At 61.2% G+C, this 115343-nt stretch carries 97 protein-coding genes and 3 pseudogenes (1 of these 100 running past the window's edge); 44 read left to right on the top strand and 56 right to left on the bottom strand.

Features of this window, described 5'->3' with window-relative positions; genetic code table 11:
• Positions 1 to 1037: MFS transporter (locus tag L6D75_RS16130; protein ID WP_176513970.1), on the bottom strand; the 1037-nt coding region annotated here is incomplete at its 3' end.
• Between the two features lie 306 nt (positions 1038 to 1343).
• Here L6D75_RS16130 and L6D75_RS16135 point away from each other — a divergent pair.
• Positions 1344 to 2207 (top strand): LysR family transcriptional regulator, encoded by an 864-nt coding sequence (locus L6D75_RS16135; RefSeq protein WP_176513968.1) that lies wholly within the window; start codon positions 1344 to 1346, stop codon positions 2205 to 2207.
• A 137-nt stretch (positions 2208 to 2344) separates the two neighbouring features.
• Here the strand turns inward: L6D75_RS16135 and gabP are convergent, their stop codons facing one another.
• From gabP to L6D75_RS16160, 5 genes are all read right to left on the bottom strand, one after another.
• Positions 2345 to 3736 (bottom strand): GABA permease, encoded by a 1392-nt coding sequence (gene gabP / locus L6D75_RS16140; protein WP_176513966.1) that lies wholly within the window; start codon positions 3734 to 3736, stop codon positions 2345 to 2347.
• 416 nt (positions 3737 to 4152) lie between these two features.
• On the bottom strand, positions 4153 to 5163 hold the full coding sequence (locus L6D75_RS16145; RefSeq protein ID WP_176513964.1) for a zinc-dependent alcohol dehydrogenase family protein: 1011 nt from the start codon (positions 5161 to 5163) through the stop codon (positions 4153 to 4155).
• Between the two features lie 136 nt (positions 5164 to 5299).
• Positions 5300 to 5890 (bottom strand): HAD family hydrolase, encoded by a 591-nt coding sequence (locus L6D75_RS16150; protein WP_176513962.1) that lies wholly within the window; start codon positions 5888 to 5890, stop codon positions 5300 to 5302.
• On the bottom strand, positions 5887 to 6756 hold the full coding sequence (gene tesB, locus L6D75_RS16155) for an acyl-CoA thioesterase II (protein ID WP_176513960.1): 870 nt from the start codon (positions 6754 to 6756) through the stop codon (positions 5887 to 5889). Before tesB ends, L6D75_RS16150 begins: the two co-directional genes overlap by 4 nt.
• 91 nt (positions 6757 to 6847) lie before the next feature.
• The gene (locus L6D75_RS16160) at positions 6848 to 7420 is read right to left on the bottom strand and encodes a GNAT family N-acetyltransferase (RefSeq protein WP_176513958.1); all 573 of its coding nucleotides are present in this window, start codon (positions 7418 to 7420) and stop codon (positions 6848 to 6850) included.
• Between the two features lie 147 nt (positions 7421 to 7567).
• Between L6D75_RS16160 and pmrG the strand changes: the two genes are divergently transcribed.
• The 3 genes from pmrG to L6D75_RS16175 all read left to right on the top strand — a co-directional run bounded on the left by pmrG (position 7568) and on the right by L6D75_RS16175 (position 10679).
• Positions 7568 to 8254: a lipopolysaccharide core heptose(II)-phosphate phosphatase PmrG gene (gene pmrG / locus L6D75_RS16165; protein ID WP_176513955.1), complete on the top strand. Its 687-nt coding sequence runs from the start codon at positions 7568 to 7570 to the stop codon at positions 8252 to 8254.
• Positions 8255 to 8372: 118 nt separating this feature from the next.
• Positions 8373 to 9287 carry a histone deacetylase family protein gene (locus tag L6D75_RS16170; protein ID WP_176513953.1) on the top strand — a complete coding sequence of 305 codons (915 nt, stop codon included), beginning with the start codon at positions 8373 to 8375 and terminating at the stop codon, positions 9285 to 9287.
• 150 nt (positions 9288 to 9437) lie between these two features.
• Positions 9438 to 10679, top strand: a complete 1242-nt coding sequence (locus tag L6D75_RS16175) for a TIGR03862 family flavoprotein (RefSeq protein ID WP_176513951.1) — start codon at positions 9438 to 9440, stop codon at positions 10677 to 10679.
• Positions 10680 to 10788: 109 nt separating this feature from the next.
• On the opposite strand, the gene L6D75_RS16180 is transcribed toward L6D75_RS16175, so the two are convergent.
• The 4 genes from L6D75_RS16180 to L6D75_RS16195 all read right to left on the bottom strand — a co-directional run bounded on the left by L6D75_RS16180 (position 10789) and on the right by L6D75_RS16195 (position 14774).
• Positions 10789 to 12108, bottom strand: coding sequence for an RNA helicase RhlE1 (locus tag L6D75_RS16180; protein WP_176513948.1), 1320 nt, complete (start codon positions 12106 to 12108; stop codon positions 10789 to 10791).
• 55 nt (positions 12109 to 12163) lie between these two features.
• Positions 12164 to 13087 (bottom strand): drug/metabolite exporter YedA, encoded by a 924-nt coding sequence (gene yedA, locus L6D75_RS16185; protein ID WP_176513946.1) that lies wholly within the window; start codon positions 13085 to 13087, stop codon positions 12164 to 12166.
• A 385-nt stretch (positions 13088 to 13472) separates the two neighbouring features.
• Positions 13473 to 13952, bottom strand: a complete 480-nt coding sequence (locus tag L6D75_RS16190; protein ID WP_176514756.1) for a LabA-like NYN domain-containing protein — start codon at positions 13950 to 13952, stop codon at positions 13473 to 13475.
• 63 nt (positions 13953 to 14015) lie between these two features.
• Positions 14016 to 14774 carry a DUF2076 domain-containing protein gene (locus tag L6D75_RS16195; protein WP_176514758.1) on the bottom strand — a complete coding sequence of 253 codons (759 nt, stop codon included), beginning with the start codon at positions 14772 to 14774 and terminating at the stop codon, positions 14016 to 14018.
• A gap of 155 nt (positions 14775 to 14929) precedes the next feature.
• Between L6D75_RS16195 and L6D75_RS16200 the strand changes: the two genes are divergently transcribed.
• Positions 14930 to 15586, top strand: coding sequence for a YciC family protein (locus L6D75_RS16200; RefSeq protein WP_176514760.1), 657 nt, complete (start codon positions 14930 to 14932; stop codon positions 15584 to 15586).
• 302 nt (positions 15587 to 15888) lie between these two features.
• Here the strand turns inward: L6D75_RS16200 and L6D75_RS16205 are convergent, their stop codons facing one another.
• The 3 genes and pseudogenes from L6D75_RS16205 to L6D75_RS16215 form a co-directional block, all read right to left on the bottom strand.
• A complete protein-coding gene (locus tag L6D75_RS16205; RefSeq protein ID WP_176514762.1) occupies positions 15889 to 17127 on the bottom strand; it encodes a hypothetical protein in 1239 nt (412 codons plus the stop codon).
• A 762-nt stretch (positions 17128 to 17889) separates the two neighbouring features.
• Complete coding sequence (locus L6D75_RS16210) at positions 17890 to 20475, bottom strand: DEAD/DEAH box helicase (RefSeq protein ID WP_176514764.1); 2586 nt, start codon at positions 20473 to 20475, stop codon at positions 17890 to 17892.
• Positions 20476 to 20549: 74 nt separating this feature from the next.
• Positions 20550 to 20741, bottom strand: a pseudogene (locus L6D75_RS16215) (hypothetical protein); the annotation flags it as partial.
• Between the two features lie 251 nt (positions 20742 to 20992).
• Here L6D75_RS16215 and L6D75_RS16220 point away from each other — a divergent pair.
• The gene (locus L6D75_RS16220; protein ID WP_176514766.1) at positions 20993 to 21613 is read left to right on the top strand and encodes a hypothetical protein; all 621 of its coding nucleotides are present in this window, start codon (positions 20993 to 20995) and stop codon (positions 21611 to 21613) included.
• A gap of 158 nt (positions 21614 to 21771) precedes the next feature.
• Positions 21772 to 22782 (top strand): hypothetical protein, encoded by a 1011-nt coding sequence (locus tag L6D75_RS16225; RefSeq protein WP_176514768.1) that lies wholly within the window; start codon positions 21772 to 21774, stop codon positions 22780 to 22782.
• Here the strand turns inward: L6D75_RS16225 and L6D75_RS16230 are convergent.
• Positions 22779 to 23138, bottom strand: a complete 360-nt coding sequence (locus L6D75_RS16230) for a hypothetical protein (RefSeq protein ID WP_236193689.1) — start codon at positions 23136 to 23138, stop codon at positions 22779 to 22781. The two genes, L6D75_RS16225 and L6D75_RS16230, sit on opposite strands and share 4 nt — an antisense overlap.
• A gap of 467 nt (positions 23139 to 23605) precedes the next feature.
• On the bottom strand, positions 23606 to 24928 hold the full coding sequence (locus L6D75_RS16235; protein ID WP_236193690.1) for a RusA family crossover junction endodeoxyribonuclease: 1323 nt from the start codon (positions 24926 to 24928) through the stop codon (positions 23606 to 23608).
• 100 nt (positions 24929 to 25028) lie between these two features.
• On the opposite strand from L6D75_RS16235, the gene L6D75_RS16240 reads away from it, so the two are divergent.
• Together L6D75_RS16240 and L6D75_RS16245 are read left to right on the top strand one after the other, a co-directional pair.
• Positions 25029 to 27725, top strand: coding sequence for an ATP-binding protein (locus tag L6D75_RS16240; RefSeq protein WP_176514774.1), 2697 nt, complete (start codon positions 25029 to 25031; stop codon positions 27723 to 27725).
• Between the two features lie 426 nt (positions 27726 to 28151).
• Positions 28152 to 28400 (top strand): hypothetical protein, encoded by a 249-nt coding sequence (locus L6D75_RS16245; protein WP_176514776.1) that lies wholly within the window; start codon positions 28152 to 28154, stop codon positions 28398 to 28400.
• Between the two features lie 54 nt (positions 28401 to 28454).
• On the opposite strand, the gene L6D75_RS16250 is transcribed toward L6D75_RS16245, so the two are convergent.
• The 6 genes and pseudogenes from L6D75_RS16250 to L6D75_RS16275 form a co-directional block, all read right to left on the bottom strand.
• The gene (locus tag L6D75_RS16250; protein WP_176514778.1) at positions 28455 to 28958 is read right to left on the bottom strand and encodes a hypothetical protein; all 504 of its coding nucleotides are present in this window, start codon (positions 28956 to 28958) and stop codon (positions 28455 to 28457) included.
• 391 nt (positions 28959 to 29349) lie between these two features.
• Positions 29350 to 29496: pseudogene (locus L6D75_RS16255) on the bottom strand (histone-like nucleoid-structuring protein, MvaT/MvaU family); the annotation flags it as partial.
• Positions 29497 to 30016: 520 nt separating this feature from the next.
• A pseudogene (locus tag L6D75_RS16260) lies at positions 30017 to 30306 on the bottom strand (hypothetical protein).
• A 630-nt stretch (positions 30307 to 30936) separates the two neighbouring features.
• The gene (locus L6D75_RS16265; protein ID WP_236193692.1) at positions 30937 to 31278 is read right to left on the bottom strand and encodes a hypothetical protein; all 342 of its coding nucleotides are present in this window, start codon (positions 31276 to 31278) and stop codon (positions 30937 to 30939) included.
• 354 nt (positions 31279 to 31632) lie between these two features.
• The gene (locus L6D75_RS16270; protein WP_176514780.1) at positions 31633 to 32004 is read right to left on the bottom strand and encodes a hypothetical protein; all 372 of its coding nucleotides are present in this window, start codon (positions 32002 to 32004) and stop codon (positions 31633 to 31635) included.
• Between the two features lie 63 nt (positions 32005 to 32067).
• Positions 32068 to 32796: a metallophosphoesterase family protein gene (locus tag L6D75_RS16275; protein WP_176514782.1), complete on the bottom strand. Its 729-nt coding sequence runs from the start codon at positions 32794 to 32796 to the stop codon at positions 32068 to 32070.
• A gap of 730 nt (positions 32797 to 33526) precedes the next feature.
• Here L6D75_RS16275 and L6D75_RS16280 point away from each other — a divergent pair.
• The 4 genes from L6D75_RS16280 to L6D75_RS16295 all read left to right on the top strand — a co-directional run bounded on the left by L6D75_RS16280 (position 33527) and on the right by L6D75_RS16295 (position 37922).
• Positions 33527 to 34000, top strand: coding sequence for a helix-turn-helix domain-containing protein (locus L6D75_RS16280; protein WP_236193694.1), 474 nt, complete (start codon positions 33527 to 33529; stop codon positions 33998 to 34000).
• Positions 34001 to 34261: 261 nt separating this feature from the next.
• Positions 34262 to 35452 (top strand): hypothetical protein, encoded by a 1191-nt coding sequence (locus L6D75_RS16285; protein WP_176514786.1) that lies wholly within the window; start codon positions 34262 to 34264, stop codon positions 35450 to 35452.
• Positions 35449 to 35910, top strand: coding sequence for a three component ABC system middle component (locus L6D75_RS16290; RefSeq protein WP_176514788.1), 462 nt, complete (start codon positions 35449 to 35451; stop codon positions 35908 to 35910). The genes L6D75_RS16285 and L6D75_RS16290 overlap by 4 nt, the downstream gene beginning before the upstream one ends.
• On the top strand, positions 35907 to 37922 hold the full coding sequence (locus L6D75_RS16295) for a DUF3732 domain-containing protein (RefSeq protein WP_176514790.1): 2016 nt from the start codon (positions 35907 to 35909) through the stop codon (positions 37920 to 37922). The genes L6D75_RS16290 and L6D75_RS16295 overlap by 4 nt, the downstream gene beginning before the upstream one ends.
• Positions 37923 to 37983: 61 nt before the next feature.
• Here L6D75_RS16295 and hrpB (L6D75_RS16300) read toward each other — a convergent pair whose 3' ends face one another.
• From hrpB (L6D75_RS16300) to hrpB (L6D75_RS16330), 7 genes are all read right to left on the bottom strand, one after another.
• Positions 37984 to 40518: an ATP-dependent helicase HrpB gene (gene hrpB / locus L6D75_RS16300; RefSeq protein ID WP_176514792.1), complete on the bottom strand. Its 2535-nt coding sequence runs from the start codon at positions 40516 to 40518 to the stop codon at positions 37984 to 37986.
• Positions 40519 to 40648: 130 nt separating this feature from the next.
• Entirely contained in the window at positions 40649 to 41062 is a 414-nt protein-coding gene (locus L6D75_RS16305) for a hypothetical protein (RefSeq protein ID WP_176514795.1), read from the bottom strand.
• Between the two features lies 1 nt (position 41063).
• Complete coding sequence (locus L6D75_RS16310) at positions 41064 to 43115, bottom strand: integrase (protein ID WP_176514797.1); 2052 nt, start codon at positions 43113 to 43115, stop codon at positions 41064 to 41066.
• Entirely contained in the window at positions 43115 to 43573 is a 459-nt protein-coding gene (locus L6D75_RS16315) for a hypothetical protein (protein ID WP_236193695.1), read from the bottom strand. The genes L6D75_RS16310 and L6D75_RS16315 overlap by 1 nt, the downstream gene beginning before the upstream one ends.
• 119 nt (positions 43574 to 43692) lie before the next feature.
• On the bottom strand, positions 43693 to 45006 hold the full coding sequence (locus L6D75_RS16320) for a hypothetical protein (protein WP_236193697.1): 1314 nt from the start codon (positions 45004 to 45006) through the stop codon (positions 43693 to 43695).
• Positions 44996 to 46489, bottom strand: coding sequence for a site-specific integrase (locus tag L6D75_RS16325; protein ID WP_176514799.1), 1494 nt, complete (start codon positions 46487 to 46489; stop codon positions 44996 to 44998). The genes L6D75_RS16320 and L6D75_RS16325 overlap by 11 nt, the downstream gene beginning before the upstream one ends.
• 83 nt (positions 46490 to 46572) lie before the next feature.
• Entirely contained in the window at positions 46573 to 49071 is a 2499-nt protein-coding gene (hrpB, locus tag L6D75_RS16330; RefSeq protein WP_176514801.1) for an ATP-dependent helicase HrpB, read from the bottom strand.
• A gap of 116 nt (positions 49072 to 49187) precedes the next feature.
• Here hrpB (L6D75_RS16330) and L6D75_RS16335 point away from each other — a divergent pair, with 116 nt between their 5' ends.
• A complete protein-coding gene (locus L6D75_RS16335) occupies positions 49188 to 49607 on the top strand; it encodes a polyribonucleotide nucleotidyltransferase (RefSeq protein ID WP_176514804.1) in 420 nt (139 codons plus the stop codon).
• 25 nt (positions 49608 to 49632) lie between these two features.
• Positions 49633 to 50502 (top strand): cation diffusion facilitator family transporter, encoded by an 870-nt coding sequence (locus L6D75_RS16340; RefSeq protein ID WP_176514805.1) that lies wholly within the window; start codon positions 49633 to 49635, stop codon positions 50500 to 50502.
• Positions 50503 to 50505: 3 nt separating this feature from the next.
• On the opposite strand, the gene L6D75_RS16345 is transcribed toward L6D75_RS16340, so the two are convergent.
• Positions 50506 to 51351, bottom strand: coding sequence for a DUF6515 family protein (locus L6D75_RS16345; protein WP_176514807.1), 846 nt, complete (start codon positions 51349 to 51351; stop codon positions 50506 to 50508).
• 395 nt (positions 51352 to 51746) lie between these two features.
• Here L6D75_RS16345 and L6D75_RS16350 point away from each other — a divergent pair, with 395 nt between their 5' ends.
• Together L6D75_RS16350 and L6D75_RS16355 are read left to right on the top strand one after the other, a co-directional pair.
• Positions 51747 to 52223, top strand: a complete 477-nt coding sequence (locus L6D75_RS16350) for an Lrp/AsnC family transcriptional regulator (protein WP_003249795.1) — start codon at positions 51747 to 51749, stop codon at positions 52221 to 52223.
• A 52-nt stretch (positions 52224 to 52275) separates the two neighbouring features.
• A complete protein-coding gene (locus tag L6D75_RS16355; RefSeq protein WP_008092861.1) occupies positions 52276 to 52479 on the top strand; it encodes a DUF2788 domain-containing protein in 204 nt (67 codons plus the stop codon).
• Positions 52480 to 52573: 94 nt separating this feature from the next.
• Here the strand turns inward: L6D75_RS16355 and L6D75_RS16360 are convergent, their stop codons facing one another.
• The 3 genes from L6D75_RS16360 to L6D75_RS16370 form a co-directional block, all read right to left on the bottom strand.
• Positions 52574 to 53203: a pseudouridine synthase gene (locus L6D75_RS16360; RefSeq protein WP_236193698.1), complete on the bottom strand. Its 630-nt coding sequence runs from the start codon at positions 53201 to 53203 to the stop codon at positions 52574 to 52576.
• A gap of 6 nt (positions 53204 to 53209) precedes the next feature.
• On the bottom strand, positions 53210 to 54724 hold the full coding sequence (gene amn / locus L6D75_RS16365; RefSeq protein WP_371871960.1) for an AMP nucleosidase: 1515 nt from the start codon (positions 54722 to 54724) through the stop codon (positions 53210 to 53212).
• Between the two features lie 108 nt (positions 54725 to 54832).
• The gene (locus L6D75_RS16370; protein ID WP_176514810.1) at positions 54833 to 56476 is read right to left on the bottom strand and encodes an acyl-CoA dehydrogenase family protein; all 1644 of its coding nucleotides are present in this window, start codon (positions 56474 to 56476) and stop codon (positions 54833 to 54835) included.
• Positions 56477 to 56726: 250 nt separating this feature from the next.
• Between L6D75_RS16370 and L6D75_RS16375 the strand changes: the two genes are divergently transcribed.
• Complete coding sequence (locus L6D75_RS16375; RefSeq protein ID WP_176514811.1) at positions 56727 to 65387, top strand: RHS repeat-associated core domain-containing protein; 8661 nt, start codon at positions 56727 to 56729, stop codon at positions 65385 to 65387.
• Between the two features lie 133 nt (positions 65388 to 65520).
• Complete coding sequence (locus L6D75_RS16380) at positions 65521 to 65724, top strand: cold shock domain-containing protein (RefSeq protein ID WP_176514812.1); 204 nt, start codon at positions 65521 to 65523, stop codon at positions 65722 to 65724.
• 117 nt (positions 65725 to 65841) lie between these two features.
• Here L6D75_RS16380 and L6D75_RS16385 read toward each other — a convergent pair whose 3' ends face one another.
• The gene (locus L6D75_RS16385; RefSeq protein ID WP_176514813.1) at positions 65842 to 67833 is read right to left on the bottom strand and encodes a sensor histidine kinase; all 1992 of its coding nucleotides are present in this window, start codon (positions 67831 to 67833) and stop codon (positions 65842 to 65844) included.
• A 265-nt stretch (positions 67834 to 68098) separates the two neighbouring features.
• On the opposite strand from L6D75_RS16385, the gene L6D75_RS16390 reads away from it, so the two are divergent.
• From L6D75_RS16390 to L6D75_RS16405, 4 genes are all read left to right on the top strand, one after another.
• Positions 68099 to 68896 (top strand): hydroxymethylpyrimidine/phosphomethylpyrimidine kinase, encoded by a 798-nt coding sequence (locus tag L6D75_RS16390; RefSeq protein ID WP_176514814.1) that lies wholly within the window; start codon positions 68099 to 68101, stop codon positions 68894 to 68896.
• A 14-nt stretch (positions 68897 to 68910) separates the two neighbouring features.
• A complete protein-coding gene (gene thiE / locus L6D75_RS16395) occupies positions 68911 to 69534 on the top strand; it encodes a thiamine phosphate synthase (RefSeq protein ID WP_176514816.1) in 624 nt (207 codons plus the stop codon).
• A gap of 17 nt (positions 69535 to 69551) precedes the next feature.
• Positions 69552 to 70835 carry a glutamate-1-semialdehyde 2,1-aminomutase gene (gene hemL, locus L6D75_RS16400; RefSeq protein ID WP_176514817.1) on the top strand — a complete coding sequence of 428 codons (1284 nt, stop codon included), beginning with the start codon at positions 69552 to 69554 and terminating at the stop codon, positions 70833 to 70835.
• Positions 70836 to 71093: 258 nt separating this feature from the next.
• On the top strand, positions 71094 to 71639 hold the full coding sequence (locus L6D75_RS16405; RefSeq protein ID WP_176514819.1) for a tetratricopeptide repeat protein: 546 nt from the start codon (positions 71094 to 71096) through the stop codon (positions 71637 to 71639).
• Here the strand turns inward: L6D75_RS16405 and L6D75_RS16410 are convergent, their stop codons facing one another.
• The gene (locus tag L6D75_RS16410) at positions 71640 to 71966 is read right to left on the bottom strand and encodes a DUF1820 family protein (RefSeq protein ID WP_176514821.1); all 327 of its coding nucleotides are present in this window, start codon (positions 71964 to 71966) and stop codon (positions 71640 to 71642) included.
• A gap of 146 nt (positions 71967 to 72112) precedes the next feature.
• On the opposite strand from L6D75_RS16410, the gene L6D75_RS16415 reads away from it, so the two are divergent.
• From L6D75_RS16415 to lnt, 4 genes are read left to right on the top strand one after another with little or no spacing between them, the layout of a single operon-like run.
• Positions 72113 to 73111: a PhoH family protein gene (locus L6D75_RS16415; RefSeq protein ID WP_176514823.1), complete on the top strand. Its 999-nt coding sequence runs from the start codon at positions 72113 to 72115 to the stop codon at positions 73109 to 73111.
• The gene (ybeY, locus tag L6D75_RS16420) at positions 73104 to 73577 is read left to right on the top strand and encodes an rRNA maturation RNase YbeY (protein ID WP_176514825.1); all 474 of its coding nucleotides are present in this window, start codon (positions 73104 to 73106) and stop codon (positions 73575 to 73577) included. Before L6D75_RS16415 ends, ybeY begins: the two co-directional genes overlap by 8 nt.
• Before the next feature lie 25 nt (positions 73578 to 73602).
• On the top strand, positions 73603 to 74442 hold the full coding sequence (locus L6D75_RS16425; protein ID WP_027917759.1) for an HlyC/CorC family transporter: 840 nt from the start codon (positions 73603 to 73605) through the stop codon (positions 74440 to 74442).
• Between the two features lie 8 nt (positions 74443 to 74450).
• A complete protein-coding gene (gene lnt, locus L6D75_RS16430; protein ID WP_176514827.1) occupies positions 74451 to 75968 on the top strand; it encodes an apolipoprotein N-acyltransferase in 1518 nt (505 codons plus the stop codon).
• Between the two features lie 68 nt (positions 75969 to 76036).
• On the opposite strand, the gene L6D75_RS16435 is transcribed toward lnt, so the two are convergent.
• Positions 76037 to 76798 (bottom strand): YdcF family protein, encoded by a 762-nt coding sequence (locus tag L6D75_RS16435; RefSeq protein WP_176514829.1) that lies wholly within the window; start codon positions 76796 to 76798, stop codon positions 76037 to 76039.
• A 133-nt stretch (positions 76799 to 76931) separates the two neighbouring features.
• Positions 76932 to 77246: a hypothetical protein gene (locus tag L6D75_RS16440; RefSeq protein WP_176514831.1), complete on the bottom strand. Its 315-nt coding sequence runs from the start codon at positions 77244 to 77246 to the stop codon at positions 76932 to 76934.
• Positions 77247 to 77473: 227 nt separating this feature from the next.
• Here L6D75_RS16440 and leuS point away from each other — a divergent pair, with 227 nt between their 5' ends.
• The 5 genes from leuS (at position 77474) to L6D75_RS16465 (ending at position 83553) form a co-directional block, all read left to right on the top strand.
• On the top strand, positions 77474 to 80080 hold the full coding sequence (leuS, locus tag L6D75_RS16445; protein ID WP_176514833.1) for a leucine--tRNA ligase: 2607 nt from the start codon (positions 77474 to 77476) through the stop codon (positions 80078 to 80080).
• Between the two features lie 61 nt (positions 80081 to 80141).
• Complete coding sequence (locus tag L6D75_RS16450) at positions 80142 to 80747, top strand: LPS-assembly lipoprotein LptE (protein ID WP_176514836.1); 606 nt, start codon at positions 80142 to 80144, stop codon at positions 80745 to 80747.
• Positions 80748 to 80784: 37 nt separating this feature from the next.
• The gene (gene holA / locus L6D75_RS16455) at positions 80785 to 81822 is read left to right on the top strand and encodes a DNA polymerase III subunit delta (protein ID WP_176514837.1); all 1038 of its coding nucleotides are present in this window, start codon (positions 80785 to 80787) and stop codon (positions 81820 to 81822) included.
• 189 nt (positions 81823 to 82011) lie between these two features.
• Positions 82012 to 82176, top strand: a complete 165-nt coding sequence (gene arfA / locus L6D75_RS16460; RefSeq protein WP_003257578.1) for an alternative ribosome rescue factor ArfA — start codon at positions 82012 to 82014, stop codon at positions 82174 to 82176.
• Between the two features lie 60 nt (positions 82177 to 82236).
• Positions 82237 to 83553, top strand: coding sequence for a lytic murein transglycosylase (locus L6D75_RS16465; protein WP_176514839.1), 1317 nt, complete (start codon positions 82237 to 82239; stop codon positions 83551 to 83553).
• Between the two features lie 118 nt (positions 83554 to 83671).
• On the opposite strand, the gene L6D75_RS16470 is transcribed toward L6D75_RS16465, so the two are convergent.
• The 13 genes from L6D75_RS16470 to L6D75_RS16530 all read right to left on the bottom strand — a co-directional run bounded on the left by L6D75_RS16470 (position 83672) and on the right by L6D75_RS16530 (position 96173).
• A complete protein-coding gene (locus L6D75_RS16470) occupies positions 83672 to 84610 on the bottom strand; it encodes a S66 peptidase family protein (RefSeq protein ID WP_176513753.1) in 939 nt (312 codons plus the stop codon).
• Between the two features lie 134 nt (positions 84611 to 84744).
• Positions 84745 to 85761, bottom strand: a complete 1017-nt coding sequence (gene lipA / locus L6D75_RS16475) for a lipoyl synthase (protein WP_236193699.1) — start codon at positions 85759 to 85761, stop codon at positions 84745 to 84747.
• A gap of 2 nt (positions 85762 to 85763) precedes the next feature.
• Positions 85764 to 86411 carry a lipoyl(octanoyl) transferase LipB gene (gene lipB / locus L6D75_RS16480; RefSeq protein WP_176513750.1) on the bottom strand — a complete coding sequence of 216 codons (648 nt, stop codon included), beginning with the start codon at positions 86409 to 86411 and terminating at the stop codon, positions 85764 to 85766.
• Positions 86411 to 86686: a DUF493 domain-containing protein gene (locus tag L6D75_RS16485; protein ID WP_008100495.1), complete on the bottom strand. Its 276-nt coding sequence runs from the start codon at positions 86684 to 86686 to the stop codon at positions 86411 to 86413. The genes lipB and L6D75_RS16485 overlap by 1 nt, the downstream gene beginning before the upstream one ends.
• A gap of 74 nt (positions 86687 to 86760) precedes the next feature.
• Positions 86761 to 87921: a D-alanyl-D-alanine carboxypeptidase family protein gene (locus L6D75_RS16490; RefSeq protein ID WP_016393472.1), complete on the bottom strand. Its 1161-nt coding sequence runs from the start codon at positions 87919 to 87921 to the stop codon at positions 86761 to 86763.
• A 291-nt stretch (positions 87922 to 88212) separates the two neighbouring features.
• Positions 88213 to 89214, bottom strand: coding sequence for a septal ring lytic transglycosylase RlpA family protein (locus L6D75_RS16495; RefSeq protein WP_176513747.1), 1002 nt, complete (start codon positions 89212 to 89214; stop codon positions 88213 to 88215).
• Positions 89214 to 90224: a lytic murein transglycosylase B gene (gene mltB, locus L6D75_RS16500; RefSeq protein ID WP_176513744.1), complete on the bottom strand. Its 1011-nt coding sequence runs from the start codon at positions 90222 to 90224 to the stop codon at positions 89214 to 89216. Before mltB ends, L6D75_RS16495 begins: the two co-directional genes overlap by 1 nt.
• A gap of 17 nt (positions 90225 to 90241) precedes the next feature.
• Positions 90242 to 91345, bottom strand: a complete 1104-nt coding sequence (rodA, locus tag L6D75_RS16505; RefSeq protein ID WP_176513755.1) for a rod shape-determining protein RodA — start codon at positions 91343 to 91345, stop codon at positions 90242 to 90244.
• A gap of 38 nt (positions 91346 to 91383) precedes the next feature.
• Positions 91384 to 93273: a penicillin-binding protein 2 gene (gene mrdA / locus L6D75_RS16510; RefSeq protein WP_176513741.1), complete on the bottom strand. Its 1890-nt coding sequence runs from the start codon at positions 93271 to 93273 to the stop codon at positions 91384 to 91386.
• A gap of 16 nt (positions 93274 to 93289) precedes the next feature.
• On the bottom strand, positions 93290 to 93757 hold the full coding sequence (gene rlmH / locus L6D75_RS16515) for a 23S rRNA (pseudouridine(1915)-N(3))-methyltransferase RlmH (RefSeq protein ID WP_008090421.1): 468 nt from the start codon (positions 93755 to 93757) through the stop codon (positions 93290 to 93292).
• A 6-nt stretch (positions 93758 to 93763) separates the two neighbouring features.
• Complete coding sequence (gene rsfS / locus L6D75_RS16520; protein WP_176513738.1) at positions 93764 to 94195, bottom strand: ribosome silencing factor; 432 nt, start codon at positions 94193 to 94195, stop codon at positions 93764 to 93766.
• A 45-nt stretch (positions 94196 to 94240) separates the two neighbouring features.
• The gene (nadD, locus tag L6D75_RS16525; RefSeq protein ID WP_176513735.1) at positions 94241 to 94900 is read right to left on the bottom strand and encodes a nicotinate-nucleotide adenylyltransferase; all 660 of its coding nucleotides are present in this window, start codon (positions 94898 to 94900) and stop codon (positions 94241 to 94243) included.
• Between the two features lies 1 nt (position 94901).
• The gene (locus tag L6D75_RS16530) at positions 94902 to 96173 is read right to left on the bottom strand and encodes a glutamate-5-semialdehyde dehydrogenase (RefSeq protein WP_176513732.1); all 1272 of its coding nucleotides are present in this window, start codon (positions 96171 to 96173) and stop codon (positions 94902 to 94904) included.
• 203 nt (positions 96174 to 96376) lie between these two features.
• Between L6D75_RS16530 and L6D75_RS16535 the strand changes: the two genes are divergently transcribed.
• The gene (locus L6D75_RS16535) at positions 96377 to 97069 is read left to right on the top strand and encodes a DNA-3-methyladenine glycosylase (RefSeq protein ID WP_176513729.1); all 693 of its coding nucleotides are present in this window, start codon (positions 96377 to 96379) and stop codon (positions 97067 to 97069) included.
• A 3-nt stretch (positions 97070 to 97072) separates the two neighbouring features.
• Positions 97073 to 98389: a bifunctional DedA family/phosphatase PAP2 family protein gene (locus tag L6D75_RS16540; protein ID WP_176513728.1), complete on the top strand. Its 1317-nt coding sequence runs from the start codon at positions 97073 to 97075 to the stop codon at positions 98387 to 98389.
• Between the two features lie 64 nt (positions 98390 to 98453).
• Here the strand turns inward: L6D75_RS16540 and L6D75_RS16545 are convergent, their stop codons facing one another.
• Genes L6D75_RS16545 through L6D75_RS16555 form a run of 3 tightly spaced genes read right to left on the bottom strand, consistent with a single transcriptional unit; the run spans position 98454 to position 100129 of the window.
• Positions 98454 to 99044 carry an LON peptidase substrate-binding domain-containing protein gene (locus tag L6D75_RS16545; protein WP_176513726.1) on the bottom strand — a complete coding sequence of 197 codons (591 nt, stop codon included), beginning with the start codon at positions 99042 to 99044 and terminating at the stop codon, positions 98454 to 98456.
• Positions 99045 to 99053: 9 nt separating this feature from the next.
• Positions 99054 to 99770 (bottom strand): LrgB family protein, encoded by a 717-nt coding sequence (locus L6D75_RS16550; protein WP_176513723.1) that lies wholly within the window; start codon positions 99768 to 99770, stop codon positions 99054 to 99056.
• Entirely contained in the window at positions 99767 to 100129 is a 363-nt protein-coding gene (locus L6D75_RS16555) for a CidA/LrgA family protein (RefSeq protein ID WP_176513721.1), read from the bottom strand. The genes L6D75_RS16550 and L6D75_RS16555 overlap by 4 nt, the downstream gene beginning before the upstream one ends.
• A gap of 143 nt (positions 100130 to 100272) precedes the next feature.
• Between L6D75_RS16555 and L6D75_RS16560 the strand changes: the two genes are divergently transcribed.
• The 3 genes from L6D75_RS16560 (at position 100273) to L6D75_RS16570 (ending at position 103251) form a co-directional block, all read left to right on the top strand.
• A complete protein-coding gene (locus L6D75_RS16560) occupies positions 100273 to 100728 on the top strand; it encodes a MaoC family dehydratase (protein WP_176513720.1) in 456 nt (151 codons plus the stop codon).
• A 117-nt stretch (positions 100729 to 100845) separates the two neighbouring features.
• Positions 100846 to 102579, top strand: a complete 1734-nt coding sequence (locus L6D75_RS16565) for a C13 family peptidase (RefSeq protein WP_176513718.1) — start codon at positions 100846 to 100848, stop codon at positions 102577 to 102579.
• Positions 102580 to 102606: 27 nt separating this feature from the next.
• The gene (locus L6D75_RS16570; RefSeq protein WP_176513716.1) at positions 102607 to 103251 is read left to right on the top strand and encodes an oxidoreductase; all 645 of its coding nucleotides are present in this window, start codon (positions 102607 to 102609) and stop codon (positions 103249 to 103251) included.
• An 81-nt stretch (positions 103252 to 103332) separates the two neighbouring features.
• On the opposite strand, the gene L6D75_RS16575 is transcribed toward L6D75_RS16570, so the two are convergent.
• From L6D75_RS16575 to L6D75_RS16590, 4 genes are all read right to left on the bottom strand, one after another.
• Positions 103333 to 103620, bottom strand: coding sequence for a YceK/YidQ family lipoprotein (locus tag L6D75_RS16575; protein ID WP_176513715.1), 288 nt, complete (start codon positions 103618 to 103620; stop codon positions 103333 to 103335).
• Positions 103617 to 104246: a flavin prenyltransferase UbiX gene (gene ubiX, locus L6D75_RS16580; protein WP_176513713.1), complete on the bottom strand. Its 630-nt coding sequence runs from the start codon at positions 104244 to 104246 to the stop codon at positions 103617 to 103619. Before ubiX ends, L6D75_RS16575 begins: the two co-directional genes overlap by 4 nt.
• Positions 104243 to 105592 carry a UDP-N-acetylmuramate:L-alanyl-gamma-D-glutamyl-meso-diaminopimelate ligase gene (mpl, locus tag L6D75_RS16585; protein WP_176513711.1) on the bottom strand — a complete coding sequence of 450 codons (1350 nt, stop codon included), beginning with the start codon at positions 105590 to 105592 and terminating at the stop codon, positions 104243 to 104245. The genes ubiX and mpl overlap by 4 nt, the downstream gene beginning before the upstream one ends.
• A 66-nt stretch (positions 105593 to 105658) precedes the next feature.
• The gene (locus L6D75_RS16590) at positions 105659 to 107650 is read right to left on the bottom strand and encodes a sigma-54-dependent Fis family transcriptional regulator (RefSeq protein ID WP_176513708.1); all 1992 of its coding nucleotides are present in this window, start codon (positions 107648 to 107650) and stop codon (positions 105659 to 105661) included.
• Positions 107651 to 107908: 258 nt separating this feature from the next.
• Here L6D75_RS16590 and exaC point away from each other — a divergent pair, with 258 nt between their 5' ends.
• From exaC to L6D75_RS16625, 7 genes are all read left to right on the top strand, one after another.
• Entirely contained in the window at positions 107909 to 109429 is a 1521-nt protein-coding gene (gene exaC, locus L6D75_RS16595; protein ID WP_236193700.1) for an acetaldehyde dehydrogenase ExaC, read from the top strand.
• 160 nt (positions 109430 to 109589) lie between these two features.
• On the top strand, positions 109590 to 111038 hold the full coding sequence (gene eat, locus L6D75_RS16600; protein WP_176517347.1) for an ethanolamine permease: 1449 nt from the start codon (positions 109590 to 109592) through the stop codon (positions 111036 to 111038).
• 49 nt (positions 111039 to 111087) lie between these two features.
• Positions 111088 to 112482, top strand: a complete 1395-nt coding sequence (locus tag L6D75_RS16605; protein ID WP_176517346.1) for an ethanolamine ammonia-lyase subunit EutB — start codon at positions 111088 to 111090, stop codon at positions 112480 to 112482.
• A gap of 8 nt (positions 112483 to 112490) precedes the next feature.
• Positions 112491 to 113309 carry an ethanolamine ammonia-lyase subunit EutC gene (eutC, locus tag L6D75_RS16610; RefSeq protein WP_176517345.1) on the top strand — a complete coding sequence of 273 codons (819 nt, stop codon included), beginning with the start codon at positions 112491 to 112493 and terminating at the stop codon, positions 113307 to 113309.
• A 110-nt stretch (positions 113310 to 113419) separates the two neighbouring features.
• Positions 113420 to 113878 (top strand): GNAT family N-acetyltransferase, encoded by a 459-nt coding sequence (locus L6D75_RS16615; protein WP_176517344.1) that lies wholly within the window; start codon positions 113420 to 113422, stop codon positions 113876 to 113878.
• A gap of 232 nt (positions 113879 to 114110) precedes the next feature.
• Positions 114111 to 114758, top strand: coding sequence for a DedA family protein (locus tag L6D75_RS16620; RefSeq protein ID WP_176517343.1), 648 nt, complete (start codon positions 114111 to 114113; stop codon positions 114756 to 114758).
• An 8-nt stretch (positions 114759 to 114766) separates the two neighbouring features.
• Positions 114767 to 115343, top strand: partial view of a M90 family metallopeptidase gene (locus L6D75_RS16625; RefSeq protein ID WP_176517342.1) — the 5' portion only. Its footprint extends 239 nt past the window's final position; the window shows 577 of its 816 coding nt (coding positions 1–577); the start codon lies at positions 114767 to 114769; its stop codon lies beyond the right edge, outside the window.

Consider the following 115343-nt stretch of genomic DNA (forward strand, 5'->3'; position numbering starts at 1 on the left):
ATCGCCAAGGCACACAGCAGATTCCCCACCCCAACCAGCACCAGCCCCAAAGCAAATACCCGCGCCGGGCTCCAACGCCCCGCCAACCGCATCCCCACCCGCGGCGTCAGCAGCATCGCCACGGCAAACGGCAACATCCCCGCCCCCGCCGCCAGCGCCGACAACTGCAGGCCGTTCTGCAGGTACAGCGGCAGCAAGGTCATCATCACCTGGGCGCACGCGGCGTAGGCGAACATGCCCAGCAGCGCGCCGATGAAGCGCCCGCTGCGCATCAGTTGCAGGTCGATCATCGGCCGTGGCTGGCTGCGCTCGACCATGATGAACAGGCTGAACAGGAAGGCGCTGATGAGTAGCCGGCCGAGGGTGTCGACGCTGGTCCAGCCGACCTGGTTGGCGTCAATCATGGCCCAGATCAGGCAGCCGAGGCTGCCGGCGAAGGTCAGGCTGCCCATGGGGTCGAGCCGGGCGGCGGCGCTGTCGCGGGATTCTTCGACGCTGCGCAGCACCATCAGGGCGAGCAGCGCGACCAGGGGCAGGTTGATGTAGAAGATCCAGCGCCAGCCGAGGGTGCTGGCGATTATGCCGCCAAGCAGTGGCGCGAAGGTGATGGTCGCGCCCATGCAGGCGCCCCAGAAGGCCCACGCGCGCATGCGTTCCTGGGGTTCGTGGAAGCGGTGGCCGATGGCGGCCAGCGCTGCGGTCAGCAGCAGGGCGGCGCCGATGCCTTTGGCGGCGCGGGCCAGGTCGAGGAACAGCAGGCTGGGGGCAGCGCCGCAGGCGAGTGAGGCGGCGCCGAACACGGCCAGGCCGATCAGCAGCATGCGCTGGCGGCCGAAGCGGTCGGCCAGGCTGCCGGCGGGCAGCAGGCAGGCGGCGAAGGCCAGCAGGTAGGCGCTGACCACCCATTCGATATCGGCGAACGAGCCGGACAGGTCACGGGCGATGCTGGGCAGGCTGACGGCGACGATGTTGGTGTCGAGGATGATCAGGGCGCAGACCAGGGAGGCGGTTAGGAGGGTGAAGCGCGCAGAGGGCATGACGGGGGCTCCGGAAGCAGAGCGGGTTGGCTTGGGGGGTGATTGGTCTGGGGGATCGTTGGGGCTGCTTTGCAGCCCATCGCCGGCAAGCCGGCTCCTACAGGGACCGCGGCGCTGTTCAGGGCGCTGCGGGAAGTGTGGGAGCTGGCTTGCCGGCGATGGAGCGCGAAGCGGTCCCCGGCAATCTCACAGGCAATCTTTGCCGCCAAGGCACCAGCCTTGTAGTGTTGGCTTAACCATAACGCCACCACTCGCCAAGCGTGTTAGCTCCAGCGTCCGGCGTCATTAGCTTGCAGGTAACAGGCCATGGAAATCCGTCATTTCCGCTACTTCCTCTGCGTCGCCCGGCACGGTCATTTCACCCGTGCCGCCGAGCAACTGGGCATCGCCCCGCCCACCCTCAGCCGGCAGATCCAGGACATGGAGCGCGAGCTGGGCGTGCGCCTGTTCGAGCGCAATCAGCGGGAAGTGAACCTGACGGCTGCTGGCCAAGCGCTGCTGATCGAAGCCGAACACGCGGTGCGCCAGTTCGATGCCGCACAGCTGGGAGCGCAACGTGCAGGCCGTGGCGAAAGTGGCAGCATCGAGCTGGGCTACGTGGCCTCGGCGGCCTACTCGGGCATGCTGCAGCGCCAGGTCATCAGTTTCAGCGACACCCACCCCGGCGTGCGCCTGAACATTCGCGAACTGCCCATGGCCGAGCTGCCCGGGATGGTCCGCGATGGCCTGCTGGACCTTGCCTATGTGCGCTCGCCCATGGAGCTGCCGGAAGAGCTCGAGTCCATTGCCCTGCACCGGGAAGACTTCGTCCTCGCCCTGCCCGCCAGCTCGCGGATCAACGAACTCCCGCAGATTCCAGCCGCACGCCTGGCGGGCGAAAGCTTCATCCTGCCCGAGCAGATTTCCGGCACGCTGGAGGTGGCGGCGCAAGGGGGATTCGTGCCTCGGCTAGGCGCGCAGCCCGGCAGCCTGGTTGCGGTGATTACTTTGGTTTCCTTGGGCCAGGGGATTGCCGTGGTGCCGGAGTCGGTGGTGCAGCGCATCAACCTGCCGCAGGTGAACTACCGGCGTATTGCCGATTGCCAGGCCAGTTCGTGGTTGAGCCTGGTCTACCGGCGCTTTGAAAAGGCGCCGGCGGTGACCAGGTACGTCGAAATGATGGCCAATTGAGCTTCAGCCTATTTGTCGCATCACCGGTGCGACTTTTCTTGGCTGGATTAGTGTCAGCAGCGCTGGCACTTTTAGATGCTCAAAAAACAAGGGCACCCATCCGGAGTGCCCTCGCCCTTGTTGCCAGGTGAACCCAATCACCCCATCGTCCGCGCCCCCACCGGCTGCGCATGCCCCCGCGATGTCACGATCCCGAGGAACGAAATCACGATCGCCAAGCCCAGGGTGGAACTCACCTCCGCCCGATGCTCAGGGGTATACATCATCACCGCCAACGCCCCACCAATGAACAGGATCACCGCCCAGGTCAGCCACGGGAACAGCCACATGCGGAACTTCAGCTCGGCGTTCTCGCGTTCCAGGCGGCGGCGCATGCGCAGCTGGGAGATGGCGATGACCATGTACACCAGCAGCGCGATGGCGCCGGAGCTGGCGAGCAGGAACTCGAACACGCCCTTGGGTGCGAAGTAGTTGAGGATGGCGATGGCCGCGCCGATCAGCGTGCTGCCGAATACCGCGGCGCGCGGTACGCCGACCTTGGAGGTCTTGTTGAGGAAGGCCGGGGCGTCGCCGCGCTTGGCCAGCGAGTACATCATCCGCGAGGCGATGTAGATCGACGAGTTCATGCAGCTGGTGACGGCCACCAGCACCACCAGGTCGACCATGAAGGCCGCGTTGGGGATGTTCATCAGCTCCAGCGCGCGCTGGTACGAACCCACCACCGCCAGCTGCGGGTCGTTCCACGGCACGATCGAGATGATCACGAAGATCGACAGGATGTAGAAGGTGCTGATGCGCCAGATCACCGAGCGGGTGGCCTTGGCGATGTTGCGCGAGGGGTCGCTGGATTCGGAGGCGGCGATGGTCACCGCCTCGGTGCCGATGAAGCTGAACATCACGGTGATGAAGGCGCCGATCACGGCCGACCAGCCTTTGGGCGCAAAGCCGCCATACTCGGCCATCAGCCCGCTCAGGCCGCTGACTTCGCGGTTGGGCAGCCAGCCCATCAGCGCGGCGAAGCCCAGGCCGATGAAGCCGAGGATCGCGGTGACCTTGAGGATGGCGAACCAGAACTCGAACTCGCCGTACTTGGCCACGCTGAACAGGTTGGTGCAGGCCAGCAGCAGCACCGAGGCCAGGGCGAAGATCCAGCTGTCGACCTGGGGGAACCAGGCGTTGAGCACGTGCCCGGCGGCCAGGGCTTCGATCGGAATCACCAGCACCCAGAACCACCAGTACAACCAGCCGATGGTGTAGCCGGCCCAGCGGCCGATGGCCTGGTCGGCGTAGGTGGAGAACGAACCTGTGTCAGGGTGTGCCACGGCCATTTCGCCGAGCATGCGCATGACCAGAACCACCAGAGTGCCGGCCACGAAATAAGAAACGATGGTGGCTGGCCCGGCCGCCGCAATGGCGTGCCCGGAGCCGACGAAGAGTCCGGCGCCGATGATGCCCGCGATGGACAGCATCGTTACATGACGTGGCTTGAAACCTTGTGCAAGGTTGCCATCAGATCCCACGGTGTTCATTGATGTTGTTCTCTTTTTGCTGACACAAGGAAAGGACGGGCAGGCGTAGGCGAAAATATCTCCTTTGAAATCAGTAAGTCGACACGTTACCGGTGCTCTTTTGTTGATCTTTGGCACGCGTCACAGAGCAACGTGTCAGGGCGAGTCGGGGTTCATTTAAGCCCCGTGGGGATGTGGGAAATTACACGAGAACGCCTCGGAACTGTTCGATCACGACAGGGCATTTCCCTGAGCGCCAAATGTCGCGATTGGCATGTCCGATTGCGCCAGGGGGCCGTCTGGCGCTTTAGTTTTTCATTTGGATGTGTTGTGGCCGTAACGGCCAATCGCCGGCAAGCCGGCTCCCACAGGGGCACCACTGTGCTCAAGGGCGGTGGTGTGCCTGTGGGAGCCGGCTTGCCGGCGATTGGGCTCAGTTACCAGGTCAGGCAGATCTTGCCGAAATGCCGGTTGCTCTCCTGGTAGCGGAACGCCTCGACGATCTGCTCCAGCTCGAAGTGCTTGTCCACCACCGGCCGCAGGCCGTTGGCATCGATCGCCCGAACCATCGCCTGCTGCTGGGCGCGGTTGCCCACCAGCACGCCCTGCAGGCGGATCTGGCGCACCAGTGCGTGCACCAGCGGCAGCTGCCCGGCGACGCCGGTGAGAATGCCGATCAGCGAAATATGCCCACCGATGCGTGCGGCGATCATCGATTGCTCCAGGGTCGCCGGCCCGCCCACCTCGATCACATGGTCGACGCCGCGGTTGCCCGTGAGCTCGCGCACCTTCTCGCCCCAGGCCGGCGTGCCCTTGTAGTTGATCAGGTGGTCGGCGCCCAGCGCCTTCAAACGCTCGAGCTTGGCATCGCTGGACGAGGTGGCGATCACCGTGGCGCCCGCCAGCTTGGCGAACTGCAGGGCAAAGATCGACACACCGCCGGTGCCCTGCACCAGCACGGTATCGCCGGGCTTGAGGTGGTCATCGCTCATCAGCGCGCGCCAGGCGGTGAGGCCGGCGGTGGTCAGGGTGGCGGCTTCGGCGTGGCTGTAGCCCTGGGGCGCCAGGGTGAAGGAAGTGGCGCGGGCAGTGACCTTGGCGCGGGCATAGCCATCGATGCCGTCGCCCGGCACGCTGGCGAAGCCTTCGACCAGCGCCTGGCCGTCGAGCCAGTCGGGGAAGAAGGTGCTGACGACGTTGTCGCCGACCTTGAATTCGCTGACCCCGGCGCCCACTGCGGTCACTTCGCCGGCGCCGTCGGCCATGGGGATGCGCCGCTCGCTCGGGCCCCACATGCCGCTGACCACGGCAAAGTCGTGGTAGTTGAGGGAGCTTGCGTGCAACTGCACGGTGATTTCGCCGGGCTTGGGCGCAGCGGCCTCGCACGTGCCGACCTCGACCTTGTCGTAGCCGCCGCCGGGTTGCACATAGATGGCCTTGCTGGTCATGGCTGGGTCTCCAGTTCAGGGGAAAGACTGGAGTTCAGCATAGACAGTGCCGGCCTCTTCGCGGGGCAAGCCCGCTCCCACAGAGCGCCTCTCTGCCCTTGTGGGAGCCGGCTTGCCGGCGATGGGGCCAGCAAAATCAGCCCAACATCCCCTGCAACGCCCGGCAATCCACCGCATGCCAATCCACCAGCTCCGGCCACGGGTTATCCGGCAGGTTCACCAGCACCGTGCGCGCGCCGGCAGCCCGCCCGCAATCCAGGTCGAAGCGGTAATCACCCACCATCACCAGTTCGCTCGGCGCCACGCCCCAAGCCTGGGCGATCTTCAGCAGGCCATCCGGGCTGGGCTTGGGCTCGGCCTCGTCACGCCCCAGCACATGCTCCACCTCGAAGCAGTCCGCCAGGCCGATGGCCTCCAGCGTCACATGCGCGAGCTCGCGCGCATTGCGGGTGAGGATGCCCAGGCGGCACCCGCGCTCGGCCAGCGCCCGCACCAGCTCCACCGCCCCGCTGGCTGCCGTGGAGGCGATCGCCAGGTCACGCTCGTGCTCCAGCAGCCAGGCATGCTTGGCAGCGGCCTCTGCAGCCGGCAACGCCGCCAGGTGCGTGAGGATGTCGTGCTCGGCGGGAATTTCCAGCGCCTCGCGGATGGCGGCAAAATCGTGCACCGCCACGGTCAGGGTGCCGTCCATGTCGAACACCCAGTTGCGGATTTCACCCAGCTTCATGCCCAGTCCTTGCGATGGCGGATCAGGCCTTCCTGGCTGGACGACGCCACCAGCTGCCCGGCGCGGTTGTAGATGCTGCCGCGGCAGAAGCCACGGGCATTGCCGGCCCAGGGGCTGTCGGTGGCGTACAGCAGCCACTCGTCGGCGCGCAGGTTGCCGTGGAACCACAGCGAATGGTCGAGGCTGGCGATCTGCATGTCGCGCTGCCACACCGACTTGCCATGGGGCAGCAGCGCGGTGGTCAGCAGGCCGAAGTCGGAGGCGTAGGCCAGCAGGTACTTGTGCAGTGCCGGTACGTCCGGCAGCGTGCCGTCGGCGCGGAACCAGGCGTACTTCACCGGGTCGCCGGGCTTGGGGTTGAACGGGTCGCGCTCGGTGACCGGACGAATCTCGATCGGCTTGGCGCACAGCACCTTGTCGCGGATGCGCTCGGGCAACTGGTCGGCCATGGCGCGCGCCAGCTCCACTTCGGTGGGCAGGTTTTCCGGGCCCACCACCTCAGGCATCTGCGCCTGGTGCGAGAAGCCCTCTTCGTCGTACTGGAACGAGGCGCTGCAGGTGAAGATGGTCTGGCCCTTCTGGATGGCCGTTACCCGCCGGGTGCTGAAGCTGCCGCCATCGCGCACGCGGTCGACCGAGTACACCACCGGCAGGCTGGCATCGCCCGGGCGCAGGAAGTAGCCATGCAGCGAGTGCACGTGGCGCGCGTCCTCGACCGTCTGGCTGGCGGCCGACAGCGACTGGCCCAATACCTGGCCACCGTACAGCTGGCGGAAGCCCAAATCCTGGCTACGCCCACGAAACAGGTTCTCCTCGATCGGCTCGAGGCTCAACAGGTCGACCAGGTCGTCCAACACATGACTCATCGGGGGTTCTCCTAGCAAGGCATCACAGCTCTACGGCGCTCTCATGAAGGCAAATGATACAGGGTTTGTCATCGGCACCGCGCATACCTGCCTATTCAGCGCGCTGGGTCTGCTCCCAGCGGGCGCGGTCGATGCGGTACAGCACGTGGGGGCGCAGCGGGTGGTCGATGGGCAGGCGGGGGTGTTCGAAGCTGCCCTTCACGTCCTGCAGCATGCCGATGGCCTGCATGACCTTCTGCGACGGCAGGTTGCCTTCGGTAGTGAACGACACCACCTCGTCCAGGCGCAATTGGGCGAAAGCACAACGCAGGCAGGTCCATGCCGCCTCGCTGGCAAAGCCCAGGCCCCAGTGGCGCCGGGCCAGGCGCCAGCCGATTTCCACGGCCGGCCCGAAGGGTGCGTCGAAGTTGACGTTGAGCAGCCCGGTCATGCCGATGAAGGCGCCGCTGTCCTTGCGCTCCAGCGCCCACAGGCCAAAGCCGTATTCGTTGAAGTGGCCGCGTATGCGGCCGATCAGCGCCGCCGTTTCCAGGCGCGTCAGCGGCGCCGGGAAATAGCGCATCACCTGCGGGTCGGCACACATCGCGGCGAACTCGCGCAGGTCGTCGTCTTGCCATTGGCGCAGTACCAGCCGCGCGCTTTCGAGTTCCAGGATGGGTGTCATGGGGGGTGTGCTCCGGTTCTTGCCCTGCAGTTTACAGCGTAGGCGAAATGCAATTTTCACACGCCCTTCACCGCCTCCCGACAGGCCGCTTCGCACAATGCCGCCACCACCGCCGCGCAGAGCGCGGCCATGCCATCGGAGCGCAGCATGCAGTCGAGCAACACCCTCGGACACACCGCCATCCACGCCCGCCGCAAGCGGCGTTTGTCACGCAAGGCCCTTGGCGCTGCCCTTGGCTTGTGCATGGTGGTGGCGGCGTTGAGTACCTGGCTGGCGACGAGGACGCACATCGTGGACCTTGGCAATGAACGGCAGTTGAGTGACAGCGGCCTGCTGCAGGACTGGGCCGAAGGTGCAGTGATCGTGATGATCCGCCATGCCGAGCGCTGCGACAGCGCACCCGGCCCATGCCTGGACGACCCCACCGGCATCACCGTGGCCGGCAGCGCCGCCGCCACCCGGGTTGGCCAAGGCCTGAACGCACTGGGGCTGGCCAATGCCGACCTGATCAGCAGCCCGAAACTGCGCACCCGGCAGACCGCCCATTTCATCCTGGGCCAGGCCGTTGCCAGTGAAGACTGGCTGGAAAACTGCGACAACGGCTTCGCCAAGGAGGCGCTGGCGCACAAGCAGCCAGGGCATAACCTGGTGCTGGTAACGCACAACGGCTGTATCGATCACTTCCAGCGCGACAAGCGCGTGGTGGGCGGCGAACGTGAAAGTGGCTATGCCAGTGCGCTGTTCGTTTCGGTCGATGCCGATGGCAAGACGCGAATCCTTGGCCGCTTGAACGAGCCGGACTGGCAGCGCGTGCTGGCCAGCGCGAGCAAATAACCCCACCGCCACCTGTGGCAGCCGGCTTGCCGGCGATTGGGCCGCAAAGCGGCCCCACCATGGCAACCCAAGCCCAACAACTGGCAAGATCAGCACTGGCCCTGATTGCGACCCCACCATGCCACTGCCGCTGATCTACCACGAAGACTACAGCCCGGAATTCCCCCCCGAGCACCGTTTCCCCATGGACAAGTTCCGCCTGCTGCGCGACCACCTGGTCGCCAGCGGGCTGACCCATGACCAGGCCCTGTTGCGCCCGGACATCTGCCCCAACGACATCCTCGCCCTGGCCCACGATCGCGGCTACATCGAGCGCTACATGAACGGCGAGCTCTCCCGCGAAGACCAGCGCCGCCTCGGCCTGCCCTGGAGCGAGGCCCTGGCCCGGCGCACCGTGCGCGCCGTCGGCGGCTCGCTGCTGACCGCCGAAATGGCCCTGCAGCATGGCCTGGCCTGCCACCTTGCCGGCGGCACCCACCACGCCCACTATGACCACCCGGCCGGCTTCTGCATCTTCAACGACCTGGCGGTGATCAGCCGCTACCTGCTCGAAGCCGGCCGCGTGCACCGGGTGCTGATCTTCGATTGCGACGTGCACCAGGGCGATGGCACCGCGCGCATCCTCCAGGACACCCCGGAGGCCATTACCGTGTCGCTGCACTGCGAGCAGAACTTCCCGGCGCGCAAGGCCCACAGCGACTGGGACATCCCCCTGCCCCGCGGCATGGGCGATGCGGCCTACCTGAAGGTGGTGGAGGACGCACTCAACTACCTGCTGCCGCTGTACCAGCCGGACCTGGTGCTGTACGACGCCGGGGTCGACGTGCACAAGGACGATGCCCTGGGCTACCTGCAACTAACCGACGAGGGCGTGGCCGCGCGCGACGAAATGGTCATGCGCCATTGCCTGGGCCGCGATATCCCGGTGGTCGGGGTGATCGGCGGCGGCTACAGCAAGGACCGCGCAGCACTGGCCAGGCGCCACGGCATCCTTCATCACACCGCGGCGAAGGTCATCGGTTGTTCACAATGACTGTGGAACCGCTTGTGGATAACCTGCGGGAAAGCCGCTACAGGCCTTGAGCAGGCTGGCCTGCAGAGCATTGATCATTTTTTGTCCAGTGCTCAAGCAGGCCGCGCTGCGCTAGAATGGCGGGTCTTTTTCCACAGCCTGCCGCCGACCATGTCCGATTTATCCCCTGCCTCCCCTTCTCGCGCCGTCGTCATCGGCGCTGGCCCCGCCGGCTTGATGGCCGCCGAGGCGCTGGCCCAGCGTGGCCTGGCCGTGGAGGTGTACGACGCCATGCCGTCGGTGGGCCGCAAGTTCCTGCTGGCCGGTGTGGGCGGCATGAACATCACCCACTCCGAACCTTATCCACAGTTCGTGGCGCGCTATGCCGAACGCCAGGGCGAAGTGGAGGGCCTGCTGCGCGACTTCGACGCCACAGCCTTGCGCCAGTGGATTCATGGCCTGGGCATCGACACCTTCGTCGGCACCTCGGGCCGGGTGTTCCCCACCGACATGAAAGCCGCGCCCCTGCTGCGTGCCTGGCTCAAGCGCCTGCGTGACAGCGGCGTAGTTATCCACACCCGCCATCGCTGGCTGGGCTGGAATGCCGATGGCAGCTTGCGGATCGCTTATCCACAGGGTGAATTGCAGGTGCAGGCCGACGCCGTGGTGCTGGCGCTGGGTGGCGCCAGCTGGGCGAGGCTGGGCTCGGATGGCGCCTGGCAACCGCTGCTGCAAGACCGCGCTGTGGATATCTCGCCGCTGCGCCCTAGCAACTGTGGTTTCGAGGTACAGGGCTGGAGCGCCCTGCTCAAGGACAAGTTCGCTGGCGCGCCGCTGAAGAACATCGCCCTCAGCGTGCCGGGCCAGGCGCCGCGCAAGGGTGAGTTCATCCTCACCGCCCAGGGGCTGGAAGGCAGCCTGGTGTATGCCTGGTCGGCGCCGCTGCGCGAGGCCATCGCCCGTGATGGGCAGGCCACGCTGTTGCTCGACCTGTTGCCCGACAAGCCTGTGGACAAGATTGCCCAGGCGCTGGCCAAGCCGCGGGGCTCGCGCTCGATGGCCAAGCACCTGCACAGCCAGTTGAATATCGATGGGGCCAAGGCGGGCTTGCTGCGCGAGCTGACCGATCAGGCGACCTTTGCCGATGCCGCTGCACTGGCGCGGGCGATCAAGGCGCTGCCGATCACGCTGGTGCGAACGCGCCCGCTGGACGAGGCGATCAGCAGTGCGGGCGGGGTGCGCTTCGAGGGGCTGGATGAGGGGTTGATGGTCAAGGGCCTGCCGGGGGTGTTCTGTGCTGGCGAGATGCTTGACTGGGAGGCGCCGACCGGGGGCTATTTGCTGACCGCGTGCTTTGCCAGCGGGCTGCGCGCCGGGCGGGCGGCGGCGGATTGGCTGGCGCGGCCTTCCTGACAGAATGCCGGGGCTGCTGCGCAGCCCATCGCCGGCAAGCCAGCTCCCACAACGATGGGTGCAATACCCTGTAGGAGCCGGCTTGCCGGCGATGAAGCCAGCACCGCTATCAAGGCTTGCGCTTTTTCGGCCCGGTATTGAAGCTCGGCACCTTGCGCACCGACTTCACCGGCGCTTCGTCACCACTGTCCATCCAGCGCCCCAAACCACGCTTGGCGCTGTTCTCCTTCGGTTTCTTGGGCTTCTTCGGCTTCTTGATCACCTGCCCACTGGCGTCGGTCATCGGCACCCGGTGGTCGGGGATGAAGTCCGGCTCTTCGTGGCGCGGCAGGGTCTGGCGGATCAGCGTCTCGATCGACGCCAGCAGCTGCACCTCGTCCGCGCACACCAGCGAAATCGCCTCGCCCTTGTTGCCGGCACGGCCGGTACGGCCGATGCGGTGCACGTAGTCTTCGGCCACGATCGGCAGGTCGAGGTTGACCACCAGTGGCAGGTCGTCGATGTCCAGGCCACGAGCCGCCACGTCGGTGGCCACCAGCACCTGGATTTCGCGGGCCTTGAAGCTGTCCAGCGCACGCTGGCGCGTGGCCTGCGGCCGGTCGCCGTGGATGCCGTCGGCGTTCACGCCCTCGGCCAGCAAGCGCTCCACCAGCTGGTCGACGCCGTTGCGGGTCTTGGCGAACACCAGCACCTGCTTCCAGCGCTGCTTGCGCAGCAAGTAGCAGAACAGGTCGGCCTTGCGCTTTTTATCCACAGGCACCAGCCATTGCTTGACCGTGGTGGCAGCAGCGTTGCGTGGGCTCACCTCGATGCTCAGCGGGTCATTCAGCGCCAGGCCCGCGAGCAGGCGAATCTGCTCGGAGAAGGTGGCGGAGAACAGCAGCGTCTGGCGCTTGCGCGGCAGCGCCGCGTACACCGACTGCAGCTCTTCGGCAAAGCCCAGGTCGAGCATGCGGTCGGCTTCATCGAGCACCAGGGTCTGCACCTGGTTGAACTTGACCGCGTTCTGCCGGAACAGGTCGAGCAAACGGCCCGGGGTGGCCACCAGCAGGTCGACGCCGCGGCGCAGGCGCATCATCTGCGGGTTGATGCTGACCCCGCCGTATACCGCGTAGGTGCTCAGCGGCAGGTTCTCGGCGTACTCGCGCACGTTGTTGTGCACCTGCTCGGCCAGCTCGCGGGTGGGCACCAGCACCAGGGCGCGGATCGAGTTGCTGGCCACCTTTTCCCCTTCCAGGGCCAGGCGCTGCAGCACCGGCAGGGCAAAGCCTGCGGTCTTGCCGGTGCCGGTCTGGGCCGCGGCCATCAGGTCGCGGCCGGCCAGCACGGCGGGAATGGCCTGGGCCTGGACCGGAGTCGGGGTGGTGTAGTCCAGCTGCTGCAAGGTGCGCAGCAAAGGTTCGATCAGGCCGAGTTTGGCGAAATTCATGGCAATACCGTCAGGGGGTTCAGCGAAGGCGGCAAGTTTACCGCAACACCCCAGGTTACTTGCAGATTTCGCCCTTCAGCGGCGCTACGGGTGGCTGCGCCGGCTTGCGCCACTGGGGCAGGCCGATCAGCACCACGGCGCCGATGATCACGGCCATGGCCACGCACTCTTCGGCGCCGATCTGCTCGCCGGCGAAGACGATGCCCAGCATCACCGCCACCGCCGGGTTGACGTAGGCATAGCTGGTGGCCGCTGCCGGGCGCACGTTCTTGAGCAAGTACATGTAGGCGCTGAAGGCCAGGATCGAGCCGAACAGCACCAGGTAGGCCAGCGCGCCCCAGCCTGCCGCAGTCGGCATCTGGGTCATGCGTTCGCCCGACACGGCGCTGCCCAGCAGCAGCACCGCGCCGCCCACCAGCATTTCGGCCGCACTGGCCATCGGCCCCTGGGGCAGCGGCAGGGTCTTGCTCCAGACCGAGCCAAAGGCCCAGGAGGCTGCGGCAAACACGATCAGCGCAGCGCCGATGGGGCTGGCCTGCAGGTTGGAGCCGAGGTTGAGCAAGCCGATACCGACCAGCCCGAGGAAGATGCCCGCCCATTCCAGGCGCGAATTGCGCTGGCCGAACAACAGGCCGAACAGCAGCGTGAACAGCGGCACCGTGGCCACCGCCAGCGCCGCCACGCCCGAGGCCACGCCGGCATGCTCGGCCACGGTGACGCCGCCGTTGCCGCAGCTGAGCAGCAGAAAGCCGATGGCCCCTGCCGCGCGCCATTGTGGCCAGGTCGGCGCCGGCACCCCGCGCCAGCGCAGGAAGCCGTACAACAGGCCGCCGGCGATCACGAAACGCACCCCGGCCATCAGCATCGGCGGCCAGGACTCGACGCCGATGCGAATGAACAGGTAGGTAGAACCCCAGACCAGGTACAAGGCCAGGAAGGCGCCAATCAGCAATAACGGGAAGCGACGAGGGGCAGGCATGGGAAAGGCTCGAAATCCGTTTACGGGTGGCTTAGTTTAGAAAGGACTTCGAGCAAACTTAAGTTACAAAACGGTTTTAAATCACCCGCACACTTTTTAAAGAGGCTCGCCGGTCGGTTTTCTGCGTCATTGAGATCGAGCGCCGCCCGCGCGGCGCATCGCGGATAAATCCGCTCCTACATTTGTTGCAACGTACCTATGCCTGATAGGCCATGGTTGTCAGCCTCGTGAGTACGACGCAATGTCTCGGCAGGCGCCAAAAGCGGACAACCATGGCCTGACAGACCGTGGCACGTTGCAACAGATGTAGGAGCGGATTCATCCGCGATGCGCCGCGCGGGCGGCGCTCGATCTCAAGAGCAACCCAACCCAGATGCCAAGCACCTCAGTGGCGCAGCAGCAGGCGCCCTTCGATCGGCACGTAGCGGCTGGCCGCGCGAATCAAGGACATCGCCGTCAACCCCGGCACGCCATACACCACCGCTTCGGTGCCATGGCGCTGGATCACGCGCTCGAGCAACACATCGAAATCACCATCCCCGGACGCCAGCACCACCTGGTCGACGCGGCTGGCCGCGTCGATCACATCCAGCGTGATGCCCACGTCCCAGTCGCCCTTGGCCGAGCCATCGCTGCGCTGAATGAACGGCTTGAGCCGCACGTCGAAGCCCAGGTTGCGCAAGATCTGCTGGAACTGCTGCTGCTTGCTGTCGCCGCGGTCGATGGCATAGGCCACGGCCTCGACGATCTCGCCTTCGCGGCTGACTTCGGCCCACAGCGCGCTGTAGTTGAAATGGCAACCATGAATCTGGCGCACGGTGTAGTAGAGGTTCTGTACATCGGCGAACAGCGCGATTTTCTTCACGGCATACCCTCGACCGAAAGGGGCGCGTGGCGCCCGCAAAATGCCGGCAGTATGCCAGAGCGGTCAGACGAAGGTGTCGTCGTCCGAGAAGAAGCCGCCATCGTCGCTGCCATAGTCGGTGTCGGCGAAACCGCCCTGGTCGTTGCCCCAGCCACCGTTGTCGGCAACCTGCTGCTGCCCGCCGTTGTCGTTCCAGCCGCCCGTGTCACTGGCCGGGGCCGGCTCTTCCTTGATCACCTCGACCACCTCTTCGGGCTGCGAGTGGTGGTTGAACAGGCTGCTGATGCCTTGCGCCAGCAACACACCACCGGCAACGCCGGCGGCCGTTTGCATCGCGCCGCCAAGGAAGCTGCTGGCGCCACTGCGCGCCGGCGCGGCGCCGAAGCCGGGTTGAGGGGCCTGGGCCTGAGGCTGCGGCTGGGAGAAGCCCGCAGCGCTCGGCTCACGCCAACCGCCGGAAGATGGCGGCGGGGCTACGGAGCGCTGGGGTTGCGGCGCAGGCTCGGGGTTGCGCGCACCGGCGCCAAAGATGCTGGAAAGGAAGCCGCCACCGCTGTTGCCGCTGCTGGCACGGGTGGCCTCGAGCTGGGCACGGGCCTGCTTGAGCTCGTTTTCCAGTTGCTTGTTCTGCTCGTCCAGGCGCTTGAGCGCGGCTTCCTGGACCAGGATCGCCTGGGCCATGTAGTACGGTGCCGCCGGCTGCTGGCGCAGGTGGCCCTCGATGCATGCCTGGGCCTGCGCATCACGCGGCTGGCTCGGGTCTTCGGCTTGCTTGATGCGGCCGAACAGGCCGTCGATCAGGGTTTGTTCTTCAGTGTTCATGGGCTACCTCGTGGGCAAGCGGGACATCGGACAGCGTCAAAGATGGGGCCCACAGGCGCAGGATTCAATTAGCCATGTGGTGAAACTTTTTTCAGCAAGCGCCGGCTCTGGGCTAAAGTTATGCCCCTGCTTTTACTGCCATGCGATGTTGACCGATGAATCCGCTGAGCGTTCTGCGCGACTCCTTGTACTTCTTCCGCCGCCACCTGACGAGCATCATCCCGCTGTGCCTGCCGCTGGTGGTGCTCGAAGCCCTGCTGACACAGCTGCTGTACCGCCAGCTGGGCGACCAGGCATCGCCGGCCTACGGCATGCTGGTCAGCCTGCTGCTCTACCCGCTGTACAGCGCGGCGCTGATCCTCTACCTCGACACCCGCAGCAACGGCCAGGACATCCCCCGGCGCGACCTGTTCGCCCGCGCCGTGCAGCTGTGGCCGCAGCTGGCCTTGCTGGTGCTGATCAGCTCGCTGCTGATCATGGCGGGCCTGGCGCTGTTCATCTTCCCGGGCGTGTGGATCATGATCAACCTGGTGTTCGCCGAGTACCTGCTGGTGCTGCGCGGCCTGCCGGTGGTGCAGGCGATGCGCGAGAGCGCTCGCATGACCACGGGGCATTTCATGCGCATCATGGTCTGCGTGGTCGGTGTGCTGGCGCCGATCTGGCTGCTCGACGGCCTGTTGCTGATGGCCTTCCCCGACCCCGCGCCCGGTGTGCAACTGGCCATGGACAGCCTGAGCAGCTTCCTGCAGCTGTTCAGCACGGTGGTGCTGTACCGCCTGTTCATGCTGCTGGAAGCGCAGCCCGCGGCCTGAGCTGCGTTCAGGTGCCGCGCGGCTTGGCCCGCGTGGTCGCCTCGGCTACCAGCGGGTCGTCTGGCCAGTAGTGGCCGGCATCGCGATCGTGTTCACGACATTGACAGTCCTACAGCCAGTCCTCACGGGGCCTGCAGCCAAACACCCTTGACAACTATTGACTGTCAATGACCTACCAATGGATTGACGCACCAGAAGGTATTTCTAAGCCACATTGACAATCTATGAGGTAACCAGCACCCATTCTGACAGTTCGGATTGACACCTCCGATTCGTGGATCGGGATTCGCTGCTCGCGGTAGTTACAGCAGCGACGGCGGGCCATTCACTACTGACCCCGGAGGCATAACCCTCAGACGTGGAAACATTCCCGTTTTGCACCCCCATTCGAACACCTTCATGAATGCCTCCAAAAAGGCCTCGTCACCTGCGAGAAATCGGGTGTACTGATGCAACTCACTGTACGAAAGCGTGATGGTTGGAATATTGGCCTGTTCATACACATTCAGCAGAACAGGGGTGTATTCATCGTAGTCATCAGAAAACAGCTCCTTCATTATGACCAACCCATACAACCCTTTGCCTTCCAGACTTATCTCGACCTCAGCGTCGCTCATAAGAATTACTGCTGGTTGCCTTCGCCTCAAATAATTGGCAGCACCTTTCACCTGGGCTGCGGCCTTCTTTAAAGACTTAATAGCCGTAGATTTCTTCCTGGCAATAGGAAGATTTATAGTCCTCTCTAAATTAGGACTATCCTTAGCCTGAACAATTATTATGTTCTTCTCCGTTACCACAAGGATATCGGCCACTTCTTCACGATCGTACACACGCTTCGGAGAGAAATAAATACTGCTAGATTCAAAGGTGCGCTCAAGAAGCGCAATAATCTCTTTCTCCTGAAATTCACCGGGCTCTTCACGCTCCAGAGTGTAATTACTTACACGTGAACTACCGTGGTACTGATGGCTTTCATCTCGCATGTCAGCGAACACAATCTCTTCGGGGAACAGTGGTTCCAATAACTCTACTCGTATTGCTTGCGCGTCTTCTCTTGCACCTGAAACGCGAAACCAGTCCGAAAGGCAGCTCAAAATAGCACTTTGATTTAGCCCCTCTATACTCGGCAAATTAGTTTCTTCCAAGAGTGCCCGATGAGCACTGGACGATGTTAAGCGGGCCCGATATCCGAGAGCTTCGCGTCCAAGCTCATCGAAGAAGTGAACATTCACTTCGCTAGACATGAGGACAACACACATTTCGTGGCCCATTAACTCTTCAACTAACGCACCAGCAAGGATCAGTGGGTGTTGCTGATCATCAGGAAAGGCAGCCAAAAAACCAACAGATTTTACACCAGCAACATCGTATGGAATCAAATGGACAGAGAAGCCTTTCCTAACCTTCGCGGATAGAATCAGCTCTTTGTTCGCTTTCACAATCAGCCTTGGAACCGGATCTCCCTGGAAAATTATCGGCAGCAGTCCTATCGGCAGCTGATGCACGTATGTCATAACAGCAGGGTGTGTAATCGAAAGCACAGCCAGTCTCCATCTCTTCAAAACACCAACTCAGCACCTGAGGTAAGAAGTAAAGCCACGGCAAACCTTGATGCTGATACCTGAAAGCTACCATAGCACCTAACATTGCGCTCCGCTTTTCGCCTCTTGCTTGTGAGCTCAATTGCCCTGCGTGTTAAGATATTCCTGTTGCTCCCTCCGCCCCTCTAAACGAGGTAATCAGGGCCATGAAAAGCTCCGACACAAACTTTTCGACGGGTAACTCATGAACATTATATTACCGGTCAAGCGGCTATCAATTTCCCTCGATTTGGCGAAAGCACCGGTGGATGGCACTACTTATCCTACTGGAACAAAGACACAGGTATGTTGAGAGTTTCGCTTGCGGGCATTCACTATCCGGCGACCAGAGCGTTTTTGGGCGACGAAGGCATATTCGAGACTCGCTTGGAGCTGCAACGCCGTGGCTGGCCTTCAGAGCGCGAGGTTTACATGGCGAATCACTTCCGCGCTGCGGCTGACATGGTAATAGCTTGGTCTCTAGGGGAGTCAAAGTACTGTAATGTCGAACTGGAAGACTGGTTCCTCAATCCAAAGATTTTCGATACATGGTCGACATGCTGCACGGCTCCCTTAGAGCGATGCCAAACTTGCCGCGAGAGAGACTGCGGTGTTGGCTTCACTGGCAGATCAGCAAAGCTGAATAGCGAAGTGACACCCCGGCGTATATCCGGAGTGTCTAGTGACACCTATGCCTATACCTGAGGGTCACACAAAAAAAGACTACTCCTCAGCCAGAGCGTCCGATGCCTTGCGAGAGCATAGGTAGCTTACAATCGCAGCCGGTGTGAGCCCCCGACTTTCCAATGACGCCATCGCGCGAGCCCGCCAGTCCAAGTCGCCCTCTCTGACCAAGCTCTGACGAATTTCTCTTATCACTCCTAAAGCATTACTGGCAAAGCCTCTGAACTCATCAGGGGTCAGATGGTGGACATCTCTAAGATGCTCTTTTCCACCACGAGCCACCTTAGATACGGGCGTAACAAGTACCTTCAGGATAATAGCGTCAGCCTCTAAGCCAGAAACGTGCTCTCGAATCCAGTTATCGTGGCAAAATGCCTGACGAGCTTTTTCTACCGAGAGCACCTCTCCTGTGGCACCAGAATGGTCTTCAAAAACAACGCAAGTGCGCTTATCAATCAGCCACCAAGGATCGGGTGCAGCCATCTGCTCACTATTATCACTATCGAATCCAATGTGTTGACCGAGTGCCACCTGGCCGCGTTCAAAGCTCTTAGCCTCGGAAGACGCTAAATCCTGCATTATTTTTGCTTGCTCGTCATTGAACCTGCGGTTGTTCTTAACTCCTAGAGCAAGCATATGCTCTTCGATTTTCTCAACCATAGCCGGAAGGCCAGGATCCTGCTTGCTTTCCGCTGAGGTCACGGCGCCAGAGCTTTTAGCGAGATCAACCAGCCATGTAATCGCCACAGTAGCCTTCATCGCTTCGCCATAATACTCCTGACTACGATCCTCTGCTGTTTGCTTGTGTTCATAAGCCAGGCTGATTGCAGCCCCTGCAAGGTAGTTCCAAAGAGCCCTATATCCTTTCAAGGTAGGACTTACAACTGACGTCAACACTTCTCGGCACTGATCAAATGCCGCCATGAAGTCCATTCGCCACAACGCCTGGACGTACTTAATCTCGCAACCTACTACTTTCTCTAACTCAAGCATTTCTGGCGGCGTATTTTTGACTTTATCAGTGCGAATCGAAACAATCTCATTATTTGCATCAAGCCATGCCTCAGACTGAGCTTTGAAGATTCTGAGGTTGTCAAGAATTTCAGTTGGATCGGCTTCAGACTGCCGCTCTCCAAACTCAATTTCGGCTTGAATTTCTGGATCCAGATACTGAGCGTTGTCCAATGTGAGAAGATAATCCAACCACTCGTTGCCCTTTACTACTACCGCTGCATAGTCACTGTTTGCACGCGTACAGCGCCCGATGGCCTGCACAATCCTTGTTTGAATACGATCATTCAGCAGTAGACTGCATCCCATTTTTGATAGAAGAAACCGCTCTTGGAGGTTAGCGGCTTTTGGCAACCCTTCTAGTACGAGGAGCCGACACTCTTCGTGAGGGAAATCCATTCCATCGTACCGGTTCGCGATGACAGCTGCTGCATTTGGATTACTTGTGAAGTCCCGCTTAGACAGCTCAATTTCTGCAGCCTTGAAGACCTTCATCTTCGACTTGCTTTCCAAGCTCTGCTTCCGTTCGTTTGCCTCACGGTCGCTTGGAGTGATGAAAAGCGCTCTTCCAAAAATCGGCAAAGCATTATTAATCAGCGCCTCAGTGTCTTGCTCACCGAGCGCGACCTCTGGAAACACGAAAAATCGTCGGCCTATCCCCTGCTCATCTGTCATGGATGCGGGCTTGAGTCGGTGGATCTTGGGCCGTCCAGTGATGCGTTCAAGATCGCCCCCATTCCCTAGGGTTGCCGACATGTAGATCCTTTGCTTAGCAGAACTGAAAGGCGCATGAACATGGACGGGAGGCAGCAGTGGCCGAATCAGAATTTGCCCCACCGATACATACAGGTGACAAGCGTGCAGATGGTCTCGGATCGTTGACCATGGATGGTACAGAGAAGGTACCCCATCGACGCCAACATCAATAACAGAGGTCAGGAACTCTCTGGACTTCAACAAGCTGATGGAGGGGATTTTCTCCATCCAGGCATATGAGTTAATGGTTATTGGCTCAACGGCCTTGCTCAGATTTATTTGGGGGGCACAAGCTGCCAATACCTCCAGCACATTATCGAACAACGCGGAGTGATTACGCCGATCAATCACAACCGAAAACATGGAAGATACGTAATTTTCAGCCGAGTGCGCATCATCAAGGATTATCACATCTGCATTATTAAAATATGGATTGGTATTGAAAAGAGCACTGTAAGGGGCTACGGCGATCTTTTCTTTACGTCTATATGCGTTCTGATCCTCGGCAGAGTATTCGCTTTTGGAGCCGGTAAAAGCGGCAACATCTATGCCATATTGGTTCTTAGCCTGCTCGACCACCTGATGCACGAGCTGTTTGGTGGGGCAAAGATAGACGACACGCTCCTCGAATTTTCGTCTCCGCCACTCACCCAACACCACCCCAACCAGGGTCTTACCGCTACCCGTTGGTAGTCGTATCGCTACATCGGGCAGATCCAGAGCCGTGTCCACGTACTCCCTCCAGACGTCCGCCTGGCGCGCAAGCGGGCCTTCGATCCGCTTCGTCCGGATGTCATGGAGCATCGATTCAGGGGTGTTTACCGACAACGTTGGGCGAACAATCTTCTTAAAAGCCATACATCAATCCCTAATGCCGACTGGAGAGATTTCCAAGCGCGAGTCATCTGTTTAGCACAAGAATCATGACCCCATAGTGTGCCGGCCTCATGCAGTTGGTAGTCAATAACTGCCTGGTAGAGGTGCTCAGCCTCAAGGCGTAAGCGTTCGACTTCTGCTTTTGGCCGCCCTTGAGCGTGTGCTCGGTTATGGGCTCGGATTGCCTCTCGCGCCTACCACAACAATGGCTCTCCAGTTTCAGCCATGCCCAACAGCATGCTCTTCATTTCTTCGGCCTCAATGATGTGACACCTTTGTATTGGTGCGTAAGCCTCACGTTGATCCAGATCTACGCAGCTGCTCGGTCATCAAAGCATGACGCCACCTGTAGGTAGGGATCCAGACCTGAGCAGCAAACGTGTAGCACCCTCGAAAAAAACAAAAAGCAATTTGTGCTTTTTTAAGGAAGCAGATGTTGCTTTGCCTCTAGAACCATGAAATGCTCCACGCTATAATTCATCAATTGGGGCCTACGTTTGTGAACGACATTATTTCTCTGATCAAAAACTCAGCGAAGGCTAAGAGTGAGCTTGCTTCAGCGTCAATTCGCATGCCCAAGGAGCTGTACTCCTTCATCGAAGGATTGGCTGACCAGCTGGAACTAAGCCGCCAGGAAGTCATGCTCAAGCTGCTTGAAAACGGCGTTGAGGCCGCAAAGTCCGCGCTGAAGCTGGATGACAACGAGCAGGAAGAGATCGACGCTGCGCCGGCAGCTGGATTCCACATGCTGAACACCAATCGTCGCCACAGCAGCGAGGATCACGATCAGATGCTCGATGCAGGTGAAGCGGCCGCGTTTTATAGCCCATGGAAATTCAACATCGACCGCATCAAGAAAGGGGATGTTGTGTTCCTGTACGAAAACGGCAAGGGCATCGTCGCTTATGGCTATGGCACTGGGGTGACTGCGCAGCGCGACCACAACGGTGACGAAAACGAATGCCACTACCAGCGCTTGAAAGATTTCCAGCAGCTTCCTAAACCGATCTCAGCTGCTGAAATCAAGAAGACCGTGGGCAAAAACGTGGTGTTTTTACGCACGATGTCCCCCCTGCCTGACGGCCAGAACTTGTTGGATCTGATCCAAGCAAACAGCTGACCCTAACCTTGTTTTTCCCAACGGGCCCTGCGAGCGCAGCGGCCCGTTTTTTTGCTGTCGTTTTCGCCAAGTGATCAAGGTACCCTGGCGCACAGGCCGGTGATGTCATTAGGCCAGCTAGTAAACTCTGCGATTTCACACGCCTTTGGAGCCAAAGAATGGAACTCACTTATAAAAGCGGATCACTTGAAGCAGGGATGGAGGAAATTATCCGGCAAGTCCAAACGCTGCAGAATAAGGTAAATGGTAATGACGTTATCCGCCTACAGAAGGAGGAGATTGCCAACCTCCTCCAGATTGTTCACGAACGCGTTTTGCCGATCTATACGGGCAAGCAGTTGCTGGTGCATGAGGGGCGACCTGCACGATGCTTTGACACCGAATTACAACGCCTGTGGGGGCTGGCATTAGCAGAATTCATTAATCACCTCCGACCAAAACTTCCATCATTTCTGAATCAAATCATGGCTGCACAGGCCGATGGGGGTGAAGCTCAGCTACAGAGTTTCATGAAAACGGTGCTAGAACGCATCACCATCCCTTTGCTAAATGGCTACGAAGCACCAGGTGACGATCTGTTCCTACTGATCTTGGATTCTGTGGTGCACCTGGAAGGCAAGAATCTGTCGGATCACATAGCTGAGACTCTTGAAACTCCACAGCAAACCCAGGCATCAGTTTATGCCATCTGCGGCCTACTCATTCAGGCCGAAAAAGCTAAGGAAGCCGGGACTACTGACATCGCGTACACCTGCCTGATTGACGCGAATTTTTTGCTTGGGATGCGCAAGTCGTCTGACTTTATCATGCAGCGGTTTGACGCAATCGCTGATACCAGAAAGGCAAAGGCCCATGCTCGGAAAAAGCATGCAAATGCAACCCAGGTGAATTTGGGCAAAAAAAAGGTCGCCGAGCTGTACTACAGCCTGCGTGGCACTGGGCCTCTTTCGACGCTTAAGCCTTGGAGGAGTGCCAATTACGCAACAGACCAGATCATGGAGGTCGTCCAGCGGGATACCAGCATCACCATCTCGGAGATAACCGCCCGCAAAATCTGCAGGGAAATGATGAAGCAGGAAGAGAAGGAGCGGAAGCGTCAGGGGGTTTTCGTCACGGCAAACTTTCGTCTGCCGGACGGTTCGACCTTGACGGTTAACCCCGAGGATTAGTCGTCGTCGGAGTAGCTGGAGCCTGGGTCGGAGATGATCAAGCACCAGTTTTCGGTCTCTGCCGTTCCGACCAGACGGTAAGCATCGTACTGGTCGGGCCCCAGGTAGGTACGGTAGCCCCGATTGCTCAACGCGTTGACGGCCCTGGTGTTCGCTTCCATACCGCCTGGCTTGCGGGTGTAGGCGCACACTACCGCGTATGCGTGATCCACGATCTGCTGGTGGTGGCTCTCCAGCGAGTAGTAGACGCTGTCGCTGTTGATTGCATCGCCTTCGTTGTCCCCATATGGCCGCGGAATGCCTTCGAGCTGCTGGAGCACAAAGCAGGCGTCATCAAGAGTGGGTGGTGGATACATTTTGGAACTCCATCGTTGTTGAGGTGAGGCCATCATGCCCATCTGTTTCACCCGTATCGATCCATCTGCTAGCAGAGGTACCACCCCAGAAAAGAGCAGCCAGTAAGGTTTCGACGTACTGTTGCCCTCATAGGGATTATGGACTTATCGACTCTGGCGGGTTGTTAGGTTAGCTAGCCAACTGCGAGCAAAGGCTGCCTGCCCCCTGACATGCCGGTGCCCAGACTGCAGCGAGCCAGATCGAGCAGATCGTTGATCATGATGTTGGCTCGGCGTGGACTGTCACATTCCTGGGTCGCGTGCACCTTGTCCTTCTCATCCAACCCCGTCTGCCGCTGGCTCAGATCTCCCGCCATGAGTATGGCGCGAAAGGGGGGTCGCAAATCATGCCAAACACAGCGAGTACCACTTTCCGGTCGACTCGACTGATGATCCTCACAGGAAGAGTGCCGCAACGCGCCCCACCCTCACCACCTACGTTTCTCCTCACGACTAACGGTTTCCTTCACGTGTTTTTGGATTCGATCAATTAGATCCCCCCTGCCATCCGTGTCAGCGGTCAACGCGACACTCAAGATACCCGGCTGACCGACTACTGCGGGCAGCCGCCACACCTCATAGCGCGTCACACCAGACTTCGTACTGGCTGGAAGTCGAGGAGTTGATCTGAGCAACGACCAGGCCTTGTTGCCTGAGTTAACATCCGCCTTCTCCATGGCCTCCCAGTCCACCAACCACAATGGATCAGAGACGGTTTTAAATCCGGGCACGATCTCAGGAATCAGATAATCCCTCACGATGTTGTCGAGGTCGTGAAGGACATCTGGGGGCGTGTTCGGATTAGGACGAACAATAACCTCCAGTCCCACGGCCACTTCCAAAGGATCAATGATCCACGCCCAGCGTTCCTTGAACGCCTGAACCTCGGCTGCGACACGCTCTTTGAATAGTTTGGAGCTGCCAGGAGCGATAGGCAGCTCACCAAACTGAAGTCGCAGAATCGACCGCGAAATAAGGTTCGCCCAATCACTGGCAGCGAAGCCACCTAGCTTGCTTAATGGATCCTCGTAAAGCCAGTTGAGCACCGAGATGCCTACCCCTGCCTTCTTGAGGAGCGCTTGCTGCGCATTCACACGGGAGAGCTTCAAAAATGGCTCGTAGAGGACGCCATAATCGGCTCGTGACTTCGCCTCATTTTCAACTAGCTTGCGGTAATCGCCGATCCAGTCCGTCGCCATATCTTCCTGATAAAGGGCGTCAAGGCTCATCTCGTCTTCGCGGCTAGCCTCAGCAGCAATCCTCAGATCTTCTAGCATCACCGACAGCGGGGCCGCTTCCACAAAGATCGACGGCTCGATGTTTCCGTGACGACATGAAACCGATAGCACCTGAATCTGCTTATCGTCCTTGTACAGCAGGTGTTTGCGAGGCCATTCCACATCGGAGCCTTTCAGGCCGAACAGATCGAGTAGGTTCTTTGCGATTGTATGCGCCTGGGGAGCATTTTTATCCGTGGTGTACAGTTGCAACTTTAGTGCGATGTTGCCGGTAAACGCTTGCCGCTTGAAAAGCGTGAGGTGATCAGCGATAGCCGCCTGGAGCTTGCTTTTTTCGGTCTGCGGCATCTTTTTAGACTTAGGCTCGATGCCGTCAATGAAGATACTGACACGGCGCCGCTCTCGTTTCGCGTGGATGGCCTTCCTACCAGCTCCGCTCTCCAAGAACGCCCTGAACCTGTCCATTCTTCGACCATACATCACGATATTCGCCCCATGGATCTTAAGGGGCACGATAATGTCAAAGCGCTATTTAGCCTTGCAAGCGCTTGAGATCAGCGCTACAAGCCACACACGCCATGCAACTAACGCCACGGACAGCTGAGACATCGCCATGTCAGTCGACTACCCAACCCTTGATGAAGCGCAGGAAAAGCGAATTGCCTCTGTTCACGGGGGCTTCCTGTATCAACATCTGTTCGCTGTAGGTTGTCTACTGAAAGCCAACGGATCAAACGTATCGCATGTGGTGATTGAGCGAGACGAGGACGTCGAAATCGCTCTTGCGGACGCCCGCATCTACGTCCAAGTCAAAACGCGTATTGGGCCGCTTGTGCCTAGCGACCTCAGCACTGCCTTTGACCGCTTCCAACAGCTTCGCGATCAGCACACCCAGGGCCAACGCCACGGCGTACCTATTTTCGTGGTTGCCTCGAACCAGCCTCCAGGCCCGAAGCTCAGTGCCAGTATCGAGCGCATGGAACTGGATGATGATGTTCATTTTATTCATCCAGGTCAGGCGATGCCGAAGGAGCTCGCTTGTCTGCCGGCGTGCCAACCTGACTTAGCCAGTGCAGTCGTTGACTGCGTGAAACTGGCAGAAAAGGTACCACATGGCGTATTGGCACCGGAGTCATTGGTTTGGAAGCTGGCAGGAAAGGTGCAAGCCGCTGCTACCGGTCGCGAAGATCTGGGAGGCTACACGATTCACGCAAAAGCGCTGCCGGCGTTATTCGAACAGATCCTGACACAGCTTCAACGGCTGCCCGCGCTCCAAGCGAACTACCTCCCACAGATTGACGAACCCGCGCTCGTCAACGGAGAACGTATTCGCATCATTTGCGGCTTTTCAGGAGCGGGAAAGACATCATGGTGCACCCAGGCCACTATACGCAGCTCTGAACCATGTGTTTACTTCAATGCTCGCGAAACCGCAGGCCCGGCCCTCGCACGGTCACTGACAAGAGAGATTGCCGGAGCTGTTGTTGAAAATCCTCATGAGGTCAGTGAGCTCTTCGCAACCGGCGCCTCGGGCATCGACTCATTGAATGCGCTTGACCGACACCTGGAGACCCAAGGCATTCGGCCATTGGTGGTGATCGACAATGCTCACGAGATCCCCGCTGCCGACCTGCAGGCGGTATTCGACTGCACTCCACACATGCGCTTCATTCTTCTGTGCCAGCCGCTGGGTTCGATTCAGGAACTGGAGCAATTATGCGGCTTGCGTCGAGAAGTACTCCAGGGGTGGAGCCTCGATTCCGTTGCAACGGAAACGTCTCGCTTGGGTGCAAGGGGTGACGTCAATACCATGGAGAAAGTGCGCGCCATAACGGCTGGAATGCCACTGTATCTCCAAAGCGCTGCCCGGCTCGCAGCCAAGGATTACGCAGGAGACCTGGCCCAGCTGTGTGCAGCACTGGAGCAGCAGGCCACAATGGAAACAACCGCTCAGGAACTCATCCTGACGAAGGTGTTTCAGGGGCTCGCACAACCCAGTCAGCAAATCGTCCTGCTCTTGAGCATGGTCGATGTCGCCATCACCCAGGACGAGTTGCAGAAATTGATGCACTGCTATACCAAATTGCCAACCGCTGCGGTCAATACGGCGGTAAGGACACTACGTGCACTCGGAGTCCTGGAGGTTCAAGGTAACCGCGAGATCAAACTCCACGATGCTATGCGGTTGATTGGGTCAAGGCAATCGCACACCGTGAACGAAGAACACCTGCTCTCCACGAAAAGGTTGATCAAAGACCTCCTGCTGACTTCTTTGCAGCAGGCGCGTAGCTATCACCGGCTAAGACTTCTTGTCCGTACCCTGCTGGATCTTGAGGAGCGGGAGTTCCTGATCGAGCTGGCCGGCGAAGAGATGTTCAAGGAGACTGGACTGGGAGCCATGCTCATCGACTTTTTGGAGGCCACCTCCACCTCACCAGACCTTGATCCCGAAACCAGGTACTGGGCCGTCGACTCTCTGTTTTTCCTCCTCCATCAATCGAACGAGGAACGAAACAAACCAGAACACCTCGCGTTGATGGCTCAATTGGTTCGTAACAACACTCTGTCCGAACGCGCAGTCATCTCCTACCACCTCAAACACATGGATTGGCTGGGAATGCAGGGAGACGCGTCCGGTGTCCACCAGACAATCAAGCTTATAAGCGGACTGCCGGGGCTCACTCCCGAACGCATCCCGCCGTTTAACTACAACGCTGCCGTTGCTCTGTGGCGAGTAAGCGAGTATCGGGCCGCCGAGGCGTTCGTTGATAAGGCCATTAAGGACTATCTTGACGTCCTGAAAATCAGTGAACGGTGGATCCTGGGTCGGTCAACGCCGGATGTCTCGGCCTTCCTGCGAGACTCATCTGCTGATCTGGAGGCTGCAAACCACCTCGCGAGCGCCTACGAAGTCAAATCCATGCTGATGAAACTGCGAGGACTTAACCCTGTAACGTATCGCCTTTTTTCCTTCAAATTCTTCTGCTGCATCCAAGCATTCAGCTCCGTGATCAGGACGGGGCTCGATGCTGCACAGGACATGCTGGACATGCGTAACTTTCAGGCAGCCCGGGAGATGGTGGGTTCGAACATCATCCCTCTCATCACACAGGCCCAACTGCTGGGCGAACTCACCAGTGCCAGAAGCTTTTACGCCGTGATACTGGCGTATTGTGGAGATCTCAAGGGTGCTGACAAGGAGATGGCCTCACTCGCGCCCTTCCGTTCCGGCCTCTCGGAAGAAAAGCGCGACGAATACGACTTTCAATTACAGCTGATTGAAGACATTCGGGCTGGACGAGTCAGATGATCGGGTGATGTCAGTCACGGCGATAATGAAGAGCTGAGGACAACTACCGCATATACACAAAGCGCACTGCTACTGTTGATGAAAACACTGTCTGTTAGTGGGCCCAGTTCGAGGCAGTTGCCTTTTTCCATGCGTTGCTCTATGCCGCCCTCGGCGAACACGAACTCGCCTCCAACTAACCAGATCAGTTGCCGCAAGAAAGCATAGGCAGAAGCTGACATCGACACCTGTTTGCCAGCCGGCAGCGTCACCTAGACAAGATTCAAAGGTATATCAGAGCCAGGCGATACATGCCCTACACACACGCCTCAGGCCGCCGAAGGCCTGTGCAAAGGTCAACGCACACCGAACCCCAGGCCGGTAGATAGGGCGAGAAGGTGAGTAATCGACTACATAAAAAATGACCGCACACCAACGAGAAAGGAGGTGGCTATAGCTTTAGGTCGAATCTTCAGAGCGGAACGCGAACTGCGCGCCGATGACAGGCGCAAGCGCTACGACATTTCAGATGAGGAGCTCGCCATGGAAATCGCTCTGAAGATTCCAGGGGATGATCGATTGAGCGCAATCGTGATCGCAGCCGGCATGCTCCGGCAGATCAGAACTATCAACGATGGAGGAACGCCTGTTGCAGATGCCATGGACGCCATCATGGAGGACTCACTCACCTGCTGAGGGGCTCATCAAACCCACGCTATGAACGGTAGCTCGCAGCGTGGCAATCAGGGCCTACGCCGCGACGATAGCTTTTGGGCTGCCGCCACGCAGGATGAAGGCATCAATCCGACGACGGATCTGCTTCATCTTCTCAACACTGAATTTTTCGCCGCCTTCACCGAACATGTCGGAGTGATCGAGCATGAACCGGATGCTGGCTACATGGTTCACCTTGCCGTCATCAGACTGCTCCTCGAAAACAACCACCATCAGAGGGTCATTGTCGCGGTTATCGACAATCCGGGCGTGATAGAGCCCCGTGTACCAAGGGGTCGACCCAGGAACCGTGTTGGAATCTTTGATACGACCCCACTTACGATCTGCGGTTTCCGAGTAGATTTCGATGAAGCCCTGCTGCGACCAGAGGTTGAACAGGTCGGCGAGGTGCTCAAGGTAGGTCTCAGAGATGTCGTAGGTATACCCAATTTCATCGCTGATTTCGAAGAAGAGATCGTGAATGTAGACGCCCGTGATGGGCTGCTTTGTGACGCTTTTGTCAGTGGGGGACGCTGGCATGATTGAGAGAACGTTCCTTCGAAAGAGCAAATGCTTTCCGGAGGTTCTCTACGATGGTAGCCCGATCCGGTGCGCTGACTTTTGTGCCACCCACGCCATTACCCAGCTCAACCAGGGCCTTCACCTCGGGTCGAACAGTTTCGGTACGGTTGGTCATAGCGATAACCTCATAAAGGGATTTAAATCCAGCCCTTGCCCTTTAAAGGTATCAAAGTTGATCAACGGTAGCAATGGTGTGGGATCCGAAGATCGGATCCAAATCTACAGTACCGCACGCCACGCTGCAGTTGGCCGCCAACGCCGTTACCGGTCATATAGCATCCCGTCGCTGGTATGAGCTGCTCACTAGCGGCGCGATGGCTTCATTTCCGACGGAAACGAAAGAGGTGCCTCACTGACGCCAGGACTCCACGACTTCGGCGCCATGTTCCGCTTTCCAGGTCTTCAGGATCGCGTGGTTGCCGCCCTTGGTCTGTACCAATTCGCCACTGTGCGGGTTCTTGTAGACCTTCAATTCTCGTGGTTTGCGGGAGATTTTCTCTGCCGCAGCCGGCGGCTGCTGTAGTAGTTCGCCAATAGCAGACCACGCGCCTTGCCTGAGACCAGGGACGTGTTAGGCCTGTGCTATCAGGGTTCTTGAGCCCTGACAGTTGAATCAATGCTGCCCCGGCTGACAACGGCTTTGCGGTGGGAGCTCAGACCTCACCGTAAAAGACCAAATCGTCCAAGTAGTCTTGGGCTTCTTTGCGACATCGCTCCGACACGTAGGGCGTCTGCTCGATGACTAGGCGGCCCCCCTCCACGTTGAGTGTGGCTAGCACAAAGATCAGGTGTGAACTCAGGAGTCGCTCTTCAGTGAGCTCTTCCTCAAGCACGTTCTCCGGCGTCAAATATTCCTGCCTTGGCCCGTTCATTTCAGTCTCCGACTGATGGGATAGAACGAATAATAAGACCAAGACTGAAGCGGCTAGCTCCGGACTGACGGTTGGTCGAGCCTACAGAGAAGCTGGCCGCTGGAGAGCAATCTTAAAGCGACCATCAACCTCAGAAGGTTTCACTCAAGCCACGTAGGTTTGAACGGGTTGGTGTGTGGTCGTGATACGCCTTGCGCGCCCCACTCCCCACGCTAGCGCTCGTGTCATCGATTCACCGGGCCGCGAATCGAATGCCTCTTCATGAAGAGCCATACCGCAGCCGGCGTAAACGCCGATGAACATCTGAGTGCTACCTGTACGCGACAGTCGCACCTGGACATCTATGGTCGTTCCATCGTCCAGCGTCTCGTCGTGAGACCGATGGTGAAGCGTCGGATCTGCCCAGGCCCAAAACACATACCACGTATACGCATGCCGCTCTCCTACGACCTTAGTATTAGACGGAAGTCATTCCACCATAGCCCAGTGATGCGTCTATGCAATTTGGTGCAATTGAAATGCCTCTAGATCAGACCACTGGTAGAGCACTGGCTGCAAAGCAATAGGCGTGAGTCGCGCTCAGCCACCCAGCAATCCAATTCTGTAGAGCTAGCATTGCTTGAAATCATGGATCGCGGATAATTATGGCTGAGCCACAATTTGGCCTAAACCGCAGGCAGACTACCTCTCAACTGTCATCATCTCCGCCATCAGCTCGATTGTCCTTGCTGACCCGTCCGTAAGCGCCATTAGACAAGATGTCATCCCCTTCATCCTCAAACATCACGCTCACCCTTCGCTTGCGCTTCATCTTCGATACCTGAACGAAAAACAGTTCTCACATAGGTGCAACTCGTACTCTTCGCCGCAATATGAAGAGCCCTTGCCCCATGATGCATGCATCGTTCCGAACTGCAGATGACCAGACTCAACACGTGTTGAATCTCCGCACATGTCGCAAATGACATCTGTGACCGTATGATCGGTTTCGCAGGAGACCTTCATCTGCTCTCTCCTCCCTGCTGCCAGGTAGTTAATCGCTTTATCGCCCCCAGCTGAGAGTTCTAGTGCTGAGCCTTCGAGCCCCCTCTCGCACCCTCTGCTGCCCAATCGCAGACGACATACGTGCTGTTGAGAGTTCGCGCCACCACGTAGCCCTGGAGCTCTTCGTAGCTCACGATGTTGGAGGTGCGAATGGGATCACCATCATCGAAACGCCGCTCCCGGTCACCGAAGACCACCCCTCTCAGGAACAGCTCATGCGGGCCATACTCAACCGAGGACAGGTACGCAGTAATCTCCAATTCGAATTCTACCTGCATCGCCTTGGCTATCGAACTGGGCATGGCTGATGGCGAGACATCGGCGATCTTGGTGGTGGAAAGCGGCGCTCGCCGTTTAATCATGTTGTATCTCCTATGTGATGAAGTCCTTGGAGCATTGCACACGAGACGTCATCCAATGGGCCAACCAGTAACAGGCGATTGGCTGTACGCATGTTAGCCTTGCGGTAGATTCAACCTAAGGAGCGCTGTATTTGAGACATCCACCTCAGTACCACGGAAGGTGACCAGCGTGAGCCTCGCGGCAATGCTGAAGGCTACATCCAGGGCCTAGTAGATGCTGGGCACCTCACCACCGACCGCCTTCGGGACTTCAAAATCTTGAGCAGCGTTCACCGGCGGCGAGTCGCCTTACGAACCTAGAGCGCGGCACCTTCTAGTCGATGTTCCAGCGCACGGAGGCGCCTGGCTATTCTGTTAAACAGCTGGCAGCTCTGGCTTGTCAGCAACCTCAATGAGCGCCCTCAAGCTCGCTCTTCCCAAGTCTTTCTTAAACGTCGCCAGCACGTAGTTGCCGCTATTCGTGGAAGCTACCCAAAACCTGCCGAACTTCTGCAGCTCGCAGACCGGCGTGCTCTGCAAGATATGTCCGTCTGCATGCTGCTCGTATGGCCCGGGGGCGTTGTGGCCAAACACGATACCGACCACGCGCTCGGACGAGATGAAAACGTCGCTCAGGTAGGCAGTGATCGGCACAGGATACTTCTGAGCCATGGCACGATCGATCCGCTTGAGCTGGAAATCCGAGAGCTCTTTGACGTGGTATTCGATGACGACTTCGTATGACATTCGTTGTTCCTGCTACTACTTCTGACCCTGGCGCTCGATGCTCGAGCACCGCCCCACGGCAGATTAAATTTCGATGGTAAAGTCCGGCGAGAAGCCCGTGCGCTCGCCCGGATAGCCTCGAGGGTTCGATACGAGTCGGCAGCCTGAAACGACCGTGTCGATTGCCTGATGGGTGTGACCAAAAACCCAGACATCAGCCTGAGCGACCAGGTCGTGCCACTGGTTGAAGTACGCCGCGCCGAGATGACCTTCATGGCCATCGCCGGCAACTTCCTGGATGGGACAATGGTGGGTGATGACCACGGTCTTTCCATCGAAGTCCTTCGCCAGTTCTATAGCCAGAAACTCATGAGCGGCGATGTTCCGAGCGATGAGGTCGACAGGACGAAGTTTGCTGTAGCCCTCCCCGATTCGGATCCTCTTGAAGTCAGTCATCCACTCGGCGCATACCCTCATCGCCGCTTTGTAATCGCCCGTGGCGGTGTAATCAGTCCAGGCTGTCGCGACCAAAAAGCGCGTGTTGCCGATGATCAGGATCTGGTTGTCCAAGACGTGCACGTGCTCTACAGCCGCGTCACGCATTTTGGTGAGCGTACGGTCGATGTGGCCCTTGTAGAACTCGTGGTTCCCGCAGACGTAGATCACCGGGCATTTGAAGGCGTCGTTCGCCCACACCACTCCCCGGCCACGCACAGAGATGTCGCCGGCCAGAACCACTAAATCGCACTCCGTCGCAGGAGGCTGGAAGTCCGAGAACTCGAGGTGCAGATCTGAGTAAACCAAAATTTTCATCACACAGCAGATTCCCGTCCGAGGGCTGATCGTGTACGCGATAGACGAAAAAGCAGGCTGGAGGCAGCCTGCTTCGCTAGCTCATCCCCATGAGCAGACTGAGAAATCTCCTCGCTCAGGCGTTCACAGCCGAGCTTGATTGCCTAGCGCTGGAGTAAACCTGACCACAATGGGTGATGAATTCGTACACCGGCCTGGACTCCGTGCCGGCTTGTATACGGATCTCGGATAGCAGTTCCATTGCATACGTCCCGCCACCATTTTTATCAGAAGGTGTGATGATGTGGATCTTGCTGACACTCAGGAAATTACCAAGCTCTGCCGTTTGCATCATCTGCACAGTAGGAACATCAGTTACGAGATGCGCAACGGGCCCTATGCACCCATCCTCTATGGCCATTCCTTCGATGAGGAATGAATACTCACATCGACTGATGTCTACGGATCGCCAAAGCATCCGCGTAGCCTCCGGGGCTCTGAACTGCCCTCGAAGATCATTGCTATAGGTAACAAACACGGTTTCAAACCTTAGTCCAAGCCTGACCAGGCCCTGTCCAAGCTCACACAGGACGGTCTCACGCGTAACCTCATGGCAGAGGCTACTTGGCGTCCATCGCAAGATGGCCGGAGCGCCATGCACCGAATGGCCATCATAAGGAATTGTCCCACCAACCGCAACGGACGATGTTTGGTGGGATAAACGGTCTATGGCTCTATCCTTCCTTTTGAGATGCATAACGTGAAGGAAGAGCTAGCCGCGACGCTACGGGTAATCCGTCAACTGAAAGGTGCTCGTTACGAAGCTATCTCCGGTGCGATAAGCCCGAAGCATCTGAGCATGATCGAGCGAGGCGATGCCCAAGCGACGATACCGACCCTGCTTAAACTATCGGAATCGCTCGGCATCAGCGTTTTGACTCTTCTCGGATTGTGCCTGGCGGTACGAGATCAGAAGTCACCGGAAATGGAGCTTGAGCGGGCTCAACATGAACTCAAAGAGCTCGTAACATCGGGAGCTATGGAGATCATTAAGGCAAACCTCCCAGGAGGCGCTCTCGCGAAAAGAGCACGCGGCACCAAGGCTGATGCTGAGCGCGTAAGCGCAGTGCAAACTTTAAAGCAGCAGGGCAAGACGCAGGCTGAAGCAGCCCGCGAGCTGGGCCTTCCGACATCGACTGTGCATCGATACTGGTCGAAATCCTGACGCTTTGGGCAAGCCGCCGGCAGGCCCCCAGTGAGCCTGATTCTCCAGCGTCATGAAGCAAACGAAAGACATAAATTGCTGGTAGGCAACCCTCTCCCCCTTAGCCCAGCCTGGCAGATAGCCTTTTGCCACTGGTAGTTGTTACCATGCTATGCAGCACCCAGCAGGAATCTGTATGGATATACAGACCTAGATAGTCGACCGTTGCCCTGAAGGCGTGCGCACTCCTGGCCGGTCTTGTTCTACGCGCTAGGAGCAGTTGTGCAAGCCCTACTTGATTTTGACGCCCGGAAACTTTCTGAGGCCATCAAATACCAGATCCATGTAGCGATTGAACATTGTCATACACTTGATGACGACGAAAGCCTATGGATTGAGGTATTCGGCGACGTTACTACTGGTATACGTGACCAGATAGAAGTGAAAATGCATTCGGACTCGCTTACTGATGGCCATCCGAACTTCTGGAATACTCTGTACAACTGGTTGAAGCCCGAGTTTGACCACACAAGATTTCAACGTCTGGTATTACTCACCACTCAAAAATTCGGCGCCCAGTCCAATCTGGCAAGATGGAATGACCTAACTCTGAGTAGCCGCGTTGAACTGCTAGTAGACATATGCGCTCAAATTGACAAACGAAAACCGAAGCGCGGGCGGCCTAAATCAGGTACTGAAGGTGCTCGGCAGGTTCTTTCCAAATCAGCAACACAGCGTCAGCACATCATGAGTGATGGGATGCGTGAGATTTTGCTGAAAGCCGTACCCAAAATTATTTTAATTACTGAGCATGATGACCTCCTTGGTTTAATCGCCAGATACGCAAAGGAAAAACTGCGCCACATCAACCCAGCAAACGTTAAGGACTTCTGCAATGACATGTTTGGATTCATGACAGACGCAGAGAAAATTGGTGCAGGCTGGGAAATAAAGGGCCGTGAATTTTCCGCAAAGTACAGCGAGCTCAGCAAGCGATACATGAGTGGATCATTACTATTTCCACGAATTGATACCGAGCAGATTAAAACAGCGGCTCGCACATCATCGTTCAGTGACAGGCGATTCACCACCAAACTCAGCGAAATCGGTGCTGACCAGCACGCTCTAAATGCCGCAGTTCTACTACTGAGTGCCGAAGCATACATGGCGGCAGTATTAGAGGACTTTACTGCAAACAAAGAAGACATTGAAATATATCAAAATCACCATAGCGAATTGCACCACTGGCGAAGACTTGAAGCCATGGATGACTGTGAGGATGATTATAATCACTCACAACTTTCAAAAGCCTCACGTAAATTTTTTGCCAAACAGTGTGGAGCGGACGTAGTGAAGCTGGCTACGTATGTTGATACTCCACCAGAATTCCGAAATGGTATTTACCACATTCTTGCCGATGAGCCTTACGGTCTCCGAGAGCATGATTTCCATTGGAGGCTTTGGGAAAAATGACCGCAACAGTTATCGACCACATTTTCACACTGCAACGGTCACCCTACGCTCTGGCACCAATCATTCATGAGTTTTATAACCGGTCAGGCCCAAGACAGCGGGATATCCTACTGAGCTACCTAATTTTACCTTTAGTGCTTTTCCCTCCCATGAGGGACTTTTTAGCTAGCGCTCGCTCCACAAGTAATTTGAGGACAATGACTCAAGCCAAAGAACGGCTGATAGGTCTACCGGCGAGGGTCTCAGACTTTAAAGCCATCACCCATGCATCTCTGCTAGTTCTGACCTCTGAAAAACGAGTTGAAATCTCTGAAGACATGTCGATTAAGTCTATCGACGAAGTTCAGATTTCAAACACCAAAGCCAAACTGCTGGATGCTGCAAGAGGGCTAGCCTCCATCTGCCAAGGTGAAGACATAGTGACAATCTACAGGATGTTGGGCCTCAAATATCTATGAAAATCTTCCTCCGATATATCGCAGTTATCGACAAACAAGAAAAGCTTCACCACGTAGCTCTTACGTCAGGTTTGAACATTATCACAGGCGCGTCATCCACTGGCAAAAGTGCGATCCTTGAAATCTTCGACTACTGCATGGGTAGTAGTGAAGATACTATTCCGGTTGGGATTATCACAGAAAGGGCTAAAGCCTTTCTGATTGCCTTCGAATTCGAGTCCTACATCCTAGTCGCGGCGCGCCTAGCTCAGTCGAGCTCCTGCTTTCTCAGCGAGCATGTTGGCCAGAGCCACGAGGCTGTTTTCGAACGAATGAAGGCGCAACCAAGCCAGTTCATAACGAGAAGAAATTTCTTCCCAATCGATGATTTCAAGAAAAGCCTTGGTAGGCATTTCGGAGTTACGCTAGAAAACATAGATACCGATCCATACCGACAAATATTTGGGCGAAAAAAATCTGCTACGCCCTCTATTCGAAGCTTTTCTTCGTTCATGCTACAACACCAAAACCTTGTCGCTAATAAACACGCAATCTTCTACAGATTCGAGGAAAAAGAAAAGCGCGACCAAGCCATTGATCACTTCAAGATTCTGATGGGCTTGGTCGGTGAAGACTACTTTGACAAAGTGAAAGAGCTTGAGCTAGCCCAAGCAGAACTGAAGAAAATCAGCAACCAGATCCCAAGACAAGCAAAGCGAAAAAGCGACTTCATTTCTCGATATGAGTTCCTGCTTCTAGAATATCATACATTTGCTGGCGAAAAGCTCATTGAAGCTTCCCCACAAGACATCTACGCAAAACCCGAAACATACTTAGCAGAAGTAACAGGTCGGACTGTAAAAATCGATGCACTTTCTGACTTAGTACAAATCCGCCGCAACCAACTGCTGGAAGAACGCTCACAAAATCTAGTGAAAAAACGTGAGGCCCAAGGTCGCCTTGTACAAGTCGAGAGCTCAATAAAATCAGCACTTGACTTTGGTTCCACGATGACTCAAGCGGTAGTACCGAAGTCTGCTCAACTAGGTCACCATGAATGCCCGGTTTGTGAAAGCCAGACCACAACTCAGTCAGATGAAGCAAGCAAACTTATAGACGCCATTGAATGGCTCAATAGCGAGCTAAGAGTGTCGAAATATGCACTAGAAAGTTTTGCTAACCAACGCCGAATCATCCAAGGTGAAATACTCGAAACGAACAAAACACTTACTCGCATTCAAAAAGAGCTCCAACCGCTTGATGAAGAAGTAGCTCGCCTCAAGACATCTAAGTCCGCGAGCGAGCAAGCCACGAAAGCTAAAGTCAAGCTAGAACTAGCGATACAAGACCAACTAAGCAAGCCAGTCCTTGAGCTTTCCAAGGACGAACTTAAATGGCAAAACGAAGTCAATCGACTCCAAGGACTGGTGAACGCTTACGGCGTACAAAGCAAGCTAAACCAGCTATCCGAAGATATCAATACAAAAATGTGCGAACTCGGGGATCGCTTTGATTTCGAGAAAACATATAAGCCATCGAAGCTAAAGTTTGATACTCAAACATTTGACCTGTGGTATCAACGTGATCCCAAAACTCGCGTATACCTACGTTCCATGGGAAGCGGAGCCAACTGGCTCTACTCTCATCTTGCGCTGTTCATGTCGCTACATTACCAGTTCGCAAGCCATACTGAGTGCAAAATCCCACCCATCCTATTCCTCGACCAGCCCACGCAGGTTTACTTCCCGGCACTGGATATCGACAAGAAATTTGACAGTGGAAAATCCTCCGAAAGAGCAAATAGATCGAAAAATCAAGATGCCGATCTAAAATCAGTGAACAACATATTCACACAACTTGCCTATTTCTGCGAGGAAACGCTTAAGGCGACCGGAGTTGAGCCTCAAATAATCGTGTCCGATCATGCTGACGGACTAACTCTCGGCAAAGACTATCAGTTCTCAAGCTTTGTACGAGCTACTTGGCGAGATAGGGGCCTGATCGAAGAAGTAAAAGATAGCTCAACCCGCTAAGGTGCTGAGCGAGCAGAGACAGCTGCTTGGACTGATCTGTCTCTGCTTAACTCATAACTTATCAAGTCCCACGAGGCTTTGCCCTCGAAGTCGCTTCAGCAATCAATGGATCATCAGGCCAGAAATGCTTGGGGTATCTGCCCTTCAAATCCTTCTTCACCTCAACGTAGGTCGATGCCCAGAAGCTCGCCAAGTCCTGGGTCACCTGAACGGGTCGGCGCGCAGGAGACAACAGGTGTAGTTTGAGCACTTGGCGGCCATTGGCAATGCGTGGCGTATCTGCCTGTCCAAACAATTCTTGTAGCCTAACCGCAAGCACTGGTGGTCGCTCGCTGTAGTCGATTCGAATATTCGATCCAGACGGTACCGAAACCGTCTGGGGCGCCTGGGTATCAAGCTGCTGTGGCAGGGGCCAAAGCAAAAGGTTGCGGATGATGGATGAGAGATCAAGTTGGCCGAAGTGGCTGAGCCGCGTCACCTTTCCAACATACGGGCCCAACCAGTCCTCCAGGGACTTCAGCAAAGCTTGATCACGCAGATCAGGCCACTCGCTCTTGATGCCAACCTCTTCATCAATGACGCGTAGCAACTCCACCCTCGCCTGCCATTGGCGAAGCTCCGGCGTCCATGGCAAAAGCTCCAGCCCTTTTCGGCGTACGTAGTTGAGCAGTGCCTGAACACGCGCCTCATCACCCAGGTTTGTCAACGGCGCACGGGATAGAATCAACTCCCCTACTTTCAGTTGTCGCTCAGCACGAAGAGCCCCCTCCCGCTCATCCCAATCAAGCTCATCTACCTGGTTGACCTGGTCTTTCAGGACAGTGTCGAACAACGCTTCGTCCAGATCGACAGCGAGGTAGATCCGCTCTTCACGTTGGCCTTGCCGGCTACCCAAGTCAGCGATCACCAACCAAGAATGCTTCATCAGGGCATCGGTCTCAGTGAACATCGCTGCCCGACCATTCGCCAATCGATATTCAGCCCCACCAGCACGACGTTGTTGGGCGACTCGGTCGGGATACGCCAAAGCAAGTAGGCAGCCCACCCACCTCGGGTGGTCTGAATCAGCGACTGGTTGCGATGCTGGGCCACGCAAGAATGACCGATATTGCCTGGCGAGCTGCTTTGCGCGTTGAGCACCTCCTTGCTCTCCTCGTTGCGCACGTTGCTCACCAGAGAGGATGGCCAAACGACTATGAAGGTCTGCACCTCCACCACGCTGAATATCACGCTCGCCGAGCAACGCTGCGATGTTGCACGCTGTCTCAGTCAGCCCCAGCTCGTGACCTCGCAACAGGAGATGAGCAATCCGTGGATGACTCGGCAGCTCGGCCATCGCTTGGCCGTGCTTAGTCAATTGCCCATCTGGTTGCAAGGCGCCGAGCCGTCGAAGCAAATCGTTCGCTTGCGAGTAAGCAGCTGCAGGCGGAGCATCAAGCCACTTAAGGTCACCTGGCTGGACACCCCATTTAGCGAGCTGGAGGGCCAAGCCCGTGAGATCCGCTTGCTGGATTTCTGGCGTACTGAAGCCCGCCATTTGGTCATGCTGCGCTTCAGACCAGAGTCGATAGCACACACCCGGCTCGACCCGCCCTGCTCGACCAGCACGTTGAGTTGCACTGGCTTTTGATATGCGGTGGGTGTCCAACCGTGTCATACCGCTGCGAGTATCGAAACGCGGAACACGCTCAAGACCTGCATCGATAACAACACGCACACCGTCGATGGTGATACTCGTCTCAGCGATGTTCGTGGCCAGCACAACCTTTCGCTTTCCTACGGGTGCCGGATCAATAGCAGTTCGCTGTTGATTCAAATCGAGCTCACCGTGAAGAGGGCAAAGAAGTACATCACGCTGGAGCGACGGAGAGTTGCTCTGGGCATCTTCCAAGCCCGTCACGACTCGACGAATTTCGGCCTGGCCAGGGAGGAAAACCAGCAAGCTGCCAGTCTGATCGGCAAGCGCCTCAAGGCACGCACTGATGACTCGAGGCTCGATGTATTCTCCGGGCTGCTGCGGCTTGCTCCAGATAGTTGTGACCGGAAACATGCGTCCCTCGCTCGTCACGATCGGTGCGTCATCCAGCAAGCGCGACAACCTCTCCCCCTCAAGCGTTGCCGACATCAGCAACACCTTCAGCGGAGCATCGTCCCGAAAAAGCTCGCGACCATTGAGTGCCAGCGCTAAGGCGAGATCGGCATCCAAGTTTCGCAGGTGGAATTCGTCGAAGATCACGAGCCCCACACCTTCAAGCGCAGGATCGCTCTGCAGCCGGCGCGTGAGGATGCCTTCAGTGACCACTTCGATCCGCGTCTTCGGCCCGACCTTGCTGTCTAGGCGGATGCGGTAGCCCACGGTCTCGCCGACCTTCTCACCAAGCTCTCCAGCCATTCTTTCGGCAGCAGCACGCGCGGCAAGACGGCGTGGTTCGAGCATGATGATCGTCTGGCCTTGCAGCCACGGCTCATCGAGCAGAACGAGCGGGACGCGAGTCGTCTTACCGGCGCCTGGCGGTGCTTGGAGCACCACTTCATCTCGCTCTCGGAGGGCTTCAAGAAGGGCCGGCAGCGCGGCATTGATTGGCAACGAACTCATGTGTACTCCTGCTTCATGCTCGGCAGTATACAAGCGTTTGATACGGGACAGACGGCAGGTGAAGTCGGTGAAAAGGGCGACCTTGGAAAAACAAAGGCGACCTTGCTGGGGTCGCCTAGCCTAGCCGGCGTTATGCTCGTTTCGGCATAGTCTTAACGTTGGATGCAAGCTTCAACTTGGCCTCCAAATGCCTCACCCGCTCTACAAGCTGGATGTTGTGCGTCATCACTTGGTACAGCTGCTCCTGGACAACTTCCAGTTCAGTACGAGCCTTGACAACCTTGTCGTTGGCGCGCTTTATCTGAAGCGTCTTGGAGGCAGCCAGGTTACCGAAGCTAGTGCGAAATGCCTCAATCTGAGCAATCAATGCCTGGTGGCTGGGTCTCTTTTTCTTGAGGTAGCCTCTGTCAAAACCCGCCTCAACGCTGACGATCCCAGCAGTGATCTTCGTGCCGTCAAGTCCAACGTGAGCAGCAACGTGAGCCTTCTCAGCCTTAAGACGCTCGAATGCCTCAACGCAAGCCTCTACACCATCACTCGCCATCTCAGGCTACCTCCACTGCTGGAATGAGACGCTCCCTGAATTTTCGCATATTGCTCAACTCATATTGTACAACCTGATATTCACCACTACCGGGTTCATACAATTCGAGATCACGCTCGTTATCCTCGATAGCCTCGTCCAGTTTTTCCTTTTCAATAATGCCATCAGCGCAACTCAAGCAGCTCACAGCCGCACCAAGTAGGAAATGCTCACACTTTCCGGTACGTGTGCATGCACCAAGTAAGGTCGGGCGGTACGAAATTTTTCCATCGGCAGCCTGCTTCTCCGTTTCCTTCCGGACGTCGACGATATGAACGTCACCGCTTTCAATTTTTCCGCGCTGATTGGAAATATATGTTCCTACTCCACCAAATAGGCGTGCGTCATCCCCAAATGCATGAGCCAGGAGATCATACGCAACATTAATTGGAACCCCAGTCTGCACCTCAAAGAGAACGTGAGTCCTAGGAAGTACGTACTTCCCCTTCTTCTCATCATAATATCCAAAAATAGTTTTTAGCAGCTCGAAATTATTAGCATAATAGCGCGTCATTTGGGTACAGAGATGCTTGAACTGTTTCCGAAGGCTAGGCATGGAGATGAAGCCACTGCTGCTGCCATAGAACGCAAGCGACCTACGAAACTGATGGCTAGTAAAATTCCAAGGACTTCCAACTTGGAAGATATTTTCACTAGCAAAGTCACGACTAGGTTCAGTTAACTGCAACTCATCTAAGTCAGATGCAGTCATAATAAAACCGTTAAGCAAGAAATCCGGCTTTGAAACATTATTCCAAAATGGAACGCCAATTTCAGTTTGAGCACGGTTTATAATTGAAGGATTTAAGAAAAGCGGCATGGTTTTAGGGTCAACACCATACAACCTAGAAATACCGCGACATATGGCACGAGCCACTTCCACTGCGCGAATAGCTTCATCAGTAGCTAACCAAGATACTGTTTTACGATAACCGGTAAATTTAGTGGTTGTTGATAGGACTTTGACCATGATGGGTTTATCCCGAGCGAAACCCTTATCATCGAGAGTAGCTGAAACCACTTCGTCTTGGTCGACACAATCGTACGGCAATCGAAGTACCTCTTGATCTCGCATGCCTGTGTACAAATGAATGACTGTCTTAGCGACCCACTGCATCTTCAACACAGTTGATGACAAAACACCTCTTCCTGTGCAGGAGAAATCACCACTGAACAGTGTCTCCAGCTCATGAATTTTCAGGGTCTCTTCGAACTCTGGCTCATATGATTTTGGGGCCTTGTTGCCGTTAATCTTTTTTTGGTGAAGATGAGTGTACCCGTAAAAAGGATTATCGAACGCGGTCAAGTACCGCTCAAGCGCCTCGCGGTTATTGTAAAGAGTATCAAGCGTTAGACCCACTGCATTGATAACACCGAGATAGATCCTAGTAGGAATTACTGGATGCTGCTTCGTATCGTCATCGCACTCAAAATTGATGTCAAAAACCCCTTGCAACTTATATCCAAGCCTTTCCTCCCCAATGGAGACGAGATGGTTTAGTAGCGCTCGAGTTAGCTTACGTTGGGTTGAGCCCACTTTGTTGATCTTCATCCATCGAGCATATGCAGACAAATAGGCAGGAGTAGTGAAAAGATTTTGAAGACTTAAAACCCCAGCTAACTCTCCAGCGCCTTTTTCGTAACAAAACCGCGCAGCCGTACGGAGCATTAAAAAATACTGTGCAAGGACACCCACGCTGATCCTACCTGTGTGCCCGGTGCTAACAAAAAAAAGCAGGCAGAAGAGAATCCACTTAATTTCATCAATCAGGGACTGCTGAGCCTTCCCTGTTGTCTCAAAAACCCCATCAAAACGGACTGCCCAGATTTTATTGGCTCGAAGCCGCATAGGGTTAAAATCCCAATATGACTTATTGTAAACAGCCGTGGGATTGCCTTCTAGATCCCGGCAGAGAACGAAATCTGCGGAGGGTCTCCAGCTTTTTGTGACAGCGAGTTGCGTGACATCTGGAACTTGCAGGCCTTGGTTGAGGTCATCAAAAAAATTACTCATTAGATGTAGATCCCCATTTTCTCATAGCGCTGCAAGCGACTTTCCCAGAAGGGAGTAAGAATACCCAGGTCAAAAACCTTCTTGTTCATCATCTCAACCAGATCCGATGCAGTCTTAGACCGCTTGGAAATCCCTTCTATAATAAAGCCAATACGGACGACCACGTCTTTGAATACTTCTTCAGAGAACTCAAAATTCGGAGCACTCTCTCTAATCGCCTCGACAACATACTTAAAGCTCATAAGCTTATGAATATCAGCCTCATCAGAGTGCACCAAATAATGTACGCAGTACAAACATCCATATTGGCTATTACAGTCAGGTTCAATAGCGACCACTGGAATCTCTTTCAATGGCTCATTCAAACCATCACAATGCCCCGCAGCAATCGGTACTCCGCCGATTTGTTTTCCTGAGCTAAAACGCTTTGCTGCGTCCATCATGGACGCCCAGAACACCCCAAACTCCTTCTTCTGCTGCTTATCTGTTATTCCACTGTAGGACTGGGCATTCGTGCGTTCACTATGATTGAGAACAGCACTTACCAGCATTGGCGAGTGACGTAAATAATGGAGAGTTATGCTCTTAAATTTACGAACAAGCCTGGGAGGAATATTCTCAAAATCCTCAGAAACAAAGACCCACGAATCTTGCCGTGAAACTTTGAAGAAAAGTTGTTCTCAAATGCAGGAAACTCATCCGAAGGCATTCCCTTCCCGTCAAGGACATGGAAGAAAAGCAGCTCCGAAGTTCGACCATTAAGCACCCAACTGCGAAACTCGAGGTACTCTCGCAGGACACTCATACCTGGGCCTCGGCCAACGGAATACAAGACATCTAGTCCCTTCGCTCTGAGCTTCACAGCTGAAAGCTCCTTCTTCAAAGGCGACCGGACAACTTCCAAAGCATCCTCGTAGAGGAATTGAATGACCTCACCAGAGTTAGCACCAACGACCAAATTGATGACGCACGCATAGGCTTTCATTGCCAAGCCTGCGAGCCGCAATCTGAACTGATGATGAGAATCTGCATTTGAATCGTCGATTACTCGTTGCGCGCGATTAAGGGTTTCGCGCACATCTGGTAGTCGAGCATTCGGCTTCACTCCCCTCAATTCTTGTACCGTTAGCAGCCGACCTTCTTGATAATGATAGGCTGAGTAACCGTGATCGCCTTCTGTGAACGGAGTAATGAACTTGCCTTTACCAGGAAAAAAGTAGGTATGGTATTCCTTAGTTGCAAACTTCAAAGGAAATGGAGCGAAGCTTACCAGGAACCGAGAAATTGAAAGGGCAAGATTCAACGCAATATCAATATACTGCTTTACATGCTCTTCCTCTGGCGGCTCGAGTCCTTCACGACGATTCCGGATAGGAGATGCACTTGCGATTATATATTCGTAGCTTTCAGGAAACTGAAGACCCAAGATTTTTCGAAGTATAGTCTGGCGTGCTCGACAGCTCAGTGGCGAAGCTCGACCGTTAGCAATCTCTTGATAGAGATAGCTGGTCAGCGTCATATATGCACGCTGAGCCCCTTCGGGTGTGCACATCACATCGGCGCATCCATGCTCGTCACACCAATTTATTACGTACTCAAAATTCTTGACATCAGTCTCAATACTATTCCCTTTCGCGCCTGAAACCCACATTTTGTCAAGCCAAGCAATAATCATCTTACGCCGACTGGGAATTAGTGTGACTTCATCAACCCAATATTCGGCTGACCTAACTTTCCCACGAATGGAATAAGCAAACACTCCAATATCTAGTGCTGAAACGCGATGAGAGAGCGAAAGGGCGAGGAGTTCAGGGTGCAAAATTTCATGCCCCTGACCAACATAAGACAGATCGATCGTATGGATCTTACGAGGTACACGCTTAACGGACATCAACATCACCCAAAATCAGGTCACTGTAGCTAGACAGATTAAAAAGAACATCTTCGTAGCTTTCTTGGGCACGAATCTTTTCTGAGATCATTTTGAACAACTTCAAATAGTTCTCTGTAACCTCGCGTCTCTCATGATGAAACCGGGACTGGATGATTGTTATTTCTTCGCCCGGCTTCAATGTGCCGTCAGCTAATCGAGGCCTGAGTAATTGGTACAACTGATAGGCATAAGTCGCACGAAGCCAATGATATGTAAACCCTATTGGAAACTCACCTGCGGCTTTTCGCAACAGTTTCTTTTTTAATGTATCAGCAACAGCACCAAGCGGTCGAGTTTTAGCAAAAAAATAACGAGGATCGTTCGATGCCATGTAGTAACAATTACATTGCTCCGACAAAAAAACGTACATATCCTCATCAGCTATCAGGTCAAGTCCCGGATACTTGAGTCCGAACTCAGATTGAAATCTCTGGCGTCTTTTCTTGGCAAATGAGCTTCGTACGTACGTCAACAAGTCCTGAGCCAGCTGCTGCGGAACATACAAGCTCTGGGGCTTACTAAACTTGGTATCTATCCCAGTACCAGGGCCAGCTTTTAAAAGATAGGAGCCATCCGGCTGAACCAACCCTTTATGGAGCGCTTCGACATGCTTGACCCTTAGGGTCAATACAGTTTGTTTACGGGCTCCCGTCATAACCGCAAATAAAATAATCAGCCGCTCCTGGGCTGTCCAGTCATCGGATTCGATTACCTTCAGAACATGAGCAAGTTCAGTATTAGCCAACGGGCGCAACAACTCGCCTTCGTCATTAACAAATCCAGCAGGCGTAGGGCCTTTAGGCGCAACCGCCCTGGCCTGGCTTCGTTTCTCTACGCTTATCTTTTTTTGAAAGCCATGGCTAGCTTCAACATAGATACTTATTTGCTTGACGGTGTCGACACGCGATATGTCGATGTCGTGCCAGAACTGACAGACAAACTTGTAAAACTGATAAACCACACCAGTATATTGATTTGCAACGGCAGCACCGCGACTAGGGTTATCGAGCAAATGCCTGTGATATCTATAGGTAGGTCGCTGGGGAAGGCGTCGACCAGAGAAGTCCAGCCAATCTATTTTGCTATCTTCACAAAAAATCAAATAATCAAGTAGGCGACTTGCTTTTCGCCTTACATCATCTGTTGGGCGGTTGAGGGCATGCTTATTCTGCACCAAACTTAGCAGAAACGAATTGGCCTCCACCCAAGGACTACCATCTTTATGAAAAAGGAATGGGAAATTATATACAGACCTACTCATTGCATCAGGAAGTCCGACCTCGTCTACTCGGTAAACGATGACACTTTCACTAACCCCCTTAATAGATGCCTCAATGGCTTTGGAAGGCTTTTTACTAACATGTAATTCTGCAAAAGCCTCGCTCACTTCTGGAATTACGACGATTCGGCCTCTATGTGCCGGATTCTCAAACGCTGCCACCAAACCACTCCACCCAAGCCTAGGATGTCAATCTTGAACGTTAGGCGTTGTAAGCTCAAAAGATTTGTCAATGCCAGAATGTTTCACGTTAAACAGATTAATTTAACGTTGCATGATAGCTTGGGGTAACGCCCTTTCAGATCCTTCTTCACCTCGGCGTAGGTCGTGCGCCAGAAGTTGGCCAGGTCCTGGGTAACCTGCACCGGCCTGCGCGCCGGTGACAGCAGGTGCAACTTGACCTGCTGGCGGCCCTGGGCGATGCGCGGGGTGTCGGCCAGGCCGAACAGCTCCTGCAGGCGCACGGCGAGGATCGGTGGGTTTTCGCTGTAGTCCAGGCGGATGTTCGAGCCCGACGGCACCGCCAGGTGCGTCGGCGCCCATTCGTCCAGGCGCTGGGGCAGCGGCCAGGGCAGCAGGTTGCGCAGCATCGACGACAGGTCCAGGGCGGCGAAGTGACTCAGCCGCGAGACCTTGCCCAGGTAGGGTTGCAGCCAGTCCTCCAGGCGCGCCAGCAGGGCTTCGTCGCTCAGGTCGGGCCATTCGCTCTGGCCAGTGCCAGCCATGTCCAGCTGGCGCAGCAGCGCCACCCGCGCCTGCCACTGGCGCAGCTCCGGCGTCCAGTTGAGCAGGTTCAGGCCTTTGCGCCGCACCAGGCCAAGCAATGCCTTGGCGCGCGCTTCGTCATCCAGGCCCGGCAGCGGTTCGCGGCTGAGCACCAGCTCGCCGACCTTGCGCTGACGCTCGGCACGCAGCACCTGCTCGCGCTCGTCCCAGTCGAGGATATCGATGCGCTCGACCTGTTCGGCCAGCACATTGTCGAGCAACGCCGGGTCGAAATCGGCGGCCAGGTAGATGCGCTCTTCACGCTGGCCCTGGCGGCTGCCCAGGTCGGCAATCACCAGCCAGGGGCATTTCATCAGCGCGTCGGCCTCGGCGAACACCGCCGCGCGGCCGTTGGCCAGGCGATACTCCGCCCCACCCTCGCGCCGTTGCTGGGCGACCCGGTCGGGGTAGGCCAGGGCCAGCAGCGCGCCGAGCCAGCGTGGGTGATCGGGGTCGCTGACGGCGGCGCCAGCCTTGCCGCGCAGCAGGCCGCGGTACTGGCGGGCTAGTTGCCGCGCCCGCTGCACACCGCCTTGGCCACCGCGGGCGGCCTTGCTTTCGCCGCTGACCAGCGCCAGCCGGCTGTGCAAGTCGGCGCCACCACCCCGCTGGATGTCGCGCTCACCGAGCAAGGCGGCAACATCGCAGGCCATGCTGGCCAGGCCCAGGTCCTGGCCGCGCAGCAGCAGGTGAGCGATACGCGGGTGAGCCGGCAGTTCGGCCATGGCCTGGCCGTGCGCGCTGAGGTTGTCGCGGCTGCCAGCCTTGAACGCGCCCAGCCGCGCGAGCAGCTCCTGGGCTTGGGCGAACGCCGCGGCAGGCGGCTGGTCGAGCCAACGCAACTGATCGGGCGTGACGCCCCAGCGGGCCAGTTGCAGGGCCAGGCCGGCAAGGTCGGCCTGGAGAATTTCGGCGCTGCCATGGGCGGCCAGTTGCGCGTGCTGGGCCTCGGACCACAAGCGATAGCACACCCCCGGCTCCAGCCGCCCGGCGCGGCCGGCGCGCTGGGTGGCACTGGCGCGGGAGATGCGCTGGGTGTCCAGGCGCGTCATGCCGCTGCCGGGGTCGAAACGTGGCACCCGGGCAAGGCCTGCGTCGATCACCACCCGCACGCCTTCGATGGTCAGGCTGGTTTCGGCGATGTTGGTGGCCAGCACCACCTTGCGCATACCGTCGGGCGCCGGGTCAATGGCGGCGCGCTGGGCGCTGAGGTCGAGCTCGCCGTGCAGGGGGCAGAGCAGGATGTTCGGGCGTTCGCCCAGCGCCTCCTGCAGGCTCTGGTGCACCCTGCGGATCTCCGCCTGGCCCGGCAGGAACACCAGCACGCTGCCGGTCTGGTCGGCCAAGGCCTGGAGCACGCAATCGAGCACCCGCGGTTCGATGAACTCGCCCGGCTGGTAGGGCCTGCCCCACTGGATGTCCACCGGGTACATGCGCCCTTCGCTGCTGACCACCGGCGCATCGTCGAGCAACCGCGACAGGCGCTCGCCTTCCAGGGTCGCCGACATCAGCAGAATCTTCAGCGGCGGCTCGTCACGCAGCAGTTCGCGGCCATTGAGGCTCAGCGCCAGGGCCAGGTCGGCGTCGAGGCTGCGTTCGTGGTACTCGTCGAAGATCAGCAAGCCGACCCCGTCCAGCGCCGGGTCCGCCTGCAGGCGGCGGGTGAGGATGCCTTCGGTGACCACTTCGATGCGCGTGTTCGGGCCTACCTTGCTGTCCAGGCGGATGCGGTAACCCACGGTTTCACCGACGTTCTCGCCCAGCTCGCTGGCCAGCCGCTCGGCCGCCGCGCGCGCGGCGAGGCGCCGTGGCTCGAGCATGAGGATGGTCTGCCCGGCCAGCCAGGGCTCGTTCAGCAGCGCCAGCGGAACGCGGGTGGTCTTGCCGGCGCCGGGCGGGGCCTCGAGCACGGCTTCATCGCGGTTTTGCAGGGCCAGGCGCAGGGCGGGCAAGGCGGCATCAATGGGTAATGAAATCATGGTGGTCCTCGAACAGTCGCGCGAGTATAACGGCGAACCCAGCCTGCTCTATCATGGTCTTAGCTTCAGGTACTGGCGCTTCGCTTGTCCGCTTGAACCCCTTTTCGGAGATTTACATGCGCATCCCATCCCGCCTTGTTGGTGGCGCCCTGATTGCCACACTGCTGACCCAGCTGACGGCCTGCGGCACGATTTTCTACCCCGACCGCCGTGGCCAGATCGGCGGCAAGATCGACCCGGTCGTTGCTGCGATGGATGCCATCGGCATCCTGTTCTACGTGATCCCCGGCCTGATCGCCTTTGGCATCGACTTCGCCACCGGCGCCATCTACTACCCAGGCGGCCACACGGCCCAAGTCGACCCGGCGAAACTGCACGAAGCCGTGAGCCCGGATGGCAAGGTCGACAACCTCAAGCTGCAGGCGATTCTCGAAAGCGAACTGGGCCAGCGCCTGCCGCTGGACGACCCGCGGCTGATCCAGCACCGCGGCAGCGTCGAGCAGCTGGCCACCCTGGGCCTGGTACCGGCCGCCTGACCCCCACAAGGACACCCTCCACGGCATGACCACCTCGGCCGAACACCAACGCCTGCTACGCCTGGCCACCCGCGCATCGCTGGCGGTGGCCAGCATCCTGGTCCTGAGCAAGGCCGTGGCCTGGTGGCTGAGCGGTTCGGTCAGCCTGCTGGCGGGGCTGACCGACTCGGCGCTGGATGCGGTCGCGTCGTTTCTCAACCTGCTTGCCGTGCACTATGCGCTGCGCCCGGCCGATGACGACCATCGCTTCGGCCATGGCAAGGCCGAGGCCCTGGCGGGCATGGCCCAGGCCCTGTTCATCGGCGTGAGTGCGGTGCTGATCGGGGTGCAGGCGGCCGAACGCTTGCAAACGCCGCAGCCATTGGGCGACACGGCCATCGGCATCGGCGTGATGGTGCTCTCGCTGGTGCTGACCCTTGCCCTGCTGGCTCTGCAGCGCAAGGTCATCCGCGAGACTGGCTCGACCGCAGTGCGCGCCGACTCGCTGCACTACCGCTCCGACCTGCTGCTCAATGGCAGCATCCTGCTGGCGTTGCTGCTGGCGCGCTTTGGCTGGCCGCAGCTGGATGCGCTGTTCGGCCTGGGCATCGCCCTGTACATCCTCTGGAGCGCCCTGCAGATTGCCCGGGAAAGCACGGCAATCCTGATGGACAAGGAGCTGCCGGGCGATATCGGCGAGGCCATGCAGGCCTTGGTGCTGGCCATCCCTGGGGTGCAGGGCGTGCATGACGTGCGTACCCGGGTGTCGGGCAACCAGTGGTTCGTGCAATTGCACCTGGAGTTGCCCGGGCAGTTGCCGCTGGATGAAGCGCATGCCCTGTGCGTGGAGGCCTCGCAGGTCATCCGCCAACGTTATCCGAAGGCGGATGTGATGGTGCATGCCGACCCGGTATGAGCCTCAGTTGATGCTGTAGCCACGCCCACTGAAGCAGGCGCCCAGGGCTCGTCGATAGGTGTCGGCCACGTTGCCCGGCGGGGCGTAGGTCGCGGTCGCCGGGTCGAACCCCGACTGGCTCACCGCCCACCGGTGGCACTGGTAGCGGTCCTGGTCCTGCTGCTGCTGGCCCTGGCCATACATCGGGTAGGCCACCACATCGTAGGCATTGCCGGCCGGCGCCATGGCCACCGGAGCCGGCGCTACGGCGGGCGGGCTGACCACCACGTACTCCCCGGTATCGGCCAGGTACTGGTAGTAGGTGTCGGCGACCAGGAAGAAGAGCGCCCCGCTCACCCACACTTCACGCGCATAGGACGGCAGGTAGCCGACCCGCACGCCGTAGGGCGGCGCCACCACGATGTAGCTGCTGCCATGGGGGCGATACCAGTACCCGCCCGAGTAGAAATAGTCCTGGCCGCGATACGGCACTTTCGCATAACGATCGGGGAAATGATCGATGGTATGCCCAGGGTGATACTGCGGCCCTGGGCCCCAGCCATTGCCATGCCCGTCGGGCCGCCCTTGCCAGTCGCCGCCCGGGCGCTGGCCCGGGCCGCCGGCCTGCCAGTGGCGGTTGTCACCATTGCGCCGTGGGATGTCCTGGTAATAGCCCTGTCGCGGGGGCTGGGTCTGGCGCACTTCGTCACGCGAGTTCAGCGGCGAGCTGGCCGGGCCGCCGCCATTGGGGTCGTCCGGGGCATTGCCGTGCCCCCCATGCCCCTCGTTCGGCCCTTGGGCCATGGCCCCGAGGCTGATGCTCAAACCCAGCAAACCAACACCTGCCAACTGCCAGATGCGCGACTTCATGATGTCCCTCGCGGTAAAGAAAACGGCACGCTGCCAGTCTACCGCGCCCATGATGCACGGGCAGGTGAAATCGCGGACATGAAAAAAGGGAGGCCAATGGGCCTCCCTTTGCAATTTGTCGTCCGTGCTCGGCACTTGTGGCGCCGGCTCACCTCACCCCGTCTTCTGGACGGTGTGTAGCCCGGGGGCCTGGCGGCTCCTGTTGGAGCGCTGGCCGCGACCGCCCGCCTAGGGCGCGTCGCCGTGGACTGATGTCCGGGCAGTGATTCTGGGGTTAACTTTACGGGAGCGCAGGCGGCAGAGGATTGCGAAGATTGCTCAGATAAATAGCACTTGCGCAATTTTTAACCCTGGATTGATAATTCGCAGCAATCTGAACAGAAAAGGCCTTTTCCATGAGCAAGCTTGACCGCTACGACCTGAGCATCCTCGCCGAATTGCAGCGCGACGCCCGCATCTCCAACCAGGAGCTGGCCGAGCGCATCGGCCTGTCGCCCTCGCCATGCTCGCGTCGGGTCAAGCAACTGGAAGACGACGGCTACATTTCGCGCCAGGTCGCCCTGCTCGACCGCAAGAAACTGGGCCTGAGCCTGACCGCCTACGTGCTGATCGGCATGGACCGGCACACCCCGGAGCGCTTCGAAACCTTCGAGGCCGCCATCCGCAACCTGCCGCAGGTGCTCGAATGCAGCCTGGTCACCGGGATGGATGCCGACTACCAGCTCAAGGTGGTGGTGCCGGACATGGATCATTACCAGAAACTGCTACTAGGCAGCCTGACCCGCATCGAAGGCGTTACCAGCGTGCGCTCGAGCTTCGTGCTCAACCAGGTGCTGGCGAGCACCGAGCTACCTTTGACCCACCTTCGTTAATCGCTGCCTGGCCTGCGTATAATCGGCTGCTCAGCCTGCCTGGAGAACACAGATGGATCCCGCCGTATTCGAAGAGTGGATGATGATCATCCTGGTGACCGTGTTGATCGGTTTCATGGGCTTCATCGTCTGGGACCTGGCGAAGAAGTCCAAGGCGGGGCGCTTTGGCACGATGATCCTGTTCTTCGTGCTCGGCCTTGGGGTGCTGGCCTTCATCATCAAGAGCGTGGTGGTGGGGTTTCTGGAAGGGGTTTAGTGATTTCTCGGGCCCCATCGCTGGCAGTCCAGCTACCCACAGTTTGTGCATTCCCCTGTGGGAGCCGGCTTGCCGGCGATGCGGCCAACAAGGTCTAAAGCCGCGCCGGAACCTCGCGCCAACACCCCTGCTCCAGCCCCTCCAGCGCCCAATCGCCAATCCGCACGCGCACCAGGCGCAAGGTCGGCAACCCCACCGCCGCCGTCATCCGCCGCACCTGGCGGTTACGCCCCTCGCGAATCACCAGCTCCAGCCAATGGGTCGGCACGCTCTTGCGAAACCGCACCGGCGGGTTGCGCGGCCACAGCTGGGGCTCGTCGAGGCGCCGCGCTTCGGCGGGCAAGGTCGGCCCGTCATTGAGTTCGACACCTTCGCGCAGGCGCTTTAGCTGCTCATCGCTCGGTTCCCCTTCCACCTGCACCCAGTAGGTCTTGGCCAACTTGTGCTTGGGGTCGGCGATGCGCGCCTGCAACTGCCCGTCATTGGTCAGCAGCAACAGCCCTTCGCTGTCGCGGTCCAGCCGCCCGGCCGGGTAGATGCCCGGGATGTCGATGAAGTCCTTAAGCGTCGCCCGCCCTTCGCCGTCGCTGAACTGGGTCAGCACGTCGAACGGCTTGTTGAACAGGATCAGGCGTGGCTCGGCCGGTGGCGCCTTGGCTTGGCGACGGGGGCCGACAGGCCGCGCCTGGGGGCGGCGCGGCTTGGAACGGGGGGGCAGTGGCATGGATCCTCAGCGGAACGGCGGCTCATCGAAGCTGCGCAGTTTACGCGAGTGCAGCGAGTTGAGCTCGGTGCGCAGCAGGTCGAGGGCCGCAATGCCGATTTTCAGGTGCTGGCTGACAGCGCGGTTGTAGAAGGCGTTGGCCGAACCCGGCAGCTTGATTTCGCTGTGCAGCGGCTTGTCCGAAACGCACAGCAAGGTGCCGTAAGGAACCCGCAGGCGGTAGCCCTGGGCAGCGATGGTGCCGCTTTCCATGTCCACCGCGACCGCACGCGAGAGGTTGATCAACGGCCGCTCCTGGGCCCAGCGCAGCTCCCAGTTGCGGTCGTCGTAGGTCAGCACGGTGCCGGTGCGCAGGCGCTTCTTCAGCTCGTCGCCACGCTCGCCGGTGACCTGCGCCGCCGCTTCCTGCAGCGCCAGCTGCACCTCGGCCAGGGCCGGGATCGGGATGTTCGGCGGCACCACCCGGTCGAGGATGCCATCCCGGCGCATGTAGGCGTGGGCCAGCACGTAGTCGCCGATGGTCTGCGACTGACGCAGTCCGCCACAGTGGCCGATCATCAGCCAGCAGTGCGGGCGCAGCACGGCCAGGTGGTCGGTGATGTTCTTGGCGTTGGACGGGCCGACGCCGATGTTGACCAGGGTGATGCCGTCGCCATCGGCGGCGATCAGGTGATAGGCCGGCATCTGGTAGCGGTGCCACACCACGCTGGCCACCAGGGCCTGCGCTTCACCGTGGTCCATGCCCTTTTCGATCTCGACGTTGCCCGGCAGCACCATGCGCACGAAGCGCGGGTCTTCGCGCAGTTGCTCGAGGCCGTGGCTGATGAACTGGTCGACGTAGCGGTGGTAGTTGGTCAGCAGGATCCACGGCTGCATGTGGCGCCAGTCGCTGCCGGTGTAGTGCACCAGGCGACGCAGGGAAAAGTCGACGCGGGCGGCGTCGAACAGCGCCAGCGGCAGGGCCTTGGAATTGTCCCAGTCGTACAGGCCATCGGCGATGTTGTCGGTGGCGGCGGACAGGTCGGTGCTGGGGAACACGCGCGCAAGCTCGGCGGCGGTGATGCCGCTGCCGGCCAGCTCGTCGCCCTGGTCGACCACGTAGGGGTACGGGATGTTCTGTTCGCTGACGCCGACTTCCACGGTCACCGTGTAGTCATGCATCAACGGGCGCAGCTGCTCGAGCAGGTAGCCGCGAAACGCCGAAGGCTGGGTGACGGTGACACTGTAGGTGCCCGCGACCTGCACCTTGGCATAGGCACGGGTGGTGGCGGCCACTTCGCCGTGGCTGTAGTAGGTCAGGCGCAGGGCCGGGTAGCGGTATTGGGCACGCTCGTCGGCGTCCGGCTCGGTGCGGTCTTTCAGGTAACGCTTGAGGGCCTGGCTGAGGGCACCGGTGGCCTGTTCGTGCAGGGCCGCCAGACGGTCGACGGCCTGTTCGGGAGTATCAACGACTACAAAGGCGTGGCTCACACTGTGCTTCCTGTCTGGACATGCGTGGGAATCATCTTGCCTGCGTTTCATGGCAAATACATCCCCGGTGGTCGCGAGGGCCCCATCGCCGGCAAGCCGGCTGCCACAGCAGGATGAGCACCTTGGCCTGCGTGGCAGCCGGCTTGCCGGCGATAGGCCTCAGGACGGCGTGGCCCGCGCCACCAGTGCCTCGACATCGGCCCCGCGCGGCAACGCGCCGTACACCCGCCCGCCGCCCGTGAGCCGGCTGCCGATGAAGGCATCGCTCACCGCCGCGTTGCCCGCCTCGAGCAGCAACTTGGCCTGCAGGGCCAGGGCAATGTCCTCGGTCAGTTGCCGGGCGCGGTACTGGATGTCGCTGGTGTCGGCAAACGCGCCCTTGAGGTTGCCGATGTGCGCCGCCAGGCGTGGGTCGCCATGGCCGTCGCCCAATTCGCTGAACAGCGCATCGAGCACGCCCGGCTCCTTGGACAAGGCCCGCAGCACGTCCAGGCACTGCACGTTGCCCGAGCCTTCCCAGGTGGAGTTGACCGGCGCCTCGCGGTACAGCCGCGGCAGGATGCTGTCTTCGACATAACCGGCGCCGCCTAGGCACTCGGCCGCCTCGTTGATCATCGCGGGGGCGCGCTTGCAGATCCAGTACTTGCCAACCGCCGTCACCAGCCGGGCGAAATGCGCCTGCTGCGGGTCGTCGAGCTGCTCCAGGGCCTGGCCCATGCGCAGGCTCAAGGCCAATGCCGCTTCGCTCTCCAGGGCCAGGTCGGCCAGCACGTTCTGCATCAGCGGCTGCTCGCTCAGCACGCGGCCGCCGACCTTGCGGTGCGCGCAGTGGTGGGTGGCCTGGGTCAGCGCCTGGCGCATCAGGGCGCTGGAGCCGACCATGCAATCGAAGCGGGTCATGGCGACCATTTCGATGATAGTCGGCACACCGCGCCCCTCCTCGCCCACCATCCATGCCAGGGCGCCGCGGAACTCCACTTCGCTGGAGGCATTGGAGCTGTTGCCCAGCTTGTTCTTCAGGCGCTGGATGTAGAACTGGTTGCGCTGGTCGTCCGGCCGGTGGCGCGGCAGCAGGAAGCAGGTAAGGCCTTTTTCGGTCTGCGCCAGGGTCAGGAAGGCATCGCACATCGGCGCCGAACAGAACCACTTGTGCCCGACCAGCTCGTAGGGCTGGCCGGGGCCAGGCGTGCCTACCGGGTAGGCGCGGCTGGTGTTGGCGCGCACGTCGGTGCCGCCCTGCTTCTCGGTCATGGCCATGCCGATGGTGACCCCGGCCTTGTGGCGGTCGCCGACATTGCGCGGGTCGTACTCCCGCGCCAGGATCTTCGGCAGCCAGTATTCGGCCAGCTCCGGCTGCAGGCGCAGTGCCGGCACGGCGGCGAAGGTCATGGTCAGCGGGCAGCCCGTGCCGGCCTCGGCCTGGCTGTGCAAGTAGGTCATCGACGCCCGCGCCACATGCGCGCCGGGGCGGGGTTCGGCCCAGGGCAACGACGGCAGGCCGTGCTCGACGGCGGTGCGCATCAGCTCGTGGTAGGCGGGGTGGAACTCCACCAGGTCGATCCGATGGCCATAGCGGTCATGGCTGCTGAACTCCGGTTTGTGCGCGTTGGCCAGGAAGCCCGCGGCCATCAATGGCCCGCCCGCCAGGGCACCGTAGGCATCGATCCGAGACTCGGCCCAGCCGGCGCCGAAGCGCCGCGACCATTCCTGCAGCGGCAGGTCCAGGCGGTACAGGTTGGCGCCGTCGAGGGGCGGTGGCTGGTTGGTGACTTCGTGGGTTTCAGCGTACTGGTGCAGGTTCATTGGGAGCTCCTGAGGCCGGGCATGCCTGAAAGGCACAGTGAAGCACTCCATGCCAGTGAGTCAAAGTGACATAAATGACTATTCGGGACGCCATTTGCGACCCCGCCTTGTCCGCCCTTTCCTGCGTGTAATCGCTCGCCCTCGAACTAGCATTTTTGCCAGGTGACGAGGATACCGGCTCGCCAAATACTGGAGGGACACAGCCAATGCCATGTATCCAAATCAATCGTTGCTAGACGGAGAATGCGAAATGGGCCGTTATTCAGAGAAAAAAGTAACCGGTTACAACAGAAGCATCCTTGAGAAAGCCGGCTTGAATCTCGGAGAAAAGATCGAAGTCAACGGCCGTAGCGTCTGGCTCATCGGCATTGAGGACACCCATATAAATGTCAATTACAACCGCAAGGATAGCCCCAATCATGTACGTATCTACTATGAAGAATCTGGGGGGAACCACTGCACATCGATTGAGGGTGTTCCCCCAGAAGAAATCACGCTTCTAAGTCAGAACAAAGAAAAATACGAAACCCTTGAGAGTAAATTCAAGTACGCGCTCGAGGAGATTATAAGCCTGGGTGCACAAAAGTTAAATCTAGAAGAAACGCCCGTATTTCCTCGCAGACCGTTGATTGCGCTGATTGAACTAAAGGATGACTACAATGGCAACAACCAAGGGGGGAGCGCCTTTTACAGCAGTGAGGCTAAAAACCTTTGTGGATTTCTGTGTATCGTAGAGGCCTCTGAGCTGGCGGAGCGCTCTGATGAATTAATAATCTCAACGCATGAATCGTTGAACGATGAATGCTTCCGCTCAGACCCTTGGAATACTCACTTCACCATCCCGCCTTTAGGAGAGCTCGGCGGCATCGCTAAAGACCGTATACGCACGCTCTATGACCTCTCTGCACTCGACGAAGTAAAACCTGTGCTAGATGCAATCAATGCCAAAACGGAAGCCTTGAGCAATCTGGTAGAAAATGATGCCAAACGGACAGAGTTTATACCTTCACCCTTTTATGAAAATTTACCTTCCGGCCTCGTCATCGTTGATTTCAACCAATCCATTGACGAAACCGGCAGGACCAGTGGTTATGGCTTGTTGGCAGCCAGTGGGTTTCGGATGTTGACGATCTCTTGCCCCGAGGAAACGGTGAGCGATTACAACGCCCTGAAAAGTGAGCACGAATTCTTATCTTATTTCGAGCCTTTGAAGGACTTCAACTCGGCCGAGTTCTCTATCAAAGCCTTCTACACAACATCGGGCATGGCCGTCGAACAACCTGTCGCGGAGTCGACTCCAACGACTGATCAATCACCCACTACCCGCCAGTTGCAATCGTTATCAACGCCTTACGTGATCTCTAATCAGGACGATGGCGCCCTTCCCGACATGACCGATTTCTCGCTCGAGCGGGCGGGCAGTATCGAAGGCGGCTGGAGCACCAGTACCACGATCAAGGCAGGCCGCGCATTGGCCGAGGGCGAGGTGTTGAGTGCGTTCCTGATTGATCGGCTGGATGGCGATATCCGCAAGGTCGATTACACAGCGCAAAAGGGCAAGCTCTCTGCCCAGCAGTGGCCAAAAGCCTTCGCTGATCACCTGGCGGCTGCCGGCGAACCGATGACCGCCGGTGGCTGGGGCGCTGACAATACCTTTTCCACTGCTAGCAAGCGCCTGCGTCTGTGGAGCCCGGCACGCTATCGCACGTTCAGCAATGCGCCCTTTGCTGCCAATCTCGTGCAGGCACTGGCCTGCGATGAGTCTTTCACCCCTACGGCAGACGAAACGCTTTGCCTGCAAGTACGCGACCTGACCTCACAGGCGTTGTACGAGCACCACTTTTTCACCCCCACGGCCACGCAAGCCAGCACGCAGTGGTCCAAGACGCTGTGCGCGCAGATCAATCGTGACAGCCGTCTGTTGCGGGCGGGCGTGCCCAGTGACTGCACCGTGACACCTGCCGAAAGTGGCAATGCCTTCTGGGTGCCGCAGTGCGCCGAGTTGTGCGTGACCCTCACCGAGACGCGCTGGTGGCAAAGCCAGGCCGTCGAGGGCGACCAGGTACTGGAAGAAGGGCAAGCATTGCAGGCGTGGGTCTATGATGCGTTTTCCCATCGTTTACTTGCTCACCATGAGTGGAAGCCGAGCAAGGCGCAGTGCCCTGCCGGCAAATGGCTCGAGGCTTGGGCCACGGCCCTGAACGCCTCGCAGGTCGCACCCTTCCTGCGCGCGACCACGCACAATCCGGAGGCTGGGCAGGCCGATGAAGCGGGCAACTTGAACCTGTGGCAACGCGGTGACGCATTGCGCATTTTCACCACGCTGCCGGGCGCGGCCAATCGCCTGCCAGGCCCAACCCTGCAATCGGCCTGGAAAGACGACGCCGAGCATGCGGTGCTGGCCACAGTACGCCACCCGTTCAGCCACAAGTTGCTGCACCGCGCACTGTTCAAACCTCAGGATGCCGACAAGGTCAATGACCGGGATACCTGGCTGCAGGCCTTGGCCGTTTTCCTCAAGGCGCAGGCCTGGCCCGAAGTGCACGTTGGCGCAAGCGGTGATCAGTTGTCCGTCCCTCGTTTCAGTGAGTTGCAACTGCTGCTGGAGAACGTCGGCGACGGCAAGACCTGGAGCGACGGCGACTACGCCAAATATCTGCTCGAGACCGACAACCTGCCAGGCCGCACGGCAGCTGAACAAGCACGCTTCAAGGTAACAGCAGGCGCTGCCACGGTGCAGGTCGAGGTCGAGTCGTTGAATGGGGAACTGGAGTTTCGCCTGAACAACGCCGCGCACGAAAAAGGCTACCGGGTGGCTGCCTGCGTACCACGCGCCAGCGAGCAGCCGCGGTGGCCGGTGGAGGTGACTGACACCAAGGTCACCTGGGCAGGGCCGATCGAAAATGGCGTCTACGACCTGTACCTGACCTATCCGGAAAAGGCACGTGATGAAGCCAAGTTGACCGTAGGCCATATCGGCGCCTTCCACTCCAGCCATTTCTGGCACGGTGTGCAGGCCGTCGAATTTACCCCGCCCGCGGCCATGAAAGCCTACGAGGAAATCAGTTTCCTGTGCGAGGACTATGGCAATACCAACCACTCCGAAGTATTCGACACCAGCAACCAGGACCAGACCGGTGTGGACGAACGCAGCGGCCTGTTCCATGCCCATTACCCGATTGCGACCTTGCAAGGTTTGCATGGGCTAGGCCCGGTGTGCGACCTGACCCTGCACTACTCGGCGCTGCGGGCCAACGAAGCGGGCCTGGGCGATGGCTGGGCCTGGCGCTTTTCCAGAATCATCACCAGTTCCATTCAGGAAAACGACCACCGCCTGCTCACCCTCGCCGATGGTACTCCGGTGACGTTCAGCGATGAGCAGTGGACCCAGCTGGGCGCAGGGCAGGCCATCAAAACCGATGCCTGCAGGGTAAGCAGCAACAAGGATTACAGCCAGTTCACCCTCGAGTTCCCCAGCGGCCGCCAAGAGGTCCTGAGCAAACCGGCAGCGCCCGGCAGCGATGAAGTCGAACCCAACGACGAATTCCGCAAGAAAGTGCTCAAGGCCTTGAAGGCGATCAAAGACAAAAGCAAGCCGGCCTTTCCAAGCTTCCCTGATCACTGGACACAATGGGTGCTACTGGCGCTCAGCCCCGGCGGTTATTACGCGTCCGCCGCGATCGACTACACCGAAGCCGTCAGCGCCTGGGCAAACCACGGCAACACCAAGGAACTGGATAGGCGCATCGCGCTGTATAAGCGGCCGTTCGTGCAGTTGCTGCCATCACGTATCGTTTCGCAGTACGGCGAAGCGCTGGACCTGCAGTGGAAGCGTCAGAAGGGCCAGTTCCTGCTGATGAGCATCAAGAACGGGGAAACCGAACTGTTCAGCGCAGAGTATGTCGACCCTGAGGTCAAGGCCGGTGGCCGGGTGAACATGCAACTCTGGCCGGGCAGCAACGAAGCGTTCAAGGTCGAACTCACACTCGAACACTATTTGCTGCGCACCCTCAAGCGCTTGCAGAAGGACACCGTTGTGCAGCAGGTCGATTGCGGCTACGACGATGACCCGACCCTGGACAGGGTGCTGTGCCGGCTGCAGGAGCTGGACGGTTCTGTGGAATGCGTGCAGTACGTCAAGCAGGACGCCAAGCTCAAAGGTGCACCTGCCCTGCCCCGGGTGGCATTGCACGCGCTGCTGCCAGGTGGCGGGCAGCAGAACCATATCCACCACTACACCTACACCGGCAGTTACCAGCATCCGGATGACCAGTTGTTCATCGCAGCCGTGCAAAGCGGTACCCATGCCACGGTGGCGCATGACCTGCACGCTTTCGGGTTGGACGCCGAGGGTAACCGCACGCCGCTGATGCGGGGCTCAGGCACGGCCAACGCGCATTGGCTGGAGTTTTACCTGCGCCATAAGCACGCCACAACCACGTTCCGCTATACAGGATTAGGCGATGAGCTGGTCGAAATCATCGAGCGTATGGTCATCAGGGTCAGCGGGACACAGATCGAAGTGACCGCCAAAGCCCCGGCGATCGAACGTCGGCAGGCCGTATTACAAGCGTTGTGGGGATACTCGACCAAAAACCGAAGGCAGCTTCACCAAGCGATCAAACACATGCTCAGCCTGGCGCCAAAGGCGCAGCGCGCAAACCTGGGCAAAACGGTAGACGCAACCACGATCGTGACTGACGCGAATGGGAACCCCTTACGCCTGCATGCCAAGGGCTCGCACTCGGTTTACTACTGTTATTACGGTGACCAAACTGAAAACCAGATCGCGCTGGGCAGCGTGCAAGCGCTCAGTGCAGTGCCGACGCTGAGCTGCCCTTTCGTGCCTGACTACGCCAGCGCCCCGCTGATGGCGGAGTACCAGTGCGACGACTACGGCAACCCTCAGGGCTTGAAGCTCTACGGTTATCGCAAAGTCACCCGTGCCGACCGCGATTACCTGGAGCTGGCCGACGTGGTGATGGTGGACGGCATACGCGGCACGCTGACCAACGATACCCTCGCCAAGCACACTACATGGGCGCTGATCGGCAATGAGGCGCTGTGGCACCAGATCACTACGAGCACCTCGGTACCCGCCAGCAAGAAAACCACCAGCGAGCAAAGCAAGGTGCTGGAATGGGCGATCACCAGCAAGCAGACGACACATCAAGGCGGCAAGAGCGTTGAGCTGACCAATGTTCAGAAATTCATCGATAACCCTTCCCAACCGGGCATACAAGTCATCGTCAGCGCAACGACACCGGCAGGTACGGCCCAGGTCAGCAAGGAGGTTCGTTCGCGTTACAGCAGGCGTGCACTGCAAAAGGTCGAGAAAGGCATCGAGGCGCATTGGGAGCGCGATGCCTATGGCCGGATAACGAAAGAAACCCGCTACCTCCTGGCACCCGGTAGCACCGGCAAGGCTGCCAAACAGCTTGCCGATGAACGCATCGATTCGGTCTACAGCGCCGACGGTAGAGAGGTAGAACGTACTTACAAGGATGGTAGCCAGAGCCATTCCAGCCTCGACGGCCTGCAACGGGCTTGGCGAACCTCGTGGCGCAGGTCTGTTACCGAGACATATGTGCCCTTGGAGGCGCACTGCTTCACGGGGCTGGACGAATCCTCCGTATTGGGGAGTTGGGTGTGGGATTACCTGCCGGGTGGTCAGGCTATGCGCAAGGACACACCTCTGCGTGGGTTGGCGGGTAGGCAACCCTGGTTGGCGCAGGAAGCAAAAACAGTGGCAAGTGTGCCGGTTGCGGTGGAAGAGGACGCGTTCATCGTTGCGCGATTAAAATCAAATCGTGGCAGTATTTTTCGTACAATTCTTAGTGCATTACAGAAGACCGAAGTAATAAGGGAAATTCAAACAAATCTCGACTCAATCCTTTCTATAGATATATCAGGGAAGAAATACAAATTTATTAACGAAGTCAATAGAATCACTTTAATCACCGATGGCGAATCGCACACCGGAACCACAATAATAGCACTTTCCAAACCCTCATACTTCACCCAATCAACACACGCACACGCAGACACCAACATTTTTAGCAACCCATTTGATGTACTTGAACTACTTTTAGAGGGCGAGATATTAGTAAACGACCTCCCTTTAAGGTCCAAGCATGAAACAATAGCAGACGTAAAAAGGCTTTATCAAAATGACATAATCACCGATAACTTCTCGACCACCGCTGATTCCGTCGTACAAATAACCGAACAGCAAGGCTTGAGCACCCAATGCCTGTCGAAGCGGACCACCACCCGCACAGCAAAAGCGGACGGCACCTTCCAACACTCTGTGCAATGGGCCGACGACAGGGACGTGCAGCACCTGCAACTCGATCAGCATTACGACTCCGACGGTCGTATCATCCGCCATGCCCGCACCGTGGGCGAGAACACTCGGGCCTACGCGCTCGAACGCGATACTCTCGGCCGGGTAACCAAGTTGACCCGCCCCGATGCCACGACCATCGAACGCGCCTACCACGGTTTCAGCAACCAGGTCTCTTCGCTGACCGTGGACGGGCAAGTCGTCGCAACCCAGGCGGTGAGCGAACTCGGCAAACTCTCGACACGCAAGATTGGCAGCCGCGAATATGGATTTGCCGAGCAGAGCGTGACTCTGCCAGACAAGACCCAATTGCGCAGTGTTCAGGATGCCAGTGGCGTGCGTTTCGAGGCGGATGGCAACGCGCTTTACAGCCTGAAGCACCCTGACGGATCGACCGTTCTGAGTTCCGATGCCGGCTGGCGGCATTCGATCGCTAGTGCACAGGTGCCCGGTCGTCGGCAAACCACTGAAAAAACACCTCGAGGTACGATCAAGGGCGTCGAGTGGCAGAGCCTGCGTGGGCAGAGTATCGCCGCTCGGCACGCCAACGGCCGCACACGGCGGGTATTCCACGACAGCGAGGGGCGGCTGTTGCGCAGCTGCCAGCAACACGAGGACGTGTTGTACCGTTACGACGAACTGGGTCACCTGCAAACGCGCCGGGTGCAGGCGCTGACCGGCGCCGGGCAATGGCAAGTGCACAGTGAGCGTGACGGCCTCAACCGGGAAACCGTGCGTACCTTCCTGCGCAACGGCGCCCCTTGCTTCAGCCAGCACATGGCCTGGCAAGGCGACGGCCGCCTGGCAAGCAAGGCCAGTTACCAGGACGGCAAGTTGCTGCGCACCGAACGTTTCACCTATGACCTGCTCGACCGCCTTGCAAGCTATGCCTGCGACACCCAGCAAGCGGCAAACTGCCCGCAGAATGGCGATGGCACGCCGATCAAGGCCCAGACATTCAGCTGGGACAGCCTGGACAACCTGACCCGTTGCACCAGTACCCCGTTCAAAGGCGAGGCGGTGACGCAAACATTCACCTATGCAACGGCCTCCGACCCCACTCGTCTGACTTCGATGAAAACCGGCGAGCAGGCAACGGCCCTGTCCTGGAACAGCAACGGCCAACTGCAGGTGGACGGCCTGCAACGCACGCGCACGTACAATGCCGCCGGGCAACTGAGCAGCATCAAGGACGACAAAGGCGCCTTGCTCACCCGCTACGAATATGACGGCATGCAGCGCCTGGCAGCGCAATACGAGGAACAGGACCAGAGCACCCGCGAGTTGCGCTACGACGGCGATGAGCTGATCGGCCAGGTGTGTTTCGACAAGGCTGGCAAGCCCACCCGCAGTACCAGCATTTCCCCGGGGCTGGCGCAGTATGACGGCGACCAGGTGCGCTGGCTGATCGACGATCCGCAGGTGGGCATCGTCGGCCAGGTGTGCGACGACGACCTGCAACTGGCTCCCCTGCTGCCCTTCGGTGAAGGTGCGACGCTGGAGGGCCTAGTCACCGGTTACAACGGCATGCGTCGCGACCCGGTGACGGGCCAGTATCATGCAGGCAACGGTTACCGCTGCTACGACCCAGCACTGCGCCGGCATACCCAGCCTGACTGGCTGAGCCCATTCGGCGAAGGGGGTATCAACGACTACGCCCACTGCCCCGACCCGGTCAACCTGCATGACCCCAGTGGCGCGATCATGCTCAGCCGTTGGGGGCAGAAGGAGGACCTGGAGCACTATGAGCGGATCCTGCGCGAGACCAAGCCCATGCCGGTCGGCGGACGCTGGCGGGGCCTTGCGCTTTCGGCCACGCTGACGGTGCTGGGTATCGCCGCGTCGGTGATGACAGGTGGCGCCGCCTCGGTGTTATTCATCGCGATGACGACTTGCGCGGTGCTCTCGTTCGGCTTCGAGGTGGCCTCCGTCCTCACGGAAGATTCCAACCCCGAGCTGTCCAGAAAGCTGGGTTATGTGTCGCTTTTCTTTGGGGTGGCGTCGCTTGCTGAAAGTGCGCTGGGCTTGCTCAAGAAGATACCGGCGCTGGCCAAAGCCGCAATGCGATCCGTGCGGCAGGTCGGCAAGAGGCTCACCCATTACAAGGCTGGCACGCGACTGGCGCGCAACACCGTGAGCCCCATGGAATACGCAATGGAGCAATTGGGCAGCATTCCCGGCGTCACCCCTGCAATGGGACCTGCCCGTAACGGAGTGCGGGCCACGCTCAGGGTGGCCGGTACCCGGTTGATCAACTACCTGGGTGAGGCACAATCCATCGACCTCAATGCTGCGCGCTATGCACGTGGGGGCGCCTATGGCAGGGCGCTGCGCAAAGCTCACAGGCTTCACAACTTCGCCACCCGGTCACGGGCTCTGAGCGCGGGCGCTTGGGTAACGGGCAAGGCGATCGAAACCTACATCACTCAAGGTTCAGTTTCCGCCTTTATCGCGATCGCGACCGGCGATAGTTCGAGCGCCATCACACCGTGGGGGCGTTACTCCATACCCCTCGACCAGTCGATCACTTGGAATCACGGGGGCGGTGGACATTTGTTGGCCTAAACCAAGAAGCGTTGCGGGTTGGTGCACGTCCGGCAACAACCCGCAACTGTTAAAACTGCCAGTGTCCAAGCGCAGCTTGAATAGTTAGGCTTTTTTAGCACCCCGGCAATACCCCCAATCAGGAGCTAAAACCATGAGCGATGTGAAAGTTGCAAAGGTCAAGCTGTACAACGCCAAGCTGAAAGCGGGTTTCCTCGATCACGAGATCGATGAGGAAGATGTCATCCTGCCTAGCGAGGCGGTGGGCTCGCTAAACTTGAAGAACGGCGATGAAGTAACGTTCGAAGTTTTGCAAAAGGATGGCAGGTATTACGCCACCAATGTAAAAGCCAAGTGAGCGCGTATTGCCTGCATTGGCTTCATCGCGGCTATCGCTACGCAATGGGGCTGATGCAGGCAATGTTTACTGATGCTGACAACGCTGGCGTAACCGCTTCGCCACATTCCAGGGGACTTACCTGGAACCGCGTGCCCCTGAAATGATTCTGCCCGGCATCTGGATCTGGGCAATCGCCACATTCAAGCTCAGCTCGAAACGGCTGCCCAAGCCGCGCGTCGATTCGTGCGCCAGCTTGCCGCCGAGCAGCTCGCCCATCTGCCGGCAGATCGACAGGCCGATGCCCAGCCCGCCATAGCGCCGGGTCATCGAGCCGTCGACCTGGAAGAAGCGCTGATAGAGGATGGCCTGGTCCAGGTCATCGAAGCCGATGCCGCTGTCGCTGACGGTGAAGGTCAGCGCCAGGCTGTCCGGCCCCAGGCGCCGGCCGCGCACCTGCACCATCACGCCACCCTGGTGGGTGAACTTGAGGCCGTTGTCGACCAGGCAACCCAGGCAACGCAGCAGCTTGTGCCCATCGCCCAGCAGTTCGTCGGGCAGCTCCGCGGGAATGTCCAGGCTCAGGTACAGGCCTTTGCCCAGGGCCGTGCCGGCATGCCCGGCGCGCAGGTCCTGGAGCAGCCGGCGCAAGCTGAACGGGCTGGGCTGGGCGCGCAGGCGGCCGGCCTGCAGTTCGGTGAGGGTGAGGATGTCGTCGACCATGCCCATCATGTCCTGGGCAGAGCCCACCGCCGTGCGCTGGTACTGGGCCATTTCGGCGCTCATGGGCAACGTCTGCATGAGCTCCAGCGAGCCGATCACGCCGTTCATCGGCGTGCGCAACTCGTGGGTGACGGTGGCGAGGAATTCGTCCTTGAGCAGGTTGCTACTGGCCAGCTGCTGGTTCAGTTGCTCCAGGGTGCGCCCGGTTTCCCGCAGGGTCTGCGCCTGCTGCTCGCGCATGCTGTTGATGCGGTCGGCCAGGGCCAGCGACAGCAGCGCCACTTCCAGCGCCGAGCCCAGCTGGCTGGCGTACATGGTGATGAACACGTTGGGCAGGTAGCCCAGCACCATCAAGGTGTTGACCATGCCGCCGAGCAGGAACGCCGTCCAGGCAATGATGAACCAGCGCGCCACGCGCAGCCCCCGCGACCAGGCCAGCAGCCCAGCGGTGAAGATGCTCACGGTGAACAGCAGCGCCAGCACCGTGGCCATGCGCAGGGCAATGCCGTAGGGCATGCTCACCGCCAGCACCATGACCGCTATCGCGCCCAGCATCAGCAGCTGCAGCAGGCGGTCAAAGCCCCGGCTGATCTTGCGCAGGCGCAGGAAGTGGCGGGCGAACTGGCAGCCGAACAGGCCGGCAGCGCCGATGAACAAGGGCGTGGCGGCATTTGCCCACCAGGGGCTGTCCGGCCAGAAGTAGGCCACCCCGGCACCGTTGACCGACACCTGGTACAGGCCGAACGAGGCGATATAGAGGATGTAGTAGAGGTAACTGACGTCGCGCACGCTGATGAAGATGAACAGGTTGTACACCAGCATCACCAGCAATACGCCGTAGATCATCCCCAGCACGTACAGGCGAGTGGGCTGATCTTCCATGTAGGCCTCGCTCGACCACAGCGCCAGCGGCGCCTGTACCGAGCCTTCGCTGTGCAGGCGCAGGTAGGCGGTGGTCGACTGCCCGGGGCGCATGGGCAGTTCGAACAGGTAGTTGTTCTGGCGAATCTGCCGGCTGTCGTAGGGCAAGGCGTCACCGGTACGCTGGGCCAGGCGATAGACGCCATCGCTGCCGGGCAGGTACAGCTCGAGGTGATCCAGCGGCGGGTAGGCCAGCTCCAGCAGCCACTGGCGGGGCGCGGTGCGGTCGGAGGCGAGGTAGTGCAGGTCGACCTTCAGCCAGAACACCGAGGTCGAGTAGCCGGCATTGAGCACGTCTTCATGGTGGGTACGAAAACGATTGGCGAAGATGGGTGCGCTGACTTGAGCGATGCTCGCCGTGCCATCACGGTCTTCGTAGACCTGCATGACCTTGCCCAGCGGCAGGTGGCGGGTGGTATCGTCGAATTCGACGGCGGTGGCCAGCACGGGCAGCAAGCCCAGAAGCACGATCAGCAAATAGCGCATACAGCCCCAGCATGGCCTGTCCGGTCGCGTCGCGATGGCCTCCAATCCCTATGAGACGACGAAATCCGGCAGTGCCCGTTTGTCGAGTTATCCGAGCACTCTAGCATAGCTTTGAACGCTGGCAACGGGCCACATTAAATTTCGATTAAAAGGCTCTAGAACAATGCTTTCAGGCTTGTTACAAGAATAAATCTGACCGATCGATCAGCAAAATCCATTTGTAGGACGATCCGCACAATTGGGTTTGGTGGTAAGCTCGCCGACCATGAATACCTACAGCTCCCGCCCCGTTGTCCTCTGTCTCTCCGGCCACGACCCAAGTGGCGGCGCCGGCTTGCAGGCAGATATCGAAGCCCTGATCGCTCAAGGCTGTCACGCCGCACCGACCGTGACCGCCCTGACCGTGCAGGATACCGTCAATGTTTCCGACTTCCGCGTGCTCGACCGCGAGTGGGTGCTGGCCCAGGCCAACGCCGTGCTGGCCGACTCGCGGGTCGCCGCCGTCAAGCTGGGCATGCTCGGCTCGATCGAGATGGTCGACACCGTCGCCGAACTGCTGGGTGCCCACCCGCACCTGCCGCTGGTCTGCGACCCGGTGCTGCGCGCCGGTGGCGGTGGCCGCCTGGGCAAGGACGAAGTCGGCTATGCCCTGCGCGAGCGCCTGCTGCCGCTGGCCACCATCGCCACGCCGAACCTGCCCGAGGCGCGCATCCTGGCCGAACTGCCAGACGGCACGGCCGACGAGTGCGCAGACAAACTGCTGCCCTACATCAAGCACCTGCTGATTACCGGTGGCCACGGCGACGAAGACGAAATCCACAACCGCCTGTACAGCCGCGACGGCCAGAGCCACACCTGGACCTGCCAGCGCCTGCCGGGCAGCTACCACGGCTCGGGCTGCACCCTGGCCAGCGCCCTGGCCGGCCGCCTGGCCCTCGGCGAACAGCTGCAAAGCGCCGTGCGCAGCGCCCTGGACTACACCTGGCGGACCCTGCGCGACGCTGAACAACTGGGCAAGGGCCAGTTCGTCCCGCGCCGCCTGCCCCTGGACTTCTGCTCCTGACACGAGGCCTTCCGATGAAGCTACGCGGCCTGTACGCGATTACCGACAGCCAGCTGCTCGCCGGCCGTTTCCTGTCCCATGTCGAAGCGGCGCTGGAAGGCGGCGTGTGCCTGCTGCAGTACCGCGACAAGAGTGACGACGCCGCCCGCCGCCTGCGCGAGGCCGAAGCACTGATGAGGCTGTGCGAGCGCTACGGCACCGAGCTGATCATCAACGACGACGCCGAACTTGCCGCGCGCCTGGGCGTCGGCGTGCACCTGGGCCAGACCGACGGCCCGCTGACCCCGGCCCGTGCCCTGCTCGGCCGCCAGGCGATCATCGGCTCGACCTGCCACGCCCAGCTCGACCTGGCCCAGCAAGCCGCCAGCGAAGGCGCCAGCTACGTGGCCTTTGGCCGTTTCTTCAATTCCGTGACCAAGCCGGGCGCACCTGCCGCCAACGTCGAGCTGCTGGAGCAGGCCCGCGCCCAGGTCAAGCTGCCGATCGCCGTGATCGGCGGCATCACCCTGGACAACGCCGCCCCGCTGGTCGCCCATGGCGCCGACCTGCTGGCGGTGATCCATGGCCTGTTCGGTGTCGACAGCGCGCAGGAAGTCACCCGCCGCGCCCGCGCCTTCAACGCCCTGTTCGCTTCCTGATTTCGAGAGAAGATCCCATGTCCCGTTCCGAATCCCTGTTCGCCCAAGCCCAGAAGCACATCCCGGGCGGCGTCAACTCGCCGGTCCGCGCCTTCAAGAGCGTCGGCGGCACCCCGCTGTTCTTCAAGCATGCCGAAGGCGCCTATGTGGTCGATGAAGACGACAAGCGTTACGTCGACTACGTCGGCTCCTGGGGCCCGATGATTCTCGGCCACGGCCACCCTGAGGTGCTAGAGGCGGTGCGCAACCAGCTGCAGCACGGCCTGTCCTACGGCGCACCGACCGCCATGGAAACCGAGATGGCCGACCTGGTCTGCTCGCTGGTGCCATCGATGGAGATGGTGCGCATGGTCAGCTCCGGCACCGAAGCCACCATGAGCGCCATTCGCCTGGCCCGCGGCTACACCGGCCGCGACGCCATCATCAAGTTCGAAGGCTGCTACCACGGCCACTCCGACAGCCTGCTGGTCAAGGCCGGCTCCGGCCTGCTGACCCAGGGCGTGCCAAGCTCGGCGGGCGTGCCGGCGGACTTCGCCAAGCACACCCTGACCCTGCCGTTCAACGACCTGGCGGCGGTCGAGAAGACCCTGGCCGACGTCGGCCAGAGCGTGGCCTGCATCATCGTCGAGCCGGTAGCCGGCAACATGAACTGCGTACCGCCGGCGCCAGGCTTCCTCGAAGGCCTGCGCGAGCAGTGCGACAAGCACGGCGTGGTGCTGATCTTCGACGAAGTGATGACCGGTTTCCGGGTATCGCTCGGCGGCGCCCAGGGCTACTACGGCATCACCCCGGACCTGTCGACCTTCGGCAAGATCGTCGGCGGCGGCATGCCGGTCGGCTGCTTCGGTGGCAAGCGCGAGATCATGGGCTGCATCGCCCCGCTGGGCCCGGTCTACCAGGCCGGCACCCTGTCGGGCAACCCGCTGGCCATGGCCGCCGGCCTGACCACCCTGAAGCTGATCAGCCGCCCGGGCTTCCACGACGAGCTGAGCGCCTTCACCAGCCGCATGCTCGATGGCCTGCAGCAACGTGCCGATGCCGCTGGCGTGCCGTTCGTCACCACCCAGGCAGGCGCCATGTTCGGCCTGTACTTCAGCGGTGCCGACGACATCGTCACCTTCGATGACGTGATGGCCAGCGATGCAGAGCGCTTCAAGCGCTTCTTCCACCTGATGCTCGAAGGCGGCGTGTACCTGGCGCCGAGCGCATTCGAGGCAGGCTTCACCTCGATCGCCCATGGCGAGAAAGAGCTGCAGATCACCCTGGATGCAGCTGAGCGGGCCTTTGCCAAGCTGAAGTAAGCCAGGGTTTGTACCGGCCTCATCGCCGGCAAGCCGGCTCCCACAGGTACGCCACACCTTTCAGGCTCTGTGCGGTACCCTGTGGGAGCCGGCTTGCCGGCGATGAGGCCGGCGCAGGCAACAAAAGCCCTTCTGCCATCAGCAACTTTCCCCACCCGCACAGAAATTCGAGTAAAACTTTGTAAGGTTGGCGCTGCTTATCCCATAATGTGCCACCAGAGACATTGGCCGCAGCTTTGCAGAGGTAAGTCGATCCCCATGAACCGCACCGGCCGCGCCCTGACCTTGGGCTGCCTGTTGCTTCTTCCGCCTCTGCTGGCCCAGGCCGAGGGCGGCAATTCGTTGCTGATTCCGGCAACGGGGCGCTGCACGCTCAACGTTCAGCCAGAAGACCAGGAAAACGCCCTCAAGGCTTGCGAGCAGACGGCGGCGACCGGGGACCCCCAGGCGCAGTACGAGCTGGGTGAGTACTACTACACGCAAACGCCCAAGGACCTGAAAAAGGCCCTGGACTGGTTCGAAAAAGCCTCGCTGCAAGGCCACGCCGACGCCCAGTACCGCCTCGGTGCCATGTTCTTCCATGGCGAGGGGGTCAAGGCCAACAACGTGCAGGCCTACATCCTGCTGAAGATGGCCGCGGTCAACGGCGCCGAGGATGCGCTGGACATGGCCGACGAAGTCACCGAGCAGATGCCCCGCGACGAGCTGGAGCATGCCACCCAGGTGCTTGGCCAGATCTTCCGCAAATACCTGCTGGAACTGCAGAACGCCGAAGGGCGCACGCCGTTCTCGCCCCTCCCCTGATCACTTCTCCGGCATTGGCATCGGGAACGGCATGACATTGCCGCCACCCTTGGCCTCGCTGATCTTCGCCGTACCCAGGCGCTCCACCTCGTCGATGCGCACGATCGCGTGCATCGGCACGAAGCTGCGGATCACGCCTTCGAACTGGTTCTTCAGCCGCTCCTCGCTGGGGTCGACCACCACCTGGGTGCGCTCGCCGAAGACGAACTCCTCGATTTCCAGGAAGCCCCACAGGTCGCTCTGGTAGATCTGCTTGGCATACATCTCGAAGACCTGCCCCTGGTTGAGGAAGATCACTTTATAGATGGCGGGTTCGCGTTTGCTCATCTTGGGATAACACATGCGTAAGAAAAGGCGCGCATCATAGCAGACAGCCCTGTACCGACCGTTGAACGTTTCAGTGCTTTCGCCCCTGCCCTTCAGGGGTTATTCTTGAGTTCACCTTCATTGCCGTCGAGCGGCTAAAAACGACCTTGAACGCACCCATAGAACCCCATCGTTTCATCCTCGAACCTTTCGAGGCCCACCGTTTCGCCAACTTGTGCGGCCAGTTCGACGAGCACCTGCGCCTGATCGAACAACGCCTGGCTATCGAGATCCGCAACCGCGGCAATCAATTCGAGCTGATCGGCGAACCCAAGACCACCTCTGCTGCCGAGCAACTGCTGCGCCGCCTCTACCGCGAGGCCAAGGCCACCGAGCTGTCGCCGGAAACCGTGCACCTGTACCTGCAGGAGTCGGCCGTCGAGAACATCGACAACCCGGCCGTCAACGAGGTCAGCGTCTCGCTGCGCACGCGCAAGGGCAACATTCGCCCGCGCGGGGCCAACCAGCAGCGCTACGTCAAGGAAATCCTCGCCAACGACATCAACTTCGGCATTGGCCCGGCCGGTACCGGCAAGACCTACCTGGCCGTGGCCTGCGCCGTGGATGCCCTGGAACGCGAGCAGGTGCGCCGCATCCTGCTGGTGCGCCCGGCCGTCGAGGCTGGCGAGAAGCTCGGCTTCCTGCCCGGCGACCTGGCCCAGAAGATCGACCCGTACCTGCGCCCGCTGTACGACGCGCTGTACGAGATGCTGGGCTTCGAGCACGTGGCCAAGCTGATCGAGCGCCAGGTCATCGAAATCGCCCCGCTGGCCTACATGCGCGGGCGCACCCTGAACAACAGCTTCATCATCCTCGACGAGAGCCAGAACACCACGCTCGAGCAGATGAAGATGTTCCTCACCCGTATCGGCTTCGGCTCCACGGCGGTGATCACCGGTGACATCACCCAGGTCGACCTGCCGCGCGGCACCAAGTCGGGCCTGGCCCACGTGATCGAGGTGCTCAAGGACGTTCCGGGGATCAGCTTCACCCACTTCCAGCCCAAGGACGTGGTCCGTCACCCTCTGGTGCAGCGCATCGTCGAAGCCTACGACCGCTTCGAAGCCCGCCAGGCCAAGCCCGAGGTCAGCAGCAAAGATGCTTGAACTTGACCTGCAACGGGCCACCGACGCCGCCGCGCCGGATGATGCCGCCTTCCGCCGCTGGTGCGAGCTGGCCTTGCGCCAGCGCAGCGCCGACTCGGAAATGACCATTCGCCTGGTCGATGAAGCCGAGGGCCGCGAGCTCAACCACACCTACCGGCACAAGGACTACGCGACCAATGTGCTGTCGTTCCCGGCCGACGTGCCCGACGAGCTGCTCGATATCCCGCTGCTGGGCGACCTGGTGATCTGCGTACCGGTGGTCGAACGCGAGGCTGCCGAGCAGGGCAAGGCGCTGGAGGCACACTGGGCGCACCTGGTCATCCACGGCTGCCTGCACCTGCTCGGCTACGACCACATCGAAGACGATGAGGCCGAAGAGATGGAAGCGCTGGAACGGGAATTGCTGGCAGAACTGGGTCATCCCGACCCGTATGCCGACGATGAAACCGACTCAATCACACACTGATACACCAAGGATCACGAGAACCGCCATGAGCGAAGATCGATCGAGCAACGGGCAGAAGTCCTGGCTGGGTAAACTGACCCAGGCTTTTGCCCATGAGCCGAAAAACCGCCAGGAGCTGCTGGAGCTGCTGCGCGAAGCCCATCAGAACAAGCTGCTCGACAGCGAAGCGCTGACCATCGTCGAAGGTGCCATCCAGGTCGCCGACCTGCAGGTACGCGACATCATGGTGCCGCGCTCGCAGATGATCAGCATCAAGGCTACCCAGTCGCCTCGCGAGTTCCTGCCGGCGGTGATCGACGCCGCGCACTCGCGCTACCCGGTGATCGGCGAAAGCCATGACGATGTGCTCGGGATCCTGCTGGCCAAGGACCTGCTGCCGCTGATCCTCAAGGAGAACGGCGACAGCTTCAACATCAAGGACCTGCTGCGCCCGGCCACCTTCGTGCCGGAGTCCAAGCGCCTGAACGTGCTGCTGCGCGAGTTCCGCGCCAACCACAACCACATGGCCATCGTCATCGACGAATACGGCGGCGTGGCGGGCCTGGTGACCATCGAAGACGTGCTCGAACAGATCGTCGGCGACATCGAGGACGAGCATGACGTCGAGGAAGACAGCTACATCAAGCCGCTGCCAAGCGGCGATTTCCTGGTCAAGGCACTGACGCCGATCGACAACTTCAACGAGTTCTTCGACAGCGAGTTCTCGGACGATGAGTTCGACACCGTGGGCGGCCTGGTGATGAGCGCCTTCGGCCACCTGCCCAAGCGCAACGAAACCACCGAGATCGGCGCCTACAAGTTCCGTATTCTCAATGCCGACAGCCGGCGGATACACTTGCTGCGCCTGACCCCGATCACCCGCTAAGGACAAACATGCGTTGGATCACCCGCCCCGGCTGGCCCGGTAACCTGCTGGCCTTGGCGGCCGGCGCATCTACCCTTCTGGCCCTGGCGCCCTTCGACATCTGGCCGCTGGCCTTGCTGTCCATCGCCGTGCTCTACCTCGGCCTGCGCGAGCTCAGCCCGCGCCAGGCCATGTGGCGCGGCTGGTGGTTCGGCTTCGGCCTGTATGGCGCCGGCACCTGGTGGATCTACGTCAGCATGAACACCTACGGCGGCGCTTCGCCGCTGTTGGCCATCGTGCTGCTGCTGGCGTTCTTCGCCGCCCTTGCCTGGTTCTTCGCCTTGCCCACGTGGCTCTGGGCGCGCTGGTTGCGGCGCAACGAGGCGCCACTGGCCGACGCTTTGTGCTTCGCGGCCTTGTGGCTGGTGCAAGAAGCCTTCCGCGGCTGGTTCCTCACCGGTTTCCCTTGGCTCTACGCCGGTTACAGCCAGCTGGACGGCCCCCTGGCGGGCCTGGCGCCGCTGGGCGGCGTATGGTTGGTCTCGTTTACCCTGGCCTTGACCGCCGCGCTGCTGTGCAACCTGCACCGCCTGCGTGAGCGCCGCTCATTCCTGGCCATCGGCATCGTCCTGCTGCTGGCCCCCTGGGCCGCCGGCATGGCCCTTAAAGGGCACGCCTGGACCAAGCCCGCCGGCGACCCGCTCAAGGTTGCGGCGCTGCAGGGTAACGTCGAGCAGGAGCTGAAATGGGACCCGGCGCACATCGATGCGCAACTGGCGCTGTACCGCGACATGACCTTCACTGCCAAGCCCGTGGACTTGCTGGTGTGGCCGGAAACGGCGGTGCCGATCCTCAAGGACCAGGCCCAGGGCTACATCGACGTGATGGGCCGCCTGGCCGCCGATCGCCACTCGGCGCTGATCACCGGCGTGCCGGTGCGCGAAGAGGTGCACCACCAGCGCCGCTACTACAACGGCGTGACCGTGACCGGCGAAGGCGACGGCACCTACCTCAAGCAGAAGCTGGTGCCGTTCGGCGAATATGTGCCGCTGCAGGACATGCTCCGCGGCCTGATCGAGTTCTTCAACCTGCCGATGTCGGACTTCGCCCGCGGGCCTGAAGACCAGCCGCTGCTGCAGGCCAAGGGTTACCAGATTGCCCCGTACATCTGCTACGAGGTGGTCTACCCCGAGTTCGCCGCAGGCCTGGCCGCGCGCAGCGACCTGTTGCTGACGATCAGCAACGACACCTGGTTCGGCACCTCGATCGGCCCGCTGCAGCACCTGCAGATGGCGCAGATGCGGGCGCTGGAAGCTGGCCGCTGGATGATCCGCGCGACCAATAACGGCGTGACCGCGTTGATCGACCCGTTTGGGCGGATTACTGCAGAGATCCCGCAGTTCCAGCGCGGGATCCTGTATGGCGAGGTGGTGCCGATGCAGCAGCTGACGCCTTATCTGCAGTGGCGCTCGTGGCCGCTGGCGATCGTCTGCGTGCTGCTGCTGGGGTGGGCGCTGCTGGCGGGGCGGATCGCCAAGACCGTTTGAGGGTGCCGGCTCCCACACTGTGATGTACCCGTGGGAGCCGGCTTGCCGGCGATAAGGACGAAACCCGTTCAATAGAACAATCGATACCCCACCAACCCCACCGCTTCATTGAGCAACTGGCTGCTCTGCCACATCGCCCGGCTCTCCGGCAGCAACCCTGCGAACGGCCGCGCATGCTCGCGCCCAAGGAAGCCCATCGGCGCCGGCACCACCTCGAAACCCGCCCGCTCGAAGCTCCAGCGCGCACGCTGCATGTGCCACGCCTGGGTCACCACCACGACTCGGCGAACCCCTTGCGCCAGCAACAGATCGGCACTGAGCCGGGCGTTTTCCCAGGTGGTACGGCTGGCGCCTTCCTGCCATTTGACCTCGACCGCGAAATCCTCCCGCAGCCGCTCTGCCATCAACTGCGCCTCGCTGGGCGGGGTGCCGTAGTGCAGCCCGCCGCTGGTCAGCACCGGCAAACCCGAGGCCTTGGCCAGCGTCGCCGCAAAACGCATGCGCTCCAGCGCCGTGGCAGTGGGCTGGTCGGCGCCGCCCCAGCCGGGGTCGCCACGCTCGCGCCCGGCGCCCAGCACGACGATCGCATCCGCCCTGCTCGCCAGGCCCGCCCATTCGTTCACCGGCAAGGCCGGCTCGCTCTCCAGCAGGCTGGCGGCCTTCTGCATCACCAGTGGCAGGCTCATCAGCCACAAACCGCCCAGGCCCAGCGCGAAGCACACCGCCGCCAGCCCCGGGCGCCGCACCCGCAGCCACCAGGCGAGCAGCAACAGCAGGAAGAGGACGCCAGGCGGCATCAGCCATTGTTTGATGAAGAACTTGATGGGCATCGGCTACACCTCCATGGAAGGCATGCAGCCTAAGAGGATCGACGCCAGCCAACAAGTGGGCGGCCGGCGCCGATCATGAGAAGTGTTGTCGAAGAACCGGCGCGCGATGGCCTGCGCCTGGCGTCCTGAACGGCTAGCGATGCGGCAGCGTCCTGGATCTCGCCGTACTGGCGGGGCGTTTCTTGTCCTTGAGCCAGATGATCTTTGCCGAGCTCGGTTCCGCTTGCGGGTATATTCCGGCGCAGGCATTGCGGCGTTCCGGGAGGGACTCCAGGTAAGCCTTGATCACTTCGAACTCTGCGTGGCTAAGACCGCGCAACTCCAGCTCGGCTGGCATCTCGTCGCGTAATCGCACCGACGTTCTGGCAACTTCCAGTGCCAGGCCAAGACGGTCGATCAGGCGTTCGTAAAGCTCCGGTTTGATTGCGGGTAGCTGCGTCTCTCCCATCCGTTCACCTCATTGAAGATAAAGAATATCTCCCCCCACACATGAGCTTAGCGGCGCTATGAAAAGCAGCTGGATGCAGCGACCAGCGGCCATTCGCAATCAGGGTTTCCCACGACGCGCGGCGCTGCTGTATGCTTAGGCGTTCACCCTCATGACACCGGAGTGCCGGACGCAGCGAGGTTCCGCTGCCTGGAACAAGGTCTCTTCTCTCTCAGCCAAAAGTAGCCATGCACGAACAATACACGCCCCGTGATATCGAAGCCGCCGCCCAGAAGTTCTGGGACGAGCAACAATCGTTCGCTGTTACCGAACAGCCAGGCAAAGACACCTACTATTGCCTATCGATGTTCCCGTACCCGAGCGGCAAGCTACACATGGGCCACGTTCGCAACTACACCATCGGCGACGTGATTGCCCGTTACCAGCGCATGCTGGGCAAGAACGTCCTGCAGCCGATGGGCTGGGACGCCTTCGGCATGCCCGCGGAAAACGCGGCGATGAAAAACAACGTCGCCCCGGCCAAGTGGACATACGAAAACATCGACTACATGAAGACCCAGCTCAAGAGCCTGGGTCTGGCCATCGACTGGGCACGTGAAGTCACCACCTGCAAGCCGGACTACTACCGCTGGGAACAGTGGCTGTTCACCCGCCTGTTCGAGAAAGGCATCATCTACCGCAAGAACGGGACCGTGAACTGGGACCCGGCCGACCAGACCGTACTGGCCAACGAACAGGTCATCGACGGCCGTGGCTGGCGTTCGGGCGCGCTGATCGAGAAGCGCGAAATCCCGATGTACTACTTCCGCATCACCGACTACGCCGACGAGCTGCTGGAAAGCCTCGACGAGCTGCCGGGCTGGCCTGAGCAGGTCAAGACCATGCAGCGCAACTGGATCGGCAAGTCGCGCGGCATGGAAGTGCAGTTCCCCTACGACCAGGCGAGCATCGGCCACGAAGGCACCCTCAAGGTCTTCACCACCCGTCCCGACACCCTGATGGGCGCGACCTACGTCGCCGTCGCCGCGGAACACCCGCTGGCCACCCAGGCCGCCCAGGGCAACCCGGCGCTGCAGGCGTTCATCGACGAGTGCAAGAGCGGCAGCGTTGCCGAGGCCGACATGGCCACCCAGGAGAAGAAGGGCATGGCCACTTCCCTGCTGGTCGAGCACCCGCTGACCGGCGAGAAGCTGCCGGTGTGGGTCGCCAACTACGTGCTGATGCACTACGGCGACGGCGCCGTGATGGCCGTGCCTGCCCATGACGAGCGCGACTTCGAGTTCGCCCACAAGTACAACCTGCCGGTCAAGGCAGTGGTGCGCACCAGCGTTGGCGACGAAGTCGGCAGCGAGTGGCTGGCGGCCTACGGCGAGCATGGCCAGCTGATCAACTCCGGCGAGTTCGATGGCCTGGACTTCGCCGGCGCCTTCGACGCCATCGAAGCGGCCCTGATCCGCAAGGAACTGGGCAAGTCGCGCACCCAGTTCCGCCTGCGCGACTGGGGCATCAGCCGCCAGCGCTACTGGGGCTGCCCGATCCCGATCATCCACTGCCCGTCCTGCGGCGACGTGCCGGTGCCGGAAGACCAGCTGCCGGTCACCCTGCCAGAGAACGTGGTACCGGACGGTGCCGGCTCGCCGCTGGCGCGCATGCCCGAGTTCTACGAATGCACCTGCCCGAAATGCGGCACGGCGGCCAAGCGTGAAACCGACACCATGGACACCTTCGTCGAGTCGTCCTGGTACTTCGCCCGCTACGCCTCGCCGAACTACGACAAGGGCCTGGTCGATCCGAAAGCCGCCAACCACTGGCTGCCTGTGGACCAGTACATCGGCGGCATCGAGCACGCCATCCTGCACCTGCTGTACGCGCGCTTCTTCCACAAGCTGATGCGCGACGAAGGCCTGGTCACCTCCAACGAGCCGTTCAAGAACCTGCTGACCCAGGGCATGGTGGTCGCCGAGACCTACTACCGCGTTGCCAGCAATGGCGGCAAGGACTGGTTCAACCCGGCCGACGTCGAGATCGAGCGGGATGCCAAGGCCAAGATCATCGGCGCACGCCTGAAGACCGACGGCCTGCCGGTGGAAATCGGCGGCACCGAGAAGATGTCGAAGTCCAAGAACAACGGCGTCGACCCGCAGTCGATGATCGAGGCCTACGGTGCCGACACCTGCCGCCTGTTCATGATGTTCGCCTCGCCGCCCGACATGAGCCTGGAATGGTCCGACTCCGGCGTCGAAGGTGCCAGCCGCTTCCTGCGCCGCGTCTGGCGCCTGGCCCAGGGCCACGTCAGCCAGGGCCTGCCAGGCCAGCTGGACATCGCCGCGCTGAGCGACGAGCAGAAAGCCATCCGCCGTGCGATCCACGCCGCGATCAAGCAGGCCAGCACCGATGTCGGCCAGTTCCACAAGTTCAACACCGCCATCGCCCAGGTGATGACCGTGATGAACGTGCTGGAAAAGGCTCCGCAGGCCACCGCGCAAGACCGTGCCCTGCTGCAGGAAGGCCTGGAGGCCGTTACCCTGCTGCTGGCGCCGATCACCCCGCACATCAGCCACGAGCTGTGGCAGCAACTGGGCCACGCCGAGTCGGTGATCGATGCCGCCTGGCCGAGCGTCGACGAACAAGCGCTGGTGCAGGACACCATTACCCTGGTCGTCCAGGTCAACGGTAAACTGCGCGGCCAGGTCGAGATGCCTGCCGCAGCCAGCCGCGAGGAAGTCGAAGCCGCTGCCCGCAGCAACGAGAATGTCCTGCGCTTCATCGATGGCCTGACCATCCGCAAGGTCATCGTGGTTCCGGGCAAACTGGTCAACATCGTCGCCAACTGATGGCAACGCCCACCCGCAGCCAGTGCGGGTGGGCGGTATCGGCCCACAAGGGAGCAACAACATGATCAAACGCAATCTGCTGGTAATGGGCCTGGCTGTCATGCTCAGCGCCTGCGGTTTCCAGCTGCGCGGCACCGGTACCAACGAGCTGAGCGTCAAGGAAATGGACGTCGGCGCGCGCAATGCCTACGGCCAGACCGTGGTCCAGCTGCGTCAGGCACTCGAGCGCAGCGGCGTCAACGTGCACACCGGCGCGCCTTACCGCCTGGAGCTCACCAACGAGCAGGAAAACCAGCGTTCGGCGAGCTACAGCGGCGGCAGCCGTACTGCTGAATACGAACTCACCACCACCCTCAACTACAGCATCCTGGGCCTGAACAACCTGGAGCTGCTGAGCGACAAGGTTGAAGTGCGCAAGATCTACGTGCGCGACGGCGGCAACATCACCGGTTCCGACCAGGAAGCCAGCCAGGCCCGCGTGGAAATGCGCCGCGAACTGGTGCAGTCGATGATGGCCCGCCTGCAGAACCTGACCCCGACTCAGCTCGACGAGCTGCAGCGCAAGGCTGACGAACGCGCCAAGGCCGAAGCCGACGCACTGGAAGCGGCGCGCCGCCAGCAGGCGGAAACGCCGCAGCAGTCGCCACTGGAAATCCCGGGCCGCTAAGCCCGCACGGGGCACTTCGGTGCCCCTTCCGTTTCCCATGAAACTCGCCCCCGCCCAACTCAACAAGCACCTGCAAGGCGCACTGGCCCCGGTCTACGTGGTCAGCGGCGACGACCCGCTGCTGTGCCAGGAAGCCGCTGACGCCATCCGCAATGCCGCGCGCCAGCAAGGCTTCGATGAACGCCAGGTGTTCAGTGCCGACGCCAACTTCGACTGGGGCACCTTGCTCCAGGCCGGCGCAAGCCTGTCGCTGTTTGCCCAGCGCCGCCTGCTGGAGCTGCGCCTGCCCTCGGGCAAGCCTGGCGACAAGGGCGCTGCAGCACTCATGGAATACTGCGCACGCCCCGCTGAGGACACCGTGCTGCTGGTCAGCCTGCCCAAGCTCGATGGCAGTGCGCAGAAGACCAAGTGGGGCAAGGCGCTGATCGAGGGCGCGCACTGCCAGTTCATCCAGATCTGGCCGGTGGACGCCCAGCAGCTGCCGCAGTGGATCAACCAGCGCCTGGCCCAGGCCGGTTTGTCTGCGCAGCGCGATGCGGTCGACCTGATCGCGGCGCGAGTCGAAGGCAACCTGCTGGCCGCGGCCCAGGAGATCGAAAAGCTCAAGTTGCTGGCCGAAGGCAGCCAGATCACCGTGGAAACGGTGCAGGCCGCCGTGGCCGACAGCGCCCGCTTCGATGTGTTCGGCCTGGTCGATGCCATTCTCAATGGCGAGGCCACCCATGCCCTGCGCATGCTCGAAGGCTTGCGCGGCGAAGGGGTGGAGCCGCCGGTCATCCTCTGGGCACTGGCCCGTGAACTGCGCCTGCTGGCGGGCCTGGCCCAGCAGTTCAGCCAGGGGGTGCCACTGGACAAGGCCTTCAGCCAGGCCCGGCCACCGGTGTGGGACAAGCGCAGGCCGCTGGTCAGCAAGGCCCTGCAGCGCCTCTCGGCGCAGCGTTGGGCGCAGCTGCTGCAAGATGCCCAGCGCATCGATGCGCAGATCAAGGGGCAGGCCGAAGGGTCGCCGTGGACTGGCTTGTCGCGGTTGTCGCTGCTGATGGCCGGCCAACGCCTGGTCTTGCCACCCGAGTAACATTCAAGGCCCTATCGCCGGCAAGCCGGCTCCCACAGGGATAGCACAGGGCCTGAGCATTGTGGTTAACCTGTGGGAGCCGGCTTGCCGGCGATAGGGCCCGGAGCCATAAACACAATCAATTGGCCCTGCCCCCGCTACCGGCCTACAGTCCGCCGCGCAACCCATCCCTCGAGCAGGAACCCCGCCATGAGCAAAAAGCCGAAAAAGCACGGCCCCAACAAGGCCAAGTCGATCATCGCCCAACCGCTGTTCCGCTGCCGCCAGGAACAACCGAACAAGGGCAAAGGCAGCTACCGCCGCGAAGCCTTCCAATCGAGAGATTGGGAGGCTTCTTACTTTTTGGCCGCATGAAAGCATCGCAAGCGCAGGCATGATATGGTCGGCACCTGACCTGAAATTCTGGATCTGTGCATGCCCTTCAGCCTCCTCCCCCGTTGGAAATCCCGCCAGCTCATCGCGGCCTCCAGCTTCATCCTGCTCGTCGCCTGCGCGGAAAAACCCACCGCCGCCGACGCCCTGCCGCTGGCGCCTGCCCAGCCCACGCCGGTAGTGACCCTGCCCAGCGCCACGCCCGACGTCAGCACCGAAATCCAGCCATTGCAGACCTTTGCCCAATGGCAGGCTGGTTTCCGCCAGCAAGCGCTGCAGGCCGGCATCTCGGCCAGCACCTTCGACCGCGCGTTCATTGGCGTCACGCCGGACATGGACGTGATCAAGGCCGACCGCAGCCAGCCCGAATTCACCCGCCCGGTGTGGGAATACCTCGATGGCGCGCTGTCCCCGCTGCGCGTGCGCAACGGCAAGCGCCTGCTGGAGCAGAACGCCGAGCTGCTTTCGCGCATCGAGCAACGCTATGGCGTCGACCGCCAGGTGCTGGTGTCGGTGTGGGGCATGGAGAGCAACTTCGGCCAGTTCCAGGGCAACAAGTCGGTGATCCGTTCGCTTGCCACCCTGGCCTACGAGGGGCGCCGCCCGCAGTTCGCCCAGGACCAGCTGATCGCCGCCTTGCAGATCATCCAGCACGGCGACATCCAGCCTGAAGCCATGCGCGGCTCGTGGGCCGGGGCCATGGGCCAGACCCAGTTCATCCCGACCACCTACAACACCCATGCGGTGGATTTCGACGGCGATGGCCGCCGCGATATCTGGAACAGCACGCCCGATGCCTTGGCCTCGACTGCCCACTACCTGCAGAGCTCTGGCTGGAAACGCGGCCAGCCATGGGGCTTCGAAGTGCAGGTGCCGCAAGGTTTCGACTACTGGCTGGCCGATGGCTCGCTGCGCAAACCGGTCAGCGAGTGGCTGCAGCTGGGCGTGAAGCTGCCGGCGGGCACGCAGTTGCCGGCGGGCAGCAACGAGCTGTCTGCCGCCCTGCTGCTGCCGGCGGGCGCCCGTGGCCCGGCGTTCCTGGTGCTGGACAACTTCCGCGCGATCCTCAAGTACAACAACTCGTCGTCCTATGCGTTGGCGGTGAGCTTGCTGGGCGATCGCTTCTCGGGCTGGGGGTTCATTGCCGGGAACTGGCCGAAGGAAGACTTGCCGCTGAGCCGCAGCGAGCGCATGGAACTGCAGAACCTGCTGAACGCCAGCGGGCATGATGCGGGCAACCCGGATGGCATCATCGGCGCCAACACCCGCAAGGCGATCCGCAATGCCCAACAGGGGCTGGGGTGGCCGGCGGATGGGTATCCGACGCACAAGCTGCTCGATAGCCTGCGCCAACGGTGAGAATGCTGGGGGGCGCTTTGCGCCCCTTTCGCGACACAAGGCCGCTCCTACAAGGCCCACGATTGCCTGTAGGAGCGGCCTTGTGTCGCGAAAGGGCCGCAAAGCGGCCCCGGCGATCTCAAGCCTTGAACAACCCCTGAGCCAACACCAGGCTCCGTGCTTGGCTATCCAGCCTCACCCTGGCCCCCAGCGGCAAGCACACATTCGGATCACAATGCCCACTGCGCCACCCGGCCAGCACCGGCACGCCCAGCGGCCCGAACACCGCCTGCAGCAACGGCGTCATCGCCGCCACGGTAATCCCGGCAAAATCCCCCACCAGCACGCCCCTCACGCCTTCGAGCTTGCCCGCCAGGCGCATCTGGGTCAGCAGGCGATCCACCCGGTACAGCGGCTCGTTGACGTCCTCGATGAACAGGATGCTGCCTTGCGTGTCGATCTCGGCCAGCGTGCCCAGGGTCGCCCCCAGCATCGACAGATTGCCGCCCAGCAACCGCCCACTGGCCACACCCGGTACCACGCAGCTCAAGGCAAACTCGCCAGGATGGGCAATCTCGTCACCCTCCCCCACCAACCCCGACAATTGCGCCAGCAGCGAAGACTCGGTCGGTTGCAGCTTGGCGCCCAGCAGGTCGGCATTGAGCATGCCCCCATGGAAGGTCAGCAAGCCGGTATGCCGGTAGATGGCCGTGTGCAATGCGGTGATGTCGCTGTAGCCGATCAGCGGCTTGGGGTGGCGGCGAATCAGCTCGAAGTCGAGCTTGTCGAGCAAGCGCATGCTGCCATAGCCGCCGCGCATGCACAGGATGGCATCGACAGCCGGGTCGGCGAAGGCGGCGTGCAGGTCATCCAGCCGCTGCTGGTCAGTGCCGGCCAGATAACCCTGGGCCTGCTCGACGCCGGGATAGAGGCGGCAACGGTAACCGCGCTCGGCGAACCACTGGCTGGCCTTCTGCGCATCCAGCCGCGCCGGCCCGGCCGGGGCGACGATGGCAAAGCAGGCATCGCCCGGCAGCGCGGCTGGCAAGCGCGATCCGATGCTTTCAGGGGAATTCATCGTGCAACTCCTTGCAGGTAGAAGGCCGCCCAATATGCAGACGGAAGCGATTCCGACACAGTGGGAACGAGGCCCTAACAAAAATGCCGATGCCGCCTTGCGGCGCACATCGGCATCGGCCACTCGAACCAGGATCAGAGCTTGATCTTGGCCTCGTGGGCTTGCTGGTCAGCATGGTAGGACGAACGCACCAGCGGGCCGGATGCGACGTTCTTGAAGCCCATCTTGTAACCTTCCTCGGCGAACCAGGCGAAGGTGTCCGGGTGCACGAAACGCTGCACCGGCAGGTGGCTGCGCGACGGCTGCAGGTACTGGCCGAGGGTCAGCATGTCGATGTCGTGCTCGCGCATGCGCTGCATCACTTCGATCACTTCCTCGTCGGTCTCGCCCAGGCCGAGCATCAGGCCCGACTTGGTCGGCACGTGCGGCACCAGCTGCTTGAACTTCTGCAACAGGTCCAGCGACCAGTCGTAGTCGGAACCCGGGCGCGCGGCCTTGTACAGGCGCGGTACGGTTTCCAGGTTGTGGTTGAACACATCCGGCGGCTCTTGGGCGGTGATTTCCAGCGCCACGTCCATGCGGCCGCGGTAGTCCGGCACCAGGGTTTCGAGCTGCACGCCCGGCGACAGCGCGCGGATTTCGCGGATGCAGTCGGCAAAGTGCTGGGCACCGCCGTCACGCAGGTCGTCGCGGTCCACCGAGGTGATCACCACGTACTTCAGGCGCAGGTCGGCGATGGCCACGGCCAGGTTCTTCGGCTCGTCCAGGTCCAGCGGCTTCGGCCGGCCGTGGCCGACGTCGCAGAACGGGCAGCGACGGGTGCAGATGTCACCCATGATCATGAAGGTCGCGGTGCCACCGGAGAAGCACTCGCCCAGGTTCGGGCAGGACGCTTCTTCGCACACGCTGTGCAGCTTGTGCTTGCGCAGCAGCTGCTTGATGCGGTCGACCTCCGGGGAAACCGGGATTCGCACGCGGATCCAGTCCGGTTTCTTCGGCAGTTCATCGGTGGGGATGATCTTCACCGGGATGCGCGCGACCTTTTCGGCGCCACGCAGCTTGACCCCAGCTTCCACCTTCTTCGGCGCTGGGCGCGGGGTGGCATCCTGGGTAGGTATCAGGTTCGGCACGGCTTCTTGCACAGTTGTCATATTCAGTCGATTCCGCCCGTGAGGGTCGTCTGCTCAGCGTAGTCGAGGTGCTTGACCAGCTGTCCGCGCAGCCTTGTCCTGACCTCGTCGAGTTCGATCGGGCCTGCCAGGTCACGCAGCTGGGTCATGGCCAGCCCCGCATACCCGCAGGGGTTGATTCGGCGGAATGGCGCAAGGTCCATGTCCACGTTCAGAGCAAGGCCGTGGAAAGAACGGCCATTGCGGATTCGCAGGCCAAGGGAGGCGATCTTCGCTCCATCGACGTAGACACCCGGCGCATCGGGCTTGGCCGCCGCGTGGACGCCGTAGCTGGCCAGCAGGTCGATCAGGGTCTGCTCGATACGGCTGACCAGTTCGCGCACGCCAAAGCCCAGGCGGCGCACGTCCAGCAACAGGTAGGCAACCAGCTGGCCGGGGCCATGGTAGGTCACCTGGCCGCCGCGGTCGGTCTGCACCACCGGGATATCGCCCGGCACCAGCAGGTGCTCGGCCTTGCCGGCCTGGCCCTGGGTGAAGACCGCGGGGTGCTCGACCAGCCAGATTTCGTCCTGGCTGTCCGGGCTACGCTGCTCGGTGAAGCGACGCATGGCCTCCAGCACCGGTTCATAGGGCTGCAGGCCAAGTTCGCGAATACCGAGGCAAAGGGACATCAGAGCACCATTTTCACGATGCCGGTCGCGCGCAGGGCGCTGTTGATATCGTGCAGCTGGTTCTCGCTTTCGGCAACGATGTGCAATTGCACGGTGGTGTACTTGCCTTCCTTGCTCTGGCGCTCGGCCAGGGTGGAAAGGTCGACCTTGGCGTGCTTGCTCAGGACTTCGATCACCATGTCCTTGAAGCCCACCACGGTGTCACCGATGACCTTGATCGGGTAATCGGCGCAGGGGAATTCGATTTTGTGCGACTTGACGTCAGGTTCGCTCATGGCGGAAACGGCCTCGTAAGCCGTGGCAACAACAACGCCCCCGCAAGATCAGCGGGGGCGTGGCAGGTCACGTATCAGTTGAACAACCCGTAGAAGAATAGACGGATGCTATCCCACATACGACGGATGAAACCACCTTCCTCGACACCATCAAGGGCGATCAGGTCGGCGCTGTGAACCACGTTCTCGTCCAGTTTGACTTCCACCTTGCCGATCACGTCACCTTTGGCGATCGGAGCGGTGAGCTGCGGGTTCATGGTCATCGAAGCCTGCAGGCGCTTCAATTGGCCTTTAGGCATAGTCATGGTCAGGTCGTTGGCCAGGCCCGCCTTGACGATGCTGGTCGCGCCCTTCCAGACCGGCGCCTGGGTCAGCTCGGTGCCCTTCTGGTAGAAGGTCTGGGTTTCGAAGAAGCGGAAGCCATAGGTCAGCAGCTTCTGGGTCTCGGCAGCACGGGACTGCTCGCTGTTGGTGCCGAACACCACGGCGATCAGGCGCTGGCCGTCGCGTACCGCCGAAGCCACCATGCAGTAGCCGGCTTCGTCGGTGTGGCCGGTCTTCAGGCCATCGACGGTCTTGTCACGCCACAGCAGCAGGTTGCGGTTCGGCTGCTTGATGTTGTTCCAGAAGAACTCTTTCTGCGAGTAGATCGCATAGTGCGCCGGGTCGACGTCGATGATGGCACGGGCCAGCAGCGCCATGTCGTGGGCCGACGAGTAGTGATCCGGGTTCGGCAGGCCGGTCGGGTTCATGAAGTGGCTGTTGGACATGCCAAGGTCGGCGGCCGTCTTGTTCATCATGTCGGCGAAGGCGTCTTCGCTGCCGGCGATGTGCTCGGACAGGGCCACCGATGCGTCGTTGCCCGACTGGATGATGATGCCGTGCAGCAGGTCGCTGACGGTGACCTGGCTGCCCACCTTGATGAACATGCGCGAACCACCGGTGCGCCAGGCGTTTTCGCTGACGGTGACCGGGTCGTTCTCGCCGATCTGGCCACGACGGATGTCCAGGGTGGCGATGTAGGCGGTCATCAGCTTGGTCAGGCTGGCCGGCGGCAGGCGCTCGTCACCGTTGTTCTCGACCAGCACGTTGCCGCTGGACGCGTCCATGAGTACGTAGGACTTGGCTGCCAGTTGCGGTGGTGCCGGCATCATTTGCTCGGCCGCGAAGGCGGCGGGCGTGATCATCAGCAGTACAGGCAGGCAAAGTCGTTTGGCAAGGTTGGTGATGTTCATCCGTCTCTCGAAAATCGCTAATGGTCTGAGATGTTCCCTGGGCCACATCGTGTGCCCAGCGCCAGTCAGTCTAGTTTTGGTGGCTGCAATGCAGCCCGGCGCAACGCGCAAAAGCTGGCATTGTACATGGCCGGGCCCGGCAATTCATGACAAAACCTGTAGGAGCGGCCTTGCGTCGCGAAAGGGCTGCACAGCAGCCCCGGTACTCTGCGCGATAAGGCATAAATCGGGGCCGCTTTGCGGCCCTTTCGCGACGCAAGGCCGCTCCTACATGACACAGCAGCGCCATTGTCAGTCAGCTGTGACCAGCTTGGCCTGCCCAAGGTTCGCCAGGCGGATGCTGTCTTGCGCCTGCTGGATCTCGCCCTGGCTGTTGATCGGCCCCAGGCGCACCCGGTGCAGGGTCTGCTGGTTACGCACGATGGAGCTGATGAATACCGGCGCACTGACCATGGTGCTGAGCTTGGAGCGCAGCAGTTCGGCGGCGTCCGGGTTGGCGAAGGCGCCCACCTGGAGGAAGCTGCCGCCGTTGGCGCCCGGCACATTGCCGCCGCCCACCTGCACCGGCACCACCGGCGCCGCATGCTGCTGTGGCGGCGGCGTCCATTGCTCGACGCGCCCGGTGGTGGCCGGAATCGCCTGGGTCTGCGCCACCTGAGGCTCCTTCAGCACCAGCGGCGGCTGCTGGCCGCGCTGGGCCCACCATTGCTGCGGGTCGATGCCTTCGACGCGCACGTGGGCGGTGCCGATCTCGGCGTAGCCGAGCTTCTTGGCGGCGGCATAGGAGAGATCGATGATGCGGTCGGAGTAGAACGGGCCACGGTCGTTGACCCGCAGGATCACGCTGCGCCCGTTGGCCAGGTTGGTCACCCGCACGTAGGCCGGCAGCGGCAGGGTCTTGTGCGCCGCGCTCATGCCGTACAGGTCATACAGCTCGCCGTTGGCGGTGTTCTGGCCATGGAACTTGGTGCCGTACCACGAGGCCGTGCCCTCGGCGCGGTAGCTGCGCGAGTCCTGCATCGGGTAGTAGGTCTTGCCCAGCACCGTGTACGGGTTGGCCTTGTAGGCACCGTTGTGCACGGTCGGGGTGGCATCGGGGATCTTGTTGACGTCCACGTCCCACCACGGCGCACCGTCCTTGTGGGCGCGGTTGATGTCCAGGCCCGGCTGCGAGCGCACGGCATTGCCGCTGGCCTTGGTGGTCGGGCGGCTGGACGAACAGCTGACCAGCAGCATGCCGACGGCCATGCAGGTCAGCAGCTTGAAGGTGTTGGCAGAGAAGATTGCGCGCATTACTTGACGCCCCGTGCTTGGACCAGCTGTTCAGCGAGCTGATGCACCGCCATGGCATACATCACGCTGCGGTTGTAGCGCGTGATCGCGTAGAAGTTCTTCAGGCCCATCCAGTACTCGGGGCCGTTGTCGCCCTCCAGGCGGAAGGCGGTAACCGGCAGATCATCGCGCAACGCATCATGACTCGACCAGCCCAGCGCCCGCAACTCCCCGGCCGTGCGGGTCGGCTCGATACCGGTGGTCAGGCCCTCGTCGGCCCGTGCGCCGCTGACATCGGCGCGGCTGACCACCGGCTGGCCGGCCAGCCAGCCGTGGCGCTTGAAGTAGTTGGCGACGCTGCCGATGGCATCGTCGGGGTTGTTCCAGATGTTGATATGGCCGTCGCCGTCGAAATCCACGGCGTAGTTGCGAAAACTGCTCGGCATGAACTGCGGCAGGCCCATGGCACCGGCATAGGAGCCCTTGAGCGTGAGCGGGTCGAGTTGCTCGTCGCGCGCCAGCAGCAGGTACTCGCGCAGCTCCTTGCGGAAGAAGTCGGCGCGCGGCGGGTAGTCGAAGCCCAGGGTCGACAGGGCATCGATGACCCGGTAGTTGCCGGTATTGCGGCCGAAGAAGGTCTCCACGCCGATGATCGAGACGATGTACTGCGCCGGCACGCCGTATTCCTGCTCGGCACGCGCCAGCACCGCCTCGTGCTGGCGCCAGAAGTCCACCCCGCGGGCGATGCGCGCGTCGGTGATGAACATCGGCCGGTAGTCCTTCCACGGCTTGACCCGCTCGGCGGGGCGCGAAATGGCGTCGAGGATCGACTGCTTGCGATGCACCTCGCGGAACACGCCGGTCAATTGTTCGCTGGCAAAACCGTAGTCGCGAGCCATTTCGCTGACGAACTCGGCCACCTGGGGCGAGTTGTCGTAGTCGCCGGCATGGGCCTGCTGGACAGCGCTGAACAGGCCCACCGCGCCGATCCACGGCGCACAACGGGCAGCCCAGTTACGCACTGCTTGCATGAAATTCTTCACCTTATTCAAACCTGTGCGATCCATTTGCGGTGCGTATGGATCGACATCAGAACGCCAAACGCTGACAGCAGCGTCACCAACGAAGTTCCGCCATAGCTGATGAAGGGCAGCGGCACGCCCACCACGGGCAGAAGGCCGCTGACCATACCGATATTGACGAACACGTACACAAAGAAGGTCATGGTCAAGCTGCCCGCCAGCAGCTTGCCGTAGAGAGTCTGGGCCTGGGCTGTGATCATCAGCCCGCGGCCGATCAGCAGCAGGTAGACGATCAGCAGCAGGCAGATGCCGACCAGGCCGAACTCCTCGCCCAGCACGGCGATGATGAAGTCGGTGTGGCTTTCCGGCAAAAAGTCCAGGTGCGACTGGGTGCCCAGCAGCCAGCCCTTGCCGAACACCCCGCCGGAGCCGATCGCCGCCTTGGACTGGATGATGTTCCAGCCAGTGCCCAGCGGGTCGCTTTCCGGGTCGAGGAAGGTCAGTACGCGCTGCTTCTGGTAGTCGTGCATCACGAAGAACCACATGGCCACCGCCACCGGCACCGCCGCCGCCAGCACGCTGATGATCCAGCGCCAGCGCAGGCCGCCCATGAACAGCACGAAGGCCCCGGAGGCGAGAATCAGCAACGCGGTACCCAGGTCGGGCTGGCGGACGATGAGGATGAACGGCATGCCGATCAGCACCAGGCTGATGGCCACGTGCTTGAGCTGTGGCGGCAAGGTGCGCTTGGACAGGTACCAGGCGATCGTCGCCGGCATGATGATCTTCATGAACTCGGAGGGCTGGAAGCGGATCACCCCGGGGATGTTGATCCAGCGCGTGGCGCCCATGGCGTTGTGGCCCATGACGTCCACCACGATCAGCAGGAACACCCCGGCCAGGTAGGCCAACGGCACCCAGCGGGCCATGAAGCGCGGCTCGAGCTGGGCGATGACGAACATCGACACCAGGCCGATGCCGAACGAGGTGGCCTGCTTGAGCAGCAGGTCCCAGTTCTTGCCACTGGCCGAATACAGCACGAACAGGCTGCCGGCCGCGAGGGTCAGCAGAATGACCAGCAACGGGCCGTCGATGTGGATGCGCTGCAGAAAGCTCGCGCGCCGACGCATCACGTCCTCGCTGGAGAGCATGCGATCGAAATTGTTCTTCACGGGGCCGTTTCCTGGGCGACGGTGGCAGGCGCGAATTCTGGCTTGAGCCGGCCGTGCTCATCGAGCAGCCAGGCGTCCATGATCTGTCGCACCACGGGGGCAGCGACGCCGGACCCGGATTCGCCGTTCTCGACCATCACCGACACCACGATCTTCGGATCGTCGGCGGGGGCGAAGGCGACGAACAGGGCGTGGTCGCGGTGGCGCTCCTGAAGTTTGTTGCGGTCGTACTTCTCGCCTTGCTTGATCGCCACCACCTGGGCGGTACCGCTCTTGCCGGCAATGCGGTACTGGGCGCCGGCCGCGGCCTTGCGCGCGGTACCCCGGGCGTTGTGCATCACCTGCTCCATGCCGTGGGTGACCTTGGCCCAGTCGGACTTGTCACGCAGCACGATGTCTTCCATCGGGTTGGGGTCCACCGGCAGCTGGCCTTCGATGGTCTTGGCCAGGTGCGGGCGGTTCCACACACCCTTGTTGGCGATCAGCGCGGTGGCCTGGGCCAGCTGCAGCGGGGTGGCCTGCATGTAGCCCTGGCCGATGCCGAGAATCAGGGTTTCACCCGGGAACCAGGCCTGGCGCCGGGTGGCGCGTTTCCATTCGCGCGACGGCATCAGCCCGGGCGATTCCTCGAACATGTCCAGGGCGACCTTCTGGCCGATGCCGAACTTGTTCATGTAGGTGGACAGCCGATCGATGCCCATCTTGTGGGCAAGGTCATAGAAGTAGGTGTCGTTGGAACGCATGATCGCGGTGTCGAGATCGACCCAGCCATCACCGGTGCGGTTCCAGTTACGGTATTTGTGGTCGTAGTTGGGCAACTGGTAGTAGCCAGGGTCGAACACCCGGCTGCCGGCGTTGACCACACCACTGTCGAGGCCGGCGATGGCCACGGCCGGCTTGATCGTCGAGCCGGGCGGATAGAGGCCGCGCAATACCCGGTTGAACAGCGGCCGGTCGATCGAGTCGCGCAGTTCGGCATAGGCCTTGAAGCTGATGCCGGTGACGAACAGGTTGGGGTCGAAGCTCGGCTGGCTGACCATCGCCAGCACCTCGCCGGTGCGCGGGTCAAGCGCAACGATCGCGCCACGGCGCCCGCCCAGGGCGGCCTCGGCGGCTTCCTGCAGCTTGATGTCCAGGCTCAGCACGATGTCCTTGCCGGGCTTGGGGTCGGTGCGCTTGAGCACGCGCAGCACCCGGCCACGGGCGTTGGTCTCGACTTCCTCGTAGCCGACCTGGCCATGCAGGTCGTCTTCGTAGAAGCGCTCGATGCCGGTCTTGCCGATATGGTGGGTGCCGCTGTAGTTGACCGGGTCGAGGGTCTTGAGCTCTTTCTCGTTGATCCGCCCGACATAGCCGACCGAGTGGGCAAAATGCGCACCCTGCGGGTAATGCCGCACCAACTGGGCCACCACCTCCACGCCTGGCAGGCGGAACTGGTTCACCGCCACCCGGGCGATCTGCTCCTCGTTGAGCTCGAACAGGATCGGCACCGGCTCGAACGGCCGGCGCCCCTGCTTCATGCGTTTCTCGAACAGCGTCCGGTCATCTGGGGTGAGTTCCAGCACTTCGACGATGTTGTCCAGCACTTGCTGCCAGTCCCCCGCGCGTTCGCGGGTCATCGACAGGCTGAAGCTTGGCCGGTTATCGGCGATGATTACCCCGTTGCGGTCGAAGATCAGCCCGCGTGTCGGCGGAATCGGCTGCACGTGCACCCGGTTGTTCTCCGACAGCGTGGAGTGATAGTCGTACTGGATGATCTGCAGGTAATACAGGCGGGCAATCAGCACACAGATCAGCAGCATGATCGCGATCGCGCCGAACACGACGCGGTTGCGCACCAGGCGGGCGTCTTTCTCGTGGTCCTTGAGACGGATCGGCTGCGACATCGGACTGCTTACAGGCTCATTTGTGGTAAGGATGCCCGGACAGCACGGTCCAGGCGCGGTAGATCTGCTCGCCGATCAGTATCCTTACCAACGGGTGCGGCAAGGTCAGCGGTGACAGCGACCAGCGCTGCTCGGCGCGTGCGCAGACCTCCGGCGCCAGCCCTTCCGGGCCGCCCACCATCAAGTTCACCGTACGCGAGTCCAGGCGCCAGCGGTCCAGCTCGGTGGCCAGCTGCTCGGTACTCCAGGGCTTGCCATGGACCTCGAGGGTGACGATGCGTTCCCCCGGCTGCACTTTGCTCAGCATGGCTTCGCCCTCCTGACGGATCAGGCGGGCGACGTCGGCATTCTTGCCACGGGTGTTCAGCGGTATCTCCACCAGCTCGAGCGACAGCTCCTGGGGCAGGCGCTTGGCATATTCATGCCAGCCTTCCTCGACCCACTTGGGCATGCGCGAACCGACCGCGATCAGGCGCAGACGCACAGCGCTTTATTCCCGGTCTTTGAGCTTGTCGGTGAAGTAGTCGCTGGCGTTTTCCGGGCTGTGGTGCTTGGCGTCGGCGGCACGGCTCTGCTCGGCACCCAGCCACAGGCGCTCCAGGTCGTAGAACTGGCGGGCAGCGGCGGTCATCATGTGCACGATGACGTCGTTCAGGTCCAGCAGTACCCAGTCGCTGTCGCCCTTGCCTTCTTCGCCCAGCGGCTGTGCGCCTTCTTTCTTGACCGCTTCACGGACCTTTTCCAGCATCGCGTTGATCTGGCGGTTGGAGGTACCGGTGGCAATGATCATGTAGTCGGTGAGGCTGTGCTTGTCGCGCACGTCGATGACCTGGATGTCCTGGGCCTTGACGTCTTCCAGCGCGCCGATGGTCAGCTTGACCAGTGCTTCGCCGCTGATGCCGTTGTTTTTTTGCTTGCTCATATAAAACTCGTTCAACTCGTTGGATGAGGCGCCCGCAGGGCACCGTCAGTTAGGCACACGATACAGTTCGTGTGCCTCGATGTAGGCCAGTACGGCGTCCGGCACCAGGAACCTCACCGATTTGCCGCTGGCCAGCAGCTGTCGGATCTGTGTAGCCGACACCGCGAGCGGTGTCTGCCAGACGAACGAAATATTTCCCGCCGGGCCGGACATGGCGGTGGGATCGCTCTCGGAGCGCGCAGCCAGCAGGTTGCGCAGCTCGTCAGGGGGTTCGACGTCGGCATCCGGGCGTTGCAGCACCAGGATGTGACAGTGTTGCAGCAATTCTTCCCAGCGGTGCCAGGCAGGCAGGCCGCAAAAGGCATCCCAGCCCAGCACCAGGAACAGCTGGTCAGCGGCGCCCAGTTCGGCGCGGATCGATTCCAGGGTGTCGATGGTGTACGACGGCTTGTCGCGCGCCAGCTCCCGGGCATCGACGCTCAGGCGTTCGACGCCCTGCACCGCTTCACGCACCATCGCCAGGCGATCCTGCGCCGCCACCTGCGGGGTATCGCGGTGCGGCGGCCGGGCGTTGGGCAGCAGGCGCAGCTCATCGAGCGCCATGAACTCGGCCACCTCCAGCGCGCTGCGCAGGTGACCGATGTGCACAGGGTCGAAAGTACCGCCAAGAATGCCGATGCGCCGGACTGCCTGGGCCTTGCTCAACTCAGCAGGACTCCTGGCCGCGCAGTTGGCCGTCGCCGATCACCACGTACTTCTCGCAGGTCAGGCCTTCGAGGCCGACCGGGCCGCGGGCATGCAGCTTGTCGGTGGAAATGCCGATTTCCGCACCCAGGCCGTATTCGAAGCCGTCGGCGAAGCAGGTCGGGGTGTTGAGCATCACCGATGCCGAGTCGACTTCGGCCATGAACTGGCGAGCCTGGCCCTGGTGTTCGGTGATGATCGAGTCGGTGTGGTGCGAGCCATAGTGGTTGATGTGCTCGATCGCCTGGTCCAGGCCATCGACCACCCGAACCGACAGGATCGCGTCGAGGTATTCGGTGTGCCAGTCGTCTTCGGTGGCCGGCTTGGCATCGATCAGCGCGCGGGTGCGCTCGCAGCCACGCAGCTCGACGCCTTTTTCCTGGAAGCGGCGCGCCATTTCCGGCAGGAAGCCTGCGGCAACGCGCTGGTCGACCAGCAGGGTTTCCATGGCGCCGCAGATGCCGTAACGGTAGGTCTTGGCGTTGAACGCCACGCGCCAGGCCTTGTCCAGGTCGGCGTGCTCGGCCACGTAGACGTGGCAGATGCCGTCCAGGTGCTTGATCACCGGCACACGGGCATCACGGCTGATGCGCTCGATCAGGCCACGGCCGCCGCGCGGGACGATGACATCGACGAACTCGGGCATGCTGATCAGCGCGCCGACCGCTTCCCGGTCGGTGGTCTCGACCACTTGCACCACCGCCGCCGGCAGGCCGGCCTCGGCCAGGCCACGCTGGATGCAGGTGGCGATGGCGCGGTTGGAGTGGATGGCCTCGGAGCCGCCACGCAAGATGGTGGCGTTGCCCGACTTCAGGCACAGGCTGGCGGCATCGATGGTCACGTTCGGGCGCGACTCGTAGATGATGCCGATGACGCCCAGGGGCACACGCATCTTGCCGACCTGGATGCCCGATGGGCGATAGCTCATGTCGCGGATGGCACCGACCGGGTCCGGCAGGCTGGCCACCTGGCGCAGGCCGGTGATCATGCCGTCGATGCGCGCCGGGGTCAGGGCCAGGCGGTCCAGCAGCGCAGGCTCCAGGCCATTGCCGCGGCCGGCGGCCAAGTCCAGTTCGTTGGCTGCGGCGAGCTCGGCACGCGCGGCGTCCAGGGCATCGGCAGCGGCTTGCAGGGCGCGGTTCTTCTGCGCGGTGCTGGCACGGGCGATCACCCGGGAGGCCTGGCGAGCGGCGCGACCCAAACGGGTCATATAGTCAAGAACGGACTCAGTCATGGGTTCGGTGTCTTGGCGAAGGGGAAATCGGCTGATTATAACTGTCGCGCAGGTATACGCCCAGCGGCGGGTGGCGGATGGTCGAAAATGGCCGGTTCGATCTGTGGGTAAGTTGTAACGGCGCTTATCGAAATGCCCCGGTTCAGCCTCCATTAAGCCATTCGTTGCTATCATCCGCGCCTTGCCCCTGATGAACTGCCAGCATGCCAGATACAGCCCCCTGCCCTGCCCGCGCCCTGCCCGACAGCTTCTTCGACCAAGACGCCCAAACCCTGGCCAAGGCCCTGCTGGGCAAGGTCATCCGCCACTGCCACGGCGACCTGTGGCTGGCCGCGCGGATCATCGAGACCGAGGCCTACTACCTGACCGACAAAGGCAGCCACGCGTCCCTGGGCTACACCGAGAAGCGCAAGGCGCTGTTTCTCGATGGCGGCCATATCTACATGTACTACGCACGTGGCGGCGACTCGCTCAACTTCAGCGCCAAGGGCCCGGGCAACGCGGTGCTGATCAAGTCGGCCTACCCTTGGGTCGACGCCATCTCCACGGCCAACAGCCTGGCGCAGATGCAACTGAACAACCCCGACGCCAGCGGCAACCTGCGCCCGCCGGAGCGCCTGTGCGCCGGGCAGACGCTGCTGTGCCGGGCCATGGGCCTGAAGGTGAGGCAATGGGACGCCCAGCGCTTCGACCCCGAGCGCCTTTATGTCGAGGACTGCGGCATCGCCGTGCCCAAGGTGATCCAGGCAGCCCGCCTGGGCATTCCCCATGGCCGCGACGAACACCTGCCGTACCGCTTCGTCGATGCCGAATACGCCCGCTTCTGCACCCGGAACCCGCTGCGCCGTGGGCAAGTCGAAGGGCAAGATTTCTTCTTACATGAACAAGGAAGCTGAAACATGGGCCAATGGCTCGACAGCCTGACCGGCTGGCTCAGCGCTAACCCACAGTGGCTTGGCCTGGCAATTTTCCTGGTGGCATGCGTCGAGTGCCTGGCCATCGCCGGCATCATCGTGCCCGGTACCGTGCTGCTGTTCGCGGTCGCGGTGCTGGCCGGCAGTGGCACCTTTACCCTCGGCCAGACCCTGCTGCTGGGGTTTCTGGGCGGCGTGCTCGGTGATGCCTTGTCCTACGCCATCGGCAAGTACTTCCACCAGAACATCCGGCGCTTGCCGCTGTTGCGCCACCACCCGGAATGGATCGGCAGCGCCGAAACCTACTTCCAGCGGTACGGCATCGCCAGCCTGCTGGTAGGCCGCTTCATCGGCCCACTGCGGCCCATGCTGCCGATGGTGGCCGGCATGTTCGACATGCCGCTGCCGCGCTTCATCGCGGTCAGCCTGGTGGCCGGCGCCGGCTGGTCGGTGGCCTACCTGCTGCCCGGCTGGGCCACCGGCGCGGCCATGCGCCTGCCGTTGCCAGAAGGCTTCTGGCTGGATGCCGGGATCATCGCCGGCACCCTGGCGGTGGTCATCGGCCTGAGCCTGAACAGCAGCATTCGCGACCAGCGCCATGGCACCCGGCTGGTCGCCGGCCTGAGCTTCCTGGCGCTGGCTGGCGTGTTCCTCGGCTGGCCGTATCTGAAGGAGTTCGATCAGGGCGTGATGACACTGGTCCAGGAACACCGCAGCCAGGCTCTGGACGGCGCCGTGGTGCTGGTGACTCGCCTGGGCGACTTCCGCACCCAGTTGTTCCTTGGCGGCCTGCTGACCGGCCTGCTGCTGCTCGCGCGCCAATGGCGCCATGCCGTGTTCGCCGGTGGCGCACTGATGGGCACGGCGATCGCCAATGGCACCTTGAAGTGGTTGTTTGCCCGCGCGCGGCCGGAGGTGCTGAGCGACCCGCTGACCAGCTACAGCATGCCCAGCGGGCACAGTTCGGCGTCGTTTGCGTTCTTTTTGGTACTGGCGGTGTTGGCGGGGCGTGGGCAGCCGCCACGCATGCGCCTGACCTGGGTAATGCTGGGCTGCATCCCGGCGCTGGCGATTGCCTTGTCGCGGGTGTACCTGGGGGTACATTGGCCGACCGACATCATGGCGGGGGCCTTGCTGGCCTGCTGCGTGTGCGCGGTGAGCCTGACCCTGGTGCAGCATCGCCAGCCGCTCAATGCCCTGCCGCAGCGGGTGTGGTGGCTGGTGCTGCCGGCCTGCGTCGCGTTGCTGGCGTTCTTTGCCATGCACGCGTTGCCGCAGGCGTTGTTGCGTTACCAGTATTGACCTGTAGCGGCCCTATCGCCGGCAAGCCGGCTCCCACAAGGGCGATAGGGCCGCTGCAAATCCCTCAGGCAAACAGCTCGCCCTGAATCCGCTCCAGCAGCTTCTGGATTTCGGCCAAACGCTGCGCCGGCGAGTCGATCGCCAGCAGGTCCAGCTTGTCCTCCTCCATGAACGGCAGCAGGTAAGCCAGCTGATTGCTCAGCGCCTGGCGCCCGTCGACCTCCCGCGGCATGTCCAGGGCCTCGACCATCGGGTGCTCGCCCAGGGCCACCAGCAGCGCCAGCAGGTCATCATCCTGCTCGGTCAGCGGGCTGTCCGGCTGCTCCGGTAGCCAGTGCACCTCGCCGAGCAGCAGCTGGTCCTTCTGCACCTCGGTCTGGCTCAGTTCGAAGCGGCGCACCCCTTCCACGCGAATGCCCAGCAAGCCATTGTCCTGCTGAACGAAGTCGCGGATCTGCGCCTCGCAACCAATCGATGCGACCTCAGGCGGCGCCTTGCCCACCTGTTCGCCTTCCAGGATGCACACCACACCAAAGCCGGTGCCCTGCTTCATGCACCGGCCGATCATGTCCAGGTAGCGTGCCTCGAAGATCTGCAAATCCAGCAGACAGCCAGGAAACAGCACGGTATCGAGCGGAAACAGCGGTAGCGTCATCACAACTCCTCAAGCCACCAGGCTGACCGCCAACGGCAGGAACACCGCCGTGGCCACCCCCATCAGGCTCATCGCCAACGCGGCAAACGCGCCGCACTCGTCACTTTCCTGCAGGGCCACCGAGGTGCCCACCGCATGCGCCGTCACGCCCAGCGACATGCCGCGGGCCTCGGGGCTGTGCACACCAAAGCGGGTCAGTAGCGCGGGCCCGAAAATGGCGCCGATCACCCCGGTGATCAGCACGAACACCGCCGCCAGGGCCGCCACCCCGCCAATCTGCTCGGCCACCAGCATGGCGATGGGCGAGGTTACCGACTTGGGCGCCATGGTCATCAGGATCATGTGCTCGGCGCCGAACCACCAGCCCAGCAGCAGGCAGCACAGCGTGGCGAACAGGCCTCCGATTACCAGCGTAGTAAATGTCGGCCAGAACAGCTGGCGGATGCGCCGCAGGTTCAGGTACAGCGGCACGGCCAACGCCACGGTGGCGGGGCCCAGCAGGATGTTCATGATTTCGGTGCTCTTGCGGTATTCACCGTAGTCGATACCGCACAGCAGCAGCACGCCAATCACCAGCACCATGGACACCAGCACCGGCTGCAGGAAGATCCAGCGCGTGCGCTCATAGGCGGCCAGCACGACCTGGTAGGCCCCAAGGGTAATGCCGATGCCGAACAGCGGATGGTGCACCACCGCATCCAGCGCACCTTGCCAATCGAGGCTCATGGCTGCTCCTCGCGCTTGCCCTGGCGGTGCATGAGCCTTTGCATCAGCACGCCCACGAACACCAGGGTAACCAGGCAGGAAACCAGCAACGCCCCGGCGATGGCCCAGAAGTCGGCGGCAATGTCCTTGGCATACACCATCACCCCCACCGCCGGCGGCACCAGCAGCAACGGCAGGTAGCGCAGCAGGCTGCTGGCCGCCTCGTTCAGCGGCTTGCCCACTTCACCGCGGGCCATGAGGAAGAACAGCAACAGCAGCAGGCCGATGATCGGCCCCGGCAGCATCGGCACGCACAGATGATTGATTGCCGTACCCAGCAGCTGAAACAGCACCAGCCAGGTCAAACCACGCAACAGCATAAGCAACTCCTTCGGGCATGCCGGCCATTATAAGCATGCGCCGTCGATAAGCCGATATTCGCCGAAAAGCGGGCAACTTGACTGAATCGGTTAGCCGTGCTGATCTTGCACATTCGTACCAAATGACAACCTGGAGAGTCGCGATGCCCTTTGTACCGGTTACCGAGCTGTCGCAGTACGTAGGAAAGGAACTCGGACGTTCCCAATGGCTGAAGATCGATCAACAGCGCATCAACCTGTTCGCCGAGGCCACCGGCGATTTCCAGTTCATTCATGTCGACCCGGAAAAAGCGGCGAAAACCCCGTTCGGCACCACCATTGCCCACGGCTTCCTGACCCTGTCGCTGATCCCCAAGCTGATGGAAGACATCCTGGTGATGCCCGAAGGGCTGAAGATGGTGGTCAACTACGGCCTGGACAGCGTGCGCTTCATCCAGCCGGTGAAAGTCGACAGCAACGTGCGGCTGAAAGTGGACCTGGGCGAAGTGATCGAGAAGAAGCCAGGCCAGTGGCTGCTAAAGGCCACCGTGACCCTGGAGATCGAAGGCGAGCAGAAACCTGCCTACATCGCCGAACCCCTGTCGCTCTGCTTCGTCTGACCCAAGCCTCATCGCGGGTTCGCCCGCGATGACCTGCGGATATTTCCACCCCGCCAGCCATACCTCAGCCCACCCAATCTGCGGCATACTCGGCAGACCTATTGCCCGGATTCCGACATGCGTGCTCTGCTGCCCCTCACCCTGACCTTGATGCTCGCCGCCTGCGGTGATGGCGAAGCGCTTTCGCCACCGGATGCGCGCCTGCCGGACGGCGGTCGCTACCGTGGCCAGGTGGTCGACGGCCTGCTGCAGGGCGAAGGGCGCATCGACTACCCCAATGGCAGCTGGTATGCCGGCGGTTTCAAGGACGGTCAGTGGCATGGCCAGGGCGAATGGCACGGCAGCAACGGCGAAATCTATCGCGGCCAGTTCGCCGCCGGCCTGTTCCAGGGCCTGGGCGATTTGACCACCCCCGGCAGCCACTATGCCGGCACCTTCAGCCATGGCCGACGCGATGGCGAAGGCACGCTCAAGCAGGCCGACCAGAGCTACCGTGGCCAGTTCAAGGACGACCAGTACGACGGCGCAGGCCAGCTCGAAATGGCCGACGGCAGCCGTTACCAGGGCCTGTTCGCCAAGGGCAAGCCCAACGGCGCCGGGGTGCGCAGCGATGCCAGCGGCAATCAGTTCAGCGGCCGCTTCGTCGATGGCCAGCTGCAAGGCAGCGGCACCTACGACAGCGTCGATGGCGAACAATACATCGGCGAATTCAAGGACAACCGCCTGGAAGGCCGCGGCCGCTACGAGAACGCCGACGGTGATGTGTGGATCGGTGAATTCAAGGACGGCTCGCTGGCGGGCGAAGGCGAAATGCTGGGCAGCGACGGCAGCCACTACAAAGGCCATTTCGTCGACTGGCGGCTGTCTGGCCAGGGCAACCTGCAACTGCCCGATGGCAGCAGCTACAGCGGCGGCTTCGACAACGATGCCTACCAGGGCAAGGGCAAGCTGACCCTGGCCAACGGCAAGGTCGAAAGCGGCTACTGGGCCAACGGTGTGCGCGTGCGTGACCAGAACGGCACGCTGCTGCCCGACCCGCTGGACCTGGCCCTGCTCAACCAGGGCCGCCTGCTGGAAGAAGCCCTGGCCCGCGTGCCGCGCTCCGCCCCGCCGATCCAGCTGTACAGCCTGGTGCTGGCAGGCGATGGGCAGCAGAGCGTGTTCCTGCGCGAGGCAGACTATGTCAGCAACATGCTCAAGGTACGCTTCGGCGCACGCGGGCAGGTCACCCTGGTCAACCACCGCGACCAGATGGCGACCCGGCCCATGGCCACCCGCGAGAACCTGACCCGCGCCGCCCGCACCCTGGCCGAGCGCAGCGGCCCGGAAGACCTGGTGTTCATCTACCTGACCAGCCACGGCAGCCAGGATCACCAGCTGGTGCTCGACCAGCCGCGCCTGCAGCTGGCCGACCTGAGCGCCGACGAACTGGCCAGCGCCCTGGCGCCGCTCAAGGACCGCGACAAGATAATCGTCATCTCCGCCTGCTATTCCGGCGGTTACATCGCACCGCTCAAAGACGAGCGCACGGTCATCATGACCGCCGCACGCGCCGACCGGGTGTCCTTCGGCTGCTCGGAGGAGGCGGACTTCACCTACTTTGGCGATGCCCTCTTCGCCGAGGCGCTGAACCAGACCGATGACCTGAAACAAGCGTTTGAACTGGCGCGCAGCAGCGTTGCCGAACGTGAAGGAAGGGAAGGTTTCGAGGCCTCCGAGCCACAGCTCTGGGCCCCACCCGCAGTACTGGCACATTGGCAACGCCTGCGCCAGCAACAAGCGGAAGAAGCCTTGCGTAATGCCGCACGAGCCAAGTCTGGGGAACAGGAAAAAACCTCCGGCAACCACTAAGCTTGTGTGTAACACAGGAGAGACATCATGTACTTGACGCCTCAGCATGTCCTGCTTGCCGGAGCCACAGGCCTTACCGGTGAACACCTGCTCGATCGCCTGCTCAACGAACCCACCATCAGCCGCGTATTGGCGCCGACCCGTCGGCCGCTGGCCGAGCACCCGCACCTGGAGAACCCGGTCGGCGACCCGGCGGTGTTTCTCCCGCAGTTGGCCGGGCGGGTCGATATCGCCTACTGCTGCCTGGGCACCACCCTCAAGCAGGCCGGTTCCGAACAGGCGTTCCGCGCTGTCGACCTGGACATGGTGGTGGCGTTCAGCAAGCGTGCGCGGGAAATGGGCGCCCGGCATCTGCTGGTGGTCAGCGCCATCGGCGCCGACCCCAAGTCGTCGATTTTCTACAACCGGGTCAAAGGCGAGATGGAAGAGGCGCTCAAGGCCCAGGATTGGCCGCAATTGACCATCGTCAGGCCATCGCTGCTGTTGGGCGAGCGCATTCAGCCACGCCTGGGCGAGCGGCTGGCTTCACCGTTTTCGCGGTTGATACCGGGCAAGTATCGGGGCATCGAGGCGTGCACCCTGGCGCGGGCGTTGTGGCGCCTGGCGCTGGAAGAGGAAGATGGGATTCGGGTGATCGAGTCCGACGAACTGCGCAGGCTCGGCAAGAAATAGCGCCCTATCGCCGGCAAGCCGGCTCCCACAGACGCTTCATTTTGCAGTACCTGTGGGAGCCGGCTTGCCGGCGATTGTCCCTTACAGACCACCCGTGGCCTGAAAGCCAATGCCAGCCGCCGTCAGCAACGAAAGCGGCAGCAACACGGTATCAAGCAACGCACTGCCCGGCAGATCCAACCCCGGATACGCCGGCGCCTCGGCACCAAACCGATCCCTCGGGCAGCAGCCCCCCTTCATCGCGTACAAATCCAGCCGCGTGCCGGCATACACCACCGGCGCCCCCGGCTTGTTCGCATCCAGCGTGCGCACCGTGGCACAACCACCCAGCAGGCTAAAAGCCAGCAACCCGGCCAGCGAACGCTTCAATCATCCACCCCGAAGTGGTGCTCGCCCCAGCGCGGCAGCATGTCCTGCGGAATGTTCAGCAGGTTGAGAATGCGCGCCACCACGAAATCGATCAGGTCGTCGATGGTCTGCGGCTGGTGATAGAACCCCGGCGCCGCCGGCAGTATCACCGCCCCCATCTGCGACAGCTTGAGCATGTTTTCCAGGTGGATGGTCGACAGCGGCGCCTCGCGCGGCACCAGGATGAGCTGGCGGCGCTCCTTGAGGGTGACGTCCGCCGCACGCTCGATCAGGTTGTTGCAGGCACCGGTGGCAATGGCCGACAGGGTACCGGTGGAACACGGCACCACCACCATCGCCGCCGGGGCGCCGGAGCCCGAGGCCACCGGCGACATCCAGTCTTCCTTGCCATACACGCGGATCTGCCCATCGGCGGCCCCGGTGTATTCAGTGAGAAACGCCTGGATCGCCTGAGGCTTGGCCGGCAGCACCACGTCGGTTTCGGTGGACATCACCAGCTGCGCGGCCTTGGAGATCAGAAAGTGCACCTCGCGGTCTTCGCGCACCAGGCAGTCGAGCAGGCGCAGGCCATACTGCGCCCCGGAGGCGCCGGTCATGGCCAGGGTAATGCGTTCCTGCCCGCTCACTTCAGGGCCTCGGCCAGCTTGCCGTGCAGGCCGCCGAAGCCGCCGTTGCTCATGATCACCACATGGGTGCCCGGGCGCGCCTGGCCTTTGACCCGCTCGATGATCGCTTCCAGGCTATCGGCCACCACGCTCGGCACCTTGCACTGCGCGGCAGTGGCGGCCAGGTCCCAGCCCAGGTTGGCGGGCGCGTACCAGATCACCTGGTCGGCATCGTTGACGCTCTCCGGCAGGCCATCGCGGTGGGCACCCAGCTTCATCGAGTTGGAACGCGGCTCGATGATCGCGATCACCGGCGCTTCGCCTACCTGCTTGCGCAAGCCGTCGAGGGTGGTGGCGATGGCGGTCGGGTGGTGGGCGAAGTCGTCATAGATGGTCACGCCCTGCACGTGGGCGACCTTCTCCATGCGCCGCTTGACGCTCTTGAAGGCGCTCAGGCCTTCGATGGCCAGCGCCGGAGCCACGCCCACATGGCGCGCAGCGGCCAGGGTGGCCAAGGCGTTGGCGACGTTATGCTGGCCGGTCAAGGCCCACTCGACCACGCCCTGCGCCTGGCCTTCGAACAACACCTCGAAACGCGAGCCGTCGGCGCTGAGCAGGCGAGCCTGCCACTGGCCACCTTCGCCGGTGGTCTGCACCGGGGTCCAGCAGCCCATGCCGATCACGCGCTCCAGCGCCTGTTCGGTGGTCGGGTGAATGACCAGGCCTTCGCTTGGAATGGTCCGCACCAAGTGGTGGAACTGCCGCTCGATCGCCGCCAGATCTGGGAAGATATCCGCGTGATCGAACTCGAGGTTGTTGAGGATCGCGGTCCGCGGGTGGTAATGCACGAACTTGGAGCGCTTGTCGAAGAAGGCGCTGTCGTATTCGTCGGCCTCGACCACGAAGAACGGCGTGCCGCCCAAGCGCGCCGACACCGAGAAGTTCTGCGGCACGCCACCGATCAAGAAGCCCGGGCTCATGCCGGCGTGCTCCAGCACCCAGGCCAGCATGCTGCTGGTGGTGGTCTTGCCGTGGGTACCGGCCACTGCCAGCACCCAACGGCCCTGCAGCACGTGGTCGGCCAGCCACTGCGGGCCAGAGACATAGGGCAGGCCCTTGTTCAGCACGTATTCCACCGCAGGGTTGCCCCGCGACATGGCGTTGCCGATCACCACCAGGTCGGGCGCCGGGTCCAGCTGGGCCGGGTCATAGCCTTGGGTCAGCTCGATGCCCTGGGCTTCGAGCTGAGTGCTCATCGGCGGATAGACGTTGGCGTCGGAGCCAGTGACGCGGTGGCCGAGCTCTTTGGCCAGCACTGCCAACGAGCCCATGAAAGTGCCGCAAATACCGAGAATATGAATGTGCATGGTCGACCTCGCAAAACTTCGAGGCAGGGTAGCCCAGGGCGAGGGAAATCGCACCCGCTGTTTCGCTCAGGCGCCCCTGGCGATGCCGTGTTTGCGCAGTTTTCGATACAAGGTATTGCGGCTGATGCCCAAGTGCTCGGCGACGCGGGTCAGGTGCCAGTGTTTTGCCTCCAGCACGGCCAGCAGCGCTTCGCATTCGGCTTGCTCAAGGCCAACCGGAGCGCTCATGCCCGAGCAGCGAAGGCTCTGTGGGAGCGGGCTTGCCCCGCGAACACCGGCAAAGCCGGTGCCATCCAGCGCGTTGCCTGCTTCGCGGGGCAAGCCCGCTCCTACAGGGGCTGCGGTGTTGCGCAAAATTGCGGGCAGGTCATCAAAGCCAATGCGGCCGTGATCACAGAGCGCCACCAAGGTGCGCAGCACATTGCGCATCTGCCGCACGTTGCCCGGCCAGGCAAAGTCCAGCAGTGCCTGGCGCGCCTCGGGCTCTAGCTCCACCGCCTGCCCTTGCGCCTCCTGGCGCAGCAGGAAGTCCAGCAACTGCGCCTTGTCGCTGCGCTCGCGCACCGCCGGCATCGCCACCTCGAGGCCATTGAGCCGGTAATACAGGTCTTCGCGGAAACTGCCCTGCTCCACCCGTTCCAGCAGGTCGCGGTGAGTGGCACTGACGATACGCACATCCACCGCCTGCGCCTCGCCGCCGATCGGCACTACCTGGCGCTCTTCCAGCACACGCAGCAGGCGGGTCTGCAAGGCCAGCGGCATATCGCCGATCTCGTCGAGCAGCAGCGTGCCACCATCGGCCTGCAACAGCTTGCCGCGCATGCCTTCCTTGCGCGCCCCGGTGAAGCTGCCGCCGCGATAACCGAACAGCTCGCTCTCGATCAGGCTCTCGGGGATCGACGCGCAGTTGACCGCCACGAAGGGCTTGCCGCGACGCTGGCTGGCCTGGTGCACGGCCTGGGCGAACGCCTCCTTGCCGCAACCGGTCTCCCCGCGCAGCAGCAACGGCACATCGCGCTCGAACACCCGCAGGGCGCGGTGGAAATCGTTTTGCAGCGCCGCGTCCAGCAGGCAGATGCCCGGCTCGGCCTGCGGGCGCCGTTGCGCCAGGCTGGCCGGCACCGACCACAGCGGCGTGCGTGGCTGACCGCGCACGCTGGCGAACACCTGGCGGCCGTCGCGGGTATGCAACGGCCAGGCCGTGCTGCCATCAGGCGTAGCACGGCTGAACAGCTGCTCATGATCGACGGCGAAAAACCGCTCCAGCGGCTTGCCCAGCACGCCGCCACGAATGCTGCCCAGCAGGTTCAGGGCGCTCTGGTTGGCCGCGCAGATGCGGCCGTCGCCGTCGAACGCCAGCAACCCTTCGCTGAACAGCCCGACCGACTCGGCCTGCAGATGGAAACGCAACAACCATTGATGCTCGAAGTGGCGCAGGAAATAGCAGCTCTCGATCATCTTCGCCGAGAGGTTGACCAGGGCCATGGTGTGGAACTGGCTCTGGCGCGAGACATCCGGGCGCGCCGAAGACACATCGAGCACCGCCAGCAGCTCGCCATGGGGGTCGAACACCGGGCTGGCCGAGCAGGTCAGCCCGGTATGGCGGCCACGGAAGTGTTCTTCCTGATGGATGGTCAGGGCCTGGCGCTCGACCAGGCAGGTGCCGATGCCATTGGTGCCCTCGCGGGCCTCGCTCCAGTCGGCGCCCAGCCACAGCCCGGCACGTTCGAAGATGCGCCGCTCGCCCGGCGCGGTGACGCAATTGAGGATCACCCCGCGGGCATCGGTGAGCAACACCGCATGGCCCGAACCGGAAAGCTGCTGGTGCAGGCTGTTCATTTCGCCGTTGGCGATGGTCAGCACCTGGTGCAGGCGCTCGCGGCTCTCCAGCAGGCGACCGTGCTCGAGCACCACCGGGGCCTCGATCACCGAGGGGTCGAGGTGGTAGTCCTCCAGGCAGCGCAGCCAGGAACGGGCAATCGAAGGGTCGCTGCCCGCTTCGCCGCGGGCGACGGTATGCACCTGCTGGGCATGGCGACTGAAATGATCGTTCTGCATTAGTTGTTGTTCTCCGCAGATAGAGACTCTTTCCAGCATCCTCCACCCCACCGGCCTTTGCAATGCACCATCACCGGGCGTGTCGCAAACGGCACAAAGTGTCACCCCGCACTGTGTCAGCGCTGGCACAGCGGCTGACCGGCCAGTGCCGTACCCTGACCCAAGTCATTGATTCCCCTGGGCCTGGCCACGCTGGCCCAACCTTTGCTCTACGCTTCTCAACTCCTTCAACAAACACAATTAACCAGGAGACACACCATGCGTTATGCACATCCCGGTACCGACGGCGCGAAGGTTTCCTTCAAGAGCCGCTACGGCAACTACATCGGTGGTGAGTTCGTAGCTCCGGTCAAGGGCCAGTACTTCGAGAACACCTCCCCGGTGAACGGCAAGCTGATCGCCGAATTCCCCCGCTCCACCGCCGAAGACATCGACAAGGCCCTCGACGCCGCCCACGCCGCCGCCGACGCCTGGGGCCGCACCTCGGTGCAGGACCGCTCCAACGTGCTGCTCAAGATCGCCGACCGCATCGAGCAGAACCTCGAAGTGCTGGCCATCACCGAAACCTGGGACAACGGCAAGCCGGTGCGCGAAACCCTCAACGCCGACATCCCGCTGGCCGTCGACCACTTCCGCTACTTCGCCGGCTGCATCCGCGCCCAGGAAGGCGGTGCCGCCGAAATCAACGAAAACACCGTGGCCTACCACATCCACGAACCGCTGGGCGTGGTCGGGCAGATCATCCCGTGGAACTTCCCGATCCTGATGGCCGCCTGGAAGCTCGCCCCGGCCCTGGCCGCCGGCAACTGCGTGGTGCTCAAGCCCGCCGAGCAGACCCCGCTGGGCATCACCGTGCTGGTCGAGCTGATCGGCGACCTGCTGCCCGCTGGCGTGCTCAACGTGGTCCAAGGCTACGGCCGCGAGGCCGGTGAAGCGCTGGCCACCAGCAAGCGCATCGCCAAGATCGCCTTCACCGGCTCCACCCCGGTCGGCTCGCACATCATGAAATGCGCCGCCGAGAACATCATCCCGTCCACCGTCGAGCTGGGCGGCAAGTCGCCGAACGTGTACTTCGAAGACATCATGCAGGCCGAGCCGAGCTTCATCGACAAGGCCGCCGAAGGCATGGTGCTGGCCTTCTTCAACCAGGGCGAGGTGTGCACCTGCCCATCGCGCGCGCTGGTGCAGGAGTCGATCTACCCGCAGTTCATGGAAGTGGTGATGAAGAAGGTGCTGCAGATCAAGCGCGGCGACCCGCTGGACACCGACACCATGGTCGGCGCCCAGGCCTCGCAGCAGCAGTTCGAGAAGATCCTCTCGTACCTGCAGATCGCCCAGGACGAAGGCGCCGAGCTGCTCACCGGCGGCAAGGTGGAGAAGCTCGAAGGCTCGCTGGCCACCGGTTACTACATCCAGCCGACGCTGCTCAAGGGCAACAACAAGATGCGCGTGTTCCAGGAAGAAATCTTCGGCCCGGTGGTCAGCGTCACCACCTTCAAGGACGAAGCCGAAGCCCTGGCCATCGCCAACGACACCGAGTTCGGCCTCGGCGCCGGGGTGTGGACCCGCGACATCAACCGCGCCTACCGCATGGGCCGCGGCATCAAGGCCGGCCGCGTGTGGACCAACTGCTACCACCTGTACCCGGCGCACGCCGCGTTCGGTGGCTACAAGAAGTCCGGCGTGGGGCGTGAAACCCACAAGATGATGCTCGACCACTACCAGCAGACCAAGAACCTGCTGGTGAGCTACGACATCAACCCGCTGGGCTTCTTCTAAACCGGGCCGGCTCCTACAGGCACCCCAAGATCCTGTGGGAGCCGGCTTGCCGGCGATAGGGCCGCTACAGCCACCCAGAAACCTTTGGCTCACTTCCTGCAGTACCCATCACCATCGGCCGGAACCCTTCCGGCCACCAAGAAAAACAACAGGTGAATCTATGCCAAGCGAACATTCCGCCGGTGCGCCGGCAGGTGCTTCCGTCGACTTCGAAAAAGTCGGCTCCGACTATTTCCAGCAACGTGAACTGAAAAAGGGCGCTGCCGGCTGGGTCCTGCTGGTGGGCCTGGGCGTGGCCTACGTGATCTCCGGCGACTACGCCGGCTGGAACTTCGGCCTGGCCCAGGGCGGCTGGGGCGGCATGTTCCTGGCCACCTTGCTGATGGCCACCATGTACCTGTGCATGTGCTTCTCGCTGGCCGAACTTTCCTCGATGATCCCCACCGCAGGCGGCGGCTACGGTTTTGCGCGCAGCGCCTTCGGCCCGTGGGGCGGTTTTCTCACCGGCACGGCGATCCTGATCGAATACGCCATCGCCCCGGCCGCCATCGCCGTGTTCATCGGCGCCTACTGCCAGTCACTGTTCGGCATCGGCGGCTGGATGATCTACCTGGCGTTCTACGTCGTGTTCATCGGCATCCACATCTTCGGCGTGGGTGAAGCGCTCAAGCTGATGTTCATCATCACCGCCATCGCCGCCATCGCCCTGGCGGTGTTCCTGGTGAGCATGGTGCCCCATTTTGATGCAGCGAACCTGTTCGACATCGCCCAGACCGACGCGGTGGGCGCCAGCAGCTTCCTGCCGTTCGGCTATGTCGGGGTGTGGGCGGCAATCCCCTACGCCATCTGGTTCTTCCTGGCTGTCGAAGGCGTGCCGCTGGCTGCCGAGGAAACCAAGAACCCCAAGCGCGACCTGCCACGCGGCCTGATCGGCGCGATGCTGGTGCTGCTGGCCTTCGCCTTGCTGATCCTGGTGGTCGGCCCGGGCGGTGCCGGCGCCGAAGCGCTCAAGGCCTCCGGCAACCCGCTGGTCGAGGCGCTGGCCAAGGCTTACGGCGGCTCCACCTGGATGGGCGGCTTCGTCAACCTGGTCGGCCTGGCGGGCCTGATCGCCAGTTTCTTCTCGATCATCTATGCCTATTCGCGGCAGATCTTCGCGCTTTCCCGCGCCGGCTACCTGCCGCGCAAACTGTCCGAAACCAACAAGAGCAAGGCCCCGGTACTGGCCCTGGTCATCCCCGGCATCATCGGTTTCGCCCTGTCGCTGACCGGCCAGGGCGACCTGCTGATCCTGGTGGCGGTGTTCGGCGCTACGCTGTCCTATGTACTGATGATGGCCGCGCACATCACCCTGCGTATCCGCCGGCCGAAGATGGAACGGCCTTATCGCACCCCAGGTGGCATCTTCACCTCGGGCGTAGCCCTGGTGCTGGCCTGCATCGCGGTGGTCGCCGGCTTCCTGGTCGACCCACGGGTGGTGATTGGCGCAGCCGTGATCTATGCGGTATTGATCGCCTACTTTGCGTTCTACAGCCGCCATCACCTGGTGGCGGGCACACCGGAAGAGGAATTCGCCGCGATCCAGAAGGCCGAAGAGGCCCTGCACTGATCGCCGACACTCGCCGCAGGCCCGCCCTGCGGCGCTCTGGAGATTCTGTATGGCAAGTTTCGTACACACGGTAGGCCACCTGGTCTACCGCTTCGACAGCCTCAAGGACGTGATGGCCAAGGCCAGCCCGGCCCGTTCGGGCGATTACCTGGCCGGCGTTGCCGCAGCCAACGACGGCGAGCGCGTGGCCGCGCAGATGGCCCTGGCCAATATCCCGCTCAGCCATTTTCTCAACGAAGCGCTGATTCCCTACGAACAGGATGAAGTCACCCGGCTGATCATCGACAGCCACGACGCCCAGGCCTTTGCGCCGGTCAGCCACCTCACCGTGGGCGGCCTGCGCGACTGGCTGCTCAGCGAGGAGGCCGACGAAGACAGCCTGCGCGCCCTGGCCCCAGGCCTGACGCCGGAAATGGCGGCCGCCGTGTCGAAGATCATGCGCGTGCAGGACCTGGTGCTGGTGGCGCAGAAAATCCGCGTGGTCACCCGTTTTCGCGGCACCATGGGCCTGCGCGGGCGCCTGTCGACCCGCCTGCAGCCCAACCACCCCACCGACGAGCCGGCCGGCATCGCTGCGAGCATCCTCGACGGCCTGCTCTACGGCAATGGCGACGCCATGATCGGCATCAACCCCGCCACCGACAGCATCGCCTCGATCTGCGCCCTGCTGGAAATGCTCGACGCCATCATCCAGCGCTACGACATCCCCACCCAGGCCTGCGTGCTGACCCACGTCACCACCTCGATCGAAGCCATCAACCGCGGCGTGCCGCTGGACCTGGTGTTCCAGTCGATTGCCGGCACCGAGGCCGCCAACGCCGGCTTCGGCATCAACCTCAACGTGCTGCAGGAGGGTTACGAGGCAGGCCTGTCGCTCAAGCGCGGCACCCTCGGACAGAACCTCATGTACTTCGAAACCGGCCAGGGCAGTGCCTTGTCGGCCAACGCCCACCACGGCGTCGACCAGCAGACCTGCGAAACCCGCGCCTATGCCGTGGCCCGCCATTTCAAGCCGTTTCTGGTCAATACCGTGGTCGGTTTCATCGGCCCGGAGTACCTGTACAACGGCAAGCAGATCATCCGCGCCGGCCTGGAAGACCACTTCTGCGGCAAGCTGCTCGGCGTGCCGATGGGTTGCGACATCTGCTACACCAACCACGCCGAAGCCGACCAGGACGACATGGACACCCTGCTGACCCTGCTCGGCGTGGCCGGGATCAACTTCATCATGGGCATCCCCGGCTCCGACGACATCATGCTCAACTACCAGACCACCTCGTTCCACGACGCGCTGTACGCGCGCCAGACCCTGGGCCTCAAGCCTGGGCCGGAGTTCGAGGCCTGGTTGCAGCGCACCGGCATCTTCACCCAGGCCGACGGGCGTGTTCGCTTCGGCGACAACCTGCCGCCGGCATTCCGCCAGGCCCTGGCGCAGTTGGCATAGAGGTGACCATGGAGCATCGCACCCCCACCCCGGAAAACCCTTGGCTGGCCCTGCGCAACCTGACCCCGGCGCGCATCGCCCTTGGCCGCAGCGGCATCAGCCTGCCGACCGGCGCGCAGCTGGACTTCCAGTTCGCCCACGCCCAGGCCCGTGATGCCGTGCACCTGCCGTTCGACCACGGCGCGCTGGCCGAACAACTGAAAGGCCGCGGCCGCGACAGCCTGGTGCTGCACAGCGCCGCCAGCGACCGCCACCAGTACCTGCAACGCCCGGACCTTGGGCGGCGGCTGAATGAAGATTCGGCCGAGCAACTGCGCCAGCATGCCCAGGCCAACCCCGGCGGCTGCGACCTGGCGATCGTGGTTGCCGACGGCCTCTCGGCCCTCGCCGTGCACCGCCACACCTTACCGTTTCTCAGCCGCTTCGAGGAACAGGCGGCCGCCGATGGCTGGAGCTGCGCCCCGGTGCTGCTGGTCGAACAAGGCCGCGTGGCCGTGGCCGACGAAGTGGGCGAGCTGCTCGGCGCGCGGATGACCGTGATGCTGATCGGCGAACGCCCCGGCCTGAGCTCCCCCGACAGCCTTGGCCTGTACTTCACCTACGGGCCCAAGGTCGGCCTGACCGACGCCTACCGCAACTGCATTTCCAACGTGCGCCTGGAGGGCTTGAGCTACGGCATGGCGGCCCACCGGCTGCTGTACCTGATGCGCGAGGCGTGTCGGCGGCAGTTGTCCGGGGTGAATCTGAAGGATGAAGCCGAAGTTCACACACTCGAAAGTGACAATGCAGCCACCCAAAAAGGAAACTTCCTGCTAGGCGAGCAGTAAGCAACATGTCATGGAACGCGGATTGCGCTTCTGCCCAGCATTGGGCAGCATGCGCTTGAAAGCTGCTGGCATACCGCTGTTTCCCCAAATGGACTCTGAGGGCCCCACACATGCGCATCATCAAGGCAAGCCTGGAACACCTCGACCTGCTCACTCCACTGTTCGTCCGCTACCGCGAGTTCTATGGGCAGCTACCTTTTCCAGACAGTTCGCGCAGCTTCCTGGAAAAACGCCTGAAACGGGGCGAATCGATCATCTACCTGGCGCTGCCGGACGATGACGATGGCAAGCTGCTGGGTTTTTGCCAGTTGTATCCAAGTTTTTCGTCGCTGTCGCTCAAGCGGGTGTGGATTCTCAATGACATCTTCGTCGCCGAAGACTCGCGGCGCATGCTGGTGGCCGACCACCTGATGCGCGAGGCCAAGAAAATGGCCCGCGAAACCCAGGCCGTGCGCATGCGCGTGTCGACCAGCGCCAACAACGAAGTGGCACGCAAGACCTATGAATCCATCGGGTTTCGCCGGGATACCGAGTTCGAGAGCTATATCCTGCCGATTACCCTGGACTGATCAGCCCCATCGCCGGCAAGCCGGCTCCCACAAGTACCCCACTGCCATCGAGCGCAGTGAAATAACGGTGGGAGCCGGCTTGCCGGCGATAGGGCCAGTAACCCCCCGCTACAATCTCCCCGGGCATGATTCCGACTTCGCCGTATAATGCCTCCTCCTGACATGTGTGAAATTTTACCCTCCCGCAGGTCCGCGCGCCCGTAGCTGCGGGTCAAGAACACAGGTGCTGTACATGGAATTCAACCCGCTGGACCTTATCCTCCATCTCGATGCCTACCTCGATCTGCTGGTCACCAACTACGGCCCCTGGATCTACGCCATCCTGTTCACGGTGATCTTCTGCGAAACCGGCCTGGTGGTGATGCCGTTCCTGCCTGGCGATTCGCTGCTGTTCATCGCCGGCGCCGTCGCCGCCGGTGGCGGCATGGACCCGGTGCTGCTGGCAGGCCTGCTGATGGCTGCGGCCATCATGGGTGACAGCACCAACTACGTGATCGGGCGCACGGCGGGAGAACGCCTGTTCAACAACCCGAATTCGAAGATCTTCCGCCGCGACTACCTGCAGCGCACCCACGACTTCTACGACCGCCACGGCGGCAAGACCGTGACCCTGGCGCGCTTCCTGCCGATCCTGCGCACCTTCGCGCCGTTCGTCGCCGGCATTGCCCACATGCACTACCCGCGCTTCCTGGGCTTCAGCGTCGCCGGCTCGCTGCTGTGGGTGGGCGGCCTGGTCACCCTGGGCTACTTCTTCGGCAACGTGCCCTTCATCAAGCAGCACCTGTCGCTGATGGTGGTCGGCATCATCCTGCTGTCGCTGATCCCGATGATCCTGGGCCTGCTGCGTGGCCGCCTGGGCCGCACGGCAAAGGCGCACTGACAGCGCACATGTGGTCGTTCAGCGCCTGGCGGCGCAAGCGCACCCTGGCGCGCTACCCGATCGAGCCGCGGCAATGGCAGGCGATTCGCGAGCGCCTGCCGATGCTCGATGGCATCAGCGAAGCCGAGGACCATTGGCTGCGTGAAGCCTGCATCCTGTTCCTGCTCGACAAGCACCTGACCACCCTGCCCGGCGTCGAGCTGGACGACGAGCAGCGCCTGTTCCTCGCCGCCCAGGCCCAGTTGCCGCTGCTGCACCTGGGCGAGCTGAACTGGTACCAGGGCTTCCACGAGATCATCCTCTACCCCGACGACTTCAAGAGCCCCCAGCGCCACCGCGACGCCAGTGGCGTGGAGCATGTGTGGGACGGCGAGCACAGCGGCGAGGCCTGGCAGCAGGGCCCGGTGATCCTGGCCTGGGCCGGGGTGCTGGCCAGCGGCGGCTGGGAGGCCTACAACCTGGTGATCCACGAGCTGGCGCACAAGCTCGACATGCTCAATGGCGATGCCAACGGCCTGCCGCCGCTGCACAGCGGCATGCACGTCGAGGCCTGGGCCAGCGCCATGCAGCAGGCCTATGACGACC

Origin of the sequence: Pseudomonas faucium (assembly GCF_021602585.1) — a bacterium.
Lineage (GTDB): Bacteria > Pseudomonadota > Gammaproteobacteria > Pseudomonadales > Pseudomonadaceae > Aquipseudomonas > Aquipseudomonas faucium.

Bases quoted from the DNA above. Each gene is read 5' to 3' on its own strand.
- L6D75_RS16135 (WP_176513968.1), top strand. From the start codon at position 1,344: ATGGAAATCCGTCATTTCCGCTACTTCCTCTGCGTCGCCCGGCACGGT.
- gabP (WP_176513966.1), bottom strand. From the start codon at position 3,736: ATGAACACCGTGGGATCTGATGGCAACCTTGCACAAGGTTTCAAGCCA.
- L6D75_RS16145 (WP_176513964.1), bottom strand. From the start codon at position 5,163: ATGACCAGCAAGGCCATCTATGTGCAACCCGGCGGCGGCTACGACAAG.
- L6D75_RS16150 (WP_176513962.1), bottom strand. From the start codon at position 5,890: ATGAAGCTGGGTGAAATCCGCAACTGGGTGTTCGACATGGACGGCACC.
- tesB (WP_176513960.1), bottom strand. From the start codon at position 6,756: ATGAGTCATGTGTTGGACGACCTGGTCGACCTGTTGAGCCTCGAGCCG.
- L6D75_RS16160 (WP_176513958.1), bottom strand. From the start codon at position 7,420: ATGACACCCATCCTGGAACTCGAAAGCGCGCGGCTGGTACTGCGCCAA.
- pmrG (WP_176513955.1), top strand. From the start codon at position 7,568: ATGCAGTCGAGCAACACCCTCGGACACACCGCCATCCACGCCCGCCGC.
- L6D75_RS16170 (WP_176513953.1), top strand. From the start codon at position 8,373: ATGCCACTGCCGCTGATCTACCACGAAGACTACAGCCCGGAATTCCCC.
- L6D75_RS16175 (WP_176513951.1), top strand. From the start codon at position 9,438: ATGTCCGATTTATCCCCTGCCTCCCCTTCTCGCGCCGTCGTCATCGGC.
- L6D75_RS16180 (WP_176513948.1), bottom strand. From the start codon at position 12,108: ATGAATTTCGCCAAACTCGGCCTGATCGAACCTTTGCTGCGCACCTTG.
- yedA (WP_176513946.1), bottom strand. From the start codon at position 13,087: ATGCCTGCCCCTCGTCGCTTCCCGTTATTGCTGATTGGCGCCTTCCTG.
- L6D75_RS16195 (WP_176514758.1), bottom strand. From the start codon at position 14,774: ATGAACACTGAAGAACAAACCCTGATCGACGGCCTGTTCGGCCGCATC.
- L6D75_RS16200 (WP_176514760.1), top strand. From the start codon at position 14,930: ATGAATCCGCTGAGCGTTCTGCGCGACTCCTTGTACTTCTTCCGCCGC.
- L6D75_RS16210 (WP_176514764.1), bottom strand. From the start codon at position 20,475: ATGGCTTTTAAGAAGATTGTTCGCCCAACGTTGTCGGTAAACACCCCT.
- L6D75_RS16225 (WP_176514768.1), top strand. From the start codon at position 21,772: ATGGAACTCACTTATAAAAGCGGATCACTTGAAGCAGGGATGGAGGAA.
- L6D75_RS16230 (WP_236193689.1), bottom strand. From the start codon at position 23,138: ATGTATCCACCACCCACTCTTGATGACGCCTGCTTTGTGCTCCAGCAG.
- L6D75_RS16240 (WP_176514774.1), top strand. From the start codon at position 25,029: ATGTCAGTCGACTACCCAACCCTTGATGAAGCGCAGGAAAAGCGAATT.
- L6D75_RS16250 (WP_176514778.1), bottom strand. From the start codon at position 28,958: ATGCCAGCGTCCCCCACTGACAAAAGCGTCACAAAGCAGCCCATCACG.
- L6D75_RS16265 (WP_236193692.1), bottom strand. From the start codon at position 31,278: ATGATTAAACGGCGAGCGCCGCTTTCCACCACCAAGATCGCCGATGTC.
- L6D75_RS16270 (WP_176514780.1), bottom strand. From the start codon at position 32,004: ATGTCATACGAAGTCGTCATCGAATACCACGTCAAAGAGCTCTCGGAT.
- L6D75_RS16275 (WP_176514782.1), bottom strand. From the start codon at position 32,796: ATGAAAATTTTGGTTTACTCAGATCTGCACCTCGAGTTCTCGGACTTC.
- L6D75_RS16280 (WP_236193694.1), top strand. From the start codon at position 33,527: ATGCATAACGTGAAGGAAGAGCTAGCCGCGACGCTACGGGTAATCCGT.
- L6D75_RS16290 (WP_176514788.1), top strand. From the start codon at position 35,449: ATGACCGCAACAGTTATCGACCACATTTTCACACTGCAACGGTCACCC.
- L6D75_RS16295 (WP_176514790.1), top strand. From the start codon at position 35,907: ATGAAAATCTTCCTCCGATATATCGCAGTTATCGACAAACAAGAAAAG.
- hrpB (WP_176514792.1), bottom strand. From the start codon at position 40,518: ATGAGTTCGTTGCCAATCAATGCCGCGCTGCCGGCCCTTCTTGAAGCC.
- L6D75_RS16305 (WP_176514795.1), bottom strand. From the start codon at position 41,062: ATGGCGAGTGATGGTGTAGAGGCTTGCGTTGAGGCATTCGAGCGTCTT.
- L6D75_RS16310 (WP_176514797.1), bottom strand. From the start codon at position 43,115: ATGAGTAATTTTTTTGATGACCTCAACCAAGGCCTGCAAGTTCCAGAT.
- L6D75_RS16320 (WP_236193697.1), bottom strand. From the start codon at position 45,006: ATGTCCGTTAAGCGTGTACCTCGTAAGATCCATACGATCGATCTGTCT.
- hrpB (WP_176514801.1), bottom strand. From the start codon at position 49,071: ATGATTTCATTACCCATTGATGCCGCCTTGCCCGCCCTGCGCCTGGCC.
- L6D75_RS16335 (WP_176514804.1), top strand. From the start codon at position 49,188: ATGCGCATCCCATCCCGCCTTGTTGGTGGCGCCCTGATTGCCACACTG.
- L6D75_RS16340 (WP_176514805.1), top strand. From the start codon at position 49,633: ATGACCACCTCGGCCGAACACCAACGCCTGCTACGCCTGGCCACCCGC.
- L6D75_RS16345 (WP_176514807.1), bottom strand. From the start codon at position 51,351: ATGAAGTCGCGCATCTGGCAGTTGGCAGGTGTTGGTTTGCTGGGTTTG.
- L6D75_RS16350 (WP_003249795.1), top strand. From the start codon at position 51,747: ATGAGCAAGCTTGACCGCTACGACCTGAGCATCCTCGCCGAATTGCAG.
- L6D75_RS16355 (WP_008092861.1), top strand. From the start codon at position 52,276: ATGGATCCCGCCGTATTCGAAGAGTGGATGATGATCATCCTGGTGACC.
- L6D75_RS16360 (WP_236193698.1), bottom strand. From the start codon at position 53,203: ATGCCACTGCCCCCCCGTTCCAAGCCGCGCCGCCCCCAGGCGCGGCCT.
- amn (WP_371871960.1), bottom strand. From the start codon at position 54,724: ATGAAACGCAGGCAAGATGATTCCCACGCATGTCCAGACAGGAAGCAC.
- L6D75_RS16370 (WP_176514810.1), bottom strand. From the start codon at position 56,476: ATGAACCTGCACCAGTACGCTGAAACCCACGAAGTCACCAACCAGCCA.
- L6D75_RS16375 (WP_176514811.1), top strand. From the start codon at position 56,727: ATGGGCCGTTATTCAGAGAAAAAAGTAACCGGTTACAACAGAAGCATC.
- L6D75_RS16380 (WP_176514812.1), top strand. From the start codon at position 65,521: ATGAGCGATGTGAAAGTTGCAAAGGTCAAGCTGTACAACGCCAAGCTG.
- L6D75_RS16385 (WP_176514813.1), bottom strand. From the start codon at position 67,833: ATGCGCTATTTGCTGATCGTGCTTCTGGGCTTGCTGCCCGTGCTGGCC.
- L6D75_RS16390 (WP_176514814.1), top strand. From the start codon at position 68,099: ATGAATACCTACAGCTCCCGCCCCGTTGTCCTCTGTCTCTCCGGCCAC.
- thiE (WP_176514816.1), top strand. From the start codon at position 68,911: ATGAAGCTACGCGGCCTGTACGCGATTACCGACAGCCAGCTGCTCGCC.
- hemL (WP_176514817.1), top strand. From the start codon at position 69,552: ATGTCCCGTTCCGAATCCCTGTTCGCCCAAGCCCAGAAGCACATCCCG.
- L6D75_RS16405 (WP_176514819.1), top strand. From the start codon at position 71,094: ATGAACCGCACCGGCCGCGCCCTGACCTTGGGCTGCCTGTTGCTTCTT.
- L6D75_RS16410 (WP_176514821.1), bottom strand. From the start codon at position 71,966: ATGAGCAAACGCGAACCCGCCATCTATAAAGTGATCTTCCTCAACCAG.
- ybeY (WP_176514825.1), top strand. From the start codon at position 73,104: ATGCTTGAACTTGACCTGCAACGGGCCACCGACGCCGCCGCGCCGGAT.
- L6D75_RS16425 (WP_027917759.1), top strand. From the start codon at position 73,603: ATGAGCGAAGATCGATCGAGCAACGGGCAGAAGTCCTGGCTGGGTAAA.
- lnt (WP_176514827.1), top strand. From the start codon at position 74,451: ATGCGTTGGATCACCCGCCCCGGCTGGCCCGGTAACCTGCTGGCCTTG.
- L6D75_RS16435 (WP_176514829.1), bottom strand. From the start codon at position 76,798: ATGCCCATCAAGTTCTTCATCAAACAATGGCTGATGCCGCCTGGCGTC.
- L6D75_RS16440 (WP_176514831.1), bottom strand. From the start codon at position 77,246: ATGGGAGAGACGCAGCTACCCGCAATCAAACCGGAGCTTTACGAACGC.
- leuS (WP_176514833.1), top strand. From the start codon at position 77,474: ATGCACGAACAATACACGCCCCGTGATATCGAAGCCGCCGCCCAGAAG.
- L6D75_RS16450 (WP_176514836.1), top strand. From the start codon at position 80,142: ATGATCAAACGCAATCTGCTGGTAATGGGCCTGGCTGTCATGCTCAGC.
- holA (WP_176514837.1), top strand. From the start codon at position 80,785: ATGAAACTCGCCCCCGCCCAACTCAACAAGCACCTGCAAGGCGCACTG.
- arfA (WP_003257578.1), top strand. From the start codon at position 82,012: ATGAGCAAAAAGCCGAAAAAGCACGGCCCCAACAAGGCCAAGTCGATC.
- L6D75_RS16465 (WP_176514839.1), top strand. From the start codon at position 82,237: ATGCCCTTCAGCCTCCTCCCCCGTTGGAAATCCCGCCAGCTCATCGCG.
- L6D75_RS16470 (WP_176513753.1), bottom strand. From the start codon at position 84,610: ATGAATTCCCCTGAAAGCATCGGATCGCGCTTGCCAGCCGCGCTGCCG.
- lipA (WP_236193699.1), bottom strand. From the start codon at position 85,761: ATGACAACTGTGCAAGAAGCCGTGCCGAACCTGATACCTACCCAGGAT.
- lipB (WP_176513750.1), bottom strand. From the start codon at position 86,411: ATGTCCCTTTGCCTCGGTATTCGCGAACTTGGCCTGCAGCCCTATGAA.
- L6D75_RS16485 (WP_008100495.1), bottom strand. From the start codon at position 86,686: ATGAGCGAACCTGACGTCAAGTCGCACAAAATCGAATTCCCCTGCGCC.
- L6D75_RS16490 (WP_016393472.1), bottom strand. From the start codon at position 87,921: ATGAACATCACCAACCTTGCCAAACGACTTTGCCTGCCTGTACTGCTG.
- L6D75_RS16495 (WP_176513747.1), bottom strand. From the start codon at position 89,214: ATGCGCGCAATCTTCTCTGCCAACACCTTCAAGCTGCTGACCTGCATG.
- mltB (WP_176513744.1), bottom strand. From the start codon at position 90,224: ATGCAAGCAGTGCGTAACTGGGCTGCCCGTTGTGCGCCGTGGATCGGC.
- rodA (WP_176513755.1), bottom strand. From the start codon at position 91,345: ATGCGTCGGCGCGCGAGCTTTCTGCAGCGCATCCACATCGACGGCCCG.
- mrdA (WP_176513741.1), bottom strand. From the start codon at position 93,273: ATGTCGCAGCCGATCCGTCTCAAGGACCACGAGAAAGACGCCCGCCTG.
- rsfS (WP_176513738.1), bottom strand. From the start codon at position 94,195: ATGAGCAAGCAAAAAAACAACGGCATCAGCGGCGAAGCACTGGTCAAG.
- L6D75_RS16530 (WP_176513732.1), bottom strand. From the start codon at position 96,173: ATGACTGAGTCCGTTCTTGACTATATGACCCGTTTGGGTCGCGCCGCT.
- L6D75_RS16535 (WP_176513729.1), top strand. From the start codon at position 96,377: ATGCCAGATACAGCCCCCTGCCCTGCCCGCGCCCTGCCCGACAGCTTC.
- L6D75_RS16540 (WP_176513728.1), top strand. From the start codon at position 97,073: ATGGGCCAATGGCTCGACAGCCTGACCGGCTGGCTCAGCGCTAACCCA.
- L6D75_RS16545 (WP_176513726.1), bottom strand. From the start codon at position 99,044: ATGACGCTACCGCTGTTTCCGCTCGATACCGTGCTGTTTCCTGGCTGT.
- L6D75_RS16550 (WP_176513723.1), bottom strand. From the start codon at position 99,770: ATGAGCCTCGATTGGCAAGGTGCGCTGGATGCGGTGGTGCACCATCCG.
- L6D75_RS16555 (WP_176513721.1), bottom strand. From the start codon at position 100,129: ATGCTGTTGCGTGGTTTGACCTGGCTGGTGCTGTTTCAGCTGCTGGGT.
- L6D75_RS16560 (WP_176513720.1), top strand. From the start codon at position 100,273: ATGCCCTTTGTACCGGTTACCGAGCTGTCGCAGTACGTAGGAAAGGAA.
- L6D75_RS16565 (WP_176513718.1), top strand. From the start codon at position 100,846: ATGCGTGCTCTGCTGCCCCTCACCCTGACCTTGATGCTCGCCGCCTGC.
- L6D75_RS16570 (WP_176513716.1), top strand. From the start codon at position 102,607: ATGTACTTGACGCCTCAGCATGTCCTGCTTGCCGGAGCCACAGGCCTT.
- mpl (WP_176513711.1), bottom strand. From the start codon at position 105,592: ATGCACATTCATATTCTCGGTATTTGCGGCACTTTCATGGGCTCGTTG.
- L6D75_RS16590 (WP_176513708.1), bottom strand. From the start codon at position 107,650: ATGCAGAACGATCATTTCAGTCGCCATGCCCAGCAGGTGCATACCGTC.
- exaC (WP_236193700.1), top strand. From the start codon at position 107,909: ATGCGTTATGCACATCCCGGTACCGACGGCGCGAAGGTTTCCTTCAAG.
- eat (WP_176517347.1), top strand. From the start codon at position 109,590: ATGCCAAGCGAACATTCCGCCGGTGCGCCGGCAGGTGCTTCCGTCGAC.
- L6D75_RS16605 (WP_176517346.1), top strand. From the start codon at position 111,088: ATGGCAAGTTTCGTACACACGGTAGGCCACCTGGTCTACCGCTTCGAC.
- eutC (WP_176517345.1), top strand. From the start codon at position 112,491: ATGGAGCATCGCACCCCCACCCCGGAAAACCCTTGGCTGGCCCTGCGC.
- L6D75_RS16615 (WP_176517344.1), top strand. From the start codon at position 113,420: ATGCGCATCATCAAGGCAAGCCTGGAACACCTCGACCTGCTCACTCCA.
- L6D75_RS16620 (WP_176517343.1), top strand. From the start codon at position 114,111: ATGGAATTCAACCCGCTGGACCTTATCCTCCATCTCGATGCCTACCTC.